We start from the raw sequence: 112658 nt of genomic DNA on the forward strand, positions 1-112658 counted from the left end.
CCGATCAAGCTCGGCGCGCCCGCCGATCAAGCTCGGCGCGCCCGGCCGACCCCCTCCACCACCTTGCAGGTGGTCCCCCTCCCCCTACGGGTGAGGAGATGGAGCGGCGCAGGGTCGGGGGCGCCAGGTCGAGGTCGTGGCGGATGCGGACGATGCAGCTTTCGACGGCTGCGTGGACGGCCTCGGGGTCGGCGTCGTCGGCCTCCAGCAGGACATCCAGGTCTTCCAGCGCCTCGTCGGCCTCGGCGCGTTCGTATTCATACCAGTCTCCGCGTTCGGGTGACGGCCGGGCCTCCGGGGTCTGGGCGGGCGTCACCGCCGGTCGGGGAGCTGCGGGCTCGCGGGCCGCGCGGTCTGCCGCCTGGGCCAGCCGGAATTCCAGCGCGATGGTCTGGCGCACGGCGCGCGAGACACGGTGATAGGCCAAGCCCACCTGGACCTGCGCGGCCGGATCCGCGGCGGCTTCCCTGGCCGCGCTCAACCCGCGCACCATGACCATCCCGGCCTCGGCCATCTCCGCCAGCACCCGTTCGTGCCGCTCGCGCATGTCGCTTCCGGTGGACATGCGAGGATCAAAACACAGCAATGCGTCAGAAGCGGTCGCAGCGGTGAGGCGGGGTGGGCTTTTTATGGCTGGGGGCCCGCCGGATGACCCGCCGCCGCCGCCGCCAAGTCCGGCTGAGCCGCCTCGCCCGCGAACAGACGTTCCGAACTTCGCAGGTGGGTGGGTAGGCGACATTGCGCGGCGGCGCTTGGTTCTGTCATGCTTGCGGCCATGTTGGAGGCTCAGACGCGGACGGACACGGACACCATCGGCCTTGCCGGTGATGGCGACGACGTGGACCTGATCCGGGCCATCGAGGGCTCCTTCGATGTCCAATTCGGCAACGATCCGGCCAAGTGGTTCACGGTGGGTGACATCTACGACGCGCTGCTCACGCGCATCCCCATGTCGTCCACCGCCGGGCTGTGTGCGACCTCGATGGCGTTCTACCGCATTCGGGCTGCGCTGAGGTGCACCGCCGGAGTTCGAGGTCGTGTGACGCCGGCGACCAAGCTGGCGGGGCTCACTCCATTGCCGCCGAAGCTGCTGTTCGCGAAGCTCTCTCAGGAAATGGGCGTGAGGACGTTGCCGAACACTTTGTCCTGGTGGGGCGGTGTCGGAGTCGTTGCACTGCTCTCCGGTGTTGTTGGCGCATTCTTCGTGCTCCAGGCCCACGCCATTTGGCCCGTGCTGCTTTTGATACCAGTAGGCATCGCTATGATCTCAACCGACGTTGGCGGGTATCACTCGACAACCGTCGGCGACCTCGCGCGCACGGTCGCTATTCGCAACTTCAGGCAGTTCGCCTCCGATGGCGCTGACAGTCGCCCGGAGACGTTGTGGCGCGCGCTGTGTGTGCTCATCGCTGACGAAATCCAATTCGACGCTGATCAGATCAGCGCAACCACGCGCCTAATCGCGTAGCGCGGACCAATTGCGGCAATGTCCGCGATGGGTCGCAGTCGGGATTTGGCGCCAAGCCGAGAAGCGGACCTTGGCCCGAGCGCTCCGAGAAGCGGACCTTGGCCGACATCGGCGCGGGGTGGAGGCTGCGCCGCGCCGAGCCCGGAGCGGCTGGGCGTTCTGAGTGGAAGCCCCTAGCTTCGCTGACAGCTCCCCCTTCGGGGAGGCAATTCCGGCGATCAGCCGCCGAAGGCGGTCTTCAGGCGGTCCATGTGGGAGAGCACGGGGTTGGACGGCTCGGCCGTGCGGCTTTCCAGGTACATGCGCTTGTCCAGATGGCGGACGCGCTCGTAGAGGCGCTCGGCGCGGTCGGCCAGGCCGGTGAGGCCGCGGGGCAGTTCGCTGCGGGCCGCCTCGGCCTCGGCGCGGGACACGTCCTCGGCGTTCAGGCGGTAGCGGTCCTCGCAGGCGGCGGCGGGCGCCATGTCGCCCTCGCGGACCGCGCGCTGGACCAGCAGCCACGAGGCCACCTGCATCAGGCGGGTGGTGAGCCGCATGCTCTCGGCCGCATAGGCCAGGGCCGCGTTGCGCGAGAGCAGCTTGGACTCCTGGCGGCCTTCGCCGTCCAGGTAGCTGGCGGTCTCTTCCACCAGCTCCATGCCTTCCTGGAACGTCCGCTCGAACAGCTCGGAACGGGCGAAGTCCTGGATGACGTCGTCGCGCCAGTCGGGGCTCTGGGTATCCTGCATCGGGCGCACTCTAACTCGTTTAGGGTTTCCACGCGCTGAACGAAACGTCGCGGCGCGACGTCTTCGTGCAACCGCCGTGCCAGCCGGATCAGTTCGCGCGCGGTGAGAAAAGGGCGTCCGCCGCGGCCCGGCCCGATCGCTTCTTGTCGATCTGGGCCCTCACCCGCCGGGCCTCCGCCTCCAGGACTTCCAGGCGTTCCTCGAGCTCCGAGACGCCATAGAGATCAAGGTCTTCGCGGACGGCCTCCAGCAGGCGCTGGCCGCGGCCGATCCGGACGTCGACAGGTTCATCCATCCTCGAACCCTCCTTTGCGTCCCCCGACGGGACCGCTATCTGAACGCCCAAGGCCGATTTGCGCAAGTTTCAGGACATTTCATGACCAGCCCGCTCGAAGCCGAGACCATGACCGTGATCGCCATCGAGGGCGGCAAGGGGCCGGCCTCCGCGCTGAAGCCCGTGCGGGCGCCGATCCCGGAGCCGGGCCCCGGCGAGATCCTGATCAAGGTGCGCGCGGCGGGCGTCAACCGGCCCGATATCGTCCAGCGTCTGGGCGCCTATCCGCCGCCGCCGGGCGCGCCGCAGACCCTGGGGCTGGAGGTCTCGGGCGAGGTGGCCAAGGCCGCCGGTCGTTGGAAGGTGGGCGACCGGGTCTGCGCTCTGCTGGGCGGCGGCGGCTATGCCGAGTACGCGGCGGTCGACGCCCGCCACGCCCTTCCGATCCCGGCGGGCCTCGGGTTCGAAGAGGCGGCCGGCCTGCCCGAGACGGTCTTCACCGTCTTCGCCAACGTCTTCGAGCACGGCGGGCTGAAGGCCGGCGAGACGCTGATGATCCACGGAGCCACCTCCGGCATCGGCGTGACCGCCATCCAGATGGCCAAGGCCGCCGGCGCCAAGGTGATCGCCACCGGGCGCGGCGCCGACAAGGCGAAGACCGCCCTCGCCCTCGGGGCGGACGTGGCCGTGGATGTGACCGCCGAGGACTTCGCCGAGGTCGCCAAGCGTGAGGGCGGCGTCGACGTCGTGCTGGACATGGTGGCCGGCGACTACGTCCCGAAGAACCTGGACGCGCTGAAGACCGGCGGCCGGATCGTCTTCATCGCGGCGCTCGGCGGCGCGCAGCTCAACCTTCCGGTCTTCGCCATCATGATGAAGCGCGCGGTGATCACGGGCTCGACGCTGCGGCCGCGCAGCGCGGACGAAAAGGCCCGGCTGGCCGCCGAGATCGAGCGGGTGGTCTGGCCCTGGATCGCGGCGGGCAAGGTGAAGCCGCAGATCGACGCCACCTTCCCGCTGGAAGAGGCTGCCGCCGCCCACGCCCACCTGGAGGCCGGCGCGCATGTGGGCAAGGTCATCCTGCTCCCGAGCTGAGCCGCCGGGCGCTTTGTGTCCATACCGAAAAATCTAAACCGTTGACCTGCCGTCCGGCCGCTCCCACCGTTTGGGGGCGGACGTTGAGAGGCGCACCAGAATGGCCTCCGTCGCCCGAATGGGAGGACGAATTCCATGGCCGTTGCGCCTTCGGCGGGCGAGGCCCCGCCGCTGCGATTCCATACCAAGGTGCTTTATGCGGTGGGCGGCACCGCGACCTACCTCAAGCTTCGCGCGCTCTCGACCTTCCTGGTCATCTTCTACAATCAGGTCGTGGGACTGCCCCCGCAGCTGGTGGGCTCGATTCTGGCTGTGGCGCTCGTCTTCGACGCGGTGCTCGACCCGATCATCGGGCAGATCTCGGACAACGTGCGGTCGCGCTGGGGCCGGCGGCACCCGTTCATGCTGGCCGCCGCCCTTCCCTATGCGCTGGCGTTCTACCTGCTCTGGAACCCGCCCGCGGACTGGGGACATGGCGCGCTGGCCGCCTACCTGGCCGTCTGCCTGTTCGCCGTCCGCTTCTTCGACACTTTCTTCGAGCTGCCGCACCAGGCGCTCGCGCCCGAACTGGTCAAGGGCTACGACGCGCGAACCAACCTCCTGGCGATGCGCCATTTCTTCATGGTGCTTGGAGGCCTCGGCATGACGGTCCTGGCCTATCAGGTGTTCCTCAAGGAGCAGCCTGACGGCAGTGGCGGCGTGCTCGCGCGCGAGGGCTACGTCGCCTACTCCATCACCGGCGCGCTGATCATCTTCGGCACAATCGTTCTTTCCACGCTCGGCACGGCCAGCCGCATCCCGCACCTGACCCAGGCGCCCGTCCGCAAAGTCACGCTCAAGGCCATGGTGCTGGAGATGGCGCAGACGCTGAACAACCGGGCGTTCATTTCCGCGGCCCTGGCGATGATGTTCATCGCGGTGGCCGTTGGGGCGCGGAACGGGCTGGAGATCTATTTCGGCCTCTATTTCTGGGAGCTACGGCAGTTGTGAAAGTGCAAAAGGCGATGACCCTCCGGGGGCCGATTGCACGCCAGGAGGACAACAGCCGATGAGCCCGGCTCAACAGCCAGCGAGCCTGGATCGCAAAACGCAACAGGCAATGCGTCTAGTTTCGGATGTGCGGGAGGACTGGCTTTCCACAGCCCCGACGCCGCGAGCTCTGAGCGCGACGCGCGGGACGCTACGTGTGCCGTTCGACGGTGCGCCGGTTGGGTTCGAGTCGAGCTTCGAGCGTGACTTTCTCGTCTCGTGCAGAATCGAACCCCGCATTCGCAAGGTGCGGGCGCAGCAATTGCAGATCCGCTATCTCGATCACGCGCGCATGACAGAGCGCCGGTACACCCCCGACTTCGTGGTTGATCTGCAAGCCTCGGCCGACGTGCCATTCACGCGGGTTGTCGTTGAAGTGAAACGGCTGGAAGATCTGTGGCGCTCGAGACGGGACATGCGAGCGGCTTATGCGGCCGCGAGGGTCTGGGCATGGAAGCAGCCGGCGACGATCTTCAAAGTGGTCACCGACCTCCAAATGAACTCCGGCTGGCTCACGAACGCGCAGCTACTGTCACCCTACTTGGACCGCCCCCACGACGCCGATCTGATCGAACTGATCAGGACGAAAATGCGGTCGCTAGAGTCGGCGCGGATTCGAGAGCTTGTCGCATCCGTCACCGGGAGAGGGTTCAGCTCGCACAGGACCTTGGCAGCGATATATCGCATGATGGCCCTCGGGGAGCTTCAGTGTGATCGCGGACTGCCAATCTCATCGATGACGTGGGTGACCTTTGCCTCCGGCAGGAGGTGACTATCTCAGGCGGCCCCAAGATACCTGGCGTGCGGTCGAGCCGTTCGGCGCGGGGGTAGCCGTCGGTGGCTAGGGAACTCCCGGCCGCAGCTACCTATTGGACTTCGGCACATAGCCGGGAGACAAGCCGATGAGTTGCGCGACCTTCTCGTGAGCGAAGAAGTCGCCTTTGCGGATGGCCTCACGACCGATTTCGGCGTCCTCGGCGGCGGTGAGATGTGTTCCGCTCCGGCCTTGGCCGTACGGCGCATGGGACCTCGTGCTCGTGGATACTCTAGTGCCGGTCGGCCGATCGGGCCCTAGTCGCCATCGGGCTGTTCCAATGGTCGGCGGGTTATGCCGTTGCCGTCGAGCAGCGAGACGTCGACTTCCAGCGCGCCCTCCGGGATGAGGACCAGGCCCTGCGTCGCTTCGATCGCCTCGCGCGTCGCAAGTTGTGCGGAAACGACGTAGTTGCCGTGTGTCTGGCTCCACTTCTTAAACGGATAAACCTTCACGCGCTTCGTCATCTGCCCTCGCGGAATTCATGCTAGCCCGGCCGAGCCGCAGCGTCATTGGCTGACCTTTTCGAGGCTCACCGCCCGGTCGATGGCGACGTCGGGATTCTTGTAGCAGTAATTCCAACGCTCTTGCGATGCGGAGCTTGTCGGCCAGCTTGGTCAGATACCAGACGCCGAGCGCGCCTTCGCTGTCAGGTCCGTCGGAGGGCGCGACCTCGGACACCAGATCATCCCCTGCCCCATTCTTCGAAACGGCGTACATCTGCCGCCCTTCGAAATCCCGAGACGGGTCCGCGACCGATGTCCCGTAATTGGCTTGGCTGTCGTAGATGGCGCCGTCGAGAAAACAGGCATCGCCGCCTGGCTGCTTTTCGGCGTTCAGTGTCGTCATCGTATCGAAGCGAGCGCCCTGGCGGGTCCGCGCCGCGTCGCGAACTGGGGCGCGCCTCGATCGGAGGCCATGTGCAAGCTGCAGCCGAGCTTGCCCGTCGGGCGCGGAGTCGCTCCGCTAACCGCATAGCCGGAGGTGATGCAGACTGCGGCCTCATGTTCACACAGGATCCACCGGCGTCGGCATAGGATGCGCACGCTCGATGATGCTTGCTGCCACAAAGCAGCGGTCCTCTCGGAATCGGCGGGCAAGCAGCTGAACGCCGCTCGGAATTCCACTCACCAGGCCGGTTGGAACTGAGAGGCCTGGAACTCCAAGGAGAGGTGTTACCAGTTGGGGCGACTGCTCGCGGAGGACCTCTCGCATCCCCTCCGGGCCGACCTGGTCATGCTCCCACTCGAAAGGCGCGACCCATGAATTTGGCAGTAGGACCAGAGGGTAGTGTTGGAAGAAGAGGTCCCATTCGGCGCATATCGCGTTCCGTCTCGCTATGGCGGTGGCGAATCCGTGACGATCCAGTACGGGGGTGATCTTGTCTACGGAGTCCATCATGCGATTGAGACGCCTGTCCCCACCCACGTCTCGGCTCGCACCAGCCGGCTGGCGATCCTCATTTATGGCAAGCTCGTACCAAAGATTCGCCGCCTCTTCGAAATGCGGGAGATCGACCTCATCGACCATATAGCCGGCGTCTCGCAGAGCCTTGGCGGCACGATCCAGACTAGCTCCAACTGAGGCGTCGGGCCGATAGGTCTTGCCCCCGGCATATAGGGCTACGCGTGTCGGCCTGCCCGCGCCGGGGAACTCAAGGGGCGCTGGCGTCCACCAAGGGTCACCGGGGTCGTCCGCCGCGAGCGCCGCGAACCCGAGCTTGATGTCGGCGACGGTCCGTCCAAGAACACCCTCCACGAGGAATAGCGACTGGGCCAGGGATTTGCCTGTCGAGGTCCGCGCCGGCACACGCCCCATGGAGGGCCGGATAGAGGTGACGCCGCAGGCGTACGCAGGATACCGCACGGAACCCGCGATGTCGTTGCCATGCGCCAGCGCCCCCATCCCCGACGCAACTGCGCTCGAGGCGCCTCCGCTGGAACCGCCGGGCGTGATGGCGCGGCTCCATGGATTGAACGTGCGACCGTACAGGTCGTTCTCTGTGAACCAGCGCGACGAGAACGTCGGAACGTTTGTCCGTCCAATGATTACGGCACCCGCGCGCCGGAGGTTCCGAACCGGGGAACTGTCTTCTAGTGCGATGTTGTCCTTGAGCGCGATTGCGCCATCGGTCGTCGCATGGCCCTTGTAGTCCACGTTGATCTTGGTTGTGACCGGCACCCCGTGCAGCAGGCCAAGCGGTTCGCCGTTGCGAACTGCACGGTCCGCATTGTCAGCGGCGGCGAGCGCCTCCTCGTCCAGATGCTCGACGATTGCGTTCAATCGACCATTGACCGACGCCACCCGCTGCAACGCACTCGCGGTCGCCTCGCGGCTCGTGATTTTCCGGGCCCGTATTGCCTCGGCAAGATCTGTCGCACTCCATTTCCACAGAGGCATAGCCGATCCCTTTATCGACGCATCGGCTGAGCCCGGGATTGAGCCGGCCGCCGCAGCAGCACCAAGTAAAATTTGTCGCCGGTTCATGACTTAGAAGTCCCGACGCACTTCGATTCCGACCTGACGCGGCATGCCCCAGCTTGCATACCGTGCGCCGAAGTTGGATGAGGCGTTCATCGCGGCGTAGTATTCCTGCCCGGTCAGGTTTGTACCGAAGACTCGGACGCTATAGTTCTCGTCGGGCGATCGCCAAGTCACAGAGGCATTCACTATGGTGTACGGGCCCTGCGAGTCCTCGCGAGCATTGAACTCGCGGAAGTAGACTCGGGTACGATAACTCACGTCGACGCGAAGGGTGAGAGGCCCATCGAACAGGACCGGGTCCGTTTCGTAAGACGCGCCGAGGTTCGTCGAAAAGCGTGGCGCGTTGTTCAGGTAGTTGCCATCAACTGACTGGACACCGGCAGGCAGGTTCACGGAATCAGTATTGACGAATTCATTGAACCGGGCATCGAGAAATGAGGCGTTGCCGTTCAGCGTCAGCCCACGGAGAGGCCGCCAGAGGGCCTCGACCTCGATACCCTTGACCTCGGCCTTAGCGGCGTTCGCGATGAAGGACGCCAACCCGATGGTCTGCGACAGCTGCAGGTCTGTGTAATCGTAGTAGAACGCCGTGACGTTTAGCATGGCGGAGCCGCCAGCAAGTCGGTTCTTCCACCCAAACTCGTAGGATGTCAGCTTCTCAGGATTATACGCCTGGTCGCAGCCGCCACCGCTAAACCCACCGGCCTTAAATCCTTTAGAATAGGTCGCATAAAGGTTGCTATCGTCCGACACGTCGTATTGCACGCCCAGTCGCGGAGTCGTCGAGTCGAACTTCGTGGAGGCGGTGACTGAGCATAGGCTCTCCAGCGCGGTTGGCCCCCACGAGTAACTATTCCTCTGGACTAAGGTGATGTCGTCTCGGGAGAACCGGATGCCTCCGAGTATCCGCAAGCGGTCCGAGACACGCGCCGTGATGTCGGTAAAAACGGCCAAGGTCTTCGCAGTTGAGGGGCGCGCCTCAAACGTCAGCTGGCTCCCCGGGACCGGCAAGCCGTTAATGCCTAACGGGAAAACATAGCCATAGAAGGAGCTATTAGTGTCGCGCATGTAGAAGGCGCCGACCACGCCTTCGACATGCCCAATGGTCGCAGACGCGTTGAGTTCCTGGGAGAACGTTCGCGCCCGCGACCGTCCTTCCGCTGGGAAGGCGTCGATATCTAGCGAGTCCTCATCGTTCAGGACGTGATCCTTTAGCACCGAATAGGCGGTAATCGATTTCAACTGGGCGGCGCCAAGATCCCACGTCAACGTGGCCGTCGCCTGGCCGAAATCCCTGTCCGTGTTGACCGGCCCGTTCGCGGCCGTCTCGCGCGGGCCGGTCGGTACGAGCACGCCCGCGAGGAAAGGGTTCTCCGCGACAGATGCGGCGGAGGGAGCGCTGGTGAGTGTATAGTACCCGGTCGGGCCCGATGCGGTGTGCCCAGTAAGGCTGAGATCGGCCTTGAACGTGTCGGTGATTTGCGCGGCAAGACGCAGACGCCCCGACGTCGCTCGACCCCTTTCGAGATCCGGGTTCCCAGGGACGACATTCTTGACGAAACCCTCGCCACGATTCCAGTGATCCACGACTAGGCGAGCCTGAAAACGATCTGAAAGCGGTAGATTGATCAACCCTTGAAGCCGGCTCTCGTCAAAGGATGCATAGCTGCCGAGCAGGTATCCTTCGCGCTCACTTGTCGGAGCTTGTGTGATGAAATTGACCACGCCGCCGTTCGCGTTTCGGCCGTAAAGCGTACCCTGAGGGCCGCGAAGCACCTCCACGCGGGCGAGGTCGATCTGGGTCAAATCGCCCATCGACGGACGCGGCTGGTAGACCCCGTCAACGTGGATGGCGACACCCGGGGAGCCGACGTTGAGCCCCACGCCGCGGATCGCGATCGCTGTATCGCCCAGCATCTTGCCTGACTGCATACTGGGCACCAGGAACTGCAGGTCGTTAGCCTTCGTGATCCCTCGCTCGTCGAGGCTCTCCCCTGTAAGCGCGGAGATCGCGGCCGGCACGTCTTGGAGGCTTTCAGCGCGCTTCTGAGCTGTGACGACAACCTCTTCGATCGCCGTGTCGTCCGGCAGACCGCCTCCGAGGCTTGCACTCTGCGCGTGCGCCGCTTGCGACGCCGCGGCCATGGCCACGGCTGCAGCCGTGCCAAGCGCCAGGTTGCGAGAATGCCTCTTCATAGTTTGCCCCCTCTTTGCCGCTGCGCTGCTGCCGCACACACGGCTTCGCTTACGCTGCAGCTAATTGCCGCGCGAAAGTTAGACGGATGTCCAAATTCTCGCAACCCCATCGTCGGCTGCGACACTTCGCCCTTCCCCTCACTTTCCGGCCGGCTTTAAATCCGGCCTTTGACAGGGTCACCGAAGATCGTGTTGCGCTCGCTCACGGGCCGACGTGGTGATGCGGTCTCCGCCTGCGGTCAGCCGCCCTGCCGCCGGAAAGTCACTGGAGACGAGTCTTCTCGTCTATCCGCAGATTCTCTGCTTCTACTCTATCAGAATACTGTCTCATGGACCGTGGATATGGAAATTCGAGGGTGCCACATGGTCGAGCGTAGAATTACTAAGACGCGATACACGAGCGGCCGCGCCACGATCTCCAATATCATCCGTGCAGCTGAGCGGGTACTTGCCGAGCAAGATCACGCCGCTCTCAGCTTGCGCAGGGTTGCTCAAGAGTGTGGCCTGCCGATCGGCAACGTCTCGTACTATTTTCCTGCCAAGCAGCAATTGATCAAGGCGATGCTCGATTCCATCGTTGCCGATTTGGCGGCCCCGATGGACGAGCTCGAACGATGGGCAGCCGACTATCCGAACGATGGGCTCGTTAAATATCTGAGCGGTTGGATGAAGTTCAACGAAGAGAGCCGCGTCGCGCGCATCTACGTAGAAATTTGGTCAATGGCGAACAACGACTCGGAAGTCAGGGCCCACCTTGACCAATACTATGCTCATGGTGAAGCGCGCGTGCGCCGGATGCTAGCCCGCCTCAATCCCGAGCTCAGCGACGAGGCGATGGATACCTTGTCAATATTTGCAATTTCGATCATGGAGGGCCTCATGCTCTTCGGCAACAATGGCCACAGACATGCTAGACATATGCCGATTTTAGCGGCGTACGCCATGGATGCAGTTCTCCATCATGCTCGGTCGCCTGATAGTGCGTCGCTTCGATCGCTCGTAGACCAATACCAGCAGGCGACAGCCGTCCCCATCGTTTAAAGGGGGGCGTAGAGCAGCACGTCCACTTGGTGAGGCGGAGATCTACTCCACAGAAGGGCAGCTTTAACTGCCGGGCGTGGGCCCGGTCTGCGCGCTGAGCTTCGCCGCCGCCATCGACGGTCCGGCACGCTTCCGGCGTCCCGCGACGTGGCCGCTTACTTCGGGCTGACATCCAGACGCTGGCAGTCCGGCTCCTCCATCGACGTCCAGGGGCGGATATGGGGAATGCCTAGCGCACAGGTGGTGGCCCAGCAAGCATCGCCCCGGTGACAGCGAGTCCGGGGTCCAACAACACTTTAATTCTATTGCTGTAACTGGCGGTGTGATCGGAGAACGGCGCTCGGCTGACCGGCCTGGGCGCGAACCCGGTTGTCCAGTTCATAGGGTCAGCCCTTGCAGCGCAGAAGCGACTACGAATCCAAGATAGCCCATCCCGGGCCAGGCGCTCCGCTCGACATCCGCTTCCTCGATGAGGAAAGGACAAGGGAGGCAGAACGGCGATGCAAGATCATCGAGGATCTGGAAGCTGGGGGCCGCTTCGACGGCGCTACTGTGCGCGCGGCGGCTGACGAGTTCGGCGCCTCGAAGTCGCAGTTCAACCGCTATCGCCGCAAATACCGCGAACTCAAGACTCTCACATGCCTACTCCCTCAAGGCAGCAACGGCGGCCGTGGCGCCGTTCGCCTTCACCCGGAGGTGGAGGCGCTAATCGTCGAGGTTCGGGAGGAGTTCGATCGGGACAAGCCCAATGCGCCAGACAACCACGCCTTCGCGGAAATCCGCAGGCGCGCTCGCGCGCGAAACCTACCCGAGCCAGCGCACAACACGCTCCGAAGCCGCTTCATTGGTGTGCCGATCCGCCAACGCAAGGAGCGCAAGTACGGTAAGAAAATTGCCCGGGAGCACCACAACGCCCTGGTGGGTGCTACGCCAAAGACCGACTTTCCGCTGCAACGCATTCAGATCGACCACACTCTCGTCGATGTGGTTTGCACGGGCGTCCACGACCGCAGCCACATCGGCCGACCCTGGATCACCGTCGCCCTCGATGAACACACGCGGGCCGTACTGGCCTTCGTGCTTTCCTGGGAATACCCGAACGCGGCAACGGTCGCCCTTCTGATCACGCGGATCATGACGCCCAAGGAGGAATGGCTGAAGCGCCTGGGCTCATCCGCGAGCTGGCCTATGCACGGCAAGCCCGAAGCGATCTATGTCGACAACGCGAACGAGTTCAGCTCCGAAGCCGTCATCTTCGGCTGTCGGGAGTGGCAAATCCCCAAGCCTGAGACCCGCCCGCCCGGCATGCCGCATTTCGGAGGGATGATCGAACGCTTCATCGGGACCGCCATGGGTGAGATGAAGCTGCTCAAAGGTTCGACCGCCCACGCGCGTGGGTTCGGCAAGGAGCGAACGCGCAATCCTAACGAGACCGCCGAGATGAGCTTGCCCGAGCTCGAGCTCTGGATGATTGAGGCAATTTGCGAGCAATATCATCGCAAGAAACATAGCGGTAACGACGGCCAGCGCCCCGACTATGCGTGGGCAAGGGGCATCTACGGCACCGAAAGGCGCCCTGGCCGCGGCGAGCCAGAGAAAATCGCAGACAAGCTGAAGCTCTTCCTCGATTTTGCGCCGATCGAATATCGGACCGTCCAGCGGTATGGCGTCCTTTGGGACGTGCCGTACTGGGGCGACGTCCTACAGCCGTACCTCGACGCCGGGGACAAGCGCCGCTTTGTGATCCGTCGCAACCCCTATGACCTCACGCGCGCCTGGTTCCGGAGACCGGAGGACGGCCTCTACTACGAGCTTCGCACCAACGAGATCACGACCGAAAACGTGGCGCTTTGGGAGTGGCAGCAGGAGCGGCGCAAACGCCGAGCGGCTGGCGACTCCACTGACGTCGCCTCGATCGACGCGTCGGTTCAGCGCCAGCGCGACCTCGAAAAAGATGCCCGCAACAAGACTGCCGCCCACCGGCGCCGATTGAATGCGGAGCGGCGGGCAAAGGGTGCCGAGGTGACGCGCGAGATTCTCGGCGACGTAACTTCGAGGCCCCACGCACCCGCGCCACCAGCCAAGCCCTACAACCGCGACATCTTCTTCATGGTGGATGATGAAACCCTCATTTGACGGCCGCAAGCTGACGGCGGGGGCTCGAGCGGCCCTGGAGGCGGACGACACCGCTCGGCTTCGTCAAATCCGGCGCAAGCCCTTCATCCTCCACGCTACCGCCGCCACCATCCATACACTGTGCGACGAGGCCCTGGAGGACTACCCAACGGAGGGGGACACCCATCTGCTGGTGGTGGGCGATAGCGGAATGGGTAAGAGCAAGATCCTGAAGCGGTTCGCAGCAATTCACGGCTGTCCGGAGGACGGTAAGCTGACCGCTGCTAATGTCCCCGTACTCTACATCAGTTGTTCGATCACGGCCTCGGCCAAGGGCTTCCTGGGCCGCATCTTCGAGCGGACGAACGCACCGTACAGCGCCAGCGCGAGCGCCGAGGTGCTCTATCCTCTGGCTTTGCGATTGCTCCGGAGGATCGGCGTCAAGCTGCTGATTGTGGACGAGGTGCATCACGTCCTTGCAGGCCCCAAGGATCGCCAGCTCGAAATGCTGAGCGTGCTCAAGCTGCTCGGCAATGACCTGGGCATTACAATCGTCGCCTCGGGAATCGACACTGCGCTTCGCGCCGTCCAGCTCGATCCTCAGATGGCCCGCCGTTTCGACCCGATTGCGTTGAACCACTGGCAATTCGCTGATGCGACGGCCGGCTTCCTGAACAGCATCGAAGCCACCTTGCCCCTGCAGCACGCTTCCGATCTGTCCGAAGAGCCGCTCATGCGTTGGATTCTCGCGGAGAGCGAGGGCCTGACCGGTGACATCGTCCGGATCGCGCGCCGCGCCGCGGTCACCGCCATCAAGACCAAGGAGGAACGCATCACGCTGAAGACCCTCAAGTCCCTTGGGTGGATCCGTCCCTCCCGTCGCCTCGCCGAATCCCAGGCTGCGCTGAAGGCGGGCCGCCAGGTGTTGGGTTGAGCCAATTCCAGCTCTGGCCGATCAGACCGCGTCCTCAGCCGGACGAACTGCTCTCTTCGTGGCTGCGCCGGATCGCGCTCGCGCACACGCCCAAGGTTCATAGCTTCTGCCACGCCGTATGGCCTGGCCTGCAGATTTGGAACCGCGACATCGACGCGTCGGCGCCGGCCGTCCTCGCAACGGTGATGGCGGAACGTACAGGTATTGCGGCGGCGGACGTCGAAGTCACGACGCTGCGGCCGTTCACGGGCGTCCTATTCGAGGATCTTCGGGGGCGAACAGCACACACCGACTGGATCCTGCCGGTCGGCATCTATCACCGCACGCGCCGGCGTCCCGGTCTGCAGTGGTGTCCCATGTGCCTCAGCGCCGACGAGGAGCCCTACTATCGCCGCCGCTGGCGCCTTGCGCTGGCCAGCACCTGTCCGCGCCATGGTGTGGTCCTGGCTGATCGCTGCCATGACTGCCGGCGACCGGCATCGCCGCATCGTGGCCAGGATCCGCTCTGTGACGTCTGCCAAGCAGATCGCCGCGAATGCCCGGTCGAGCCTGCGGATTCACAGGCGCTACAGTTCGAGCACCGCCTCGCTGAACTCTTGTCGGCCGATGCCCGGGCCTGGACCCAACTTGAGGCGCTGCACCCCTTGTCGTTCTTCGGGGTAGTACGACAGGTCATGACCGTTGTTGGGGCGGGTGAGCGGTCCCAGGGCCTTCGAGATGAGATCGCCCGGCACTGGGGGGGCGACCCGGCGCCGCCCTCCGAGAAACAGCTGGAGTTCATGGTGACGGCCGACCGTCACCGCATCTCGGCTCTCTCCGCCCGCCTCATGCGTGGCTGGCCCTGGCTTTTCGTGGCTCACTGCGCCGATGCCGGTGTGTGGAAATCCTGGGCGTTCGGTGAGCGGCGCTACGGCCGCTCGCCATTCGCATACGCAGACCCCGTGATCCGGTTTCTCACCGCAGCCTAAGCCGGCAGTGCGAGTGACCAACGCGGAGGTGCGGCTCGTGCGGGTGCGCCGCACCTCCGAAGGCTCAGAGGAGAATTCGCTCGCTACCGAAGTTGGCTTCCGGCTTGGGAACTTGCCCTCCGTCCATCATCATGTGGGGCGCGTTCAGGTCCATCTGCAGGACGGCCGCAGCGGGCTTCAGGCTTGCTAGTCGTATTGCTTGTGCCAGCACCAGAGCGCCAGTAGCCGCACCGACGAACGGCACCGACACAGAGGCGTCGGCAAGGGGCACCACGCCGCACGCACCCGATGTTTGAGCAAGCGCCTCATAGGGCTCGGTGGCGAGATTTTTGGCCCGACGATCATCCGCGACGGGCTTGGTCCAAAGGCCGTCCAGGTTCGCGCCGGCGGGGATGACTCGGACCTGGAGACCCTCGAAGTCGACAGGACCGTGTCCAATGCCGGCGTCGATCATGTAGGGGAAGCCGGCGCCGGCGACGGCGCGGCGGGCAGGCAGACTGTCCAATCCCGCGATCAGCATCTGGGGGTCACTGTCCTGCACCTGCACGTCGCCGAAGTTCCTGCGCTCGACGATATCAACATCCCATCCCAGCGCTTCCAGCCAGCGCTCTCCGATGCGCGCCTTCTTCCACCCGATGTCCTTGCTCGTGACCAGCAAGCTCGTGGGCTCGTTCTCCGGCCCGATCCGCTGGTTGTCCTGCAAGATCACCCTACGAGGCCCCTTGAACGGCAGGAATCCCAGATTCCAGATGAAGGCTTGGCCTAGATGCCCAAGGCCGAGAATCCAGAAGGAATTCGGCACGTCGAAGGCTGCGGGACCTTGTAGGGGGGCGTCGACACTCCAGGGCGCCCAAAGGGAGATCGTCAACGGCTCAAGGCGGTATCCTTGCTTACCGCGGATGTTTGCGAACACATCGCGCACCGCGAGCGCGCCTGCGAAGACACCGGCGAGCGCAAGTCGACCGTCCCCAGTAGTATGGTCGCCTTCCGGACGCAGACCCGACAGCCAACCATCCCACCAGCAACTCACGCCCCAGGCCTCAAGCTCCGGGCCGCGCCCGACGTAGATCGCGTGCGTGGTGTCGTCCGGCGGTGCAGTGACCGTTGTGGCGCCTAGATAGGCTGCGGCCCCAAGCAGCGTACGGCCCATGAGCTGCGGCACGAGGAGATCGGCGTCCTCTCCGAGGACCAGGTTCACGCGGCCGAAGCACTTGAAGGCAGTCGCCAGCACGGTCAGCGTCGCCGCTTGGCCGGCCGCTGTACGGCTCTGGTCCCCCGCGACGACAACGCAGATGCTGACTGCGTCAAGCCGAGCCTCCGCCTCGGGGAACGAGGACACCAAGCTGGCGTCGGTGAGCGCCTTGGTGATGCGCGAGCGGCGAATGTGGTCGGTCATGACGTCTTCTCCAGTTTCACGAACTTCGACCCAGCCGCGGAGTGATCGGTCCAGGCGCCGTCGCCGTGGTACTCGTAGATGCCGATGTTCCCTGGAGCCGGAGCGCCCCGCGCGAAGTTCGGCAGGATCATTGCGATGTGACCCGCACGCGGCATGACGGGGTTGGCCCGGTCCGAGGGACTTTGGCCGTAACCTGCCGGATGAACATGCACGTCAGCGACAACGCCGTAGCCGCGAGAACGGCAGTGCTCCCACAGGCGCGGCAGCGCGACTTGGCGGATCGTCACCTCACCAGTGGCCAGTGCCAGCGGATCGATGTCGTCGTAAAAGACGAACTCCTGGATGCGTTTTGCCCCGTTGGGAAGCTCGACCCCGAGCAGGTAGGCGCCGCTTTCGCGCCGCCCACCCAGGGTGCGCCGAGCGAGCTCCCCCACGCCTACCCGCCAGACGGCGGTATCACACAGCAGCCGTGGCCGACTGCCGATCAGCCAACCAAGCAGCGTGTTCAGAAACGAGCGCATAGAGGTGCTCCATGATGAAGGTTATGTGCCGGTCGCGCCGCCAAGCCTGATCCGGCCGGCTAACGGCCCAGTTGTTGTGATTAGCGGCGCCACGCTGCCAGCCGCGGTAGATTCCGCCGTAACCCGTCCCGGACTCATTCCAGTCCTTCAGAGCGTCCACGACACCTGGCGTACTCTCGGTCGGTGCCGGTGGCCTGACCCCGCGGGCGTGATCCCACAGCTGCACGTAAGGTCCCTGTGCGGGAAAATCGTCGCACAGGAGCTGAAACTCCATGCTGGTTTTGAACGCGCCGTCCGCATCAGACCCGGTGACCCGCACCTCAATGTGGGGAAATTGGTTTCGGAGGACCGCCCAGCGGCCCTCCTCCACCCCGGCCTGAAACAGGACGGACTCCAGCTGGGCGGCGAGCGTTTGCTCGGCCGCCGAGGGCTCAGAACACTCCATTGGTGAAGTCCCGCAGCGTCAGATCGAGCACCAGCGTGTCTTGCCCTTGCGGGGAGTACTTGCCGATGACGTCGTCCTTGGGCAGGGGGTTCTCCGCACCCGGCAGGATCAGGTTGGCGCGGGCCGCGGCCTGGGGCTCCAGTTTGAACCCCTGTTTGCCGACCGCCCACTGCAGCACCTTGAAGACCGTCTTCGCCGGCCCGAACACCTTCTCCTTCGTCAAGTGTTCGTAGCGCACCTGGACGGTGATCTTCTTGTTGCGATGCGCCACCAGGCGAACCGCCTTGCGGCCGGCGAGCGCGGCCATCGCTTCGTCCGCGTCGCGTTCAAACAGCTCGTAGTCGTCATCCAGGCCCAGGGCGGCACGGACGCCTTCGCGGTTCGCCTGGTCTTCTGTGACCGCCAAGTTCACGACCTGGCCACGGTCTTCGACCTGCACTTCGATCTGCAGGGTGGCCGCCGACTTCGCGCCGGCGCTGGGGTTTTCGGTGTCTTTCAGCGTTCCCATCAGGGTCTCCAGGGCGCGCGAACCGACACGGACCGTCGGCGGGCGGCATTGACGAAAGGTCGAATTGGACTACAACAGCCAAATCGGTCCGATTTCGTACAGTGCATAATCGGACCTAAACCTCAGATCAAGTTTTTTCTGAGACACCAGGAGGAGCCGTTTGCCACATGCCACAGACACACTCGAGCAGCCCTCGTCACAGCCCAGCAGCAGCGAGAGGCTGCGGGCGTTTTTCAGGATCGCTGAACTCTGGGGCCTCACCACAGATCAACAAATAATTCTGCTGGGCAGTCCCTCCCGTTCCACATTTTTCAAGTGGAAGAAAGACGGCGGGGAGATGTCACCAGATACAGAAGAGCGAATTTCGCATCTCGTATCGATCTACAAGTCGCTTCAGATCATCGTTCCCGAGCCCGTCAACTCGGATACATGGCTGAAGCGACCGAACCGATTCTTTGATGGACGTACGGCGTTGGACAAGATGCTCGATGGTAAACTCACCGACATCTATGCAGTCCGTTCGTATGTAGACGCGCAACGCGGAGGGTAGATTGCGTTATCCCACGCGCTCAGTGGATCAGAAGTGGCGGCGTTTAATTCCGTCCCGCTTTCCGCCAATCGACATCTACGAGCGCCTGGGCTCACCCGAGCTCGCGCGCGCGGCGATTGATTCGGAGAATCGAACCAATCCCCGCCTGTTGGCGCGGGAGTGGCTCGTCGAGGGTTCCCCCCGCGTCGATGCCCGCTCCCCGCGCTTACAGAACTGGAATCACGCGCCGTTCGCCTACAAGAACCCCGAAGGCAGCACATTCCTCGATAAGGCCTTCGGAGTCATGGAGGTCGCGGACAGCGTGGAAGCGGCGTTGGCGATCGCCATCCGACGTCGCGAAATTTTCCTGAGCCGCACGGACGAGCCGCCGACGAATCTCGACATGCGAATGCTGGTGACGCGGATCAACGGCGAGTTCGCCGACCTGACGGGTCTGCCGCGCGACGCTTCGCAAAGAGATCGACGCCGTATCGGACTGGAGGTTTACAACGCCGACGGCTGCGGGGTGCTATTCAAGTGCGCAGAGCGTCCAGACGCGACCTGCCTGGCTGTCTTCGACAATCGTGTTGTAGGGACGACCGAGCAGGCCGCGCACTACAGATTTGTGTGGGATGGAAGGCAGATCCGCAGCGTCTATGACTTCTCACCGCCGGGCAATGTGATCGAAAGATCGGCTCTCATCACTGGCGCGATCGAACAGGAAGCAGCGTAGTGGCGCTTACCAACGCAGCGCGGGAAAATGCACACGCGCTGTAGACACAGCTGAAAATGATTCCTAAGTTCGGGTGGCGCTCGTCGCAGTTCACGTCCCCGCCGTGCTACCGAACGGGATAACTACGGCAGTGAGAGACAACAGTCTCCCAACGGCCGAACCGATAGCGGATATAAGAGCAAACGCTCACCGCTCTCGGGTAAGAACAAGCAATACGCATATCGCCTTTTCCTCCTTCTCCGGGTTTGAGCCCGGAGACTCCGTGCGCCCCATGCGCCACGTAGTTGGCCAGGGAGTGCGGAGTGGAAAAAAAGCGACGAGCGCCACCATCAGAGGTGGCCTAGCGGCGGCTTGAAGTCAAGACGACTGCACACAGAACAACCAGCTGGACCACGGAAGCGAAGCCTGCGGCACGTGACCGCAGATCAATCTCGAGTCCTATTCAGCCTCTGTTGCGCTTGTCTCGCGACGTTCACGCACCCTTTGGCGACGTCTACGCTGCCGTTCGCGTTTCACTTCATCGTGCGTCGGGATCTCGGAAAGACGAAGGTCGCTGTGCTCGATCAACGCCGGCAGGACACGTTTTCCCAGGGAGTCCAGGTAAACCTTGATCCCCTCACGCCGAGCGAACTTGAACGCCGGCACGAAGTCTGTGTCGGCCGTCACAACAACGAGCGACCTCACGGTGTCGTTGAGAGACAGTCGCGCGATGTCGAGGCCGATCCGGATATCAACGCCCTTCTGGCGCAGGTTGGGTTTGAGGTCGTTGGCCGTCAGCGCCCTTGGAGCCCGGGTCAACTTGTCCATCGCTGACTCGCGGACTTGCCACCCCCCGATCCTGACGTCACCCATGCGGAGCGCCAGGTTGGGGGCGCTCGCCAGTTCGTTTTGCAGCCGCATTGCCGCCTGCGTGCGATCGCTCGCTTGCAAGTCCAGCTCAGATGCATCGATGGGATTGATCAGCACACCTTGGGCGGCTGGCGCGTCGTAGTAATAGATGCGCAGGAGGTCGCAGTCCTTCACGGCCTCATGGGCGACTATCCGGTCGCATTCATCCAGGATGTCTTTCGCCGTCGGAAAGCGACGATGCCGGGCCCAGAGGACCTTCTGGATGAACCCGCCGTCGACGCAAATCGCGAATCGAGGCTTGAACACCCACTACAGCTAACATTTTTCGGGATTCGGCAAAACGGCCGTCCGCCCGTGGCGTCCCTTTCGGTCCGCACTTATTAAGGGTGACGGGCGAACGACCTGTTTTGCAAGGACAGCCTATAGGCCGTGCCTTGCCGAAGTGTCAACGATGAACCGGAAAGCCTTGTTCCATTCCGTTGAGCTAACCCTCAACCAGATGGATGCGCTCATGATCCGATGCAATAGGCAGCATCATCACACGTATGCCGCCACTCAAGACATCAACTCTGAAGACAGAGTTTTCTTCCAGCAGGGTTGAGCGCCCCTTTCCGGGATGTTGATCGCCGAAAGCGCCGCTGCTCAGCGCAAACATGCCCATCAGCGGGAATCGTTCTATCTTTATTCCTGCCTTTCTCGCGCATTTCGAACCAAAGGAGCCTAACTTGGCCGATCTGGTCTCGCGTTCTGAGTTTCGCCTGTCTTCGCTGTCGCGGTGGCCACCGGAGTGAGCACCACCCTCGTGGACGAAGAAGAAGGACATCTGCTGATCCGCCTGCTGGATCTCCCTGGCGTTCGGGAGATCGAGGCGCTGCTAGCGCGCGCCGTGGCCGCCCGAGGCAAGAACTGGCAGTGGTGTGACGAATACGATGAGGCCAAAGCGCTGGCGGAGCGGGTCTCGCGCCAAGCCTTCGGCATCGCCGAGGCGGACACACGACATGTCGATGACCCCAAGCGTTCCCGCGAGGACAACGACAACGAAGGAGGGTGGTGGGAAAGCCACTTCCGCGGCTATGTCGAGAACAATCAGCCAGACCCAGGAGCTGATTGGGCAGCCCTCGATTGGGATGTCAGCGACGAGGCGGGGCGGCCGCTCCGCGCTCTCGGCTTCTTCCACCGCCAGATCGTTGCGGTGGAGTACGGCCTGTGCGGACACCTCCCGGGTGAAGTCGTAGACCTGAGCCCGGCCGAAGCAAAAGCGATCGAAGCTCGGCTGCAAGCCGACTTTCAACTATTCAAAGCAAAATGAATTCTCAGGGTCTGCCGCACCGGGCTGCTGCGCGCTCAAGGCGCCGTGAGAGCAGAAAAGCGACTGTGAAAACGAACGCCGCCGCCGGCGTCGTCATGGCGAAGTTCATCAAACCTTGAAGCATGCCGCGCCCATCTGGTTAGGCCTCGACTTAACCCTTTTACGCCCGCGCCAGCCACCCACGCGCTCGCATATCGTTCCAAAACCCAAATCGGGACGTCGCGGTACATAGAAAATGGGATGGGATATAGTGACGGAAAATGGCCAACGGACGATGCCCGTAGCTGTTGTCACTAAATCGACCGTTTGTGGAACACGTATGTCCCAGCCCGCGAGGTCAACCGTCCACCCAAGCAAGCCCAAAGCCCTGGCGTCAACGCGGTCGGTAGGACTGCGCGGCGTCTTAGTTGGCTATGCGCGGGTGTCGAAATCAGACGGCCGTCAGACCTTGGACCTCCAACGGGATGCCCTGCTGGCAGCAGGCATCACGGCTAAGAACATCTACGAGGACCACGCCTCTGGTCGAAACGACGACAGGCCAGGCTTGGCGGCGTGCATCAAGGCTTTGCGCGGCGGGGACACTCTCGTGGTGTGGAAATTGGATCGGCTGGGCCGCAATCTTCGACACCTCGTCAATACCGTGCAGGACCTTCAGGCTGAAGGCATCGGCTTGCGCGTGCTTACAGGCCAAGGTGCAGCCATCGATACGACGACCCCGGCCGGAAAGCTGGTGTTCGGAATATTCGCTGCACTCGCGGAGTTCGAGCGCGAGCTGATCTCTGAACGAACCCGAGCCGGTCTTGCCGCTGCGCGAGCGCGGGGCCGCGCCGGCGGACGCAAGCCCAAAATGACTGCGGCCAAGGTGCGCCTTGCGCAGGCAGCAATGGGGAAACCTGAGACTCGGGTCAGCGCGCTCTGTAGGGAAATAGGCGTATCGCGGCAGACCCTCTACCGACATGTTGGGCCACAAGGCGAATTGCGAGCGGCTGGACTTCAAGTGCTGGGTCGGAAGGCACCATAAACTCCCGTTCCGGGAGCGGGTGGGAAGCGAACACCAGGCTTTCAGCCACCGAACTCAGCTTAGCGGCAGTCGTTGAACCTTCGCCGGGCTCCGCTGTCCGTCATCCATGCCCCGAGCAAATCCGCAGGGAACTTCGCCCAAGCAGGAGAGGGTTCAGGATGTGCGGCAAAGACGGCGCTGGTAGTGCGTGTCAGCGGGGAGAAAGCCCCATACGGATTGAGCGCCGCCGCTTCAATCGAGGCAGCGGGGCGGCGGAGGAGGTCTGCCGGCGAGCATGTACCAGGGCCGCCCCGCTCACGGGCTCTCCGCCTAGTCCGGGACTGGGAGATGCAGCGACCGCATACGGAGCAGCGAACAAGGACGGCTGAAACCCTCGCATGCCGGCTGAAAAGCGCGCATGCGCGAGCGGCGGGCGATTAGCGCCACGGGTAATCGGCTAGTCTGACGCCACGCGAAGCGAAACGATCAACGATTCTTCGGCGCAGGCTCACCACGTCGGCCGGACGAACCTGCGCCAAACGCGCCACTTCAGCGGACGTGAAGCGCTCGGGCTGCGCCGCTTCGCCCCGCCAGCGTTCGACGATGTAGTTCAGGACCGACGCCTTTTGCTCTGGGCTCAAGCCAGAGCCGGCCACGCCAGGCACGCTTACCATGTAAAGGCGACCTTCGGCGTCGCCGGCCAAATGTCCGATTGACGTTTCGAAAGGCGGGATGCCGGCCGAAACGGCACCCCGCCCATCACTCACATGGCAACCGGAGCAACGCAGCAGGTACATTGCTTGTGGCGAAGTCATGCCGTGGAGCGGCTCGGCGCGCGCGCCCCATGCAAACGCAATGGCCGCCGCCGCGGCGGCAACAACCGCGCCCAGGCCGAGACCGGTGACGCCTCTGGCGGGCGGCATCAGCCCGCCGTTCCCACAACGATCGCGACCGTGCAGTGGTAGCCCTTGTTCGCGTTCGCCATGCACCAGTTGACGTCGTTGTTCAGCCCCATGGTGTACGGCGGGCGCTCGCCCTTGCTGCCCAGGCAGAACTTTGCGCCGGTGAAGGGCGTGTTTCCGCAGCAGTCGTAGTAGGAGACCAGGTAGTCGCGCTTGTCAGCGGGGTTATGACACGTGCCGACCCATGAGACCTGGGACGCTTCCGAGCCCATTGGGCAGGTCGATTTGCTTCCCCCAGCGGTTGTGCACAGGAAGCCATCGAGCGCGCAGTACCGCCAATAGGTGCAGGTCTCGTCATCCTCGGGCGCCGGGGCGCCGAACGCGCGGTCGAATGGCAACGTCGTAACGGCGCCGCCGAGCAATAGCCCTCCCAACTGGGCTAACGCGCTGCGCCGACCATGCGTGCGCGCGCTCCGGCGAGCGCTGGTGACCAATAGACCCTCCAGCGCCTCGCCAAGAACACGAGGTGCGCGCGACAGCGCGTGCTTCCAACCGCGGGGCGTGCTGCTCATGTTCCTTGCTCCTGGCTCGGTTGTTGCATCATCAGACGAATGCCAGCGCACGCTGTTTCGCGAGCTGCTGAACGGAGGCGGCGCCCGCCTCTAGCGCGTGAAATAGGCTCTCAAGCTGTTCGCGATTGTTGATCAGCCCCTTCGCGCGAACCACGCCATCGCCATCGAGCACGACCCCAAAAGGCAGGCGCTGCACGCGGTATGCCATTCCAAGTTCCGTCGAAAGCACATAGGCGAAATCCCCCAGACGGCGTCTTGAGATGAATGCCTGGTGGGTCGCTTCCTCACCGTCGCTGGCGAGGACGACATCGAGCCAGTGGCCCTCATCCTTTCGGACGCTATCCAGGACCGGCAGAAGCTGTTTGCAGACGGGACATGAGGTGGACAAGAAGAAGAGCAGCTGAGCACGCCCGCGGCCGGGCCCGACCACCACCCCCCCGCCGTTGAGGCTCGGCAGACGCATTGTTGGGCTCGCCTCGCCGACTTTGGGTCCGCCGCTGTCCATCAAAGCTCCGACCGGGGCGACACGTTCGTAGAGCACGCCGATCTGACGCAGCATGGCCCAAACCACGGCCGCCAGGACGAGGAAGCACAGCCAAAGGGCGCCCAACAGGACGAGTATCGTGCTCTGCGCCATTAGATGCGCCCCCCGCTCACCAGAGCCACGCCGCCGCGGGCCACCATCCGCCGTCGATTGGCGAGCGCCTGGCCTGCAGCCGCGACGCAAACGAACGCGAGGCAGCCGGCCGCCGCGCCGGCGAGGATCACCAACCAGGATGGCTGGCTCGACGCCAGCGCTGCGGAGCTGAGCAGGCATGTGCAGAGCGCCAGGTTCCGCAGCACCAGGGCGAGACTGATCGGTGTGGGCGGGCCCCCGCAACCGCAGCTGATCTCCGAGCGGCCCCGCACAAGGTTGACGCCCATCGCCACGGCGTAGAGGGCGAGAAGTGCCGCCGCAGCCATGAACGCCTGGTCTTGAAATGTCGGGATGAGGAGCGCGGAGCCGACGGCGAATTCGGCGAGCGGAAGGAGTAGCGCGACGGCTGGGATGGCCAATTCCGGCGCGAGCCGGTAGTCCCAGAGGATGCCTTCGAAGCGTGCCGTGTCCAAAAGTTTGTGGGCGGCTGCGTGGAACAGCAAAAGCGCGGTGAACACCGCGAGCGTCCAAATCAGGAGATCTGTCGCAGTCGCCATCTCACGGGACCGTCACATAGGCGGCGTCTTCGGCGACGATGCTGTGGGTCGGCTTGGCGGCAAACTTCGCGGTCGGATCGACCTCGAAGCGAACGATCCGACCTTGGAAACGCGACACAGCGAACAGTGTCGGCGTCTTGTCGGCTGTGACCGCGAGATGGGTGAACGACGCGGCGGGCGACCGGTACAGCACTTGCCTGGACTTCATATCGACGGCCCAGATCTCCTCGGAGCCATGCTTGTGGCTACCGTCCGTCGCTCCGCTGTGCATTAAGACGAAGAGCACATCGTTCGCCGCATTGTAGGCGGTGATCTCGTAACCGCCCGGCGCCCAGTCCCGGGGTCCGCCAGACGTCATCTTGAAGCTTTCGATGAGTCGCGGCGCATCGCCCGCGTCAGACACCCGGTAGACGACACCCGAGTAGGACACGAAGATCAGGTTGCCGGCGCTATCGCGCTGGACATGGGTGAACAGCGGGTCCTTCTGGGCGTCGAAGATCTGCTCGCTGTACGCCTGCCCGGATGGTCTCCCGTTGGGGCCGAGCTTGACCGTCATCAGGGTGCCGTCGCCGCAGAGGGTCGAGAACCGATCGCCGGAGGCGGAAGGAATGATAGACCAGCACCCGGGGGTCGGCGCCTCGGCGACAGACTTGCCCGCATTCAGATCGATCACCGTCACCGAGGTCGCGGGCGTCGCGTTCTGGACCAGCGCGAAGCGGTTGCTGGCGGTCAGTTCGACGATGCCCCTCGCAGTCTGGGTGAGGGCATACTTTTCCGAGACGAGGATTTCGGCGCCCGGCTTTAGCGTTGCGAGATCGTAGCGACGGAACACCACCTCAGCTGGACCGGACATGATCCGCTTTGGATAGGTCGAAACCACATAGGCCGCGCCGCCTCCGCGGGCGACCACCACCTGGCCGTTCAAGCCGACCGTGATGTTGGCTTTGTAGCTCAAGTCGTCGGCGGAATAGATGTTGACGGACCCAGCCCCGTTCCAGCTGCCGTGGTTGATCAGCACATTGGGTCCAGGCTTCAGGGCAGATTCGACCGTAAGCTGCTCCGGGGGCAGCGGCTCCTGTGCGACGACCGGGCCGCTCGCGAAAGCGATGGCCGCGGGCAGGACGCCACCGCCAAGGGTGGTGACGAGCCACTTGACGGCAGCGCCCGCAGCGCCCGGTCCGCGCCGGCTTGAACGTAGGCTCCCCACAGAGAGGAGCGGCGTGGCCGCGGCCGATGGCTCCGACAGGGTCTCGGCGAGCGCTCTGGACATGCTGGTTGCCTTTTCTCTTCGGACCGATCGGCCGCGCTGAATCAGTAGCGGTGCGTCAGCGTCACCCCGACGGTCCGCGGGCGGATGGTCGAGGCGCTCCACACGTAGAGCGTCCTGCCGGCACCCGTGAGCGGGTGGGTGTCGAACAGGTTAGTCGCGAACACGGAGAGGTCTGTGCCACCGCGGGTGACGCCCAGCCGCGCATTGACGATGGTGCTGGCCTCGATACGCGGGATCAGCGGATCGTAGTTGAACACGTCGGGGTCACGCGTTCCGCTCACGCCTGGCCGGCTGGAATAGGTCACGTCGGCGCGTACATAGCCGTCCAGCGTCGCCGTTAGAGGGCGCTCGTACTGACCGCTCAGCACCACCCGCCACGGCGCGCCCGCGCCTGAGATCGCAGAACCTTTGGCCAGGACTACGGCGCCGTCCTGCGAGACGAGCCCTTCATCAAGCGTGGCGTCTGTGTAGCCGACCGAGGCGCTGAGGACGAGGCCACGGGCCGGCGAAGCGTCCAGCTGAAGGTCGAAGCCCTTGACGGTGGCCGAGCCGAGGTTGTCCGTGAAGGAGAGCAGGCAAGTGGGAAGCAACAGGCTGGTCTGGATGTTCTTCCACTTGATCGCATAGGCGCTGCCCGCGACCGCCAACTTGCCGCCGAAGAACTTGTTCTTCGATCCGACCTCATAGCTCCACACGGAGTCGGAGCGGTACGTGGCGGGCGTGTCCGGGCGACCCGACGCGTCTGTGTAGCCGTAGCCGATCAGGTCTGCGTCACAGGCCGCGGGGAGCGGAAGCTGCGCTCCGCCCGGTCGGAAGCCTTTCGACACCGAGGCATAAAGTAGGTTCTGGTCGTCGATACGGTAGTTGACGCTGACCTTCGGTGTGAACGCGGTTTCCGAGGTCTTGAGGGAGCCGTTGGCGTATACCGGCTCCAGAACGCCCGAACCGAACGGGCAGGTCGGCCCCGTTGGACAGGGAATACCAAACGGGGCGTTGAGGTTGTTCTCCGGGCCGACCGTATCGAGCGTATAGCGAAGTTTGTTCTTTGAATAACGGGCGCCGGCTGTGACCGATAGCTGTTCCGTCAGTCGGAAGTCGATCTGTCCGAACAAGGCGGCCTGACGCTCATTGGTGCGGGCGTAGGCGAAGTAACTGCCGGACTCGCCGATCATCGGCGCGCCCCAGACGTTGTGGAAATTGAGATAACCAGGCCCGAACGGATCTGCGCCGGTCAGGTCGGGAATGCCGAAGTAGCTCTTGGCGTGGTAGAAGGCGTTCTCCTCGAGGAGCTGTTCGGACACCTGCCGCGTCTTCGAGTAGAAGAAGCCGGCAACCCACTTCAGCCGGCTGTCCTCGTCAGCGTTCGACTGGATCCGGATTTCCTGGGTGTACGCCTGTTGCTCGTCGTCGTAGGCGGTGATGCCCTTCTCGCCTGCGAGAGGCACGTCCAGCACGTAGTACTGGAGCGCGTACGGGATGGTGAAGTCCATGTACTGACGCTTGTCTTGCTCGACGAACGATGTCGTCGAGTAGACCGTGACGGGGCCGGCGTCCCATTCCACATTCAGGGCCGAGACGAAGAGCTCACGACGGCCTTTGCTGGTGTCCGGGAGCGTCAGAGCGGTCAGCCCGTTGGCCGCCGAAGGCGCGCCGGGCGAGAAGTCCGGAACGACGAACCGTCCGGCGCTCGGGTCTGAACCCGACAGCCAATAGGAGTCGGCACCGACGCCGACATTCTGCACCTGGTAAAAGACCGACGGAGTGATGGTGAGATTTTCGGCCGGGGCCGCCGCCACGGCGAGTCGCACGACTTTGGTGGTCACGTCATTGAAGTTCTTGTCCCCCTCGCCAGTCGGCTCGAACCGCAGGCCCTCGCCGTATGAGGCGCCGGTGGGATCCACGACGGTCAGGGTGGCCGGCACTCTGTCGATCCAGCCGCCCTCCTTGCGGTAGAGCGCGCTCAGTCTGAAGCCCAGACGATCCTGAAGCAGAGGCCCCCCGACAGCGACGCCAGCTTCGTAGCTCTCAGCGGCGCTGTGGGTGGACGACCCCTCGACGCGCACATGGGCAGCGAAGTCCGTAAGGCTCGGGTTCGGCTGGATGAAGCGGACTGTGCCGCCTTCGGAGCCTGCGCCGAACAAGGTGCCCTGTGGCCCCCGCAGAACTTCGACGCGCTCAAGGTCGAAGATGACCGGGAGAGAAGCGCCCGCACCGAAGCCGACCTGCCGAACTTGGATCGGAACATCGTCGACATAGATCCCGGTGGTTGAGGCTCCCGCGTTGGACGACACGCCGCGGACGGCCACGTCGCTGCTGCCCGTCACCGTGGGATTGAAGCTCAGACCAGGCGTGAAGCGGACGACGTCCCCGAACTGCTTCACGCCGCGGTCGTCCATCTGCTCCTGAGTCATTGCGGCCACGCTGATCGGCACGCGCGACAGCGACTGAGCAGAACGCGTCGCAGTGACGACGATCTCCTGAAGCTCGGTGCTGCCGGGGGCGGCCACGTCCTGGGCGCGCGCGACACCGGCGGCGCCGCAGGCCCCCAGCGCGAGGAGGCTGGCTCGCGCGACGAGGTGTCTGCGACGTTGCATGTGCGACATGGAATTCCCCTGTTCCGATCTGGAGATCTTTTGTCTCTCAGGGCGCAATTCTGGGCGGACCGTCGGGGAGGGGTAGGTGCGTAAAGTGCGCGGTAGCGTGTGCGCAGGTCACCAAGCTGCGCTCGGGACGGCCGGCTTCCGGCCTCAAGCTGATCCTGGCTCGTGCAAGTTCGAGTTGCTTAAGCCGGTCGCCGCAGGGCGGCCGATGCGAGCACTTGGAAGCGAAGAGGCGGACGGCCGCTGAGCCAGCGGCCACCGTCAGCGACGCTTACTTCTTCAGGGTCGCCAGAAAGGCGATCAGATGCGCGCGGTCCTCTTGTCTCGGCGTCGAGATCATCATGGCTGAGCCCGGCGCGACGCGTTGCGGCGCAGCGAGGAAACGGTCGAGCTCAGCGACATCGAAGGTTAGGTTCGTCTTCTTGAGCGCTGGCGTATACCGCGCAAACGATCCCGCGCCAGCCTTGCGACCGACGACGCCGCGCAAATCAGGGCCTATGCCGGCATTGCCCTTGACGGTGTGGCACGACACGCAGCGTTGCTGAAAGAGCTTGGCGCCTTCCGCCGCCTTTCCAGTGGTTGCGGCGGCCGCGCTCCCAGCCATGACTAGGGCGACACCCGCCACCACGGCCTCTCCAAGGTAACGCCTCATCGACTCGACTCCTGCTGCACCGCGCGCATCGCGGACCGCTGGATAGCGATCGCACAGGCTTTGCGTTACCTCAGCACCCCGGGCCGCGGCAGGCGCTTAGAAGGCGCCTTTCGGTGCTGCGCGGCCACCACGAGTCCTCAGGCGCACATCTCGCCGTTGGCGGGCGATCGGGCCCGCGCGCCTCTGACGAACCTGCGCGCCGTTAGCCGCCGCTGCGGTGCTGGAAAGCCACCGTGCGGGGCGCCTTTCACACTCCAGCCGACCGCCACGCGACAGCTACGGTGCCGGCATCTCAAACGACGTGATGATGCGCCATGACAAACGCCCAGCTCCTCGCCCGACGTGAACACGCCCTCCCGCGCGGTATCAGCACGGCCACTCCCATCTTCGCCGCGCGCGCCGAGAACGCGGAACTGTGGGACGTAGACGGGCGACGCTACATCGACTTCGTCGGCGGCATCGCCGTTCTCGGCGTCGGCCACCGCCACCCGCGGGTCGTTTCAGCGGTGCGTGATCAGCTGGAGTGCTATACCCACACGGCCTTCCAGGTCTGTGGGTACGAACCCTATGTGGAGCTCGCCGAGCGCCTGAACGCGCTTGCGCCATTCACCGGCGAGGCGAAGACGATCCTGTTCACCACCGGAGCCGAAGCGGTGGAGAACGCAGTGAAGATCGCGCGCGCCGCGACGAAGCGTCCAGCGGTGATCTCATTCGTCGGTGGGTTCCACGGCCGCTCCATGCTGGGCCTCGCGCTCACCGGCAAGGTGGCGCCTTACAAGCGCGAGTTCGGCCCGCTCCCCGGGCCGGTCTACCACCTCCCCTTCCCGGCGCCTTACGCTGGCGTGACCGAGGAGCAGTCGCTTCAGGCACTGGACTTCCTGTTCGCCGCCGACGTTCCCCCATCTCAGGTGGCGGCGATCGTGCTGGAGCCCGTGCAAGGCGAAGGCGGCTTCCACGTCGCTCCGCCGAGCCTGCTCGCCGCGCTACGCAAGATCTGTGATCACCACGGGATTCTGCTCGTGGCCGACGAGGTGCAGACCGGCTTCGCCCGGACCGGCAAGATGTTCGCGATCGAGCATTCAGGCATCGAGCCCGATCTCGTCACGATCGCGAAGTCGCTGGCCGGCGGCCTCCCGCTCGCCGGCGTCATCGGGCGCTCGTCCGTTATGGACGCCGCCGAGCCCGGCGGCCTGGGCGGCACCTTCGGCGGCTCTCCGCTCGGCTGCGCGGCGGCGCTGGCCGTTCTCGACATCATCGCCGAGGAACAACTGCTCACCCGCGCCGATGCGATCGGCGCGCGTCTCCGTGCCTGGACCGAGAAGGTGTCGGCGCGCAATGATATGCCTGCGATCGCCAACGTCCGAGGCCTCGGGGCGATGATCGGTTTCGACGTCCTCAAAGCGCACGGCGCGAAGGAACCCGACCCGGGAGCCGCCAAGCGGATCGTCGCGGCAGCCGTTCAGCACGGCCTGCTCGTGCTCTCGGCCGGCATGCAGGGCGAGACCATCCGCTTCCTCCCGCCTCTGACGATCACCGACGAGGTCCTGGAAGAGGGTCTGACGCGCCTCGAGCAAGCCATGGTCGACATCTCCGCGGATCGTCCCGCCGATGCTTGATGGCCTCGATCTAGCGCGTCCGGAGCTCCTCTCGGGCCAGAGCCTCATCGATGGCGCGTGGACCGATTGCGAGCGCGTCATCCCTGTGATCAACCCGGCCACGGGCCGGAAGATCGGAGATGTCGGGGACTGCGGCGCGCACGATGCCGAGCGGGCGGTGGCCGCAGCCAGCCGCGCCCTGCCGGGCTGGCGCGCCATCGCGCCGAGGACGCGGCAGGCCGCCCTGCTGCGCTGGCGCGAGTTGATCCTCGCGAACGCCGAAGACCTGGCCCGCATCCTGACCGCCGAGCAGGGCAAGCCGCTGGTCGAGGCTCGCGGCGAGATCCACTACGCGGCGAGTTTTCTCGAGTGGTTCGCAGAGGAAGCCAAGCGGGCCTACGGCGACATCATCCCGGGACATCAGCCTGACAAGCGTCTGCTGGTCCTGAGGGAGCCCGTGGGCGTCGTTGGCGCGATCACCCCGTGGAACTTCCCGGCAGCAATGATCACCCGGAAGGTGGGGCCTGCCCTCGCCGTTGGCTGCACTATGGTCCTAAAGCCTTCGGAGCTGACACCTTATACCGCACTGGCTCTGGCGCGCTTGGCGGTCGAATCAGCGCTGATCCCGCCAGGCGTCTTCAACGTGGTTGTCGGAGAGGCCGAGCCGATCGGTGCCGTGCTCACGCAGGACCCCCGGGTGCGGAAATTCTCTTTCACCGGCTCCACAGCGGTCGGCAAGATGCTCGGAGCGCGTTGCATGAGCACCGTCAAGCGGGTGTCGCTTGAGCTCGGCGGCAACGCGCCGTTCATCGTGTTCGACGATGCCGACCTCGGCCAGGCCGTCGAAGGCGCCATCGCTTCCAAGTTTCGCAACACTGGACAAACCTGCGTCTGCGCCAATCGCCTGCTGGTGCAGTCCGGCGTCTATTCAGCGTTCGCCGAGCACCTGGCCGAGCGCGTTTCAGAGCTGGCGGTCGGCGACGGGCTGAAGGGGCAGATGGATCAGGGCCCGCTCATCAACGAAGCCGCCCTGCGGAAGGTTGAACGCCACGTAGAGGACGCCAGGGCCGGCGGAGCCTCGGCTTTGACCGGAGGCCATGCGCTCCCCGGCGAAGGCTGCTTCTACGCGCCGACAGTCCTGGTCGACGTGGCACCGGATGCTCTCCTGTGCCGTGAAGAGACGTTCGGGCCCGTGGCGGGTCTGGTCCGGTTCGAGACCGAGGCCGAGGCCATCGGCCTCGCCAATGAGGGCACCGCCGGGCTCGCCAGCTATCTCTACACGCGGGACCTCGACCGCGCCTTCCGCGTCACCGAGGCCCTTCGCTACGGGATGGTCGGCGTCAATACCGGGCTCATCTCGACAGAGGTTGCTCCGTTCGGCGGCGTCCGTGAGTCCGGCCTCGGCCGCGAAGGGGCGCGGCAAGGGCTGGACGATTATCTCGACTACAAGCTCATGTGCCTAGGCTTGGCGCCCGATCCTGGGGGCCGCTCCGGCTAGCCTGAGAATTGCTTCTGGTCGCGGCCGGTTCGCCAGCCGCGGTCAGGGTATGCCCTCACTGAGGCTCGAGAAAAAAGCCGCGGGCCCGGCTGGGCCCGCGGCAGGATGCTGCCCACGCCAGGGAGGTGAGCGGGCGGCTTGGGCTCCTTGTCAGGAGATGCCGCGCAGCGCGGCGGCGCCCCTCGACGATCTGCGCGTCATGTCTCTCGCAAGTCGGCGCCAGTCTGCGCCCGGATACCCTTCCGACGGAGTCGATCGACCAACCCGTAGGCCGCGAGCACCACTGCAAGGCTGAGCAGGCTGGCGTGCAGCTGACTGGCGAGGTCTGGCGTGAAGGCCATCGCGGCCAGGACGCCCATCATCGCGACGACGGCGGCATAGGCTGTCCATGGGAAGAACCAAAGCTTCAGGGTCAGAGGTCGCCCTTCCGCCTGAGCGCGCCGCCGCAGGACCATCTGTGAGCCAGCGATCAGCAGATAGACGAACAGAATGATGGCACCCGAGGCGTTCACGAGGAACGCGAAGACCCCCCCCGGCGAGACGGCTGAAACGCCCACGCCGACGAAGCCGAACAGGGTGCAGAAGATGATGGCGCGCGCGGGTACGCCCCAGCTGCTGAGCCCGACGAGCCACTGCGGCGCGTCGTTGCGGCCCGCGAGGGTGAAGAGCACCCGGGAGGCCACGTATATGCCGGAATTCAGGCACGACAGCACCGCGACGAGGACAACCATTTGCATGAGGATGGCGGCGCCGGGAATGCCGATGACCGTCAGCGCGGCGGTGAAGGGCGACTGACCGGGCTGGACCTGGACCCAGGGCATTACCGCCACGATCAGGCCCACTGCGCCCACATAGAACACGACGATGCGCGCCACGAGCGTGGTGGTAAGCTTGGCGACAAGCTCGGCCGAATCCTCCGCCTCGGCCGCTGCGACGGTGACGATCTCGGCACCCACCAGCGCGAAGATCACGCTCGTCGTGCCGGCGGCGACCGCCCACCAGCCGCGCGGCGCGAAGCCGCCATGGTCGACCAGATTGCCCCAGGTGGCGTCAGTCCCTGGGGGCAGGCCGAAGGCATAGGCCGCGGCCACAACGATGAAGGCGATGATCGCCGCCACCTTGATCGAGGAGAACCAGAACTCGAACTCCCCATAGGAGCGCGTGGACAGGAGGTTGGCGCCTGTCAGCACCACCATGAGCGCCAATCCGATCTGCCATGCGGGCAGCGGAATCCAACTGGCGACAATGTTGGCCCCGGCGATGGCCTCGATGGCCACGACCACCACCCAGAAGTACCAGTAGAGCCAGCCTGCGATGAAGCCCGCCCAGTTTCCCAGCGCCAGACGTGGGAACTCCGTAAAGGACCCGACGTGCGGATGGGCGACGGCCATCTCACCCAGCATCCGCATCACAACAAGGACGAGCAGGCCCGCGAGTGCGTAGCTGACCACCGCAGCGGGCCCGACCGCGGCGATGGCCGCGCTGCTGCCGACGAACAGACCAGCCCCGATGATCCCTCCGATCGAGATCATCGTCACGTGTCGGGGCTTCAACGTGCGCGCGAGTTGCGGCGCAGGCACCTGGCCGACAGGTTCCGTCACCACGAAATTTCCCCAAATCTGATCTGCATCGGAATCCCGATAGGCCCGCCTCGAAGTCCCCTCATGGACGGCCGCGCTCGTAGACGAGCTTTCCGCCGAGGATGGTCATGTCCACCTTGATGCCTAAGATGGCCTCGGGATCGACGGTGAGCGGATCCGCGCTCAGCACGATCATGTCTGCAAGCTTCCCCGCCTCGAGGGTGCCCTTCGACCGCTCCTCCCAGGACAGGTAAGCGGCCTTCTCAGTGTATCCGCGAATGGCTTCCTCGATGGAAACCCGCTCCTCCGGCCCCACGACCTCGCCGGACGGGTTCTTGCGGGTGACCGCCGAATAGAGGCCCACCATCGGCCCGATCGGCAGGTTGTCCGAACCGAAGGCGACGTGCAGCCCAAACTTCTTCCAAGGCGTCGCCACGGCGTTGTTGTGACGATAGCGGGTGGCGTCGAGCGTCTCCCGGTACCGTCCGTCCAGGTTGTAGGCGAAGTTCGGCTGTTGCGAGATCAGGATCCGGTACTTCGCCATTTTCACCATCGTGGCCTCGGGCGGCATGACGGTGAAATGGTCGAGGAACCATCTGTGGTCGCTATCCTTGATCTGGGGATAGCGGTCGAGAGCGCGCGCATAGGCGTCGACGGTCTGCACGATGGCAGCGTCGCCGATGGCATGCAGGGCAAGCTGCCACCCGTTGGCCGCAGAGGCGTCCACTAGGGTCTGCAGCTCGGCGTCGGTGTAACGGCCCTTGCCCCGGAATCCTGGGAGGTTCTTGTAGTCGGCCAGTGTCCAAGCGGTGGGCCCGGTGAAGCCGCCGTCGACCGGGTTCTCGCCGATGCCGCCGAGACGCACCCATTCGTCGCCTTCGCCGCTCTTCTTCCCGTACGCCTTGAGGCGTTCCGGGCCGGGGAAGTCGATGTAGGTGGTCACGCGAGGGATGGCGTGGCCTGTTTCAGAGTGCAGCAGCGCCAGCCGGCGCGGCGTCAGGCCGCTCGTCGTCTTGCCGGAGCCGCCGGCCCCGACGGGCTCGTCGTCAATGGTCGTCGAAGCCGAATGGAAGCTCGTGATGCCCAGCTCGAGAAGCCGTCTCATCGCCGCGACGTAGCCGGGCTTGAGCTCTTCCCAAGGGGCGGGCGGCACGTGCCGAAGGAAGAGGTCGATCCGCTCGCGCACGACGCCGTTCGGTTCGCCGCCAGCGTCATGCTCGATGAGCCCGGTGGGTGGATCAGGCGTCTTGCGGTCGATGCCCGCCATCTTCAGCGCAAGGCTGTTTCCAACGGCCGAATGTCCGCCCGCCCGGGTCAGGGCGACCGGATTATTCGGCGCCGCGGCATCGAGATCTGCACGATTGAGGTTGCGGCGTTCCGCGAACAGCGCCTCGTCCCAGCCATAGCCGGTGATCCATTCGCCTGGCCCAAGCTCAGCGGCCTTAGCCCGGACAATCTCCTGGACCTCCTTGATCGAGCGCGCAGGCTCGATGACCACTTGCCGCCGCGCGAGACTATAGATGTGCAGGTGCGTATCGATGAAGCCGGGCATCAGCGTGCGCCCGCCGAGATCGATCTTCGACTTCGCGTCGTATTTCGCCGCGAGTTCGTCTCCTCCCAGCTCCACGATGCGGCCATCCCGCACGGCGACGGCTTTGCGGATCGAGAACTCCCGATCTACGGTGAGGACCTTCCCGTTGTAGAGAAGAATGTCGGCGGGCTCTGCACTCTGTGCGCCGCCCGCGCTCGCCGCCAGCAACGCCGCGATCGAGATCAGCAGACCTCCACGTCCGGTCAGCCTCATGCGCCCCTCCCGCGATTGTGAGCGCACGCCGTTGCGCGCCCGTCACCGTTCCAGGACCCGAAGCTTTGCCCTCGCTCCGGAGATGAGGAAGTTGCGATTTTGGACGGGGATGGTGCGCCGCCTGCACCTAGCCGAAGAGGCCTCGATGAGCTCTGGCCGTTAACGCTCGCGTGCGTGTCGGGTCGCGCATCTCATTCTCGACCGGTATGCTCTCCGCCATGTGTCCGGCATTGAACGCCGTCCGCCGACCGCTCCTCCCTCGCCCACAGTCTCGGCACAACAGGGCCGGCCCGGCTTTCGATCGCAGCCGCCGCCTGGAGGCAGAGGTCTTCCCGGAACCGCGTGGCGATGAGCTGAACGCCGATCGGGGCGCCATCCACCAATCCGACGGGAACGACCGCAGCCGGCAGGCCGAGTAGGTTCACGGGGCCGACGAAGCGCAAGCCTTTCCAGAACAGGTTTCGGGCGCTGCCGTCGACATCCGCGTTTGGCCCAGGGGTCCGCTGCACGGAGACCGGCGTCAACAGCACCGGGTGCCGTTCGAGGAATTCCATCCAGGTTCGGATAAAGCCTGTGCGACGGGCGATCCCGCGCATGTAACCCTCGAGGTCCGTCACCGTCGATGACGCAAGCGAGGCTTCGATCAGGCGCTTGAAAGCGTCGCTCCCGACTTTCCGCATCAGCGGCGCCTGCATCACGGCGAACTCCGCGAACAGGAGGTCCCGCCAGAGCCCCCACACGGCCGAAAGCTCAGGAACCTCGACCTCTTCGAGTTCGTAGCCAGCCGCCGCCAGGTGCTCGCCGGCCTGGCGATAGAGCGCAACCACTGCGGGGTCGCAATCCATGTCGTCCGGGATCCTGGCGATGGCCGCGCGCCGAGGGACGGAATCCCCGTCCAGTGGCGCAGGCGCGTACCACGGATCTCGACGGTCCTGCGCCGACATCACTTCGAGCGCGACGCGCGCATCCTCAACCGTACGCGTCAGGGGCCCCTGGGCCGACATCAGCTGGGACACGAGGGCCCGCTCTTCCATGGCGGTCGGGTTGTAGGCAGCGATCCGTCCCTGGGTCGGCTTGATCGTCACGACGCCGTTGCAATGAGCCGGCCAGCGAAGCGACCCGCCGATATCGTTGCCATGGGCGATCGCCCCGATGCCCGCTGCGACGGCCGCGGCCGCGCCGCCCGAGGAGCCCCCGCAGGTGATGCCGGCGTCCCAGGGGTTGAAGGTCATGCCGTGCAGCGGATTGTCGGTGAAGGCGCGAAGCGAGAACTCGGGTGTATTGGTCAGTCCAAGTAGAATGGCGCCCGCGCGTCTGAGGTTCGCGACGACCGGCGCGTCCTCCTGCGCAATATTGTCTTTGAAGGCGACGACGCCGTTCGAATTCGCCTGGCCGGCCACGTCCACATTGATCTTGATGGTGATCGGCACGCCGTGCAGCGGCCCCAGTTCGGCTCCGCTCGCCTGGTGCGCGTCCGCAGCCTTGGCCGCACTAAGAGCGTCGGCCGCAAGCGGCACGACCACAGCGTTCAGGGGCGGGTTGGCGATAGACATCCGGGCCAAGTGCGCCTGCACGACCTCGACCGCACTGACTTGACCCTCCCGGACCGCGCGCGCGGTTTCCACCGCCGTCCACTGCCAGATTGATGTCTTCGTCATGTCCCCTCCGTTCTGCGCCGGCCTCTGTAAGGCCGTTCCGCTGGTCGCGACGCGCCAGGCGCTGCGGCGCGGCTCGCGTCACCCTACCGGCTGGTAATGCATCCAAGGGTGCTCCCGCCGGTGTGAAATGAGCACCGCACGGGGGCTTCGCCGCCCGTCCGCCTCATGGTCGCCACCGCCAAACCTGTGCCGTGGCTTCCACTATGACGCCGCGCGGACACCTGGCGACTGCGCCTGACTATGGCATTCGATCGCGCATTGCAGCCAGCGCCTGAAGCTCGCGACGAGGGGGGCGTTGCCGCGGTCCGCGCGACACGTGAGGACGTAAGCTCCGAGGATCGTCTCGCGGCTGCTCTGGGGGCCCACCACCACGAGCCGTCCAGCCTGAAGGTCGTCCCTCAGCAGGAACGGGTTGGCCAACACCACCCCTCGACCGCTGCGCGCCGCTTCAAGGGCGATGTGCGCATGCCATAGCCTTGGGCCGGGAAGCCCGGACGGGACGTCGACTCCCTGGCGCCCGAGCCACGCGATCCACTGATCGGCGCTCTCCTCGTGGAGCAAAGGCGCCTTCAGGAAGTCCTCAGGGGCGGCGATCGATTCCAGAGTGTCGGCCAGGGACGGGCTGGCGAGGGCCAGGACCGGAGGGCGCGCGATCTCGAAGGTCTTTAGGAACGGGTCCGGCGCGGGCGCGGGATCGGGGACGAACCGGATGTCCACGTCGGTGCCGCGCGCGGTGAAGTTGGGCTGCTGGTCTGTGGGCTGCAGCTCAAGTTCTATATCGGGATGCTGATCCTGAAAGGTGATCAGCCGACCCGCCAGCCACTCGGATGCGAACCCCGGCACGCAGGAAATGCTGAGCAGGTTGTCGTTGCCCCGGCGGATGAGCTCGGCCGTCGATTCCGCGATCTCATTGATCGCTCTCGAGATTCGGGCGTGATAAACGCGTCCGTCGTCGGTGAGTTGGCTGCCGCCTCGAAGTCGGTCGAGCAGCGGGACCCCCAGCCAAGATTCGAGACTCCTGACATGCCGGCTCACCACTGTATGGTCTATGCTCAGCGCCTGGGCAGCCCCGCGTATCCCGCGCAGTCGTCCCACCGCTTCGAACGCCCGCAGCGCTGCAAAGGGAGGCACGGCCCGGCGATCATCGAGCGGTGTCTCGCGACGTGCGCCGACCAGCGTCAGCGCGCCAGGGCGTTTGTCGGCGTCACGCATCGCAGGGCCCTTCATCTGGAAAGAATAGCAAGCCCTGCCACAGACGACCCGCCGCGGCGGCGGATCGGGGCCTTGGCGGGACGGATTGGGCTCATGGCGCGCTACATACCTTTCGCGGCGGCGTGCGCCGCCCGCACGAACGCGTCCCTCGCTCGGTAGAGATTCGCACCGCCAGCCGTCGGCCAGGCCGCGTTCGTCACAATGATCAGACCATCTTCGGGGAAGGTCGTGATCGACTGGCCGAAGATGCCCACGGCTTCGTATCCGCCGTCGTCGCGCATCCACCAGAAGTAGCCATAGCCGGGCGGGGGCGCCCCATTCTTGATCTGCGGCGTCGTCGCCTGTTTGACCCAGCCTTCCGGCAGGATCCGCTGTCCCCTTGCGACCCCGTCCTCGAGCACAAAGAGGCCGAACCTTGCGTAATCTCGCAGGGTCATCGACATGCAGCAGCCGCCACGCTCATGACCGCTGGTGTCTGTCAGCCAGATTCCGTCCCGTTCCATCCCGAAGGGGCCCCAGATCTTCTCTGAAGCATATTCGGCAAGCGACTTGCCCACTGCTGTAGACACCAACACGCCAACAAGGTCGGTTTCACCGGTGTTGTAGGTGAACTTAGCGCCGGGAGTGTTCGCGCGCGGCAGGCGGCTCATGTAGCTCACGATCGGGTTCTGACCGGGCTCACGAAAGGCCGTTCCGGCCCTCGCCACATCCGAGTTGGGATCGGTGTAATCTTCGTTCCACCGGACGCCGGAACTCATCGTCAGGAGTTGCCGGATCGTGACCCCTTCGTATGCCGATCCCTTGAGCGCCGGGATGTAGTTCGTGACCACATCGTCGAGGCTCTTGATCTTACCGTCCTGGATCGCCGCCCCCACGAGGGTCGAGGTGACCGACTTTGCAACCGAGAAGGATGTCCAGCGGTCTTCCGGCTTACGTCCGAGCCCATAGCGCTCCAGCAGGATTTTGCCGTCCTTCAACACGAGGACGCCGGACAGCCGGTTTTCGGCCATGTAATCCTCGACGCCCTGCTCGCGGCCATCGAAGGTCCAACGGGGGGAAATCTGTCGAACTGCGAGCGGCAGCGGACGCACATAGGTTCCCTTCCGGATCGTCTCGACCGGATAGGCGGTCTCCATCGACCCGTAGAGGATCCTCTGCTGCTCGGGGGACAAGGTCAGAAGATTCGGTCTCGATTCCGCCGACAGCGACGCGCTCGAGGCGCAGGCCCCCAGCAGCAAGGTCAGGGCCAGGGCCGCGGGCCTTAGCTTACCCATAAGATCGTACCCCCAAGCCAATTTAGTACGATCGACCTAAACACGGCGCCGTTCGTGATACAAGACCAAGGTCCGGACGGCTTGTTCTGGACCAGCGCCCTCACGAAGGATCGACGGCAATGTTTCGAGGCTCGCGAGAGATTCTGTGCTCCGCCGCCCGAGGAGCCTACTTATCGCAGCTCAGCGGGTACGCTGGGGGGGGGGCGGACGAGGCCTCGCAGCCGCATAGCGCCGGAGGAGCGATGAACGAACCCGCATCCTTGAAGATCAAGATTCGAGCCGGTGCCTACCCGAGGACCGCGGATACGGTCGAGCAGATCCTGAGGTCTACGCTCAAGATACTCATGACCGATGGCTATTCGGCTTTGAGCATTCGCCGGGTGGCTGGCGACTGCGGCGTCGCGATCGGCAACCTGACCTACCATTTCCCGAACAAGGCCGCTCTGCTCAAAGAACTGTTGGAAGCGGTTCTGGAAGCCTATGCGGATCGGGCGAGGCAAGGGGCTTAGGAGTTCAAGCTGGACGACCGCACCGCTTTGAAGGCCGGCCTGTTCAACGTCCTGCGCGACGTGCAGAGCTTCCAGACGACGCATCTGTTTCCCGAGCTCTGGTCGCTCGCTAACCACGACGAAGAGATTTCGTCGCTGCTGCACAACTTTTACCGCCGCCTGCATCTTCCGGTCATCGCGCGCATCCGACGCTTGAACCCGACGCTGGATGAGGCTGACGCCGAGACTGTCGCAGTCTTCATCTCGAGCTTCGTGGAGGGGTCCACGATCTTCGCGGGGCACGGGAAGCCCCATGCTGGACGAATGGCTGACCTGGCGTCCATCGCGCTCGAGACACTGGTCGGGATGGTCGAGACCATGACACCGGAACGTCTTCATGCGCTGCGCGAGCCTTGGGCGAACGCACCTCCCGAAATCTCCGGGCCGGCTGAGTTCCTCCTGCGCGAGCCTGTGGGGTAGAAGCATCGGGAAAGAGGCGCGGAGCTGAAGCTCTCGCTGAAACCGCCGGAGGGCCCGGGCTCCCAACCCATTTGAAGCCACGCGCTGCGTCCCGGCCTCGGACATCAGGGGCTCAGCAGGATGTGAGCGCGTCCACCTCGTCGTTTCGTCAAGCGAGACGGGCCGAGCGAATTTGCGAGAGCGTGCCGTGCATGAGGTTCCGGTTGGCGTCGCAGCCTGGCGGGTTTTCAACTAGGTGAGCGCGACCCAGGCTCCGATGATGGCTAGAACTGCTATCGCGCCGCCTAGCGGGTACATGGCGAGGCGCCACCAAGGCGTCTCACTGAAATCGTCCGGGTGCTCGGCCATATGGGCCCTTTAGCATCCTGGCGACGTGGCGTCGCTGGCGCGGTGGGGGGGCTAGGGCGTCGACGCTCTGCAGCGATGTTACGCTGCTCCAGATGGCGCGGCCGGCGACGCGCAACGGAAAGTCGCCGAAGAAGCGGTCAAGAGTACAGCCCAAAGCGCATCGGACGCGGGCGCTAAGCAACGGTAACGGTGGAGAAGCGTCCCTGTGGAGACCCGCGCGTCACTCAGCGAACCGCTCGAGCAGCTTAACGTCGTCGATCTGGTGCCGCTCACATCTCACGCATCTTCTTATAGGCGTCAGCGACGACGTCGCTGAGCATCAGCCTATCGCCTGTATGGTCTCGGGCAGCGCAACCGGCGGATCGAAGAGTGTTCTCGCCAGCGCCTCCAAATCTTCCGCCAGCAGGGCTGCGAGCCGGCGGCGCGCGGTGTGGGGTACGATGCGAGCCCTCACGTCGCTGTAAGAGACGGGCCAGACCCCCCGCCATGTAGCCTCTCGCGTCGAGGGGCGCGACGACAGCTTGGAGATAGCGTGCTCTGCAATCGCCGATAGCTCGCGCACGGACATAAGGCCGCCGTCGTGACGAGCGACCAACCCAAGGCTGATCCGTTCAGTCTTGCGGCGGCGGGACACCTCGAACGCGTAGACCCTTCTGCCAGAAACCTGGATGTGGCCGACGGCAAACTGGCGGTCACGCCAAGCGCTGCCCCAGCTTGGATGAGCCTGCAACAACATGACTTTGCCCGCGGCGCCTCGAAGGGGATCTTGGCCCACGAGTCCTCCACTTTGGTGGCGCCCTAACTTGCCGATCGCACTCGCGAACACAGAGAGCGGATAGCTGAGCGCCTGACGGTCGTAAGGTGCAAATTGACCGACCTCTCCGGCCTGTCGCTCCAGTAATCTGTCCGAAGGTGGCGGACCGGGCTCCGCCGGTGCTGCGCGGTAGGAGGGGCCTGGTCGAAGGATCACGCCCCCAACGCTGGCGTCGCTCCCGGGGCTCAGGGCTGACAGACTGTCGACCGTGCGTTCATTCCAGCTTGTCTGACGCGAGCCGCCGCGGCGATATCGTCGAGCAATCTCGTACTTGATCTCGATCCGCCCTAGTCGGGGGAAGGCCCTCCGCAGTGACTCAGGAAACGGTGAGAGCCCGCCGACAGAAAGCCCGGGGCGGCGGTGACTCTCCAACGCGGCATCCCGTGAGATGATCGTGCGATAGCGGCTGGAAGTCTCAGGCTCGCCCGCATCCGGATCGTCAACGTCCAACTCATCTGTCCCGTGCGGAAGCTTGACAATTAAGCGTTTGAACGGCGCGGGTCGAAAGTCGCTCAAGATTGCAGCGGCCACGAACGCGCGTTCCTGTCGCTCGCCGTAGTGATCAAGATCAACCGGCACCGTGTGGCCGAGCAAGGCGTAGGAGTGCTGTCCGGCCGCGAGCACGGCTGGCGGTAGAGGGCCCTCTCCACTTGCATCAAAAGAGCCAAGCATATCTGCGGCGGCGGCCTGCCACATCGTCATCAGGTCGGGTGAGTTGAGCAACATGGCGAGGTGCAAGGCGGACGATCTATCCGTGAGACCGGCGACAGGTGCGATCTGCATCACCTCCGGTTCGACCATGCCCGAGGCATCGAGATCGACGAGCCCCGTTCCCGGAGGGCTATGGGCCGCCGACATGAAGCCGTCGGCCAACCAACTGACCGGACCGAAATAGAAGCGAAGCAATTCGCCTGCCCTGATGTAGATGCGCCTTCCGGCATGTTCACATACCGTCGCGATCGGATAATCCTGTATCGGCCGAGGCGTGACCGCGCTTCCGAGGGGACGATGTCCGATAGCGGCGTACGCGCTCAGCCCGTTGTCGGAAAGCTGGCATAGCTGATTGGCCTGAAGCCGCGTTGCTTGCCGCTCGACCAACGCTTTTGCCGTCCCGGAGATCACTCGATTCTGGAAGATCGTTCCCGGCCGCAGGATCGACAGCTGCTCTATGGGAGCCCACACAGAAACGCGGCTCCCGCCGCCTTCGCCTTCCAGAACGCCTAGGCTGCACTCGATCTCGTAGCCGTCGGTGCGCGCCGTGCTCGCTCGTATCCGGCTGTGGCTGATCAACACATAGCGATCATCCCCCGGCAGCCACGGGAGACTCAGTGCATGCTCAGCGAGCGGTACAATCGGCTGGGAGGGCGATGGGGACACAACTCCACGTTGCCAAGTAATCGTTTCGATAGAGCTACCGGACTACTTCTTTCCAGTTGCGAGGGCGTTTTCTGGCGCAGACCGCCTGGAGTCTCAAAGAGACGCGGTTCGTCGTACTGCTTAGGTCCCCTTCAGGCTCATCGACTGTTTCCGCGGCGCATCGCCTGTTGCGTTTTCACAGCAGTCGCAGCTCGCCGCCCTGGCGACCATGAGCGTGATCGGTGGGTTCCTGGGCGTGCTCCTCGCCCCCATCGTCGGCCGGACCCTGGGCAAGAAGAACGGGGTGATCGCGGTCTTCGCCACCGCCATCGTCGTCCACATCACGCCGGTCTCGCTGCGCCTGCTGGACCTGGCCCCGGAGAACGGGACCACCGCCCTGCTCTGGCTGCTCTACGGCGAGGAGATCATCAACGCCACCTTCGCCGCGGCCACCGGCATCCTGCTTGCCTCCATCGTCGCCGACGTGGTGGAGGATGCGGAGGTCAAGACGGGCCGACGGTCCGAAGGGCTGCTGCTCTCGGCCAACAACCTGTTCCGGAAGGTGATCTCCGGCATGGGCATCTTCATCGCCACGGGCGTGCTGGCCTTCATCCAGTTCCCTGAAAAGGCGGAGCGGGGGCAGGTGCCGCCCGAGGTGCTCCAGAACCTGGGCCTCGCGTACATCCCCACGATCGTAGGCCTGTACGGCATCGCCATCGGCCTGCTGCTCACCTACGGCATCAGCCGCGCACGCCACGAGGAGAACCTGAGCATCCTGGCGACCCGGGCCGCCGAACAGGCCGCGGCCGAGGCAGGGCCGGGCATCGGGTCGGGAGAAATTCCCACCGAGCCGGGGAGGCGCTGAGACAGGCCCTAGCGCTCGAAGATGCCCTTCAGCAGCGGGCGCACGAACACCGACGCCGCCGTCTTGGGCCGCACGTCGGGCACCAGGTAGCCGAGGTCGGCGCAGGCGTTCAGCGTGGCGTTCAGCATCTGGGAGGCGATGAAGGCGTCCACCGGCCGCAGCGACCCCTCGGCGATCCCGTCCGAGATCATCGAGGCGAAGCGGTCGGAGACCCGGTTCGAGTGCTCGACCATCACGCCGCGAATCTGCTCGGGCAGGGCCGTCAGGGCGTTGGTGCGCAGCAGGGGGCCGTGGTCCGAGAGCTGGAACTCGGCGAGCGCGGCGGCGCAGGCGGAGAGCTTGTCCCACTGGTCCCCGGGCAGATCCATGGCCAGCCGCTGGGCCCGGGTCATCACCTCGAAGCTGCGCTCGAAGCAGGCGACCACCAGGTCGTCCTTGGCCTCGTTGTGGTGATAGAAACTGCCCTTGGTGACGTTGAGCTCGGCCGAGATCTTGTCCACCGAGGCGCCGCGGTAGCCGCGCCGGTTGATCAGCCGGGTGGCCGCCAGCAGGAAGGTCTCGCGCGCCAGTTCGGGCCCATCGCGCGCCGCCAGCTTCTCCATGGCGATCGGCTTGGGATCCCAGGCGGCGCCGTCCGCCGCCACGCCGTGCAGGAAGATGTCGACCATGCGGTCGCGGATGCGCGGATAGTCCTCGGGGTCGAACTTCGCCAGCCAGGCCCCGCCCCAGAACACCTGCTCCAGCAGCATGCGTGTCCGCGCCGTGCGCCGGCCGCGCGACATCCAGCAGAGGTCGGGATGGTCGAAGATCTGCCGCGCCTTGCGGAACAGCCGGCCATAGGCGCTCGCCACCTCCTCCCGCCGCGGCGAGGTCAGGGCGCGCAGTTCCGAGATGATCGGCAGCGGCGGCGCTGTCCCCGCCAGGGTGGCGGCGAGGGTGTCGAGGTAGAGCGTGAAGAACCGGTGCAGCCGCTCGGCCGGGGTCGCCGCCTTCACCGCCTGGTCCGCCAGGTCGTGCAGCGTCTCGATCCCGCGGGTGATGCAGGCAGCCGCCAGGTCGTCCTTGCGCTTGAAATAGTAGGTGACGCTGGTGGTCGACAGGTCGACCGCTGCGGCGGTGTCGCCCAGCGTCAGCCCTTTGATGCCCTTGCGGTTCAGGATCCGAGTGGCGGCGTCCAGGATCGCCTCACGCTTACGCTCGAACCGGTCTGTGGATTTCACCGTGGCGTTTCGTGGAGCCATGGACACCCTATTCCCCGAATGGACGTTCTTTTGACCCCGAAAGCGCGGCTTCGCCAAGGGTGTAACGCGCACCGGTTGACCCGGCGGCATGCCGCAAACGTCAGCTGTCCGAGAAGCCGAAGGGGGCGCTCGTCCGGCGGATGTCGTCCGGCAGGATCGAACGGCCGATGGGCGGCGCCGAGCGGGCCGTGCATTCGGTGCGATGGCAGAGGCGGCAGGTGACGCCGATCGGCGTGGCGGCCTGCGCATCGGCGGACTGGCCCTGGGTGTAGATCAGCCGGCCGGCGTGCTCGGCCGCGCAGCCCAGGGCGATGGCCCGCTCCACCTTGGGCTTGCCATAGCCACCGCCGCCGGCGGTCACGGTGCGGGCGATGGAGAAGAAGCGCTGGCCGTCCGGCAGCTCCAGCCATTGGGTGACCAGCTGGCGGGGCGTGCGGAACGCCTGGTGGACGGTCCAGAGCGGGCAGCCGCCGCCGTGCCGGGCGAAGGGGAAGCCGGCGCCATCCAGGCGCTTGGAGATGTTGCCGGCCTCGTCCACGCGGATGAAGAAGAACGGCACCCGCTCCTGCCCCGGCTTCTGCAGGGTGGTGAGCCGGTGGGCGACCTGCTCGAAGCTGGCGCCGAATTGCCGGCCCAGGGCCTCCACGTCGTAGCGGCGCGCTTCGACGGCCCTGGCGAACGCTGTGTAGGGCATCAGGATCGCCGCCGCCGCATAGCTGGCCAGAGCGCGGCGGGTCAGGCGCTCGCCGCTGTCGGTGGCGAAGCTGGCCTGGGCGACCACCGCATCCACGTCGGCGCCCAGCTCCAGATAGGCGAGCTGGAGGGCGAGCTGGAAGGTCTGGCTGGCGTTGTCCAGTTCGTCGCTCAGCAGGATTTCGCGCCGATGGTGGTCCAGCCGCCGGGTGGAGCCGACCATGACCTCCGGCGGCAGGCGCCGGACCCGCAGGTTGTGGCGGGCCTTGAAGTACGGCGTGAAGCCGTCGTGCGCCGCCACCGCCTGGGCCAGCCGCTCGGCCGCGTCGTCCAGGGTGGGGAAGCTGTTGCGGCGCGCCTCCAGGAACCGGCGGGACTCGGCGACGGGATCGGACGCCTCCGAGGCGCCGACGCCCGGCGCATCGGCCGCCACCCCCCGGTCCGCCAGGGCCAGCTGCTCCTCGCGATAGGCCGTGTAGAGCCGCAGCAGGGCCTCGGTGATGCCCGGAAAGTTCGTAGTGACGTCGGCGGTCTCCAGCGACGGCAGGTCGATGTCGGCGAACATCGGGTCCTTCAGCACCGCCTGCAGCCGCGCCGCGTCGTCGTTGGCGCCCTGGCGGGTCAGGGCCGCCATGTCGAGCTTGTAGGTCTGGGCCAGCCGCAGCAGCACCTCGGCGCTAAGGGGCCGGTGATTGCGCTCCAAGAGGGCGATGTACGACGCGGAGACGTCGAGGTCCGCGGCCATGTCGGCCTGGGTCAGCCCCAGGTCGCGGCGGAGGCGGCGAAGGCTCGGACCCACATAAAGGCGGCGTTCGGCAGGCATGGCAGGCTCTTGGTTTGTCACACCTTACAACATTACATGGAAATCTTGTAAAGTTTGACACCTAGACCGCGCGCAGACTCCACAGCGCGCCGCACGCCGGGCTACCCCACGCTCAACCGAACACGACTGACCAGGGGTTTCCCGCAATGGCGTATCAAGACCACATCATCGAGATGAGCCAGCTCATCAAGAGCAAGGGCGGCACGTGGGACGGCATCAGCGCCGAATCCGTGGCCCGCATGCGCCTGCAGAACCGGTTCAAGACCGGCCTGGAGATCGCCAAGTACACCGCCGGCATCATGCGCGCCGACATGGCCGCCTACGACGCCGATCCGGCGAACTACACCCAGAGCCTCGGCTGCTGGCACGGCTTCATCGCCCAGCAGAAGCTGATCTCGATCAAGAAGCACTTCGGCACCACCAAGCAGCGCTACATCTACCTGTCGGGCTGGATGGTCGCCGCCCTGCGCTCGGACTTCGGCCCGCTGCCGGACCAGTCGATGCACGAGAAGACCTCGGTGCCGGCGCTGATCGAAGAGATCTACACCTTCCTGAAGCAGGCCGACGCCCGTGAGCTGGGCATGCTGTTCCGCGACCTCGACGCCGCCCGCGCGGCCGGCGACAAGGCCAAGGAACAGAAGCTGATCGACGCGATCGACAACTACGAGACCCACGTCGTTCCGATCATCGCCGACATCGACGCCGGCTTCGGCAACGCGGAAGCGACCTACCTGCTGGCCAAGAAGATGATCGAGGCGGGCGCCTGCGCCCTGCAGATCGAGAACCAGGTCTCCGACGAGAAGCAGTGCGGCCACCAGGACGGCAAGGTCACCGTGCCGCACGAGGACTTCCTCGCGAAGGTCCGCGCCTGCCGCTACGCCTTCCTCGAGATGGGCGTCGACAACGGCATCATCGTCACCCGCACCGACAGCCTCGGCGCGGGCCTCACCAAGCAGATCGCGGTCAGCCACGCCCCGGGCGACATCGGCGACCAGTACAACAGCTTCCTGGATTGCGAAGAGATCGCGCCCGCCGACATGAAGAACGGCGACGTGGTCCTGAACCGCAACGGCAAGCTGCTGCGTCCCAAGCGCCTGCCGTCCAACCTGTTCCAGTTCCGCGAAGGCACGGGCGCCGACCGCTGCGTCCTGGACTGCATCACCTCGCTGCAGAACGGCGCCGACCTGCTGTGGATCGAGACGGAAAAGCCGCACATCGAGCAGATCGCCTCGATGGTCGACCGGATCCGCGAAGTCGTCCCGAACGCCAAGCTGGCCTACAACAACAGCCCGTCGTTCAACTGGACCCTGAACTTCCGCCAGCAGGTGTACGACGCCTGGCAGGCGGCCGGTAAGGACGTCTCGTCCTACGACCGCGCCGGCCTGATGAGCGTGGACTACGACACTACCGAGCTGGCGGCCGAGGCCGACGAACGCATCCGCACCTTCCAGGCGGACAGCGCCAAGCGGGCCGGCATCTTCCACCACCTGATCACCCTGCCGACCTACCACACGGCCGCCCTGTCCACGGACAACCTGGCCAAGGAGTACTTCGGCAAGCAGGGCATGCTCGGCTACGTCGCCGGCGTGCAGCGCCAGGAGATCCGTCAGGGCATCGCCTGCGTGCGGCACCAGAACATGTCCGGCTCGGACATCGGCGACGACCACAAGGAATACTTCGCCGGCGAAGCGGCCCTGAAGGCCGGCGGCGTGCACAACACGATGAACCAGTTCGCCTAAACCGCGCTCAGGTTCACGCGTCGAAAGGGCGGCCTGGGATGTCTCGGGCCGCCCTCTTTTTTTCTGCTATGGCCTGTGCGGCGCTGCGCCCGCAGCGCCGGAAGCCCTGTCGAGATTGAAGATGGACATCAGCAACACCCTCGCCGTCGACGACCTCCTGCACGCCTTCGTGGAGGCCGAGCTGCTGCCGGGGACGGGCGTGGACCCGCAGGCCTTCTGGAGCGCCTTGGAGGCGATCCTCGCCGACTTCACGCCGCGCAACCTCGAGCTTCTCCGCCGGCGCGACGAGTTGCAGGCGCTGATCGACACCTACTGGCGCGAACGCCGCGGCAAGCCGGTGGACGTGGCCGAGGAGACCGCCTTCCTCCGCCAGATCGGCTACCTGCTGCCCGAGCCCGCCGCGTTCGAGATCGGCACGCAGGGCGTCGACCCGGAAATCGCGAGCATCGCCGGCCCGCAGCTGGTGGTGCCGGTGTCCAACGGCCGCTATGCACTGAACGCCGCCAACGCCCGCTGGGGCAGCCTGTACGACGCCCTCTACGGCACCGACGCCCTGGAGCCGCCGACGGGGACCAAGGGCTACGATCCGGCCCGCGGCGCCAAGGTCATCGCTTATGCCCGCGCCCTGCTGGACCGCGTGGCCCCGCTGTCCAACGGCAGCCACGCCGACGCCGAGGGCTATGCCATCGTGGGCGAGAACCTGGTCGTGCGGCTGAAGGGCGGCCAGGAATCGTTCCTCGCCGACCCGGCACAGTTCGCCGGCCACCGCGGCCACGCCCTGACGCCGGACGCGGTGCTGCTCCGGCACAACGGCCTGCACCTTGAGATCCAGGTCGACCGGTCCAGCAACATCGGCAAGGACGACCCCGCCGGCGTCGCGGACGTGCTGGTCGAGGCGGCGCTGACCGCCATCCAGGACTGCGAGGACTCGGTCGCCGCGGTCGATGCCGAGGACAAGGTGGGCGTCTATCGCAACTGGCTGGGCCTGATGAAGGGCGACCTTTCCGCCAGCTTCCAGAAGGGCGGCAAGACCGAGACCCGCCGCCTGGACCCCGACCGCGTCTACATGGCCCCGGACGGCGGCCAGGTCACCCTGCGCGGCCGTTCGCTGATGCTGGTCCGCAACGTCGGCCACCACATGACCACCGACATGGCCCGCTTCGGCGGCGAGCCGGTGTTCGAAACGGCCGTCGACGCCCTGATCACCGTCACCGCGGCCCTGCACGATCTCAAGGGCGCCCGCGCCAACAGCCCGGCCGGCTCGGTCTATGTTGTGAAGCCCAAGATGCACGGGCCCGACGAGGTCGCGCTCGCCGTTCGCCTGTTCGACCGGGTCGAGGACGCGCTGGGCCTGCCCCGCAACACGGTCAAGATCGGCATCATGGACGAGGAGCGCCGCACCAGCGCCAACCTCAAGGCCTGCATCGCCGCGGCCAAGGATCGGGTGGTGTTCATCAACACCGGCTTCCTCGACCGCACGGGCGATGAGATCCACACCGCCATGGAGCTGGGCCCGGTCGCCCGTAAGGACGCCATCAAGGCCGAGCCCTGGCTGCCCGCCTACGAGAAGCGCAACGTGGAGATCGGCCTGGCGACCGGCTTCCAGGGCAGAGCCCAGATCGGCAAGGGCATGTGGGCCGCGCCCGACATGATGAAGGACATGCTGGCGGCCAAGGTCGGCCATCCGAAGGCCGGCGCGAACACCGCCTGGGTGCCCTCGCCCACGGCGGCCGTGCTGCACGCCCTGCACTACCACGAGGTGGATGTGCCCACCCTGCAGGGATCGATGGCCGCGGCCGGCGAGACCACGGGCCTGACCGAGTTGCTGACCCCGCCCATGGCGAAATCCAACTGGAGCCCCGCCGACGTGCAGCAGGAACTGGACAACAACGCCCAGGGCATCCTCGGCTATGTGGTCCGCTGGATCGACCAGGGCGTCGGCTGTTCGAAGGTGCCCGACATCCACGACGTGGGCCTGATGGAAGACCGCGCCACCCTGCGCATCTCCAGCCAGCACATCGCCAACTGGCTGCACCATGGCGTCTGCACCGAGGCCCAGGTGCGCGAGACCATGGCGCGGATGGCGAAGGTGGTGGACGGCCAGAACGCGGGCGACCCGCTCTACACGCCGATGAGCGGCAATCCCGACAGCATCGCCTATCAGGCGGCGCTGGACCTGGTGTTCAAGGGTCGCGAGCAACCCAACGGCTACACCGAGCACATCCTCACCCGCCGCCGCCGCGAGCGGAAGGCCCAGGCGGCCGGGGCTCTCGCCCCGGCCTGATCGGCTACTTCCGGACCCAGCCGCCGCCGGCGGGCTTGTAGAACTCGCCCGACTTGATGCGCGCCTGCACCACCGTGGTGTAGGCCGAGGCGCCGGCCGCTTCGACCGACACGCCGTTCTTGGCGGCGGCCTGGCGGTAGAGGGCGGCGCGGCCCTGGTTGATCTCGTCGACGGCGGCCTTCAGCGCCGGGTCGGACGAGGGCTTCACGAAGCCCAGGAAGCCATCCGCCTGCTCGCCCACGACGCCCTGCGCCTTGGCGGCGTCGACGGCCGCCTTGGCGTCCATGGCGTAGGCGGCGGCCGGGGTGATGGCCAGGGCGGCCAGCACGGCCGCGGTGATGTTGAAACGATCGCTCATGATGTCTCCTCTCCCTTAGAAGAGGTTGGGGTTTTTCTGGATGAGGGCTTTGACGTCCTCGTCCAGCTGCAGGCGGACGTTGGCGTCCAGCTTGGCGTAGATGTTGATCGGGGCGACCTCCACCCGAACGGTCGGGGTGCAGGCCGTCAGGCTCGTCAGCGCAAGCGCGGCCAGGGCCAGTCTCATGGGGCGGTCTCCGTCATCATGTCTCCGTATGTGAAGCGTCACGGCTGAACCGGACCTGAACTGCGCGCCTTCTGGTACTCGGCGTAGTCCGCCAACAGATCGTCCAGGTTGAGGGTCGTGTCGAGCGTAAGGTTCACCCCCGTGCCGGAGGGCAGCGGCAGGGTGCGGCCCAGGAAGCGCTTCTGGATCAGATCCATGAGGGTCAGCTTGATCCTTTGCCGGGTCGGCGGGTCGTGGCGGCCCACGATGTGGAAGATCACGCCCAGGCGCCCGTCGGGCTGGCTGGCGATCGAAGCCTCCAGCTTATCGAAGGCCAGGTTCTCCATGGCCTGGTAGGCGAAGTCGGTGAAGGTGGCGTTGGGATCGACCACGGCGGCGGGCGCATCGATGGCGGTGTCCGCCGAAACGCCGGTCAGGGCGGTGCGGTCGATGGAGATCCGGCCGGGCTGGATCGCCCTGATCTCGCCGCCCGAGATGCGGACGCGGCCCTCGGTCATCTCGAACGGGATCTTGCCGCTGACCTTGGCGTCGAACTCGACCTTGTCGCCGAAAGGTGTCGCCTCGACCAGGTCGTGCAGCTGCACCCCCTCCAGCAGCAGAACGCCGCGGGTCGGCGCGCCGGGAACCAGCGGGATCTCCAGGGTCTCGACCCGCACCTTGCCGCCGCCGACGTCCGCCTCGCCGCCATCGACCTTCAGCAGGTTGTCCACCACGCCGAAGCTGGCCCGCAGGTTCTCCAGCAGGATCGGCGCCTCGACCCGTTCGACGTCCAGCGACTGGCCGGGCGCGGCCACCAGCGGGGCCAGGCTTGTGAAGGTGAGCTCGCCCTTCAGGCCCTTCACCGGGCCGGCAGGACTCTGGAAATCGAGCCGGGGGATGGTGACGACGCCGCTGCTGGTGGAGCCATCCGGGGTCCAGTCGAAACGGCCCTTGAACTTCGCCTGCCCGACGGCCGGCGAGCCGACCGCCGAGGCCAGCGGCGAGATCTGGTCCGGCTGCAGCCCGCCCTCGGCGAATTCCAGCATCGGCGTCTCGATCACCACCACGCCCAGCCCCAGCCGGCCGTCCTGCGTGACCAGCGCGTTCCCCAGCGGGGCGCCGCCCGGCAGCCTGAAGTCGAGGTCGGCGCGCCAGATGAACTCCGACAGGCTGGCCTCGCCGGTCATCAGGAAGGGGTTGAACCGCCGATCGGGCGCGGTGTCCTCCTGCCGCGCCGTGTCGATGCGGGCCTGGGCGGTGACCTTGCCGTTCCGGCTCTGGGCGGCGATGCGCCCGGCGCCGCCGACCACCCGGCCTTGGACGAAGGGCGCCGTGGCCGTGACCGCCTCGGCCCGCCCGGCGATCCGCCAGTCGGCGCCGGTCATGCGGAACAGCGGCCCGCCCGCCGGACAGAGACGGCCGGACAGCCGCTCGATGTCGTTGGCGCCGAAGTCGAGGCGCTCGGCCCGCACCGTCACGCAACGCTCGGCGACGAACGTCAGGCCGCCGTCCGCCACCTGCAGCCGGCCGGCCGCATCCAGGTCGGCGCCCTGTACGAACCCGACCGAGGCGCGGGCGCGGACCCGGCCGGTGGCGCTCATCCCGCCCTCGACCAGCGCGAGCTTCGCCACATCGGCCTCGACGGCGGGCAGCCCGCCGCCCCTTACCGTCAGACGGAAGGCGCCGCCCGACGGACCGAACGCGGGCGCATCGCCCCGGCCGGCCAGTTCGACCACCCCGCCGCCCGCCACGGCGACCCTGACCGGCTTCGGCAGGCCAAAGCTCGCCGCGCCACCCTTGACCCGCACCGAGATGCCGGGGGCGGCGATCCGGAAACTGCGGGCGGCCCGCTTCAGGGCGACCATGTCGGGTGTGTCCTGCGCCGTCGTGGCGCCCAGGCCGCTCCAGCCGCCTTCACCGACGATGGCGCCATCCAGCGCCGCTTCGACGCCCGCGGCCGCCGCCGAGATGCGCCCCCGCGCCATTGCGGCGAGCGAGGACAGCCGCAGATCACGGGCCCGTAGGCCCTCCAGCCCGCCGGTGAGCTTCACGCTCCCCGCGACGCGGTCGCCGCCTTTGCGGGTCCAGCGCAGATCGTCGGAGACGGCCGCCAGGCGGATGAACTTCGCGTCCGTTTCGCCGAACCGCCCCGCGGAGGCGGTCACGCTGGCGGTGGCCTTGCCCGAGACCGCCAGGTCGGGAATCCAACCAGCGGCCTGGCCGGTCAGCCCAGCCTTGAGCTCCGCACCGTCCAGCATCTGGCCCGCCACGGTGATCCGGCGGCTGGTGAGGTTCAGCGCGGCCACCACGGCGCCGTCGCCGCGCTGCTTCTTGAGGTCCGGGTAGGGAAGCTGGGCCGTCAGGGTCAGGCGGCCGTCTGCGGCCTGGGTGGTCCCGAACCTCGCGGCGCTCACGGGCGCGGCGACGGCGACGTCCAGGCGGCCCTGGCGCGTCACCGACCGCACCGTCGCGGCGCCCAGGCTGACGTCGAAGTCAGGGCTCCGCAGCCGCGTCGGGGCCGTGGTGGCGGCCAGGGACTGCAGCTTGCCGTCCTCCACCACCGCGTCCGCCGACATGCGCAGGGGCCCGTAGTCGGTGGCGAGCATCAGGGTCCCGCCCTCGATGCGGATGCGCGGCTGCGTCGCGTCCGGGCGGGGCGGGCGGCGCAGGAACTCCTGCACCAGCGGGTCCAGGGCGCCCACGTGCAGGCCGTCCTGCCGGAGCTGGGCGCGGAGCACCGGCTTCTTCAGCGTGACCGAGATCACCTCCAGGCCCGTGATGCGGGCCCGGTAGCGCACCTCGGCCCGTTCCGCCGCGAAGTCCGGGGCTCTGGGGTCGCCGATCCGCAGCCGGGCGGTGAAGACGCCGGGACCGAAGGCCTCCACCTGGGCGTCCGCCGCGATCCCTTTGGACTTCAGCCAGCCGGTCAACGCCTCACGCGCCAGCATCTTGCGGTTCAGCCAGATCAGGCCCCCGGCGATGAGCAGCACCAGGCCCGCCACCGCAAGGATGCGGAGCACGGGTGCGCGCGGGCGGCGGGGTTTGGCGTCGTCGGTCACGGTCGGCGGTTTCTGGCGTTCATCCCCTCATAGCGGGAATCGCGCCGGAACCGTGACCGTTCCGAAGATACGGCTCCAGGACGCAGTCCTGCGGAGCGCGGAACGCGCGAAGCAGGATGGTGGAGGGGAGGAGATCGGGCTCGGAGCGGTTAGACCCGTTCGCTCCACCGGCCGCGCAAACGACCGGTCCCCCCTCCGCCGATCTTACGCTTAACGCGCCGGCTTGGACGCACTCAGACGGCGAGCTGAGCCCAGGCGATGCCGCCGTCGACCGCGATGGTCTGGCCCACCACGTAGTCGCCGGCGCGGCTCGCCAGGTAGATGGCGACGCCCTGCATGTCCTCGTCCGTGCCGATCCGGCGGGACGGGATCCGCTTGGCCACCTCGTCCCCCTGGTCGCGCGCGACCCGGTTCATTTCCGAGGCGAACGCGCCGGGCGCGATCGCGCTGACCACGATGTTGTCCCGGATCAGCCGCGCGGCCATGCGGCGGGTCAGGAAGATCAGGCCGGCCTTGGAGGCGTGGTAGGAGTAGGTCTCCTGCGGGTTCAGGCGGATGCCGTCGATCGAGGCGATGTTGATCACCTTGGACGGGCGGTCCGGGCTGCCGGCCTTGGTCAGGGCGCCGTGCAGCGCCTGGGTCAGGAAAAAGGGCGATTTGAGATTCAGGTCCATGACCTTGTCCCAGCCGCTCTCCGGAAACTCGTCGAAGTCCGCACCCCAGGCCGCGCCCGCGTTGTTCAGCAGGATGTCGAGCTTGTCTTCTTTCGCCATGTAGGCGGCGGTCAGGGCCTTCACCCCGTCCACCGTCGAGACGTCCTGCGGCAGCGCGATGCACTGCGGGCCCAGTTCCTCCGCGGTCTCCAGGCAGGCGGGAGCCTTGCGCGACGAGATATAGACCCGGGCCGCACCCGCCTCGAGGAAGCCCTTGGCGATCATCTTGCCGATGCCGCGCGAGCCACCGGTGACCAGCGCCACCTTGCCGTCCAGCGAAAACAGATTCGAGGCCATCCAGCCGTCCCCTTCCATGTCGTTGCGGCAGGCCTGCAACGTGCGCAGTTCCCGTCCCGGGAATTGACTTGGCCTCGCCGGCCGAGGCCTATAACACGCGTTTGAATTTCACGGCCGCCAGATTTTTGAACGAGCGGTCCGCCAGCCATTTCGAGGAAGCACATGACCGAGATCAATTCGGTGACCACCCTCACCCGCGAAGGCGACGTGGCCGTCGTCACGCTGAATTCGCCCCCGGTGAACGCCCTGTCGGCCAACGTCCGCGACGGCCTCTTCGAAGGCTTCAAGCAGGCGATCGCGAGCGACGCCAAGGCCATCGTCCTGATCTGCGACGGACGCACCTTCATCGCGGGGGCCGACATCAGCGAGTTCGGCGCCCCGGGCAAACCCTCCGCGTCCCTGCCCGACGTTCAGAACATGATGGAAAACTCGCCCAAGCCGGTGATCGCCGCGATCCACGGCACGGCCCTGGGCGGCGGCCTGGAAGTGGCGCTGTGCGCGCACTATCGCGTGGCGGTTCCGTCGGCGCGCCTCGGGCTCCCCGAAGTGGCGCTGGGCCTGCTGCCGGGCGCCGGCGGCACCCAGCGGCTGCCGCGGGTGGTGGGCGTCGAGAACGCCCTGGAGATGATGACCTCGGGCCGCCACGTGCCGGCGCCGGAAGCCGCCAAGCTGGGCCTGGTCGACGAGCTGGTCGAGGAAGGCAAGCTGAAGGAGGGGGCCCTGGCCTTCGCCAACAAGGCCGTGGCCGAGAACAAGCCGCTGGTGAAGATCAGCGAGAACAACACCAAGCTCGAAGAGGCCAAGGGCAAGCCCGAGATCTTCGCCGAGTTCCGCAAGAAGAACGCCCGCAAGTTCCGCGGCTTCGACGCGCCGGAGGCCAACATCCAGTGCATCGAGGCGGCGGTGAATTCGGCCAGCTTCGACGAGGGCCTGGCCGTCGAGCGCAAGCTGTTCATGGGCCTGATGACCGGCAGCCAGTCGGCGGCCCAGCGCTACTACTTCTTCGCCGAACGCCAGGCGAACAAGATCCCCGACGTGCCGGACGACACCCCGCTGCGCGAGATCAAGAAGGTCGGCGTCCTGGGCGCCGGCACCATGGGCGGCGGCATCTCGATGAACTTCGCCAACGTGGGCATCCCCGTGGTGATCGTCGAGCTGAAGCAGGACGCCCTGGACCGCGGCCTCGCGACGATCCGCAAGAACTACGAGCGCTCGCGCGGCGCCGACCCGGCGGTCACCGAGAAGCGCATGAGCCTGCTGACCGGCTCGCTGGACATGAACGACTTCGCCGATTGCGACCTCGTCATCGAGGCCGTGTTCGAGCGCATGGACATCAAGAAGGACGTGTTCACGAAGCTGGACGCGATCTGCAAGCCGGGCGCGATCCTGGCCTCGAACACCAGCTACCTGAACATCGATGAGATCGCTTCGGTCACGAAGCGGCCGCAGGACGTGATCGGCCTGCACTTCTTCTCGCCGGCCAACGTCATGAAGCTGCTGGAGGTGATCCGCGGCGAGAAGACCGCCAAGGACGTGATCGCCACGTCCATGAAGCTGGCCAAGAAGATCGGCAAGATCGCGGCCCTGGCCGGCGTCTGCCCGGGCTTCATCGGCAACCGCATGCTGAGCCAGCGCCAGCGCGAGGCGCAGAAGCTGATCATGGAAGGCGCCATGCCCTGGGACGTGGACCGGGTGCTGTACGACTTCGGCTTCCCCATGGGCCCGTTCGCCATGAGCGACCTGGCCGGCCTCGACATCGGCTGGGTGAAGGAGAATTCGAAGGGCGAGACCCTGCGCGACGTGCTCTGCGAAGCCGACCGCCGGGGCCAGAAGACGGGCGCCGGCTACTACGACTACGACGAGAACCGCAACGCCAAGCCCAGCGCGTTCACCGAGAAGGCGATCAACGACTTCATCGCCAAGACCGGCAAGAACCCGCGCAAGATCTCGGACGAGGAGATCCTGGAGCGCTGCATCTTCCCGATGATCAACGAGGGCGTGAAGATCCTCGAAGAGGGTAAGGCCATCCGCGCCAGCGACATCGACGTGGTCTGGGTCAACGGCTACGGCTGGCCCGTCTATCGCGGCGGCCCCATGTTCTACGGCGACCTCATCGGCGGTCCCGCCAAGGTCCTGGAAAAGATGAAGGAATTCCAGGGCTCCATGGGCGACGACTTCAAGCCGGCCGCCCTGCTGGAAAAGTTGGCCGCCGAAGGCAAGAAGTTCGCCGACCTCAACAAGTAAGCCTGATCCGGAGGCGGGGCGTCCCGGGACGCCCCGCCTTTTCTCTGCCCATCCTCTGACCTTACGGAAAGACCCTACGGAATGCGTGAAGCTGTCATCGTCGCCGCCAAGCGGACTCCCATCGGCAAGGCCTATCGCGGCGCCTTCAACAACACCTACGGCGCCACGCTGGGCGCCGAGGCCATCCGCGCCGCGGTGGCCCAGGCCGGGATCGACCCCGGCGAGGTGGACGACGTGGCCATGGGCTGCGCGCTGCAACAGGGCACGACCGGCAACAACATCGCCCGCCAAGCCGCACTGCGCGCCGGCCTGCCCAACACCGTCTCGGGCATGACCATCGACCGCCAGTGCAGCTCGGGCCTGATGGGCGTGGCCACGGCGGCCAAGTACATCATCAACGACGGCGCCCCGATCGCCATCGGCGCCGGCATCGAGTCGATCAGCCTGGTGCAGAACGACAAGGTGAACCGCTTCATGGCCACCGATCCGTGGCTGAAGGAGCATGTGCCGGAGCTGGCGACCTCGATGATCGAGACCGCCGAGATCGTGGCCGAGCGCTATGGCGTCAGCCGCGAGGCCCAGGACGAATACGCCCTCCAGTCGCAGCAGCGCACCGCTCAGGCCCAGGCGGAAGGCCGCTTCGCCCAGGAGATCGTCCCGGTCACCACGATCATGAAGGTGCTGGTCAACAAGGAAACGGGCGAGACGGCCGACAAGGAGATCACCATCTCGGCCGACGAGGGCAACCGCCCCCAGACCACACTGGCCGACCTCCAGAAGCTGTCGCCCGTCTTCAAGGGCGGCCGCTACGTCCAGGAAGGCAAGTTCGTCACCGCCGGCAACGCCAGCCAGCTCTCCGACGGCGCCGCCGCCGTGGTGCTGATGGAGCGCAAGGAAGCCGAGAAGCGCGGCCTGGAGGCCCTGGGCGCCTATCGCGGCATGGCCGTGGCCGGCTGCGGTCCCGAGGAAATGGGCATCGGTCCGGTGTTCGCGATCCCGAAGCTGCTCGAGCGCAACGGCCTGACCATCGACGACATCGACATCTGGGAGCTGAACGAGGCCTTCGCGTCGCAGGTGCTCTACTGCCGTGACAAGCTCGGCATCGACCCGGCCAAGTACAACGTCTCGGGCGGCTCGATCTCTATCGGCCACCCCTACGGCATGACCGGCGCCCGCTGCACCGCGCACCTGATGTACGAAGGCAAGCGCCGCAAGGCCAAGTACGGCGTCGTCACCATGTGCGTCGGCGGCGGCATGGGCGCCGCAGGACTCTTCGAGATCTTCTAAAATTCCTCCCCTTCAGGGGGAGGGGGACCACGAAGTGGTGGAGGGGGCTTCCTCAACGATCTAAGCGGAAGCCCCTTCCGTCAGCTCCCCCAAACGGGGGGGGCAACTAGGCGAAATCCTTCGCCAGCTCGGCCCGGCTGGCCGGGGACAGCCCCGCCAGGTGGCTGTAGCGCTCATGGCTGCAGCCGATCATGATCTCGGCGCCCGGCTTGCGAAACACCGCCACATGCTCCGGCTTCAGCGGAAAGCGCAGGAAGTGGACCGACGAGGCCTTGCCGTCCTCGCGGGTGCGTTCGACGTCGCCCTCGGGCACCCCCAGCACACGCTCGCCATCGACCTGGATGAAGAAGCAGTCCTCGACACCGCCCAGGCGAGCCAGGACGGCCTCGCGCCGGATCGGGTCGTCGATCTCGAACATGATGGTGGCGACCAGTTCCGAGCCGTTGGGGATCAGCGGGTTGTAGGCGGCCAGCTCGTCCGGGATCTGGTCGGCGCCGCCCTTCTCGATCAGCAGCATCTCCTGCACCTGGAAGAGCATGGTCTCGTAGCTCTCGAAGTAGAAGGTGCAGTAGGGCCCCAGCTCGATCCGCCGCAACCGCTTCAGCGGCAGCAGTTCGGCGCGCCGGGCCTTGCGGACCTTGGCGAACTCGGCGTCCGGCAGAAGGTCGGACGGATCGATGCGGCGTTCGGCGAGCGGCATCAGAACACTCCGTAGGCGCGGGCGAAGACTTCGATCGGATGGGCCTCGGCCGGACGCGGCGGGGCGGTCTGCGCCGTGTCGTCCCCGATCAGCTGGGCCAGGTGCTTGCAGGCCAGGGGGCAGTCCGAGCAGAGGGTCTCGTTGCCCTTGGCCGCCACCTGGCGGGCGGCGGGGCGGCCCACCTTCACCGCGGGCGGCCGGGTTTCCTTCATCACCCCGAAGGTGCCGCCGTGGCCCGAGCAGCGCTCGACCAGGTCGACCTTGGTGTCGGGGATCAGCTTCAGCATCTCCATGGACTTGGCGCCCATGTTCTGCGCCCGGGCATGGCAGGCGTGGTGGAAGGTGACGCCGCCCTCGACCGGTTTCAGCCCCTCGACCAGCCCGTAGGTCCGGGACAGCTCGACGACGTATTCGGCCACGTCCTTGGTCTTGGCCGCGAGACGGCCGATGGCGTGATCCTCGGGCAGCATCAGGGGCCATTCGAACTTCATCATCAGGCCGCAGGAGGCGGTCAGGGCCACCACGTCGTAGCCCTGTTCGATGTAGGGCGCGAAGGCGGCGGCCACGCGGCGCGCCTTGCCGGCCACGTCCTTGATGTCGCCGGCCTCGAGCTGCGGCATGCCGCAGCATTCGGGATAGACCAGCTTCACCTCGACGCCCTGCAGCGCCAGCACCTTGGCGGCGGCCACCGCCGTGTCCGGCCTGTTGTAGTCGACGAAGCAGGTCGCATAGAGCGCGACCTTGCGCTGGCCGAAGGCCGGGCCCTGGGGATTGGGCGCCAGCGGCGTCTTCAGCCGGTCGGTCGCCGTCTTCGAGTGGTATTTGGGAAGCTCGGCCTCGGCGTCGATCTGGGCGATGGCCTCGAGCAGCTTGCGCAGCGGCGTGTTCGTCCGCGCGGTGGCCCAGTTGGCGAGGCCGGCCACGGGCTTGGCGAGCTTACCGTTGCGGTCGGTCATGCCGAGCTGTTCGCGCACGAACTCCTTCTCGCCCGCCCGCCGCTTGGCGGCCCGGTAGCGCAGGATCAGGTGCGGGATGTCGATGTCGAAGGGATGCGGCGGGACATAGGGGCACTTGGTCAGGAAGCACATGTCGCAGAGGGTGCAGGCCTCGGCGATGTGCGCATGGTCCTTCGGGCCGATGCCGTCGATCTCGCCCGTCGGGCCCTCGTCGATGGCGTCGAACATGCGCGGGAAGCTGTCGCAAAGATTGAAGCAGCGCCGGCACGTGTGACAGATGTCGAACTGCCGCTGCAGCTCGGCCTCCACCTTCGCCAGGTCGTAATAGTCCTCGTCCTGCCACAGGATGGGACGCCGGAACGGCGCATCGAGGCTGCCCTCGCGCGGCGGAGCCCCGGCGGCGGGGGGCGCGGTGCGATCTTCGCTCATGTCAGTCCTGCGGTCGGCCGAACGAAAGCCCTCCTCCCCCATTGGGGGAGGAGAAGCGCCATGTGCTCGCCTAGTCGAGGGTGTCGAGGGCGCGCTGGAAGCGGCCGGCGTGGGACTTCTCGGCCTTGGCCAGGGTCTCGAACCAGTCGGCGATCTCGTCGTAGCCTTCCTCGCGGGCCGTGCGCGCCATGCCCGGGTACATGTCGGTGTACTCGTGCGTCTCGCCGGCGATGGCGGCCTTGAGGTTGTCGGAGGTGCCGCCGATCGGCAGGCCGGTGGCCGGATCTCCGACCGATTCCATGAATTCGAGGTGCCCGTGCGCGTGGCCGGTCTCGCCCTCGGCCGTGGAGCGGAACACCGCGGCCACGTCGTTGTAGCCTTCCACGTCGGCCTTCTGGGCGAAGTAGAGGTAGCGGCGGTTCGCCTGGCTCTCGCCGGCGAAGGCGGCTTTCAGGTTCTCGATAGTCTTGCTGCTCGCAAGCGACATGCTGTTCTCCCTAGGCGGCGGCGAACCCCCCGGCTCTACCGCCATGCGGCAGCGACTATGGACCCGCGCCCCCATCGATCAACATGATATGCTCTATGCTGAGCATCGACGGGTTCTATGGAGCTTGACCGGTTCCTCGCGGGTTCCCCCTCCAACGCAAGGAGACGGTCATGGCTGACAACAAGATCCAGGGCGAAGGCGACTACATCTCGGGCAAGAAGTACCAGGACATGCAGCACGAGTTCGCCGAGAAGGGCCCCGTGGAGCAGAAGGCCCGCGAAGCCGAACAGGCCCTGGACGGCCCGGAAGGCGAGGCGCTGGAAGAGGCCCGCAAGGACACCGCCGAAGGCAAGATTCGCTAAGCCCGCAGATTGCGGAACGTGATGGAGTAGCGGTGCGCCCCGGCCTCGGGGAGCGAATGTTCCCAGTCCGTGCGCGCCGGCCCATCCAACAGATAGATCGAGCGCGGTTCGAGCGGGACATTGATCCGCTCGAACCGTTCGCCTGTGCGCCGTCGGAACCGCATGATGGTGGGCGCCAGCAGAGAGACCCCCACGATCTTCTCGAACACCGGCCGGTCCCGATGCCAGCCGATGGGCGCGCCCTCGCGATACTCGTTGATCAGCACGTGGGCGAAGTCGCCGGGCGCCACGCCGGCGAAGGCCGCAGCGCGGTCGCGAAGGGGCAATAGCCAGTCCGGCAGGGGCTGGGCGTCCACCAGGCCCGGCCCATTGAAGTCGTACTTCAGCCCGAACGAGATCACCCGCCGGCGGCCTTCGTAGCCGCGGAACTGAAACGGCTCGAACGGCAGGGTCTCCAGCCGGGCCGCAAGGTCGGCCTCCTCGACCGGCGAGATCAGGCCGGCCCGATAGCGGAAGCCTGGCGGCGCGGCGGGCGGAAGGTCGAAGAGGGACGTCACGGCGTCGAGATGGACGCAAACGAAGGCGGCGGGAAGGTCGCCCTTCCCGCCGCCGGCCGTTCAGGTCCGCATTCCGCCACTAGTAGCGGGGATAGTCGTTGTAGCCGTAGCGGCGATCCTCATCGCGGCGCGCCTCGCGCACGTTGACCGACAGGGCGTCGAAGCGGCGGTTGAGGTCGGCGCGCTCCCAGTTCGACAGGCCGTTGCGGCTATAGCGCGCCTCCAGGCGCACCAGGCGGTTGAACCGGTCGCGCAGGCGGTAGGCCTCGCGCGGGGTCAGCTGGCCGGAGCGGATGCCCTGGTCGATGCGGAAGTCGATCCGCTCCATGCGCCGCTCGATCGGCATCCAGTCGCGGCCGTAGCCGTAGGGTTGGGCGCTCGCGGCGCCGGCGGTCAGGGCGGTGGCGGCGGCGAGGCCCAGAATGATGGTCTTCATAACGATCTCTCCTCGTAACGTGGGTTGTCGTCCCTCGTCATGGGGGGTCAAAACGGCAGACCTCCCGATTGGTTCAGCGGCTGTGGCGCCTCAGTAACGGTTCCAGCCGTAGACGCGGTCGCCGTCCGTCCGGGCCATGCGGATCTCGGCGCTCAGGTCGTCGAAGCGGCGATTGAGGTCCGCACGTTCCTCGGCCGACAGGCCGTCGACGCGGTAGCTGGCCTCCACCCGGGCGATGTCGTTGAAGTCCTCGCGCAGCGCTTCCGCCTCGGCCATGGTCAGTTGGCCGCTGCGCACGCCCTGTTCGATCCGGGCGTCGAGGTCGAGCTTGCGGTCTTCCATGGCCACATAGCTCTCCGCGCCGCCGGTACGGACCGCGAGGCGCATCTGGTCGTCGATCAGGCCGAAACGGCGGTCGAGGTCCAGCTTCTCCCGGGCGCTGAGGCCGCCGTAGCGGTAGCGGACCTCCAGGGCCACCAGCGAGGCCATGTCGTCACGCATCAGCCGGGCTTCGGCTCCGGTGATCTCGCCCGTGGCGAGGCCGGCGTCGATCCGGTCGTCGAGAACGGCCTGGCGCTCGATCATCGGCATCCAGCCTTGCGCGGACGCCGTCGTCGCGCCCAGCGTCAGGGCGGCGGCGGCGGCCATAAGCAGTTTGGTCTTGTTCATCGTCGGACTCCTCGAGCTTGGTCACCTGCTCGTTGGTCCCCCCGATGGGGAGGCGAAACTCCGCGGGTCCGAATTGGTTCAGCGGCGCCGCAGGGCCGTTCACGCATCCGTGAAGACCCGATCCTGGACGACGGAGGCAGGATCATCGGCCGTGAGAGCCGTCATCCTGGCCCTTCTGATCCTGGCGGCGATCCCCACGCCGTTAGTCGCGCAAGGGCGTGCGGACGTCATGTACGTGCCCACGCCGCACGCGACCGTGGACGCCATGCTGGCCCTCGGCGAGGTCGGCCCGGGCGACATCCTCTACGACCTGGGATCCGGCGACGGGCGCATCCCCATCGCGGCGGCCAGGCGGTTCGGGATCCGGGCGGTCGGGATCGAGATCGATCCCGAGTGGCATGGGCAGGCCCGGGCGAATGCGCGGGCCGCGGGCGTCGCCCGGCTGGTGAGCTTCCGGCGACAGGACCTGTTCCGCGCCGACATCCGCGAGGCCAGCGTCGTCACCCTCTACCTGCTGCCGGAGCTGAACCTGCGCCTGCGCCCGCGGCTGCTGGCCGAGCTGCGCCCCGGAACCCGCATCGTGAGCCATGCCTTCGACATGGGAGACTGGGCGCCGGAGAAGGTCGTCGAGGTGGGCGGCGGAGACCGCATCTACCTTTGGCGCGTCCCCGCACCTCCCTCGGAGCAGGCCGCGCCGTTCACACCTTCGGATGGGCCGGGCGTCGGACCGGTGAACAAATAATCTCTTTGGACAATTGTATATCCATCGAGATCAGTTATATTGAGAACAGTTCGCAACAAGGAGGCTCCAATGCGCCTCGCCGCCAAAACCTTCAGCTGGTCGCTGGTTCACATGACCGTCGCGATCGCCGTGGCCTATGCTCTGACCCAGAACTGGCGCGCCGCGCTGGCCGTCGGGTTGATCGAACCGGTATTCCAGACCATCGCGTTCGCCCTGCACGAGCGCGCCTGGGCCGCGCGCGAGCCGATCCCGGTCCGCGTCCACGCCCATCATTGATCGAGAGGGACAACCCATGGCCGACAAATCCCAGAAGAAGGTCGCCGCCGGCCTCGCCAAGCTGCTGGCCGACACCTACGCCGTCTACCTGAAGACGCACGGCTATCACTGGAACGTCCGCGGCCCGAACTTCGGCTCGCTGCACAACCTGTTCATGACCCAGTACACCGAGATGTGGGCGTCGATCGACCTGATCGCCGAGCGCATCCGGGCGTTGGGCGAATATGCGCCCCAGGGCTACGCCGCCTTCGCCGACCTGTCCGACATCAAGGACGGCGATCCCAAGCGCGACGCCGAGGCCATGCTGAAGGAGCTGGTGGCCGACCACGCGACCCTGGTGGCGACCGCCAAGGCCGCCCGCGAAGGCGCCGACGACGTCACCGCCTCGCTCATCGACGCCCGCGTTGAAGCCCACGAGAAGCACGCCTGGATGCTGCGCGTCTCGATCGGCTAAAGGCCGAACGGCCAAGTGTCGTCCTCGCCCGGAGCCGCCGCAGCGCGGGCGAGCGGCGTCACCGGGGAGGTCTCGTCGAACCAGACCCAGGCATCGAACTGCTCGGCCAGGCGGCATTCGGCGTAGTGGCTCCACCGCTCGGTCTCCGGCCGGTAGATCACGCCGATGAACCGCTCCAGGCGGGGGTCGGACAGCACGCGGCGGACGCCGTTGGGACCCGGTCGCAGGTCGAGCAGGGACCGGTCGAGGCCGGCGTTGTGCGACTGTCGCTCCTGGCTCTCCGCCAGCGAGGGGCGGATGGTCTTCACCTCCATCGGCGCGTCCCAGTCCGAGGCGCAGGCGACCTTTCCCGCATGGGTGCCGAAGCCGATCAGGCGCGCCTCGTCGGCCCACTGTTCGCGGCAGAGCTGGCCCAGATTTATCTCGTCGCGGACCATGCCCATCTCGGTGGCCCGCGCGTCGCCGGCGTGGGCGTTGTGCGCCCAGACCACGGCGCGGGCATGCCCGCCCCTGGCGTCCATCAGCGCCTTGAGCGTCTCGAACATGTGCCGGTCGCGCAGGTTCCAGGCCTCGGCGCCGCCGTAGTACATGGCGCGGTAGTAGGCTTCGGCGTCGCGGACGAGCCGGGCGCTCTGGACCGCGTCCAGGAGACCGTCCTCCCCGTCTCCATGCGGCCGCTCCCGAAGCTGGCGGGCCAGCATGTCGGCCAGCATGGAGGTCACCGCGCCCTCGCAGCTGGCATAGCGGCCGGAGACCGCCATCCGCCCATAGGTCTGGGGCTCCTGGACCCAGGGATTGAGGCAGCCGTAGCGCTCGCGCGCGACGGTCGCCGCCTCGGGGTCGGTCCGATCCAGGTAGTCGACCACCGCCCGCATCGAACCGGCGAGGTTGTAGAGATCGAGGCCATAGATCCCCGCCTGGTCCCCACGGGAGCAGGTGCGATTGTGTTGGGCGAGCCAGCCCAGGAAGGCGTCGAACTCGCGGTTCTTCCACATCCACGTCGGGAAGCGGGCGAAGGCCTCACCGGCGGCCGGCGCGCGACCGCGGACCCGGGCGTCCAGCACGCGCGCGTCCGGCCAGTCCGCCTCCAGGGCCACGATATTGAAACCGCGCTTCTCCACCAGCCAGCGCGTGATGGCCGCGCGCGCCCGATAGAATTCCGAGGTGCCGTGGGTGGCCTCGCCCAGCAGCACGACGCGCGCATCGCCGAACCGGTCGAACATCCGGCCGAAGGCAGGATCGTCGAAGGCGGGCAGCGGCTCGGCAGCGGCGGCGATCTGGCCGGAAGGGCCGCGCGGATAGGCCCGCGGCGGCTCGACGTGCGAATGAATGTCGGGCATGGCGACTCCCCGGATACGCAACCCGGGGACCATCGCGCGGGTTCCCGGCGGAAGCCGGTCGGGAGGATGGCGAAATGGCGACCGTCGAACTGCGCAGGGTCGAGACCCTCTACCAGGGCCATGTCACGCTGCTGCTGGCGACTCTGGCGGGACCGGACGGCGAACCCTTCGCCCGCGAGATCGAGCATCACGGCCGCGCCGCCTGCGTGCTGCCCTACGACCCCGACCGCAGGATGGCGCTGCTGATCAACCGGCCCCGGGCGCCGGTGATCTGGGCCGGCGGGCCGCCCGAATTGCTCGAGGCCCCGGCGGGCCAGGTCGAGAACGAAGATCCCGAGGACACCGCCATCCGCCAGGCCATGGAGGCGTGCGGCATCCTGCTGCGCCGCCTGGACGCGGTCGGCTCCCCCTTCGCCAGTCCCGGCGTGTCGAGCGAGCGGGTGGACCTGTTCCTGGCCGCCTACTCCGCCGCCGACCGCGGCCCGGCCATCGAGGGCGAACCCGATCAGCTCGACGTACAGGAGGTCCCGCTGTCGTTGCTGTGGAGCTGGGTCGAACAGCGCCGGATCGAGGACCTGAAATCCCTGGCGCTGATCCTGGCCCTGCGCGTCCGACACCCGCACCTCTTCGACTGACGCCGCCGCGTTTGGCAGCAGCCCGCTCGCGGGAGTGCTAACATTCTGGATTCATAGAACTTTCATCCAGAATCAGTTCTCCTGTCACACAGCGCGGCCGAGACGTCGCAGGGCCGCGCGCCGCAAGAGCGTGAGGTCACGAATGAAACCGTCGCCTGAGTTCCGCAAGCAGATGGAAGGCTACAGCCTGACCACGGCGGAGATCCTCTACCGGATGCCGGATCACCCCAGCCTGCTGCAGAGCTACGTCTGGCAGGACTACGACATCTTCCCGGAGTTTCCGACGCTTCGGAAGTTCCTGGACTTCTGGACGCAAAAGCTCGACGGCCCCCTGTTCAAGGTGACCGTCGGGCACTGCAAGCTGATCAAGCCGGCCGAATTGAAGGCCATCGGCGCCGAGTTCCGGCTGCAGTAGGCCGGCCCGGCGGGCCTACCGGTATTCGTAGTGGCAGCGCTTCTTCTTGGCGTTGCTCTTGGCGATCTGGTGGCCCGCGACGGCGCCGACCCCGGCCCCGATCAGGGTGCCTTCCGTCTTCGCGCCATTGCCGGCGACCACGTTGCCCAGCACGCCGCCGGTGACGGCCCCGATGACCGTGCCCTTGTTGGCCTTCTTCTTCACGTCCTTGCAGACGAGCACCCGCTTGGCCTCGGCGGGCGCGGGTGCGACGAGCGCGGTCCCCGCAGTGGCGAACACGATCGCGGCGATCAGCCGATTGCGCATGGGTTCTCTCCTTGTGGGTTCGACACGCAGGCTCCCCTAACCCTCCAAGGTGGCGCTGGGTTTCAGGCGCGCGTGTGGCATGGTGCCGGCGTCTAGGGCGGATTCGATGGGGGACCTCGTGCAGGGAAAGACGCTGGGCGGCGCCGGCGCGGGGCTGGTGGTCTTCGTCTGTTTCCTGATCGCCGCTGTCGAGGGCTATGACATCCAGGCGTTCGGCGTGGCGGCCCCGCGCATGATCCCGGAACTGGGTCTCAACCCTGCGCAACAGGGATGGGCGGGAAGCGCGGCCATGATCGGCCTCGTCATCGGCGCCTTCGGCGGCGGCTGGCTGGCGGACCGCTACGGGCGCAAGCCGGTGCTGCTGGGCTCGGTGGCGGCCTTCGGACTGTTCTCGCTGCTGACCGCGGCCGCCCACAGCTACGAGGCGCTGCTCTGGGCGCGTCTCGCCACCGGCCTGGGCTTCGGCGGCGCCATGCCGAACCTGATCGCCGTCGCGGTGGAGATCAGCCGGCCCGAGCGGCGCGCCGCCACGGTCTCGGCGATGTTCTGCGGCATGCCCGCGGGCGGCGCGACCTCGGCGCTGATCGCGCGCCTGGCCGGCGACGGCCTGGAGTGGCGGACGATCTTCATCGCCGGCGGGATCGTGCCTCTCCTCCTGCTGCCCGTCATCGTCCTGCTGCTGCCCGAGACCCGGCCGCCGCACGATCCGGCGGCGGACCGCAACCTCGGCCGGGCCCTCTTCGCCGAGAAGCGCGCCGCGCCCACCGTCCTGCTTTGGGCGGCGTTCATGATGACCTTGGTGGTGCTCTACCTGGCGCTCAACTGGCTGCCGACCCTGGTGGTGGACAAGGGCCATCCGCCGTCCGAGGGCTTCGCCGCGGCCATGGCCTTCAACGTCGCCGGGGCCCTGGGCTCCATCGGCGTCGGCGCGATCTGCGACAAGGTCGGATGGCGGTGGCCGCTGGCGATCGTCTACCTCGCCCTGGCCGCCGCCATGGCGGGACTGGCGGCGTCGGACGCGCCCCTGGCGATCCTGGCGATCTCCGGCGCCGCCGGCTTCCTCGTCATGGGCGCGCAGTTCTCGCTCTATGCCGTCGCGCCCATGCTCTACCCCGCCCACCTGCGGGCGGCCGGAGCCGGAGCCGCCATCGCCGTCGGCCGGCTGGGGTCGATCGGCGGGCCGCTCATCGCCGGGGAACTGCGCAACGCCGGAGCCACGCCGGGCGAGGTGTTTCTGTCCATGGCGCCGGTCGCCGTGGCGGCCGCGGTGATCATCGTCGCCATGGGCCGGGTGGCGAAACCGGAACAAGCGTGAGAATGCGAATGACTCGCATGGATAGCTGATCTATAGGGCCTCCTTCATCGGTGAGGGGCCTCATGCGGACTGCGACTTCGATCTCCATCCTCCTTGGCGCGGCCATGGCCGCCTCGCCAGCGACCGCCGAGGATGCGGCCCCCGGCCGGGAGGTCAGCGAAGTGGTCGTCACCGCGGCCCGCACCATCCTGCCGGCCAACGCCCTGCCGCTGACCGTGGACGTGATCGACCGCAACGCCCTGGACCAGCAGGTGGCCATCGGCGGCTCGGTGGTGGACGCGGTGGCCGCCCTCACCCCGTCGTTCTCGCCCACCCGCCAGAAGCTCTCGGGCGCGGGCGAGACCCTCCGCGGCCGCTCGCCGCTGTACGCCATCAACGGCATCCCCCAGTCGACGCCGCTGCGCGACGGCTCCCGCGACGGCTTCACCATTGACCCTTTCTTCGTCGACCGGGTCGAGGTGATCTTCGGCTCCAACGCCCTGCAAGGGATCGGCGGCACTGGCGGCATCGTCAACCAAGTCACCGTTGGCGCCCCGACGGTCGACGGCTTCAGTGGCCGCACCCTCCTGCAGACCACCGCCGACAACGGCTTCCACGGCGACGGCGCGGGCTACAAGGCCGCCGGCCTGGGCGCCTGGAAGGCTGGCGCCTTCGACGCCACCCTGGGCGCCGCCTACGAGACCCGCGGCGCCTACTACGACGGCCATGGGCGGCGGGTCGGGTTCGACGTCGCCCAGGGCGAGACCCAGGACAGCCAGAGCTGGTCGCTGTTCGGCCGCTTCGGCTACGCCGTCAGCGAGACCGCCCGGGTCGACCTGATCCTGTCGCGGTTCCAGCTCGAGGGCGACGGCGACTATGTGAACTCCCCCGGCAACCGGACCACCGGCGTGCCGTCCATGGCCATCCGGGGCGAGCAGCGCGGCACACCGGCCCGCGGCCGCACGGAGAGTGCGGCGATCTCGTACACCGACACCGCGCTCTGGGGCGGCAACCTGGTCACCCAGGCGTTCTGGAACCGCACCCGGGACCTGTTCGGCGGCGACAGCTCCGCGACCTTCCAGGACCCGAGCATCGCGCCGGTCGGCACGCTGCTGGACCAGTCCGAGAACCGCTCGCGCAAGCTGGGCGCCAAGTTCAGCTACGAACGCGCCGTTCCGGGCTTCGAGAACCTGACCGCCACCGTCGGCCTCGACCTCTTGAAGGACCGCACCGAACAGGCCCTGGTCCGCACCGGCCGCGTCTGGGTGCCCCCCACCGACTACCGCAGCGTCGCGCCGTTCGTTCAGGCCAACCTGGCGCTGTTCGACAAGAAGCTGCGCATCGCCGGCGGCCTGCGCAACGAGAATGTCCAGATCAAGGTGGACGACTTCACCACCCTGGCCTCCTACGGCTCGCGGTTCGTCTCCGGCGGCTCGCCCGAGTTCCACGACACCCTGTTCAACGGTGGCGTCATCGTCGAGCCCGTGCCCGGTATCCGCGGCTATGTGAGCTACGCCCAGGGCTACACCGTCCCCGACGTCGGGCGCATCACGCGCGCGATCAACGTGAACGGCGTGGACATCGACGACTACCTCGACATCAGCCCGGTGGTCTCCAACAACCGCGAGGTCGGGCTGGAGCTGAAGCGCGGCTGGTTCGACGCCAGCGCCACCTACTTCTGGTCCACCAGCACCAAGGGCCAGTTGCTGGTCCTGGTCGGAACCGTGTTCGAGGTGCAGCGCCAGCGGGTCGAGATCGAGGGGCTGGAGCTCAACGCCACCGTCCGCACGCCCGTGGACGGCCTGACCTTCCAGGCGGGCTATGCCGATCTCAAGGGCCGCGCCGACTCCAACGGCGACGGGCGCGTCGACATCGACCTGGACGGCGCCAACATCTCGCCCGACCGGATCGTGGCGGCCATGAACTTCAACCGTGGCCCCTGGTCCACCCGGCTGCAGCTCGGCAAGTACCTGTCGCGCAGCTTCGACGGCGCCGACCCGCGCAACAGCTTCGAGGGCTACACCCTGGTCGACGGCTCGGTCCGCTACCAGTTCGAGCAGTGGGGCGGCCTGTCGCTCTCGGTGCAGAACCTGCTGGACGAGTACTACATCGACTACAACACCGACACGCAGCAGCCGACCAACAACGCCCGGTTCTTCTCGGGCCGCGGGCGGACGTTCACCCTCGGCTGGGACTACCGCTTCTGATGGGGCTGATCGACCTCCTGCACCGGTGGACGGGCGGCCTGATCGGGCTGCTGCTGGCGGTGCTGGGGCTGTCGGGGGCGCTGCTGGCGCACAAGCCTCTGCTGGTGATGCTGCCCCAGGTGAGCGAGGCCCAGGCGCAGGACACCGCCTCGCTGGCGGCCGCGGCCGAGCGGATCATGGCGGCGCCGGACCGGCCGCGCAGTCTCGTCTTCGCCACCCGCGACTTCGGCCTCAACCAGCTCAGCTATCCCGAGGCCGGCTCCGGCGCCTACGCCACCCAGGCGGGCGATGTCGTGGCCCGCTGGGACAGCAAGTGGGAACGGCCCGAGATCTGGCTGTTCGACCTCCACCACCATCTCTTCAACGGCGACACGGGCGAGATCGTGGCCGGCGTCGCCGGGCTCTGCGGCCTGGGCTTCGTGATCACCGGGGCGATCCTGTGGTGGCGGATGCGGCGGGCCTTCGAACTGCGCCTGTGGCCGCGCAAGTTCGAGCGCTTCCAGATCCTGCGCCACCACCGCGACATCGGGATCATCATGGCGCCGCTGCTGGCCCTGTCGCTGATGACCGGGACCATCATGGTCTTCCGCCCGGTGGCCGACGCCATCCTTGGGCCCGGCGCCGCCGCCGCGGTGACCGAGGCGCTCAAGGCCCCGCCGCCGCGCAAGGCCAAGCTCGCCGACGACCCCGATTGGACGGGGATGATCGAGACCGCGCGCCGGCTGTATCCCACCGCCGAGGTGCGCATCCTGTCGCTGCCGCGCGGCGAGACGGGCCTCATCAGCCTGCGCCTGCGCCAGCAACAGGAATGGCTGCCCAACGGCCGCACCACCCTCTACTTCGCCGCGGACACGGGCGAGCTGGTGCTGGCCCGCGATGCGCTGGCCCTGGCGCCCCAGGTCCAGGCCTACAACGCCCTCTACCCGCTGCACGCGGGCAAGGTGGGCGGCCTGCCCTACCGCCTCGTGGTCACGCTCTCGGGCCTGACCCTGACGCTGCTGGGCAGCCTGACCGTCTGGACCTTCTGGTTCCGCCGCAAGCCGAAGCGCCGCCGCCGCGACCCGGTCCCGGCGACCTAGCCCCGCGCCGGGATCTCGAGCCCGCGCTGCACGGCCGGCCGCGCCAGACCGCGCTCCAGCCAGGCCGGCACGTTCCTCAGCGTGTCGAACGCCACCAGCGGCCTCGCCTCATAGAAGCCGATCAGGTTGCGCACCCAGCCCAGCAGCGCGACGTCGGCGATGGTGTAGTCCGCGCCCATGATCCAGTCGCGGCCCTCCAGGCGGCCGTCCAGCACCTCCAGCAGCCGCCGGCTCTCGGCCACGTAGCGCTGCAGCGGCCGCTTGTCCTCGTACTCCCGCCCCGCGAACTTATGGAAGAAGCCGACCTGGCCGAACATCGGCCCCGGACCGCCCATCTGCCAGTAGACCCACTGCAGCGTCTCGTACCGCGCGGCCGGGTCGGCGGGGATCAGCTTGCCGGTCTTCTCGGCCAGGTACTGCAGGATCGCGCCCGACTCGAACAGCGCCAGGGGTTTCCCGCCCGGACCGTCGGGATCCAGGATCGCGGGGATCTTGCCGTTGGGGTTCAGGGACAGGAACTCGGGCGTCTTCTGATCGTCCGTCCCGAAATCGACCAGGTGCGCCTCATAGGGCAGCCCGATCTCCTCCAGCATGATCGACACCTTCACCCCGTTGGGCGTCGTCAGCGAATAGAGCTGCAACCGCTCGGGATGCCGCGCCGGCCAGCGCCGGGTGATCGGGAAGGCGGAAAGGTCGGGCATTGGGCGAGCGAGCTCCGGACGCGAAGCTCACCAGATGGCGATCAAAGCCGGCGTGGCAATGGCGGGGGAAGGCTGCTGGCGGAGAGGGTGGGATTCGAACCCACGATGCCCGTGAAGGCACGCCGCATTTCGAGTGCGGTACATTCAACCACTCTGCCACCTCTCCAGAGCCAGCGACGGGGGCCTTCGAAAAGGCTCCCGTTGAGCGAGCGCGCGTTCTACTCATCCCGCCGCAGTCACGCAACTGCGATCTGACGCCGCGTCCTCACCGTGGGTAGAGCACCATCTGGGTGCAGCGGAACACGGCGATGGTCTTGCCCGTGGTCTGGTTCACGGCCTCGGCGTCCCACACCTGGGTCATGCGGCCGCCGTGCAGCAGGCGCGCCTCGCAGGCGACGGTCTCGCCCTCCTTGGCGGTGCCCAGGTAGTTGGTCTTGATCTCGATGGTGGTGAAGCCACTGGCGCCCTCCGGCAGCGACGCGACGCAGCCGTAGCCGCAGGCGCTGTCCACCAGCGCGACCACCGAGGCGGCGTGCATGAAGCCGTTGGGCGCCATGTGCTTGCGCTGGACGACGAAGCGGCCGCGGGCCCGGCCGTTGGCCACCTCGTCCCATTCGATGCCCAGTTCGCCGGGCAGGGTGCCCTTCTGGCGCTCGGCGAACAGCGCGGCCTGGTTGCCTTCCAGCATGAAGCCTCTCCTCTCAAGGTCAGGCTTCAAGTGGGAAGCTGACGCGGCGACAGCCAAGTCCGAAGACTGAACCGCGCCGCGCCGGTCGTCAGGCGCCGAAGATCCAGCCCGCCGTGAGGCTGCTCATCTGCACGCCCACCAGGGTCATCTGGCCGCCGCCGGTCATGCTGATGACGGTGTCCGCGCCCACTTGGCTGACGGTGTACTGCGTGCCCGGATCCACCTGCACCCGATCGCCCTCGGCGAGGCTGAAGTCGGTCACGCGGTCGACGCCCGCATCCCCGAACGTATGGAAGATGTCGGCCCCGGCGCCGCCCGTGACCGTGTCCGAGCCCTTGTCGCCGGAGACGTAGTCCGCACCGCCGCCGCCGTTGATCAGGTCGTTGTCCTGACCGCCGCGGACGACATCGTTTCCGTCGCCGCCTTCGCAGGTGTCGGCGCCGAGATTGCCGTAGACCAGGTTCTGGCCCGCGCCGCCGGCCAGGCTGTCGTTGTCGCGGCCGCCGACCACCCAGTCGTCGCCCCCGCCGCTGACGCAGGTGTCGTTGCCCATGTTGCCGTTGATGTCGTCGAAGCCCGTCCCGCCGACGATGCTGTCGTTGCCCTCGTCGCCGCGCAGGTAGTTCGTCCCCTCGCCGCCGCGGATGATGTCGTCGCCCGCATAGCCGCGCATGACGTCCGCCGCGGCCGAGCCGGTGATGGTGTCCGCCCCGCCCAGGATCGTGCTGCGCGCCGCCTCGTTGTCGTTGGTCTCGACCCAGCCCACGAAGGTGCTCACCGGCACGGAGAAGCCGGAGACTTCGAACACCACCTGGCCCTTGAAGCTCTCCTTCCAGCCCGTGACCGTGCCGCCCGAAAGCTCGCCGCCCGCGTAGGTGAACTGGCCCTGGAACTCCTCCAGCCAGTCGCCGTCCTGGAGCGTGAAGGCCGTCCCTCCGGTAACGGTGGGCACGCCTTCCAGGAGGTCATCGATCTTGAGGGTGTCGACGCTGATGCCGGCGGCGCCGGCGATGAGGAGAGCCATGGGGTGTCATCTCGCGAAGCAAATGGGTTCGCGTAAGGCTAGGTGGCGCTCCGGCCCACAACCTCCCCAACCTGGGGGAGGCGATCGGCTATTTTTTTCCTATAGTTAACCGGTGTTTACGCTTCGGACGGCGGCACACCCGGCCGGAGCTGAAGCAGGGAGCCCAACTGCGACTGGCGCGTGCGGCCCGTCTTGGCGAAGACCGATTTCACGTGCGTGCGCACGGTGCTTTCGGCGATCCCCATGTCGGCGGCGCAATCGGCGACCGTGGAGCCCTCGATGAGCCGCAGCGTCACGCGCGCCTCCTTGGCGCTGAGGCCCCAGCCGTCCCGAAGCTGCCGCTCGCGCTGGTCATCAGCCTGGGACAACGCCGTCTGCATCGACAGGACGAGAGCCTGCACCGCAGGGTTTCCGGCCTGCATCGCCGCCTTCAGCCGCGGCAATATGCTGGGATAGAGCCGGCTGTAAGCCTCGGCTTGCTGCAACAGGCGGTGGTCTAAGGGCTTTTCGTCGCTCATGCTTCGCCCAGTCGAGTGCGAGTCGGTGCGTCGGATGAGTTTAGCGGGAAGCGTGGTCGGGGCCAGGGCGAGCCTCCCCGAGGTCGTCCAGATGGACCTGCCGGCGCCGCCGTGGGCCGCGCTCGTGCGGCGGTTGGCCAACCGCACGATGCAGCGGATCGTCACCTCGACCATGCGGTCCGCCCTCCGCGCCGAAGCCGCCGGGCCCGAGGCGCTGGCCCGCTACGTCGCCGGGCAGCGCCGCATCCACATGCGTTTCGACGCCCCGGTCCTGGCCCGGGTCGACGCCGAGGCGGTGCGCCAGGCCGGTCCCGGCGCGGGTCTCTCGGCCCCGCCGTCCCCTTCCGAGTGGTTCGCGCCGCGCGCAGCGGAGCCCCGGGGGTTCGTCTTCTACGTCCACGGCGGCTCGTTCATCGCCGAGCGCTCGCCCCGCATCACCCACCTGGTGGCGCGGTTCGCGGCGGCGGCCCAGGCGCGCGTCTTCGCCCCCAGCTACCGCCTCGCCCCCGAGCATCCCTGCCCCGCGGCGGTGGACGACATCGTGGCGGCCTGGCGGTGGTTCCAGGAGACCTGGCCCGAGGAGCCCGTGGTGGCCCTGGCCGAGTCCGCGGGCGCGGCGATCCTCCTCGCCGCCCTGCAGCGGGCCCGGGCGCTGGGCCTGCCTCTGCCCTCCGGCGTCGTCCTTTTGTCCCCCTGGGCCGACCTGTCGCTACAGAGCTGGTCGGTGACCGCCGCCTCCTTGCTCGGCACCACGCCCTACACCATGGAGAGCCTGGCCCTCGTGGCGCGGTTCTACCTCGACGGCATGTCGGCGACCGATCCCGTCGCCTCGCCCCTGTTCGGCGCATTCGACGGCTTCCCGCCGACCCTGATCCACGCCAGCCGGGGCGACATCCTCTACGACGACGCCGTGCGGCTGGCCGAGGCGATCCGCGCCGTGGGCGGCGACCTGACCGTGCGCCTGTGGGCCGACGAGACGCACGTCTGGGAGCGCATGGGCACGCCCAAGGCCCGCCAGTCCATCGAGCTCGCCGCCGACTTCATCCGTCGCCGGCTGGATGCCGGAACGCCGGTCCGGGGCTGACCCTACGTATGATTGCTGCGGCGCCGCGGGACGGCTAAGCCCGTACCCGTTCTTCAGCGCCCGTTTCCTCGGCGTCTTTCGGGAGATTGCATGAGCATCAAAGGCAAGGCCTACCTGATGGGGGCCTACGAGCACCCGACGCGCGACGCGCCCGACAAGACCACGGCCCAGCTCCACGCCGAGAGCGCGCGCGGCGCCCTGGAGGACGCGGGCCTCGGGTTCGACGACGTGGACGGCTATTTCTGCGCGGGCGATGCGCCCGGGTTCGGCGCCATGTCCATGATCGACTACATGGGCCTGAAGAACGTCCGCCACATGGACACCACCGAGACCGGCGGCTCGTCCTACATCCTGCACGTGGCCCATGCCGCCCAGGCGATCGCCGCCGGCAAGTGCCAGGTGGCCCTGATCACCCTCGCCGGCCGGCCCCGCAACGGCGGCAACCGTCCGGGCGCCAGCATGGCCGGCGGCCCCCGCGGGCCGGGTCTCAGCGACGGCGCGCCAGAGGCCGGCTTCGAGAGCATCTACGGCGGCTCGACCCACAACACCTACGGCATGTGCGCCATGCGCCACATGTACGAGTACGGCACCACCTCCGAGCAGCTCGCCTGGATCAAGGTGGCCGCCAGCCACCACGCCCAGTGGAACGAGCACGCCTTCCTCAAGAACGTGGTCACGGTCGAGGAGGTGGTGTCCAGCCGCATGATCTCCGACCCGCTGCACCTCCTGGACTGCTGCGTGGTCACCGACGGCGGCGGCGCCCTGATCGTCACCTCGCCCGAGATCGCCAAGAGCCTGAACCGCCCCAAGGTGCGCGTCCTGGGCGCCGGCGAGGCCCCCAAGGTGCAGCAGGGCGGCAAGCTGGACCTCACCTATTCCGGCGCCGTCTGGTCGGGCCCCCGCGCCTTCGAGGAGGCGGGCGTCACGCCGGCCGACATCAAGTACGCCTCCATCTACGACAGCTTCACCATCACCGTGCTGATGCAGCTGGAAGACCTGGGTTTCTGCAAGAAGGGCGAGGGCGGCAAGTTCGTCGCCGACGGCAATCTCATCTCGGGCGTCGGCAAGCTTCCGTTCAACACCGACGGCGGCGGCCTCTGCAACAACCACCCCACCAACCGCGGCGGCATCACCAAGGTGATCGAGGCCGTGCGCCAGCTCCGCGGCGAGGCGCACCCCAAGGTCCAGGTGCCGAACTGCGACCTGGCCATCGCCCACGGCACGGGCGGCTCGCTGGGCGTGCGCCACGGATCGGCGACGGTGATCATGGAACGGGAGGCCTAACCGATGTCCGAACTGATGACCCGGCCGGTCCCGGCCCCCGCCGTCACCCTCGAGAGCAAGCCGTTCTTCGACGCGGCCGAACAGGGGAAGTTCCTGATCAAGCGCTGCACGGCCTGCAAGGAAGCCCACTGGTATCCGCGCACGATCTGCCCCTTCTGCCACTCGGACCAGACGGTCTGGGAGGAGAGCCCGGGCGAAGGCGTGGTCTACAGCTTCTCGATCATGCGCAAGTCGCCGAGCGGCCCCTACGCCCTGGCCTACGTCACCCTCGCCGAGGGCCCCAATGTCCTAACCAACGTCGTCGACGTGGCGCCCGAGGACCTGAAGATCGGCATGGCCGTGAAGGTGAAGCTCCAGCCCACCGAGGGCGGCCCGCCGGTTCCGGTGTTCGTGCCGGCGTAAAGCCTGCCCGAACAGTTGCTCCCCCTCTGGGGGAGCTGTCGGCGAATGCCGACTGAGGGGGTCCGCTCAAACGCTCGGGATGACCCCCTCCGTCGCCTTCGGCGACACCTCCCCCGATGGGGGAGGAACTACGCGCCCTCCGCCGCCAACCTCGCGATCAGCGGCCCGGCCTCCCGCGGATGCCTCAGCCTGTACTTCGCCAGATGCGCCAGCGCCGGGTCGGCCATCTCCGCGTCGATGCGTTTCCGGCGCCCCTCATAGGTGTCCCACGCCCAGCGGATGGGATGCTCCTTGTCGAGCCAGCGCACGAAGGTCTCGGTGTTGCCCGTCCCCGGCCACAGCTCCCGCCCCGTCCACGCCCGATCGAACGAACGCCGGAACACCCGCGCCATCACCACCCACTTCGGATAGTCCAGCCAAACCGCGTGCGTCGCCCGCGCCAGGATGATCGGCCGCACCTTGGAATAGTTGCCGCAACTCACCCAGGCCTCACCGGCCGCCGCTGCGCTCACCCGCCGCTGGAACTCCTCCGGCTCGTTGCGGTGCAGGTCGTACCACCCCGCCTGCCAGTTGATCGCATCCAGGTCGATATGTCGCGCGCCGATGGCCGTCGCCAGCGTCGCGGCAAAGGTCGTCTTCCCCGATCCGGAGGTGCCGCTGACTGTGACGCGCATGCCTTCAATCCTGATCGTCCCAGGGCCCGCTTTGCGGAACGCGCCCATCAGGTCAACCGTCAGGCGTCGGGGCAAAGGTGGTCCGGCAGGGGCTACCAGCCATCTCAGTCCCAAGACCTCCGTCTGCACCTCAAGCTTCCTTGGACTGCTCTGGCGGGGTCCGGAATGCGCGAGATGCGCGGCCGGCGCAGCGGTAGTTCGGAGCCATGCCCGACTTCCGAAAAGACAGCGCCGCCCCGCGGCCGACACACCTGAACGCCGGCAACATCCTGTTCCTGGCCTCAGCCGCCGCCGTGGCGACCTCGACCAGCTACACGGTTCAGCCGGAGATTCGCGTCATTGCGGCAGACTTGAGTGCGTCGCTCTCCACCACCAGCGCCGCTGCGGGCCTGCCAATCCTTGGCTACATGTTGGGGTTGGCCCTGCTGGTCCCGCTTGTTGATCGCGTCCGGGCCTACGTCTTGGTGCCCGCACAGCTTGTGGCCCTCGCCGGGGCGCTGCTCCTGACGTCGGTCGCGAATACCGTGATCGTCTTCGGAACGGGCCTCTTCCTGTCCGGAGTCTGCGCCAGCACCGGGGCGCAAATGAGCACGCTTGCGGCGAAGCACTCGCCACCCGACCGCCAGGGCCGCGCCCTGGGCTGTGTCACGGCAGGCATATCCGCGGGAATCCTCTTTGGCCGAATGATCGGCGGCGGCCTTACCGACCTTGTGGGGTGGCGCGCCATGCTTCTCCTGGTCGCGGTGGCCTGCGTGCTCTGCGCCGTGGTCGGCCGGGCGGTACTTCCCCGGCACATCGAACGCCAGTCGGGGTCGTGGCTGTCCGGGCTTCTGTCTGCGCCTCGGCTGTTGCGCACCCATCCGGACCTCTTGGTCACGTCAGCGGCCGGGGCGCTCTGGTTTTTCGCCTTCAGTCTCGTCTGGGTTGGCGTCTCTCTGGCGCTCTCCCTACCCCCTCATGGGTTGTCCCCGACGATGGTCGGGCTCTACTCGCTCGCGGGGGCCGCCGGGATGGCCGTGACGCCGTTGGCTGGCCGTTTGGCGGACCGCTTCGGCGCCCGCCCGATCGTATTGGGCGGTCTTGCGCTGGCGCTTGCCTGCACCTTGGCAATGACGCCAGCGCTGGGTCTCGCGCCCCTGTTGCTCATCGCTCTGGCGCTGTTCGACGCCGGACTCTTCGGTGCGCAGGTTGCCAATCAAAGCCGCGTGCTGAACATCGACCCCCTGCGGCCCGCGCAATTGAACAGCACCTACATGGTCATCTACTTCGTGGGGGGGAGCCTCGGCGCCGCAGCCGGCGGACCCATCGTGTCGTCACTCGGATGGCCGACGGCAGCGGGCGTCGCCGCCGCGGCGATCCTCATCGCGCTCGTGCTCTATATCCCGCGGCGACGCTTGCCCCTTGCGAGATCCGCGGAGGCGGGCGCGCCTGCGGTCGGTGAATGAGCCGCCTGAGGAGGGCTCGAGTCCTTGCCAAGTGGGCAAAGGCTCGGTCCGAATTGCGCCGCAGGCGTGTTTCGGGGTCACGTCAGAAGAGGACGCACCCCCGCCCACCAAACCTTGCTTTCCGCGCCACCTCATGTTCCTTTTTCGTTCATGCCCGCCCCGCCCGACATGGCCGAACGGCATGCGCGCGTCCTGGCTCGGTTGACCGAGCTGGGGCTGGCGCTGGCTGAGCAGACGTTCGAGGACGCGCAAGGCGCCGAGACGCCGGCCGAGCGGATGGAGGCGGTGAAGGCGTTCCACACCGTCTCGCGCTCGGTGCGCCAGTGCGTGGCGCTGGAGGCGCGGCTGGTCCGCCAGCAGGCGCAGGACGCGCGCGAGGCCGAGCGGGCGCTGGCGGCCGCGCCGCCGCGCAAGCCGGGCGGCGCCGAACTCTCCCGGCGTATCTCGGCGGTGCGCGACGCCGTCACCCGCGTCATCTGGCACGAGGTCGAGGACGACGAGTCCGCCGCCTGGCTGGAGGAGATGCTGGACGAGGGCATCGCCTCCGATTGCGTGCGTGACGACTTCTGCGCCGAGCCGCTGGACGATCACATCGCCCGCCTCTGCCAGGAAATGGGCCTTTCGGAAGACGCCGCACTCAATTGGCGCGACCTGCCCGACCCGCCCGCGCCGCCCCCTGTCCCCGACGAGGACAACCACGACGATCCGCCGGACGACACGGCCTCGCCACCGGCCGACGCCCCGCCGGAGCCCCCACCGCAGAACTCGGGCTGACGACGCCGGGCCCCGGCGCGTCAGCGCCCGAAAGACCTCACCGCAGAAAACGCAGAATGACGCGGAAGCGGGCCGTGCCTGCTGCGCCTTCGGCGTCATTCTGCGTTTTCTGCGGTTTCAACGAGAGCGCCTGCGGCGCGCGGGGCTCCGGCCGTTCAGGCCTCCTCGCCCGCGCTCACCTCGGCCAGCACCTCATCCGTGTGCTCGCCCAGCTTGGGTGGGTGGCGGCGGATGTTGGAGGGGGTCTTGGAGAACTTCACCGGCGGCTTCATCAGGCGATAGGCGCCCAGGTCCGGATGCTCGTACCCCTCGAAGAAATCGACCGCCTTCAGGTGCGGGTCGTCCGGCAACTCGTCCAGGGTGTTGGTCTTCACCACCGGGATCGACAGGGGCTTCAGGATATCCAGCCACTCCTGGGTCGTCTTGGTGGCCGCCGCCTTCTCGATGAGGCCGTAGAGTTCCTGGATGTGCTTGGCCCGGGTCCCGTAGTCGGCGAACCGCGGATCGGACTGGATCAGGTCGCCATAGCCGGCCGCCTGGAAGAACATGTCCCACTGCTTGTCGGTGTAGGGCAGCAGGCCGATGTAGCCGTCCTTGGTCCTGTACGGCTTGCGGTTCGGGTTGATCACCCGCTGATACCCCCACTGGCCGGTCGGCGGCTGGAAGGTGTGGTCGTAGAGGTGCTCCACCAGCAGGAAGCTGGTCACGCACTCGAACATCGGGACCTCGACGAACTGGCCCTCGCCCGTCCGCTCCCGGTGCAGCAGGGCGGCCGTGACCGCCTGGGAGAGGAACAGGCCCGAGACCTTGTCCGCGACCAGGGTCGGCAGGATGCGCGGCGTCGGCTGCCCGTCCGTGCGGCCCAGGATGTCGGCGCAGCCCGAGGCGGACTGGATCAGGTCGTCATAGGCCGGCTCACCGGCATAGGGCCCGTCCGAGCCGTAGCCGGCCGCGTGGACGAAAACGATGTCCGGCTTTATCGCGGCCACCTCCTCGTAGGAGAGGCCCAGCCGCTTCATGCCCTCGTAGCGGACCGAGGAGGCCAGCACGTCGCACGACTTGATCAGCCGGCGCATGGCGCGCTTGCCGGCCTCGGACTTCATGTCCACCAGCACCGAGCGCTTGTTGCGGTTGATGGTCAGGAAGATCGGCCCCATGCCCCGGGGCGCGCCCTCGGGCAGGTGGCCCGCCCAGCGCATGATGTCGCCGCCGTCGCCGCGGCCCGAGCCGGGGTCCTCCACCTTGATCACGTCCGCGCCCTGGTCGGCCAGGATCTGGGTGCCGTAGGCGCCGTTGACCACGCTGGTCAGGTCCAGGATGCGGATGCCGGCCAGCGGCCCGGTCGGCTTGGAGCCCATGGTCTTGGCGGTCATGCGTTCCCTCTACGTGTGTTCCAGCCGGTCGATCATGGCCTGGAGCTCGGCCACGATCGCCTGTTGTTTCTCTTCCAGCCGTGCGACCCGGCCGGCCACGCCCACCGCGGCCACCCGCCCGAACGGGCCCTTGGGCAGGGCCGCGCCGATGATGCCGAGGCCCGGCGAGATGCTGTTCTTCGAGAAGGCGTAGCCCCGGGCGCGGACCTCGTTGACCCGAGCCATCAGCTCCTCGCGCGACTGCATGGCGCCGTCGCCGGACACGTTGATCCGCCGGCGCAGCCGCTCGATCTCGGCGTCCTTCTTGGCGGACAGCAGGACCAGGCCCATCCCCGAGCGCGCCAGCGGGCGCAGCGTGCCCGGCGGGGCGCGGAACTGCAGCGGTTCGGCCGAATGTATGACGTGGACATACTGGGCATGCAGGTCGCTCTGCACCGCCAGCACCACCGTCTCGTCCACCTTGCGGTGGAGGTCCTCCAGCGCGGACAGCAACGGGCCTTCGCCGAACAGGGCCGCCGGCACCCAGCTTCCCAGCACCGCGATCCGCATGGTCGGGAAATAGGTCCGCCGCTCGCGGTCGTAGTCCAGGTAGCCGAGGGCCACGAGCGACTTCATCAGGGCCGAACCGCTGGAGGTGGGGTAGCCCAGCTCCTCCAGGATTTCCTTCAAGGCCAGGGGACGGCGCTGGCGCGCGAAGACTTCCAGGATCTCCAGCGCCCGCTGCGCAGACTTCACCGCTCCTTCGGCCACAGAAGCCCCTTGGTCCAGATACGAGGCAATTCGATCCACATATATGGAAATTCGATCCACATATGGGCGATTGTCTATAGAGCTAGTATCCCTTCGCCGAGGCCTGTTCAATGGCCCGAAAACAGGACCGAAGGGGAGGCGCCATGCATTTCGAGCTCTCGGAAGAGCACCGGATGCTCAAGGACCTGGTGCAGAAGTTCGTTCGCGACGAGCTCATGCCCCTGGAGGCCGCCGTCATGGCCCGCGAGGCCGAGGGCAAGGGCCTCTACCTGCCCCCCGAGGACCAGCAGCGGCTGGACGCCAAGGCCCATGAGCTGGGCCTGTTCGGCCTGGACGCGCCGGAGGACGTGGGCGGGTCCGACCTGCCGATGCTGGCGATGGTCGGCGTGGAGGAGGAGATCGGGCGCTGCGTTACGCCCTACACCCTGCCGCCGGACAGCCCGAACCTGCGGATGCTGATGGCCACGGTGAACGACCGGCAGCGCGAGGCCTACCTGGCCCCCTACGTGGCCGGTAAGACCGTGTCCGCCATCGGTATTTCCGAGCCTGGGGCGGGATCCGACCCCGCCGCCATGACCACCTCGGCGGTCCGCGACGGCGACGACTGGGTGATTAACGGCCGGAAGATCTGGATCACGCGGGCTCAGGACGCCGACTTCACGATCCTGATGGCCGTCACCGACAAGGCGAAGGGCGCCCGCGGCGGGATGAGCGCCTTCCTGGTCGACAAGGGCACGCCCGGCTTCAACGTCCTGCGGCGCATCCCGATGGTGGGGGGGCAGTACACCTACGAGATCGCCCTGGAGGACTGCCGGGTCGAGGGCTGGAAACTGCTGGGTCAGGAGGGGGCCGGGTTCGCACCCATGCAGGTGCGCCTGGGCACCCGGCGGATCCAGATGGCGGCCTGGTCCATCGGCATGGCCCAGCGGGCGCTGGACATGGTCATCGAGTACGCCCCCCAGCGGAAGACCTTCGGCATGCCGCTCTCGGAGCGCCAGGCGATCCAGTTCTGGGTGGCCGAGGCGGCGACCAAGATCCATGCGGCGCGGCTGATGACCTACGACTGCGCCTGGAAGCTGGACAGCGGGCGTGACGTCCGCTCCGAGATCAGCATGATCAAGTGGTACGCCACCGAAATGGCCTATGAGACGGTCGACCGGGCCATGCAGGCCTTCGGCGCCATGGGTATGACCAAGGAACTACCGCTTCAGCTCATGCAGGCGAAGCTGCGCACCATGCGAATCTATGACGGCCCTACCGAGGTGCATAAGTGGGTGGTGGCCAGGAACCTGTTGGGGACGAGACGATGAAGACGACTTTCGGCGACCACGTGAAGGTCGCGCTGGACGGGCATGTGGCGGTGGTCACGCTGGACCGGCCGCCGCACAATTTCGTCTCGGTGGAGTTCATGGCCGACCTGGCCGACGCCATGGAGGCGGCCGATGCGTCGAACGACGTCCGCGCCATCGTGCTGCAGAGCGAGGGCAGGACCTTCTCGGGCGGCGCCGACTTCGCCTCGCCCACCGACAAGGTCGCCAGCAGCATGGAGGGGGTGAACGCCCTCTACGACCAAGCCGTGCGGCTGTTCTCGGTCCAGAAGCCGATCGTGGCGGCGGTCCAGGGCTCGGCCGTGGGCGCGGGCCTGGGCCTGGCGCTGGTGGCCGATTTCCGGATCGCGGCCCCCGAGGCGCGGTTCGCCGCCAACTTCGTGAAGCTGTCGTTCCACCCCGGCTTCGGCCTGACGCACACCCTGCCCCGGCTGGTCGGCCAGCAGCGCGCGGCGCTGATGTTCCTCACCGGGCGGCGGATCAAGGCGGAGGAGGGCCTCGCCTGGGGTCTGGTCGACGAGGTGGTCCCGATGGCCGAGCTGCGCGACGCGGCTCTGCGGCTCGCCCGCGAAATCGCCGAGAACGCGCCGCTGGCGGTGCTGGCGACCCGCAAGACCCTCCGGGCTGGCCTGGCCGCCGCGGTGAAGGCGCAGACCGGCGTCGAGCACGAGGAGCAGGCGCTGCTCCGGGCGACCGAGGACTTCGCCGAGGGCGTCCGGTCGGTCGCCGAGCGGCGTCCCGGGAACTTCGTGGGGCGGTGACGATGCGCGCCGCCCTGGCCGCCCTGGCGCTCGGCCTCGCGGCGGCTCCGCCCGCGGGGGCCCAGGCGCTGGTCGATCCGGGCGGTCGCCCCACGGTGCAGCTGCGCACGCGGCCCGAGGCGGCGGGCGACGTCTATCGCTACCGCAGCGAGACGCGGTTCGTGCAGAAGGACGACCAGGGCGGGCAGACCCAGAGCAACACCCTGACCTTCGACCTGGAGGTGCTCGGCGAGGCGTCCGACGGCCAGCGCCTGCGCTACACCCTGCGCGAGGGACGGCTGGAGGACAGCGGCGGCGCCTCGATGAGCGCGGCGATGGACGCGGCGGTGGGCGGCAGCCTCGACTTCCGTATCCAGCATGGCCGCATCGTCGCGGTGGAGAACTGGCCCGAATACAGGACCCGGCTGCTGGCCCGGGTGGACGCCGCCCTGCCCGCCGCCGACCCGGTGCGGGCGCTGATCCACGAGCGCATGGCGAACCCACCCCTCGCGGCGGCGCAGGAGATGGTGCTGGGCGACGTGATCATCCTCGCCATGATGGAGCCGCAAGGCGCCCTGCCGCTCGGCCTGACCGCCCTGGCCGACCCGACCGCGTCGAAGGCCACGCTGGACGTCCGCGTCGCCCGGCCGGGCTGCGTCGTCGGCCTGGAGCGCCAGACCAACCGCGAGGCGGCGGGCGTCGTGCGCGCCACGGTCAGCAAGGCCGAGCTGGCGATCGGCGACGGCCGGGTCCTCACCTTGGAGGAGCGGCGGGTGACCCGCGCGCCGGGCGGCTCCCAGGAGGAGACCGTGGCGATCCGGCGCCTGGGCGCGCCCCCCGCCTGCTGACCGAAGCCTCAGCCCTGGGCGAATCGCTCGCCCGCCGCCCGCTCGCACTCCGCGGCCAGTTCCTTGAACAGCAGCGACAGGATCACGAGCGCCCGGCCCTCGACGTCAGGCGCCTCCGCGCCGGGATGCCAGTCGACAGCGATGTCGAAGGCCAGCTCCGGGATCAGGGCGTTGCGACCCAGCACGCTGACAACGGCGGCGCCGGGATCGCCGGGCTTGGCCCGGGCGGCCACGATCCAGCGGAGCTGTTCCGGCGTCGCGCTCACAGCCGCTCCATCTGCTCGAGTTCGCGCGCCGCGCCGACGATGGCGGGATAGGGGTGGAGCACGAGGTAGGTCGGGATCGCGGCCACATAATCAGACAGGCGACCCTTGTCCTCGAACCGGGTGCGGAACGCCCCCGACGCCAGCCGCTCGGCGATGCGCGGGGCGATGCCGCCCGAGATGAACACACCGCCCCGGGCGCCGAAGGTCAGGGCCAGGTCGCCGGCTACCTCGCCGAGGATGCCGCCGAAGCGGTCCAGCGCCTCCCCGGCCAGCGGGTCCCCCACCAGGCCTTCCCTGGTCACCGCCATCTCGTCCGGCAGCACCGCGGCCTGACCGCGCAGGTCGGCGAGGGCCACGTAGAGATCGTAGAGACCCTGGCCCGACAGCAGCCGCTCGATGGAGACGCGCTCGTACTTGGCCATCAGGCGCTTCAGCACCTCGACCTCGACCTCGTCCGACGGCGCGAAGCCCGCGTGCCCGCCCTCGGTGGCGATCGCCACGTCGCCGCGCTGGCTGCGCACCAGGGCCGCGACGCCGAAGCCGGTGCCCGCGCCCAGGGCGACGATCGGGCAGTCGTGAGGGCCCTTCGGCAGCGCCGGTCCCAGCGGACGCAGGTCCTGGCCCTCCAGAAGCGGGCAGGCCAGGGCCTGGGCCGCGAAGTCGTTGATCAGTTCGACCGCTTCGAACCCGAAGTGCGCCAGGAGGTCGCCCTCCGAGACCCGCCAGTCGAGATTGGTGAACTCGATCTCGCCGTCCAGCACCGGGCCCGCCACCGCGATCACCGCCCGCGGCGGCAGCTTTCGGCCCACGGTGGTCTCGATGTACTCGCCGACGATGGCGTCGAGGCTGGGATAGTCCTTGCACGGAAAGCTGCGGGGATTGCGGATGTGGCCCTGCCCGTCCACCAGGGCGAAGCGGGCGTTGGTGCCGCCGACGTCGCCCACCAGCCCGACCCAATGACCCTTCATCAGGCGGCCTCGAAGAGCGCGCAGGCGCCGGTGTCCGCCGGACCCGCCGCACGGCGCATCCAGCCGAACAGCTCGCGTCCGTAGCCGTGGCCGGCGGGGGGACAGACCGCCCGCTCGCGGCGCATCAGCTCGGCCGGGTCGACCTTGATTTCCAGCGTCCCGGCCTCGGCGTCGAGGCGGATGACGTCGCCATCGCGGACATAGGCCAGGGGGCCGCCCACCGCCGCCTCGGGCGTGACGTGGATGGCCGCCGGGACCTTGCCGCTGGCGCCCGACATGCGGCCGTCGGTGACCAGCGCGACCTGGAACCCACGATCGAGCTGTACGCCGAGCGGCGGGGTGAGGGAGTGCAACTCGGGCATGCCATTCGCCTGGGGCCCCTGGAAGCGGACCACGGCGACGAAGTCCCGGTTCAGCTCGCCGCGCTTGTGGGCGGCCAGGAGATCGTCCTGATCTTCGAAGACCAGGGCGGGCGCCTCGACGATGCGGTGCTGCGGTTTCACGGCGGAGGTCTTGATCACGCCCCGGCCGAGGCCGCCGGTGAGGACGCGCAGGCCGCCTTCGGCCTCGAACGGGTCGTCGGCAGGGCGCAGGATGTCGCGGTTCAGGCTGGCCGCCGGACCTTCGCGCCAGACCAGCTTGCCGTCGTCCAGGAACGGCTCCTGCTGGTAGCGGCGCAGCCCCGCGCCGGCGACCGTACGAACGTCGTCGTGGACCAGGCCGTGGTCCAGCAGGGTGCGGGTGACGAAGGCCATACCACCGGCCGCGTGGAAGGCGTTCACGTCCTCGGACCCGTTGGGATAGACCCGGGCCAGTAGCGGCGTGACCCGCGACAGGTCGTGGAAGTCCTCCCAGGCGATCTGGATGCCGGCGGCGCGGCCCATGGCCAGGATGTGCAGGGTGTGGTTGGTCGAGCCGCCGGTGGCGAGCAGGCCGGCGATCGCATTCACCAGGCTCTTGGCGTCGATCACGGCGGAGAAGGGCGTGTAGTCGTTGCCGCCGTCGCGGATTTCCACCGCCCGCTTCGGGGCCGCCGCGGTCAGGGCGTCGCGCAGGGGCGTGTTCGGGCTGATGAACGCCGCGCCGGGCAGGTGCAGGCCGGTCATCTCCATCATCATCTGGTTGGAATTCGCTGTGCCGTAGAACGTGCAGGTGCCCGGGCCGTGGTAACTCTTCATCTCGCTGTCGAGCAGCTCCTCGCGGGTCGCCTTGCCCTCGGCGTAGAGGCCGCGGACCCGGGCCTTCTCGGAGTTGGAGATCCCCGAGGTCATCGGCCCGCCGGGCACGAAGATGGTGGGCAGGTGTCCGAAGGCGGCGGCGCCGATGAACAGGCCCGGCACGATCTTGTCGCAGATGCCCAGCATCAGCGTCGCGTCGAAGGCGTCGTGCGTCAGGGCCACGGCCGTCGACATGGCGATCACGTCGCGGCTGAACAGCGACAGCTCCATGCCCGGCCGGCCCTGGGTGACGCCGTCGCACATGGCGGGGACGCCGCCGGCGAACTGGGCGGTCGCCTTCACCTCGTGGGCGGCCTTGCGGATGATGGCGGGGAACCGCTCGTACGGCTGGTGGGCCGAGAGCATGTCGTTGTAGGCCGAGACGATGGCCACGTTCGGCGCGGCGGGATCGCGCATGCGCAGCTTGTCGCCGTCGGGCGAGGCGGCGAAGGCATGGGCCCAGTTGGCGCAGGACAGCTTGCCGCGGCCGGGACCGGCGTGGCGGGCGGCCTCCATCCGCTCCAGATAGTCGGCGCGGCTGGCGCGGCTGCGCTCCACGATCCGTCGGGTGACCTCGGCGGTGACAGGATGCATGGGTTTCAACCTCGGTCCGGGGTCCAGAAGATGCGGATGGGCGCCTTGGCTTGCGAGATCAGGCGTCCGACGGGCAGGTCTTCACCCGCCAGAGCGCGCCCGATCACCCCGCGCTTAGCCTCACCCGCGATCAAGAGGAAGATGGCGCGTGCGTTCGCCAGGGCCGACAGGGTGAGCGTGACCCGGGCGACTGGGGGCTTGCCCAGCCCCTCCGGCACGCGGCGCAGCAGTTCCGGTGTGGTCAGGCCATCTTCCAACCCCGGGTCGCCCGGGATCAGAGACGCGATGTGCCCGTCCTCGCCCATGCCCAGCATGAGGGCGTCGAAGGGCTGCAGCGCAGCCAGGGCGGCCGGCTCGGGCTCCGGCCACAGCGGCAGCAGGTGCGCCTTGGCCGCTGCCCCCCTCAACAGACGCTCGCGCACGAGGCGGGCGTTCGAAGCGGGGTCGTCGGGCGCCACGCAGCGCTCGTCCGACAGGGTCACAATCACGCGCGTCCAGTCCAGCGAGGCCGCGGCGAGGCGATCGTAGACCGGGCCAGGAGAGCGGCCGCCCGTCGCCACCAGGCCCGCACGGCCATGGGTGCGCAGGGCCGCGGCCAACTGGGCATGCACGGCGTGGGCGGCGGCGTCCGCCAGAACGGCTCCGTTGGAATAGGTCTCGATCATGCCTGCTTCCATAACGCGCCGCGCGCGTCCGCGGCGCCCATCGATCGCAGCATTTCGTCCGCGCAATGGAACCTGACCGGGTCGACCTGCGTCCTACCACCGGATGTCAGGCGCCGTCTGCGGATGCGGGTGGCGCGAAGGAAAACGTGCCGTGCGCATCGCCCAGGTCGCTCCCCTCTACGAAGCCGTGCCGCCCAAGTTGTACGGCGGGACCGAACGCGTCGTCGCGCACCTGACCGACGCCCTGGTGGGCCTCGGCCACGACGTCACGCTTTTCAGCAGCGCCGACGCCCAGACCCTCGCGACGCTGGCGCCGGTGCGGGACCAGGCCATCCGGCTGGACCCTGCGCCCCTCAAGTCCGACCTCGCGGCCCACCTGACCCAACTCTACGAGGTGCGGCGCCGGGCCGCCGAGTTCGACGTGATCCACTTCCACACCGACATGATCCAGTTTCCGATGTTCGAGGACATGGCCGAGCGGACCATCACCACCCTGCACGGCCGTCTAGACCTGAAGGACCTGCCCGAAGTCTATCGCCGCTGGCCGCAGTTTCCCCTGGTGTCGATCAGCGACGACCAGCGGCGGCCCCTGCCCTTCGGGAACTGGGCCGCGACCGTGCATCACGGCATGTCGACCGAGCTCTACCGCTTCAGCCCGCGCGGCCAGGGCTATCTCGCCTTCCTGGGCCGCATCTCGCCCGAGAAGCGCCCCGACCGGGCCATCGCGATCGCCACCGCCGCCGGACGCTCCTTGCGGATCGCGGCCAAGGTCGACAACGCCGACCGGAGCTATTTCGACGCGACGATCGAGCCCCTGCTGCACAATCCGCTGGTCCGTTTCGTCGGCGAGATCGGCGACACGGAGAAGTCGGCATTTCTCGGCGGAGCCGACGCCCTGCTGTTCCCGATCGACTGGCCGGAACCCTTCGGCCTGGTGATGATCGAAGCCATGGCGTGCGGAACGCCGGTCATCGCGTGGGAAAACGGGTCCGTCCCCGAAGTCGTGGAGGATGGTGTGACGGGCTTCATCGTCCGATCCGAGGCCGAGGCCCGCGACGCGGTCTTCCGGCTTCCGGAACTTGACCGGCGCGCAATTCGGGCGCGCTTTGAGGAACGGTTCTCGGCGGTGGCCATGGCTCGCCGCTATCTGGAGATCTACCAGCGCCTCCCCCAGAGCGCGCCTCTCACGGAGGCGGCCTGAACGCCGGATAGCGGCAGGAGCAGACGATGAACGACATGGCGCCGGCCCCTGAAGCGCCGGTCGAATGGGGCGAGATCGAGGAACCGCGCGTTCCGCAGCGCCTCTATGCGCTCAAGGACCGCGACACCTTCATCGTCGCAGACAGCCACGGCGACATCGCCGGGGCGGCCGATGGCCTGTTCCACCACGACACCCGCATCCTGTCGCGATGGGAGGTCACGCTTGGCGACCGCTCGCCCACCCTGCTGTCGGGGGCCGTGAGCCAGGACAACGTCTATTTCACCTCGCACGGCCTGAACCGCGCGATCCCTGCCCCCGCAGGCCCCGCCGGTCCCCCGGGGGTGGTGCACATCGAGCGTAAGCGGTTCCTGTGGCACGAGCGGCTTTACGAACGGATCCGGCTGACTAACTACAGTCCCAACCCAATGAGCCTGCCGCTGGTCCTGCGCTTCGCCGCGGACTTCCGCGACATGTTCGAGGTGCGCGGGGCGCGGCGGCGGGCGCGGGGGCGGCTGTTCCCGCCCGAGATCGGCGAGCGCTGCGTACGCTTCCGCTACGAGGGCCTGGACCGGGTGGCGCGCGCCAGCGTGGTGTCGCTGTCCGACACTCCAGATTCCCTCACGGCGGGCGAGGCGCACTTCGACATCTCGCTCGAGACCGACGAATGCCGGGACATCTATGTGGAGGTGGGAGCCGGCGAGGCCGACCCGCCGTCGCGCAACCGCTTCCGCGCCGCGGCCGCCCGGGCGCGCTTCGCCATGCGCGAGCGCCGACGCCAGGGCGCGCGGATCTCCACCAATGGCCGGCTGTTCAACGCCTGGATCGACAAGTCGCGAGCCGACCTGGCCCTCCTGGCGACGCCGATGAAGACGGGGCCCTACCCCTACGCGGGCATCCCCTGGTTCTCCACCTGCTTCGGGCGCGACGGCATCGTCACCGCCTGGCAGATCCTGTGGTTCGAGCCACGCCTGGCCAAGGGCGTCCTGTCGTATCTGGCCGAGTGGCAGGCGACGGAGACCTCGGCGTTCCGCGATTCCGAGCCCGGCAAGATCATGCACGAGACCCGGCGCGGCGAGATGTCGGCCCTCGGCGAGGTGCCGTTCGGCCGCTACTACGGCGGTGTCGACACCACGCCCCTGTTCGTGGCCCTTGCCGGCGCTTACGCGGAACGTACGGGGGACTACGCCCAGCTCGATCGCTGGTGGCCCGCGCTGGAGCGCGCGGCCGGCTGGATCACCATGATGGCGGACAAGCATCCCCTGGGGCTGATCTCCTATGCCCGGGCGATGGATGGCGGCCTGACCAACCAGGGCTGGAAGGATTCCGGCGATTCCATCTTCCACGCCGACGGGCGTTTCCCGCAGGGGCCGGTCGCCCTCGTCGAGGTGCAGGGCTATGCCTACGCCGCCTACCGGACCATGGCGGCCCTGACGGCCCGGCGCGGCGATTCCGACGCCGCCGAGCGCTGGGGCGGGCGGGCCGCGGCGCTGCGCAAGGTGGTCGAAGACCGCTTCTGGATGCCGGAGCACGGCTTCTACGGCATCGCCCTGGACGGCCACAACGAGCTCTGCCGGGTGGTGTCGTCCAACCCCGGACACCTGCTGTTCACGGGACTGCCGCGCGCGGATCGGGCGGAGAAGGTCGCGCGGCAGCTGTTCTCCAGCGACCTCTTCTCCGGCTGGGGCTTGAGAACCCTAGCCATCGAGCAGCAGCGCTTCAACCCGATGTCCTATCACAACGGCTCGGTCTGGCCGCACGACACGGCCCTGGCCGCCCTGGGCCTCTCCTACTACGGCGAGCGGGCGGGCGTGGTGAAGCTGACCGGCGCGATGTTCGAAGCGGCCACCCAGCTGGACATGCGCCTGCCGGAGCTGTTCTGCGGCTTTCCGCGCGCGGCGGGCGAGCCTCCCGTGGCCTATCCGGTGGCCTGCCTTCCCCAGGCGTGGGCGGCGGGGTCGGTCTTCATGCTGTTGCAGGCGTGCCTGGGCCTGTCGATCAGCGGAGAAGGCGCCGAGGTGGAAATCCGCGATCCGCACCTGCCCGTCGGCATCGATCGCCTGGCCGTCACCGACCTGCAGGTGGCGGACGGCGGCATCGACCTGACGTTCGAGCGCCAGGATGGGCGCATCGCCGTGCACTCGAACAGCCGCGGACCGCGGCTGCGCGTGCGGTATAGCTGAGGCGGGAGCAAAAGCGGCCCCAGCTGCGTTTCAGTGTCGACCAGCAGACGGAGGGGCCTGCTTGCGGACCGTGCGTATCGTCAGGAGGAATGGGTCTTGAGCCAGAACCTGGACCTGTTCCCGATCGGCAACTGCACGGCCAGCGCCCTGATCGACAGGGCCGGACGCTATGTCTGGGCCTGCGCGCCGCGGGTGGACGGCGACCCGTTCTTTTCGGCCCTGCTGGGGGGGAAGGACCCGGGCGCCCCCGACGCCTGCGGCCTGTGGTCGATCGAGGTGGAGGGCGCTGTCGAGACGGTGCAGGGCTACCTGCGCAACACGGCCATCCTGCGCACCGAGATTCGCAACGCCGACGGCGCGGCGGTGGAGATCATCGACTTTTCACCCCGCTACCGGCACCTCGGCCGCCAGTACCGGCCGCTGGCCTTCGTGCGCATCGTCCGCCCCCTGCGCGGGACGCCCCGCGTCCGGATCCGCCTTCGGCCGATGATGAACTATGGGGAGCGGCCGTGCTACACGACGGCCGGGTCCAACCACATCCGCTACGTGGGCGCGGAGGTGACGCTCAGGCTCACCACCGACGCCCCGGTCAGCCACATCATCGCCGAACGGGCCTTCCGCCTGGAGGAGCCGATCGGCCTCTTCCTCGGCCCCGACGAGGGGCTGGACGCCGAGGTCTCGACCACCGCCGCGCGGATGCTGCGCGAGACGACCGACTACTGGCGCGGCTGGGTGCGGACACTCACGGTGCCGCTGGAGTGGCAGGAGGCGGTGATCCGCGCAGCCATCACCCTGAAGCTGTGCGCCTACGAGGAGACCGGCGCCATCGTCGCCGCCCTCACCACCTCGCTACCGGAGCACAACGCCGCGCCGGGAGCGGGGCGCAATTGGGACTACCGATACTGCTGGCTGCGCGACGCCTACTACGTCGTCCAGGCGCTGAACCGGCTGGGCGCCGCCGACATGCTGGAGAACTACCTGGTCTACCTGCGCAACCTGGTGGACCAGGCGAGCCGCGGCGACATGAACCCCAGCGGGGCGCCGGCGGCGCAGCCTGAGCTACCGGGCATGGCCTATGCGGGAACCCCGAACGGCAAGGCCGGCCATGTGCAGCCGGTTTATGGCGTCGGCCTGGAGCCGGTGCTCACCGAATGGATCGCCCCGCACCTGCCCGGCTATCGTGGGATCGGCCCGGTGCGGGTGGGGAACCAGGCGCACGAGCATCTGCAGCACGACGTCTACGGTCAGATCGTGCTCTCCACCGTCCAGGCCTTCTTCGACGAACGGCTGCTGCGGCCGGCCAACGTCGACGACTTCCGCGCTCTGGAGCCCATCGGCGAGCGCGCCTTCGAACTGCACGACAAGCCCGACGCCAGCCTCTGGGAATTCCGCGGCCGCGAGGCGGTGCACACCTATTCGTCGGTGATGTGCTGGGCGGCCTGCGACCGGCTGGGCAACGCGGCGGCGAAGCTGGGCCTGGCGGACCGCGCCGACTACTGGAACGGCCGCGCCGCGCAGGTCCGCGAAACCATCGAGCGGCGCGCCTGGAACGAGGCCGAGGGGCGCTTCGCCGCCACCTTCGAAGGCGATGGGCTGGACGCCAGTCTGCTCCAGATGGTGGACGTGCGGTTCCTGCCCGCGGACGACCCGCGCATGCAGGCGACGATGGCGGCGGTCGAACACGGGCTGCGGCGGGGACCTTACATGCTGCGCTATGCCATCCCCGACGACTTCGGACTGCCGGAGACCGCGTTCAACTTCTGCACCTTCTGGCTGATCGAGGCGCTGCACCTGTCAGGCCGCACCGACGAGGCCCGGACGCTGTTCGAGGAGATGCTCGGCCGCCGCACGGCCGCCGGCCTCCTGTCCGAGGACATCACCCTCGACGGGCGGGAGCTTTGGGGCAACTACCCGCAGACCTACTCCCTGGTCGGCCTGATCAACTGCGCCAACCTGCTGTCGAAGAGCTGGCAGTCGATCCGCTAACGGGCTCAGTCCGACCAGTCGCGGCCGAAGCGTTCGATGAGGGCGAAGGCGCCGGAGGGGCCCCAGCTGCCGGCGGCGTAAGGCTTTGGCGACTGGCCGGCTTCGGCCCAGGCGTCGGCGACGCCGTCGACCCAGCGCCAGGCTTCCTCCACCTCGTCGCGGCGGACGAACAGGGTGGCGTCGCCCTGGATTACGTCCAGCAGCAAGCGCTCGTAGGCGATCCGCCGCCGCCCGCCTGCGCCCTCGTAGGTGCGCAGCAGCGACAGCGACAGGGGCAGGGACTGCAGCCGCATGCCACCCTTGCTGAGGCCCGGCGCCTTGTTCATCAGGCTGAGCTTGATGTCCTCGTCGGGTTGCAGATCGATCACCAGGCGGTTCGGCGCCAGGTCCTGGGTGGAGGCGCTGCCGAAGATGGAGTGCGGCACCGGCTTGAACTGGATGGCGATCTGGGTTCGCTTCTCGGGCATCCGCTTGCCGGTGCGCAGGAAGAACGGCACCCCCGCCCAGCGCCAGTTGTCGATGTCGGCGCGCAGGGCCACGAAGGTTTCGGTGCCCGTCTTCTGGCCCCGCTCGGCCTCATAGCCGTCGGCGGACTTCCCGCCGACGACGCCGGGCGTGTACTGGCCGCGCACCGATTTTTCCTGGACGTCCTGACGGGTGAACCGGCGCAAGGATCGCAGGACCTTCACCTTCTCGTTCCGGACGGAGTCTGGCTCCATGTCGGCCGGGGGCTCCATGGCCACCAGGCAGAGAAGCTGCAGCATGTGGTTCTGCAGCATGTCCCTCAGGGCGCCGTACTCGTCATAGTAGGGCCAGCGCGTCCCGACGCCCTCGGTCTCGGCCACGGTGATCTGCACGTGGTCGATGGTCAGGTTGTTCCAGAGCGGCTCGAACAGGGTGTTGGCGAAGCGCAGGGCCAGCAGGTTCTGGACCGTCTCCTTGCCCAGGTAGTGGTCGATGCGGAAGATCTGGTTCTCGTCGAACACCACCCCCAGCGAGGTGTTGATGTGACGCGAAGTCTCGAGATCGCGGCCGATCGGCTTTTCCAGGACGATGCGCGTATCGTCGGTGGCGATCCCTGCGGCGGCCAGGGCGACGCAGACCTTCTCGTAAAGGCTGGGCGAGATGGCCAGGTAGAAGAACGGCCGCTTGGCGCCTTCCAGCGCCGGCTTCAGCTTGGCCGCGCCCTCGGCCGTGGTGGCGTCGGCGCCGACGTAGTCCAGCCGCTCCGAGAACCGCTTCCAGACCGTCTCGTCCAGGCCTTCCGGGCGCTCCGACAGGTTGGCGTGGGTCTGCTCCAGGAACGCCTCGCGGCTGAGTTCGGCGCGGGCGGTGGCCACGATCCGGAAGCCGTTCGGAAGGAAGCCGTCGGCGTCGAGGAAATAGAGCGACGCCAGCAGCATCCTTCGCGCGAGGTCGCCGGTTGCTCCGAACAGCACGATCGCGTCAGCCTGCGGCGTTGCGGGCATGGGGCCTCCTTGTCGAGCGCCGGAGACCACCGCGCGTCACGGTCCGGGTCAAGGGCCCGCGGCCCCGCCCGTTCACATTTGTGCGCTGCAGGATCGAAACGGCGTCAGCGGCGTTTGCATCTGTGGGTGGAGCGATATGTCGATTGATACCCTTACCGTGAACTTGCCTGCGCCGACGCCTCTCCGACTGGAGGAGGCGGCGCTGTTCCTCGACCTTGACGGCACGCTGGCGCCTATCGCTGCGCGGCCGGAGGACGTGCGCCCCGATCCGCGCCGCACGCGCCTTCTGGAACGCCTGCAGGAGGGTTTGGGGGGGCGGCTGGCCGTGGTGAGCGGTCGCACCCTCGAAGATATCGACCGGATCCTGGAGGGGCGCATCGTCTGTGCCTCGGGAGTCCATGGCCTGGTGCGGCGCGACTGCGACGGCCGGCTCCACACGCCGGCGCCCCATCCCGCCATGGATCAGGCGATCGCCGCCCTGCGGAGGTTCGCCGCCCGCGACGCAGGCCTGCTCGTGGAGGACAAGGGGGCCAGCGTGGCCCTGCATTTCCGCCTCGCCCGCCACCATTCCCTCGCCGCTCGCGAGCTCGCACGTCGCATTGCGGCCGACACCGGCCTCACCCTACAGGAGGGCGACATGGTCGAGGAACTTCGCACCCCTGGGCCGTCCAAGGGCGATTCGATCCGCGACTTCATGGACACGCCCATCTTCCGCGGCGCCCATCCCGTCTTCGCTGGCGACGATGCAACGGACGAGCATGGCTTCGCGGAGGTCGCACGCCTGGGTGGCTTCGGCGTTCTGGTCGGTCCTCCGCGGCGCACGCACGCACGGTTCGGCCTGCGCAACGTCGAGGACGTGCTTGCCTGGCTGGAGGCGGCGCGATGACCCTGGCAGGCCACGGCTTCGCAGCGCTTACGCGGTCCTCTGAAGCCCCCGGACGGAGCGGCCGGGTATGAGCCGGCTAATCGTGGTGTCCAACCGGGTGAACCTCCCGTCCGGCGATGGCGAAGAGAGCGTGGGCGGCTTGGCTATGGCGCTCGCCGCCGCGCTGAAGGAGTATTCCGGCATCTGGTTCGGCTGGTCGGGAAAGACCACCGACACCTTCACCGGCGGGCTGAATATCGAGACGGTCGGCGGCGTGACGGCCGCGACCGTGGACCTCGAAGAGGTTGACCTCGACGAGTACTATAACGGCTACGCCAACAAGACCCTCTGGCCGCTGTTCCACTATCGAAACGACCTAGCAGCCTTCGATCGGGCCTTCGACAAGGGCTACACCCGCGTCAACGAACGGTTCGCCAGGACCCTCGCGCCGCTGATCGAGCCCGACGACATCATCTGGGTCCACGACTACCACCTGATCCCCCTGGCCAAGGAGCTGCGGGCCCTGGGGATCAAGAACCGGATCGGCTTCTTCCTGCACATCCCCTGGCCGGCCCACCAGGTGATGATCAACCTGCCGCGCCACCGCCAGCTGGTGGAAGCGATGTTCGACTACGATCTCGTGGGCTTCCAGACGGCCGAGTACCAGCAGGCGTTCGAGGAATATGTGCTCTCCGAGGCCGACGGCTCGATCCTGCGCCCAGGTTGCGTGAAGGGGTTCGGCCGCGTCCTGGAGGTCGGCGCGTTCCCGATCGGCATCGACGCCGAAGACTTCGCCCGGATGAAGAAGAGCGCGCGCGCCCGCCGGATGCGCGACCTGATGACCGCCTGCACCGTCTTCCGCCACCTGATCGTGGGCGTCGACCGGCTGGACTATTCGAAGGGGCTGGAAGAACGCTTCCTGGGCTTCGAGCAGTTCCTGCAGCGCAATCCGGACCTGCGCCGCGAGGTGCTGATGCTGCAGATCGCCCCGGTGAGCCGCGAGGCGGTCGAGGCCTATCAGGAGATCCGGGGCCGCCTCGACGGGCTGTCGGGCCGCATCAACGGCGAATTCGCCGATGTGGACTGGGCGCCGCTGCGGTGGGTGAACCGCAACTACCGTCGCGATGAGCTAGCCGGCATCTACGGCGCCGCCCGGGTGGGTCTGGTCACGCCGCTGCGCGATGGGATGAACTTGGTGGCCAAGGAGTATGTGGCAGCACAGAACCCGGAAGACCCTGGGGTCCTGATCCTGTCGCGGTTTGCCGGCGCTGCGCGACAGATGCCCGATGCGCTTCTGGTCAACCCCAACAGCCCGGAGGAAGTCGCCGACGCCCTGAAGCGCGCGCTGGCCATGGAGCGGCCAGAGCGGATCCGGCGGTGGACGAGCCTGTTCGAGTCCGTGGAGCGGGAGGACGTCGCCGCCTGGCGGGACGCCTTCGTCGAGGCGCTGATCGGCAACCCGGCCAAGGCGCGGCCCGCGCTGGTGATCTGAATGCCGGACAAGCTCGCCCGCTATCGCGCGATGCGGGACTTCTCGCAGACCGCCGAACCCGACAGCGCCGAGAAGACGAAGGCGTCGAAGCGCCTCCGCTTCGTCATCCAAAAGCACGCCGCGACCCGCCTGCACTACGACTTCCGCCTGGAGCTGGACGGGGTGTTTCTCTCCTGGGCGGTCACCCGGGGCCCGTCGCTGGATCCGGCCGACCGGCGCCTGGCGGTGCAGACCGAGGACCATCCGCTCGACTACGGGGATTTCGAGGGGACCATCCCCAAGGGCCAGTACGGCGGCGGCACGGTCATGTTGTGGGACCGCGGTTATTGGGAGCCCGAGGGCGATCCCAAGGCGATGCTCAAGAGCGGTGACCTGAAGTTCACGCTGGACGGCGAGCGGCTGAAGGGCTCCTGGGTCCTGGTGCGCATGAAGCGGCGCGCCGGCGAGAAGCGCGACAACTGGCTGCTGATCAAGCACCACGACGGCTGGTCGGTGGAGGCGGACGGCGGCGCTCTGGTCGATGAGGAAACCACCTCCATCGCCTCGGGGCGCGCCATGGAGGACATCGCCGCCGGCAAGGGCAAGGCGCCCAGCCGGTTCATGACGGGCAAGGGGCGGACGACGGCCAACGACGTCTGGCAATCCAACCGCGCCGAGGCCCAGGACAAGCCCTCCGCCCCGCTCAAGGCGGCGCCGGCGCCGAAGCTGAGGGCCGCCGCGCTGCCGGGCTTCGTGCCGCCGCAACTGGCAAAGTCCGTGGACCGCCCGCCGCCGGGTTCCGGCTGGGGGCACGAGATCAAGTTCGATGGCTATCGCCTGCAGTTGCGTGTGGAGAAGGGCAAGGCGACGCTGAAGACCCGCAAGGGCCTCGACTGGACCGAGAAGTTCCGCGCCATCGCCCGGGACGCCGCCGCCCTGCCCGACGGCCTCTACGATGGCGAGGCCTGCGCCCTTGACGCCCAGGGCTCACCCGACTTTCCCGCCCTGCAGGCTGCGCTGTCCGACGGAAAGACGGACGACCTGGTCTTCTTCGCCTTCGACGCCCTGTTCCTCGCCGGCGAAGACCTCCGCGAGCTTCCACTGAACGAGCGCAAGGCGCAGCTGGGAGCCGTGATCAAGGCCGCCGGCAAGGCGTTGGAGCGGCGGATCCGCTACGTCGACCACTTCGAGACAGCAGGCGACGCCGTCCTGCAGTCCGCCTGCCGGATGTCGCTGGAAGGCATCGTCTCCAAGCGCCTCGACGCGCCCTACCGCTCGGACCGCGGCGAGGTGTGGCTGAAGTCCAAATGCCGGGCAGGCCATGAGGTGGTGATCGGCGGCTGGACGGGCGAGCGGGGCCAGCTTCGCTCGCTGCTGGTGGGCGTAAATCGCGGCGACAAGCTCGTCTACGTCGGCCGGGTGGGCACGGGCTTCGGCCGTGACAAGGTGGGCCGCGTGCTGCCCCGGCTCGAGAAGGTTGAGGCGGACAAGAGCCCGTTCTCCGGGCCCGGCGCGCCGCGCAAGGAGGCCAACGTCCACTGGGCCCGTCCGGAGCTGGTGGCGGAAATCGAGTTCGCAGGCTTCACCGGGTCGGGCATGGTGCGCCAGGGCGCGTTCAAGGGCTTGCGGGAAGACAAGCCGGCGCGCGAGGTGGAGGCGGAGACGCCGGAGCCCGTGGACAAGGCCGAACTTGCCAGGCTGAAGCCCGCCGCCAAGGGCGCCGCCGCGGCCCGGGGGAGCAAGGCGGGGCCGCCCGTCGTGATGGGCGTCACCCTGTCCAGCCCGGACAAGGCCCTGTGGCCAGACGACGGCCAAGGCCAGCCCATCACCAAACTGGAGCTGGCCCAGTACCTGGAGGCGGTCGGCCCCTGGATGATGCAGCACATCAAGGGCCGTCCCTGCTCCATCATCCGCACGCCCGACGGAATCGGCGGCGAGCGGTTCTTCCAACGCCACCTGGGCAAGGGCGCATCGGCGCTGCTGACCGAGGTGAAGGTCTTCGGCGATCACCAGCCCTATCTGCAGGTGGACCGGATCGAGGCGCTGGCCGCCTTGGCTCAAATCTCCGCGGTCGAGTTCCATCCCTGGAACTGCCAGCCCAACCAGCCCGAAGTCCCCGGCCGGCTGGTCTTCGACCTCGATCCCGACGAGGGCATCCCCTTCGAGCGGGTGATCGAGGCGGCCCGGGAGGTGAAGGCGCGGCTGGACGCCCTCGGCCTCGAGTCCTTCTGCAAGACCACGGGCGGCAAGGGCCTGCACGTGGTCACGCCGCTGAAGGACGGGAAGGGCAAGACCGACTGGAAGACGGCCAAGGCGTTCGCCCAGGACGTCTGCCTCGCGATCGCCGCCGACGCCCCCGACCGCTATGTGGTCAATATGGCCAAGGCCAAGCGCGTGGGCCGGATCTTCCTCGACTATCTGCGCAACGACCGCATGTCGACGGCGGTGGCGCCGCTCTCACCCCGGGCGCGGCCGCTGGCTCCGGTGAGCTTTCCCCTGAACTGGACCCAGGTGAAGTCGGGGCTGGACCCCAAGGCCTGGACCATCCGCACGGCCCCCGCCGCCTTGAAGAAGACCAAGGCCTGGTCCGACTATTGCGACGCCGAGCGGCCGCTCGTCGACGCGATCCGGAAGCTGAAGAAAGGCTGAGCCGCTACCGGCTGGCGACGCGCGAACGCTTCTTCCCCAGGGGATCCGAGACGCAGGCCCTGCGGACGCGCGCGTTGAGAGCTTCCCGCTCGTCGTCCTTCATCTTGCTCATGGCCAAGGCCGCGGCGCTGCCGGCGAAGGGGACCACAAGGTTGCCGGCGATGGCGATCACGGTCCGCCCCTCCTTGTTGTCGTCGAAGGCGGCGACCGCCCGGCGCGCCTGGCGGCAGTCGCGGGTGGCGTACTCGGGGTCGCGCTTGTTGAGCGACTTCACGGTCTGGCGGGGCGAGGTGGCGCAGCCGGCGGCGATCAGGCCCACGGCCGCGAGGGTCAGGAAGCGTCGCAAGGTTCGTCTCTCCGCAGCATCCCGGGAGAGCGAACCCGGCCGGGCGGCCAAGGTTCCCGCCGCCCTCAGCCGTCGTAGCCGTCGACGATGTAGACGCGGCTGGTGGAGGTGGCCTCGCGGATCGGCAGGATGGCCAGGTACTCGGGCGAATTGCGCCAGGCGCGCGCCGCCTCCCGATTCTCGAACCGGAGCACCACAAGCTTGTCCGGGGGCGGCGCCCCATCCACCCGCTTGGGGGCGCCGCCGCGGATCACATACTGGCCGCCGTATTTCGCCAGGATCGCCGGCACCTGGTCGGCATAGGTCTGGAACCGCACAGGTTCGGTGACGACGATCTCGTTGACGACATAGGCGGCCATGCGCCCGAAGCTAGCGGCGCCGGCGACCGAGCCGCAAGCGGCTCACGCCGAGCCCTCCGCCTGAGCCCAGGGCGGCGGGTCCAAGACGCGATCGACGAGCAGGGAGTCGGCGTATTCCTTCACCGACTTCAGCTTGCCGTTCTCCAGCCGGCACACCAAGCAGTACTCGTTGTTGTAGAGCTTGCCGCCCTTGGTGGTGACGCAGCCCCGGTGTTCGACGACCACCGTGTCCCCCTCGGCGATCAGATTGACCAGCTGGGCCGTATACTGGTCCGCGAACTGGGCGAAGAGCGGGCCGAACAGCTCGCGCCTAACCGCCGCCTTTCCGGCAATGGTCCGCGACCACGGCGTCTGGCCGGTGATTGTGAAGGTGAAGTCGTCGTCCAGCAGGTCGAGATAGGGGCGGCTGTCCCCCCGGCCCAGGGCCTCGAAGGCGGTCTGCATCAGTCTCTTGTTCTCGGCGGCGCTCATGGCGGTCTCCTTGACTATCCGCCGCCACAATGGTTCGGCCGCGCTACATGCTTCCAATCGATAGTTGGAAGGCGATATATTCCTACTGTGAATTTATCGGCTCTCGACCTGAACCTGCTGGTCGCACTGGACGCGCTCCTGCGGGAGGTCAGCGTGAGCCGCGCCGCCGATCGGATCGGCCTGTCGCAACCGGCGACCAGTCATGCCTTGCGGCGCCTGCGGGAGGTGATGGGCGATCCTCTGCTGGTCCGCGCTGGGGCGCGGATGGAACTGACGCCGAGGGCCGAGGCCCTGCGCGAGCCACTGGCGGCGGCGCTGGCGCAGGTCCAGAGCCTGTTCGCCGAAGAGGGGTTCGACCCGGCCACGAGCCGGCGCCAGTTCACCGCGATGATCCCCGATGTCTGCACCAGCATCCTGCTGCCGGGCCTGGTGCATCGGCTGGAGGCCGAGGCGCCCCATGTGCGCCTCAAGCTGGCGCCCTTCCGCGCGCCCGGGATGATGACGCCCGACTTCGCCCGGGCGCTGGACTTCATCGTGGGTTACCAGGCCCACGACTTTCCCGGCTTCCACCGCCAGCGGCTCTATGTAGATTCCGACGTCCTGGCGGTCCGCAACGGCCGCGCCGGGGCCCGGCGTCTATCCACGATCGAGGGGTTCCTGGCGGCGCGCCACGTCGCGGTGGTCTCCCGCGGCGAAACGATCGACCCGATCGACGCCTGGCTTACCGGCCTCGGGCTCAAGCGCGACGTGGTGCTGACGACCCCCACCTATCTCCAGGCGCTGGAGGCGGCCGCCCGGACAGATCTTGTGGCGTTCGTCCCTTCGCGCCTGATTGCCGCCGCGGGCCGTGACATGGGCCTTCGCCGGGTGGAGCCGCCACTCGACACCGGCCACGACGAGCAGGATCTGCTCCATCCGGCGCGGCTGAACGCCGACCCGGCCTCGATCTGGATCCGCAGCCTGGTGCTGGAGATCGGTCGCGGCCAGGCCTAGGCCCGACACATTCGCGCAACAGCCCGGCGCTAATCAGACCGGAAATTCGAAAAATCGGGGGAAGCCATGATCGTCCGTCTGCTCACCGCCAGCGCCCTGGCGCTCGGCCTCGCCGCTGCGCCCCTCGCGGCCCAGGCCCAGGCGCCCGCCGACGCCTTCGCCTCGGACGTGAACCAGGTGGTCCGGATCAAGCAAGGCGCGCTGAAGGGGACGGTGAAGGACGGGGTCGCCTACACCCTGGGCATTCCCTACGCCGCGCCGCCGGTCGGCGATCTGCGCTGGAAACCGCCGGCGGCCGCCCCCGCCTGGGCCGGCGAGCGCGACGCCAGCCGCGCCGGCCCGCGCTGCCAGGACGTCGAGGACTGCCTGACCCTCAATGTGGTGCGACCGGCGAACGCCAAACCCGGCCAGAAGCTGCCGGTCATGGTCTGGATCCATGGCGGCGCCTTCGTCATCGGGACCAGCATGGGCGCCTTCGGTGGCGATACCGAGGGAACGAACTTCGCCAAGGACGGGATCGTCCACGTCAGCCTGAACTACCGGCTGGGCCGCGCCGGCTGGTTCGCACATCCGGCCCTGACGGCCGAAGGTCCCACCGGCAACTACGGCCTGATGGACCAGGTCGCGGCCCTGAAGTGGGTCCAGGCCAACATCGCCCGGTTCGGCGGCGACCCGAAGAACGTCACCATCTACGGCGAGAGCGCCGGGGGCATCTCGGTGCTATACCTGATGCTGGCGCCGGACGCGAAAGGGCTGTTCGCCAAGGCGATCGGCCAGTCCAGCTTCGCGCGGCACCAGCCCACGCCGCTGAAGACCGCCGAGGCGGCGGGGCTGAAGGCCGCCCAGGCGGCGGGTGTCCAGGGCGAAGACGCTGCGGCGGCGGCGGCCCTGCGCAAGCTGCCGCTCAGCGCCATGCCCTATACGGGCGGGTTCATCGGCCGGGCGGGTCCGATCCTGGACGGCCGGTACATCACCACGGGCATCGCCCAGGGCTTCGCGGCGGGCCGGCAGGCAAAGATCCCGCTGATGCTGGGCGGCAATTCGAACGAGGCCAGCCTGGTCCGGCCCCAGCCGGCTCAGCTCGACGCCATCCCGGAGCTCCAGAAGGCCGCGATCCTCAAGACCTTCGATCCGGCGAACTCGGGCGACAAGGCCCGCATCGTCAACGACGTGGTGACCGTCCAGATGATCACCGAGCCGGACCGCCATGCCGCCCGACTGCACACGAAGGCGGGCCACCCCGCCTTCCTCTACTACTTCAGCCACGTGCCCGCCGACGCCGGGGCGCGCAAACCCTATGGCGCGGGCCACACCGACGAGATCCGCTACGTCTTCGGCGCGCCCACCGCGCCGGCCAAGTTCACAGCGGACGATAAGGCCCTGTCCGATGCGATCCACGGCTACTGGGTGAACTTCGCCCGGACCGGCGAGCCTGGGACAGCCGGCGGCGTCCCCTGGCCGCGGTTCGGCGCGAACGAGGCGCAGGTCGAGTTCGGGCAGGGCGCCGTCAGCGTGCGCGAGCGGTTCCTGAAGGATTGGCGCGACGTGGTGGAAGCCGGCCAGCCGAAGTAGCGGGCGTTTTAGGCCCGCTTCTTGGCGGGCGCCTTGCGGGCGGCGGGCTTCTTTGCAGGCGTCGCGGCCTTGCGGGCGGGCGTCTTGCGCCGTTCGCCACCGCCCAGGCTGCGCTTGAGGGCTTCCATCAGGTCGATGACCTCGGCCTCCTTGGGCTCCTCGACCTTCTTTATGCCGTGGCCCTTCTGCTTTTCCTTGATCAGGGCCCGGAGCGCGTCCTCGTAGCGATCGTTGAACTTCGAGGGATCGAAGGGACCGGACTGCTGGTCGATGATCTTCGCGGCGATCTCTACCATGGCGGCCGGCGCCTTGTGGGCCGGGATGCGGTCGAAGACATCGCTGGCGTCCCTCACCTCGCGGTTCGACCTGAGGGAATAGGCGAGTATGCCCTTGCCGCGCGGCTCCAGCGCCATGAGCCGCTCGCGCTGGTGCATGACCAGCCGGCCCAGGGCGACCTTGCCCGCCTTTTCCATGGCCTGCCGGATAACGGTGAACGCCTCGACGGCCATGTCCCCGTCGGGGGTCAGGAAATAGGGATCGTTCCAGTAGAGGCGGTCGATGTCGTCCTCGTCCACGAACCGCTCGATGTCGAGGGTGCGGGTGGTCTCCAGCCGGACGTTCTTGATCTCCTCGTCCGTGACCACGACGTAGTGGCCCTTCTCGACCTCGTAGCCCTTGACGATGTCGGAGCGGTCGACCGGCCCCGTTTCGGGGTCGGTGGGGATCATGCGGATCCGGTTGTTGGTCTGCTTGTGCAGCATGTTGAAGCTGACGTCGCTGGTCCGCTGGGTGGCGGTGTAGAGCGCGACGGGGCAGCTCACGAGGCTGAGGCGCAGGTAGCCCTGCCAGGTCGGACGAGTGGCCATGGGAATCTCCGGATCGCCGGAGTCAACGCGCCTACGGCCGAGTCAGTTCGCAGCTATTTCGGCAGGGCCAGAGTGGGCAGGGCCGCCGCCTGCTGGAGGTCGAGCTGGGGCTTGCGGAAGTGGCTGCGGACGCCGCTCGGGGCGCCGAACTCCATCAGCCGGTCAGCCTTGGGATCGTAGGCCGGCCAGGCCTCGGCGCCGCACGTGGGCGCGGAGGACTTGGCGAAGCTCACCCAGCAGGCGTGCATGAGGCTGGCCATGGCCTTGTCGTCCTCGCTCACCAGGCTCATCGGCGTGCGGCGGCCCCAGTATTCGAAGACGTACTGGATCTCCGCGGCGTGCGCGGCGGTCTTCACCGCCGGCCGGAACCGCGAGCCGACATAGGAGAAGTGATAGAGCCAGGCCGGCTTGCCGCCGGAGGCCTGCTCGGCGACCCACCGGGCGGGCCCGCCCATGAACCGGTCGGTGAAGACGGCGCGGGCCAGCGTCTCGTCGCCCTGGGCCGCTTCGTCCTTGTAGACCACGCGGGCGGCGGCGGGGATCATCGCCAACTGGGCGGCCGTGGGCGGACCCGGACCCATCAGGGAATCTTCGCCGGAGTTGGACCCGATGATGAGGGGCACGTCGTCGAAGGTCCTGCGCGCCAGGGCCTGGGATGGCGTCTCAGTCATCAATTTGCCGTCGACGAAGGGGCCGTAGGTCCCGCCGATGGCGACCAGCGTCTCGACGGGGACCGCGCGCAGCGCCTCCGCCGTGGTGGCGTCGAGGGCGGCCGCGCCTGCCTGTTCCTTGGCGGCCAGGGCGACGGGCGGGAACCAGCCGCCCCCGGACTGTACGATCGCCTTCCGGTACAGCCCCCGGGCCTTGGGTGTAGCCAGCAGCGCCAGGGTGCTCATGCCGCCGGCCGACTCGCCGAAGACGGTGACGTTGTTGGGGTCGCCGCCGAAGGCTGGGGCGTTGCGCTTCACCCACTGGAGGGCCGCGATCTGGTCCATCAGGCCGAAGTTGCCCGTCGGGGCGGCGCCGTCGTCCTTGGTCAGCGCCGGATGGGCGAAGTAGCCCAGCGCGCCCAGGCGGTAGTTGATCGAGACCAGCACGATCCCGTCACGGGCGAAGTTCGAGCCGTCATAGACCCAGCCTGCGCCCGTCCGGTGGCTGCCGCCGTGGATCCAGACCATGACCGGCGCGGCCTTGGCGCCCTTCGGCGCGAAGACGTTGAGCTGCAGGCAGTCCTCGCTCACCGGCCCGTTGGCGCCGCCGGTGTTCGGAGAGCCGTTGGCGTTCATCGGCTGGGGGCAGGAAGGGCCGTTCTTCGTGGCGTCACGCTCGCCCGTCCATTTGGCGGCAGGCTGCGGCGGCGCCCAGCGCAGCTTGCCGACGGGCGGGGCGGCGAAGGGGATGTTGCGGAAGACGTGGGCCTTGTCGGTCGCCTCGCCGACGAGGACGCCGCCGTCGACCTTGGCCTTCACGAGCGTCTGCGCCTGGGCCGCGCCGGCCGCAAACCATGCCGCCGCCAAGATTGCCGCCCAACGCATCCTCATGCCTCCCGCTTCCGCGGGGGACTTTGCCCGGGTTTTGGAGCACGGGGCAACCGCCGCCCGGCCTGAATTCGGCGGCAACCCCGGCTTGACTCCTTCGTTCTGCAGTTCCAGAACAAAGATGGAACAAAAGGAGTCCCAAAGCGATGTCCGATTTTCGCGCCACGCGGATCGCCGCCCTGGCCGCGAAGATCGCCGCCATCGAGAGCGGCGGACGCGCCAAGGCCGGTGTGCTGCCCTTCGGCGACGCCAGGCTGGACGGCTGCCTGCCGGGCGGCGGACTGGCGCTGGGGCGCTGGCACGAGATTGTCGGCGCGGGGCTGGAGGCCGAGACCTCAGCCGCGCCGGCCGCCTTCGCGGCCCTGGCCGCCACACCTCTGGCCCGGACGGGCGAGGCGGTGTGGGTGCTGCGCCGTGACGACCTCTGGGCGCCGGGCCTGGCCGGCTTGGGCTTCCCGCCCGAGCGGCTGATCCAGGTCTGCGTCCGCGACGAGGCCGAGGCCCTGGCGGTGATGGAGGACGCCCTGGCCACCGTGGGCGTTTCCGCCGTCTTCGCAGAGGTGGAGGCGGTGGACCTGACTGCGGGCCGGCGGCTGCAGCTGGCCTGCGAGAAGCGGGGCGCCACGGGCTTCGTGATCAAGCGCCGGCCGTTCGGAGGAAAGGCCAGGACCGAGGCGGCCGGCTCGGTGGCCGGAACCCGATGGCGCGTGGCGTCCGCCCCCTCCGAACCCCCGGCCGGAGAATTCGGCCTGGGTGCGCCGCGGTTGCGCGTGGCGCTCGAACGCTGCCGGGGCGGACGAACCGGCGAATGGATCCTCGAGGCCTCCGCGGCCTATTCCTGGGAGGCAGGCGATGTCGCGCATCCTCTGCGCCTGGTCGCCGACCTGGGCGATCGCGAACTGGCGCCGGCGCAACCCCGCGAACGCCGAGCGGCCTAGCGCCCCCGAAAGCTCCTCCCCTGTCGTGAAGACGACGGGGGAGGTGGCTCGGCGCGGCACGCGGCGAGACGGAGGGGGCGCAAGGCCCCAGGCTCCGAGCTGCCGGCCTGACGCCCCCCTCGCCCTCATCGAGACCGTCCGTCAGGTCCGCCGGCTCGCCGCCGTCAGCGACGAGGCCGCCAAGCTTGGGTTGCACGTCGGTCAGAAGGCCACCGACGCCATGGCCCTGGTCCCCGGCCTCATCACCGCCGAGGCCGAGCCGGAGGCGGACGCCCAGGCCCTGACCGCGCTTGTGGACTGGTGCGTGCGCTTCTCGCCCGCGGTGGCCGCCGACCGGCCGGACGGGTTGTTCCTGGACATCTCCGGCGTGGCCCACCTGTGGGGCGGGGAAGGCGAACTGCTGGCCGATTTCCGGGCGCGCCTGGCCGCCAACGGCCTGCCCTTCCGCCTGGCCATCGCCGACACGCCCGGCGCGGCCTGGGCCCTGGCGCATCACGGCCGCGACGGAACCATCGCGCCGCCGAACGGCCAGGGCGAGCTTCTGGCGCACCTACCGCCAGCCGCCCTGCGCCTCGATCCCGAGGCGGCCGCCCAGATCGAGCGGCTGGGCCTGCGCCGGCTGGGCCAGCTCATGGAGATCCCCCGCGCGCCGCTGGGCCGCCGCTTCGGGGCGGCGACCCTGGACCGGCTGGACCAGGCCTTGGGCCGCACGGCCGAGGCGCTGGCTTTCCGCCGCCCGGCCACGCCCTGGGTCGATCGGCTGGCCTTCTTCGAGCCGATCAGCGCGCCCGAGGACATGGCCCGGGTGACTGAGGACGTCACCGCCAAGCTCTGCGCCCGGCTGGAGGCGGAGAGCCAGGGCGGCCGGCGCTTCGAGGTCGCCTTCCACCGGGTGGACGGCAAGGCGCCGGCGATCGCCGTCGGCCTCTCCCTGCCCGGCCGCGATGCCCGCCGCATCGCCCGCCTCCTGCAGCCCAAGCTGGAGACGGTCGACCCCGGCTTCGGCGTCGAGAGCGTGACCATCGCCGCCTATGCCGTCGAACCCGTGGGCGGGCGGCAGGTGCGGATCGAGGCGGGCCTGGAGGCGGCGGTGGAGGACGGCCTGGCTCCGCTGGTGGACCGGCTCGCCAACCGCCTGGGCCCTTGCGCCGTGTGGCGCGCCGCGCCGTTCGAAAGCCACGTCCCCGAGCTGTCCGCGACCCGAACCCCGGCCCTGGGGGCGCCGCCGCCGCAGGCCCAGCCCTGGAACCGCGAGGCGCCGCGCCCGGTCCGCCTGTTCCGCCGCCCCGAGCCCCTGGAGCAGGTGGTGGCGCTGTTGCCCGACGACCCGCCGATCCAGTTCCGCTGGCGCGGCCGCCTGCACCGGGTCCAGCGCGCCGAGGGGCCCGAGCGCATCGGCGAGGAATGGTGGAAGGGCGACATCGCCGACGCCTCGATCACCCACGTCCGCGACTACTACCGCGTGGAGGACGCCGAGGGCGGCCGTTTCTGGCTGTTCCGCGCCGGTCTCTACGGCGGCGGGGACGCCCCCAAATGGTGGCTGCACGGCCTGTTCGGATAGGAGCTTTCGATGAAACCCAAGATCAGCCTGATCACCCTCGGCGCCCGCGACCTCGACCGGATGATCGCCTTTTACCGGGATGGCCTAGGACTGCCCCTGCACAACTACAGCCCCGGCGACGACATGGTGATGTTCCGGATGGAGGGAACCTGGCTGGGCCTCTTCCCGCGGCAGGCCCTGGCGGAGGACGCCACCGTCCCGGTCGAAGGCTCCGGCTTCGCCGGCGTGGTGCTGGCGCACAACGCCCCCTCCAAGGCGGCGGTCGACCAGGTCTTCGCCGAGGCGCTGGCCGCAGGCGCCACCGCCGTCAAACAGCCCGTCGACGTCTTCTGGGGCGGCTACTCCGGCTACTTCGCCGATCCCGAGGGCAACCTCTGGGAGGTGGCCTGGAACCCCATCACCGACCTCACATGACCCGCTACGCCGAGCTCCAGGCCACCAGCAACTTCTCGTTCCTTCGGGGCGCGTCGCATCCGTGGGAGCTGGTCACCGGGGCCGACGCCCTGGGCCTGGAGGCCGTGGGAATCTGCGACCGCAACAGCCTGGCGGGGGTGGTCCGCGCCTGGCGGCAGATGCGCGATCTGCAGAAGGGCGGCTCGAGGGTCCGGGCCCTCACCGGCTGCCGCCTCGACTTCGCCGACGGCACGCCGAGCCTGCTGGTCTATCCCTCGGACCGGGAGGCGTACGGCCGCCTCACCGCCCTGCTCACCGCCGGCCAGCGCCGGGCCGAGAAGGGCGGCTGCGAACTGCACTGGGAAGACCTGTTGCTCCACGCCGAGGGCCAGCTTGTCCTGGTGGTCCCGCCCGAGCGCCTGGACCAGGCCTTCGAGGGCGACCTGCGGCGGATCCGCGGGGAGCTGCCGGACGTGTGGCTGGCGGCCGCCCGGCGCTATGGCGCGCGCGACCTGCAACGCTTGGCGCGCCTGGACGCCCTGGCCCAGGCGTCGGCCATCCCGATGGCAGCCACCAACGACGTGCTCTACCACGGGCCGGAGCGGCGCCCCCTGCAGGACGTGCTGACCTGCATCCGCGAGACCTGCACCATCCACGAGGCGGGGCTGCGCCTGGCCGCCAACGCCGAGCGCCACCTGAAGCCCGCCAGCGAGATGGCGCGCCTCTTCGCCAGATTCCCGGGCGCGGTGGAGCGCAGCGCCGAGATCGCCGAGCGCATCGGCTTCGACCTGGGCCAGCTCCAGTATGAATACCCGGATGAACCCGTGCCGGCGGGCAAGACCGCCATCCAGCACCTGCGCGACCTGTCGTGGGCCGGGGCCGAGTGGCGCTATCCAAAAGGCGTGCCGGACAAGGTCAGGAAGCTGGTCGCCCACGAGCTCGATCTGATCGAGAAGCTGGACTACCCCAACTACTTCCTCACCGTGCACGACATCGTCCAGTGGGCCCGCAGCCAGGACATCCTGTGCCAGGGGCGCGGTTCGGCGGCCAATTCCTGCGTCTGCTACTGCCTGGGCGTGACGGCGGTAGACCCCACCCAGCCGGACCAGGATCTGCTGTTCTCGCGCTTCATCTCCGAGAACCGCGACGAGCCGCCGGATATCGACGTCGACTTCGAGCACGCGCGGCGCGAGGAGGTGATGCAGTACGTCTACCGCCGCTATGGCCGCCACCGCGCCGCCATCGTCGCCACGGTGATCCATTATCGCCCGCGCATGGCGATCCGCCAGGTCGGCAAGGCCCTGGGCCTCACCGAGGACATCACCGCGGCCCTGGCCAACACCGTCTGGGGCAGCTACGGCGACGACGTCCCGGACGAGCACATCCGGCAGACCGGACTGGATCCCGCCGCGCCGGAAATCCGCCGGGCGACCACCCTGGCCCAGCAACTCCTCGGCTTTCCGCGCCACCTGTCCCAGCACGTGGGCGGCTACGTCCTGACCAAGCGGCGGCTGGACGAGACCGTGCCCATCGGCAACGCCGCCATGGAGGACCGCACCTTCATCGAGTGGGACAAGGACGACATCGACGCCCTGAAGCTGATGAAGGTCGA

At 67.7% G+C, this 112658-nt stretch carries 107 protein-coding genes, 1 tRNA gene and 1 pseudogene (1 of these 109 running past the window's edge); 51 read left to right on the plus strand and 58 right to left on the minus strand.

Going from position 1 to position 112658, the window contains the following annotated elements; all coding sequences use genetic code 11:
* Positions 1–4: 4 nt before the first annotated feature.
* Positions 5–565, minus strand: coding sequence for a hypothetical protein (locus tag A2790_RS20480; protein ID WP_293395758.1), 561 nt, complete (start codon positions 563–565; stop codon positions 5–7).
* 198 nt (positions 566–763) lie between these two features.
* Here A2790_RS20480 and A2790_RS20485 point away from each other — a divergent pair, with 198 nt between their 5' ends.
* Positions 764–1468 carry a hypothetical protein gene (locus A2790_RS20485; protein ID WP_293395761.1) on the plus strand — a complete coding sequence of 235 codons (705 nt, stop codon included), beginning with the start codon at positions 764–766 and terminating at the stop codon, positions 1466–1468.
* Positions 1469–1686: 218 nt separating this feature from the next.
* Here A2790_RS20485 and A2790_RS20490 read toward each other — a convergent pair whose 3' ends face one another.
* Entirely contained in the window at positions 1687–2196 is a 510-nt protein-coding gene (locus tag A2790_RS20490) for a DUF1465 family protein (RefSeq protein ID WP_293395764.1), read from the minus strand.
* A gap of 88 nt (positions 2197–2284) precedes the next feature.
* Positions 2285–2491: a DUF1192 family protein gene (locus A2790_RS20495; protein WP_293395767.1), complete on the minus strand. Its 207-nt coding sequence runs from the start codon at positions 2489–2491 to the stop codon at positions 2285–2287.
* An 81-nt stretch (positions 2492–2572) separates the two neighbouring features.
* Between A2790_RS20495 and A2790_RS20500 the strand changes: the two genes are divergently transcribed.
* From A2790_RS20500 to A2790_RS20510, 3 genes are all read left to right on the plus strand, one after another.
* Positions 2573–3565: an NAD(P)H-quinone oxidoreductase gene (locus tag A2790_RS20500; protein WP_293395770.1), complete on the plus strand. Its 993-nt coding sequence runs from the start codon at positions 2573–2575 to the stop codon at positions 3563–3565.
* Positions 3566–3700: 135 nt separating this feature from the next.
* A complete protein-coding gene (locus A2790_RS20505) occupies positions 3701–4555 on the plus strand; it encodes an MFS transporter (RefSeq protein ID WP_293395773.1) in 855 nt (284 codons plus the stop codon).
* Positions 4556–4613: 58 nt separating this feature from the next.
* A complete protein-coding gene (locus A2790_RS20510) occupies positions 4614–5366 on the plus strand; it encodes a TnsA endonuclease N-terminal domain-containing protein (protein WP_293355794.1) in 753 nt (250 codons plus the stop codon).
* Positions 5367–5665: 299 nt separating this feature from the next.
* Here the strand turns inward: A2790_RS20510 and A2790_RS20515 are convergent, their stop codons facing one another.
* The 4 genes from A2790_RS20515 to A2790_RS20530 form a co-directional block, all read right to left on the minus strand.
* A complete protein-coding gene (locus A2790_RS20515; protein ID WP_293355797.1) occupies positions 5666–5875 on the minus strand; it encodes a hypothetical protein in 210 nt (69 codons plus the stop codon).
* Positions 5844–6257 carry a hypothetical protein gene (locus A2790_RS20520; RefSeq protein WP_293355800.1) on the minus strand — a complete coding sequence of 138 codons (414 nt, stop codon included), beginning with the start codon at positions 6255–6257 and terminating at the stop codon, positions 5844–5846. The genes A2790_RS20515 and A2790_RS20520 overlap by 32 nt, the downstream gene beginning before the upstream one ends.
* Positions 6258–6416: 159 nt before the next feature.
* The gene (locus A2790_RS20525) at positions 6417–7808 is read right to left on the minus strand and encodes an amidase (RefSeq protein ID WP_293395778.1); all 1392 of its coding nucleotides are present in this window, start codon (positions 7806–7808) and stop codon (positions 6417–6419) included.
* Between the two features lie 90 nt (positions 7809–7898).
* Positions 7899–10088: a TonB-dependent receptor gene (locus tag A2790_RS20530; RefSeq protein ID WP_293395781.1), complete on the minus strand. Its 2190-nt coding sequence runs from the start codon at positions 10086–10088 to the stop codon at positions 7899–7901.
* A 363-nt stretch (positions 10089–10451) separates the two neighbouring features.
* Here A2790_RS20530 and A2790_RS20535 point away from each other — a divergent pair, with 363 nt between their 5' ends.
* From A2790_RS20535 to A2790_RS20555, 5 genes and pseudogenes are all read left to right on the plus strand, one after another.
* Positions 10452–11129, plus strand: a complete 678-nt coding sequence (locus A2790_RS20535) for a TetR family transcriptional regulator (RefSeq protein WP_293395784.1) — start codon at positions 10452–10454, stop codon at positions 11127–11129.
* A gap of 36 nt (positions 11130–11165) precedes the next feature.
* Positions 11166–11348 (plus strand): annotated as a pseudogene (locus tag A2790_RS20540) (transposase); the annotation flags it as partial.
* A 174-nt stretch (positions 11349–11522) separates the two neighbouring features.
* A complete protein-coding gene (locus A2790_RS20545) occupies positions 11523–13265 on the plus strand; it encodes a Mu transposase C-terminal domain-containing protein (RefSeq protein WP_293355288.1) in 1743 nt (580 codons plus the stop codon).
* On the plus strand, positions 13246–14178 hold the full coding sequence (locus tag A2790_RS20550) for a TniB family NTP-binding protein (RefSeq protein WP_293395788.1): 933 nt from the start codon (positions 13246–13248) through the stop codon (positions 14176–14178). Before A2790_RS20545 ends, A2790_RS20550 begins: the two co-directional genes overlap by 20 nt.
* Positions 14175–15146: a TniQ family protein gene (locus tag A2790_RS20555; RefSeq protein ID WP_293355294.1), complete on the plus strand. Its 972-nt coding sequence runs from the start codon at positions 14175–14177 to the stop codon at positions 15144–15146. The genes A2790_RS20550 and A2790_RS20555 overlap by 4 nt, the downstream gene beginning before the upstream one ends.
* A 64-nt stretch (positions 15147–15210) precedes the next feature.
* On the opposite strand, the gene A2790_RS20560 is transcribed toward A2790_RS20555, so the two are convergent.
* From A2790_RS20560 to A2790_RS20575, 4 genes are read right to left on the minus strand one after another with little or no spacing between them, the layout of a single operon-like run.
* Entirely contained in the window at positions 15211–16542 is a 1332-nt protein-coding gene (locus tag A2790_RS20560; RefSeq protein WP_293355297.1) for a hypothetical protein, read from the minus strand.
* Positions 16539–17063 (minus strand): hypothetical protein, encoded by a 525-nt coding sequence (locus tag A2790_RS20565; RefSeq protein ID WP_293355300.1) that lies wholly within the window; start codon positions 17061–17063, stop codon positions 16539–16541. The genes A2790_RS20560 and A2790_RS20565 overlap by 4 nt, the downstream gene beginning before the upstream one ends.
* The gene (locus A2790_RS20570; protein ID WP_293355303.1) at positions 16999–17508 is read right to left on the minus strand and encodes a hypothetical protein; all 510 of its coding nucleotides are present in this window, start codon (positions 17506–17508) and stop codon (positions 16999–17001) included. Before A2790_RS20570 ends, A2790_RS20565 begins: the two co-directional genes overlap by 65 nt.
* Positions 17495–18016 carry a hypothetical protein gene (locus tag A2790_RS20575; RefSeq protein WP_293355306.1) on the minus strand — a complete coding sequence of 174 codons (522 nt, stop codon included), beginning with the start codon at positions 18014–18016 and terminating at the stop codon, positions 17495–17497. Before A2790_RS20575 ends, A2790_RS20570 begins: the two co-directional genes overlap by 14 nt.
* Before the next feature lie 160 nt (positions 18017–18176).
* Between A2790_RS20575 and A2790_RS20580 the strand changes: the two genes are divergently transcribed.
* Entirely contained in the window at positions 18177–18566 is a 390-nt protein-coding gene (locus A2790_RS20580) for an MbcA/ParS/Xre antitoxin family protein (protein WP_293355309.1), read from the plus strand.
* A gap of 1 nt (position 18567) precedes the next feature.
* Positions 18568–19278: an RES family NAD+ phosphorylase gene (locus tag A2790_RS20585; protein WP_293355312.1), complete on the plus strand. Its 711-nt coding sequence runs from the start codon at positions 18568–18570 to the stop codon at positions 19276–19278.
* A 438-nt stretch (positions 19279–19716) separates the two neighbouring features.
* On the opposite strand, the gene A2790_RS20590 is transcribed toward A2790_RS20585, so the two are convergent.
* Together A2790_RS20590 and A2790_RS20595 are read right to left on the minus strand one after the other, a co-directional pair.
* Positions 19717–20433 (minus strand): NYN domain-containing protein, encoded by a 717-nt coding sequence (locus A2790_RS20590; protein WP_293355315.1) that lies wholly within the window; start codon positions 20431–20433, stop codon positions 19717–19719.
* Positions 20434–20611: 178 nt separating this feature from the next.
* Positions 20612–20950 (minus strand): hypothetical protein, encoded by a 339-nt coding sequence (locus A2790_RS20595; RefSeq protein WP_293355318.1) that lies wholly within the window; start codon positions 20948–20950, stop codon positions 20612–20614.
* Here A2790_RS20595 and A2790_RS20600 point away from each other — a divergent pair.
* Both A2790_RS20600 and A2790_RS20605 read left to right on the plus strand, forming a co-directional pair.
* Complete coding sequence (locus tag A2790_RS20600; RefSeq protein WP_293355321.1) at positions 20930–21436, plus strand: hypothetical protein; 507 nt, start codon at positions 20930–20932, stop codon at positions 21434–21436. The two genes, A2790_RS20595 and A2790_RS20600, sit on opposite strands and share 21 nt — an antisense overlap.
* A gap of 391 nt (positions 21437–21827) precedes the next feature.
* On the plus strand, positions 21828–22457 hold the full coding sequence (locus A2790_RS20605) for a recombinase family protein (protein ID WP_293355491.1): 630 nt from the start codon (positions 21828–21830) through the stop codon (positions 22455–22457).
* Positions 22458–22873: 416 nt separating this feature from the next.
* On the opposite strand, the gene A2790_RS20610 is transcribed toward A2790_RS20605, so the two are convergent.
* The 7 genes from A2790_RS20610 to A2790_RS20640 form a co-directional block, all read right to left on the minus strand.
* On the minus strand, positions 22874–23359 hold the full coding sequence (locus A2790_RS20610) for a hypothetical protein (RefSeq protein ID WP_293355324.1): 486 nt from the start codon (positions 23357–23359) through the stop codon (positions 22874–22876).
* Positions 23359–23910, minus strand: a complete 552-nt coding sequence (locus tag A2790_RS20615; RefSeq protein WP_293355327.1) for a methylamine dehydrogenase light chain — start codon at positions 23908–23910, stop codon at positions 23359–23361. The genes A2790_RS20610 and A2790_RS20615 overlap by 1 nt, the downstream gene beginning before the upstream one ends.
* A 31-nt stretch (positions 23911–23941) precedes the next feature.
* Positions 23942–24547, minus strand: coding sequence for a methylamine dehydrogenase accessory protein MauD (gene mauD, locus A2790_RS20620; RefSeq protein ID WP_293355330.1), 606 nt, complete (start codon positions 24545–24547; stop codon positions 23942–23944).
* The gene (locus A2790_RS20625) at positions 24547–25104 is read right to left on the minus strand and encodes a MauE/DoxX family redox-associated membrane protein (protein WP_293355333.1); all 558 of its coding nucleotides are present in this window, start codon (positions 25102–25104) and stop codon (positions 24547–24549) included. The genes mauD and A2790_RS20625 overlap by 1 nt, the downstream gene beginning before the upstream one ends.
* A 1-nt stretch (position 25105) precedes the next feature.
* Entirely contained in the window at positions 25106–26374 is a 1269-nt protein-coding gene (locus A2790_RS20630) for an amine dehydrogenase large subunit (RefSeq protein ID WP_293355336.1), read from the minus strand.
* A 41-nt stretch (positions 26375–26415) separates the two neighbouring features.
* Positions 26416–28977, minus strand: a complete 2562-nt coding sequence (locus A2790_RS20635; RefSeq protein ID WP_293355339.1) for a TonB-dependent receptor — start codon at positions 28975–28977, stop codon at positions 26416–26418.
* 268 nt (positions 28978–29245) lie between these two features.
* The gene (locus A2790_RS20640; protein WP_293355342.1) at positions 29246–29626 is read right to left on the minus strand and encodes a c-type cytochrome; all 381 of its coding nucleotides are present in this window, start codon (positions 29624–29626) and stop codon (positions 29246–29248) included.
* Between the two features lie 314 nt (positions 29627–29940).
* Here A2790_RS20640 and gabT point away from each other — a divergent pair, with 314 nt between their 5' ends.
* Positions 29941–31242, plus strand: a complete 1302-nt coding sequence (gene gabT / locus A2790_RS20645; RefSeq protein ID WP_293355344.1) for a 4-aminobutyrate--2-oxoglutarate transaminase — start codon at positions 29941–29943, stop codon at positions 31240–31242.
* The gene (locus tag A2790_RS20650; protein WP_293355347.1) at positions 31235–32719 is read left to right on the plus strand and encodes an NAD-dependent succinate-semialdehyde dehydrogenase; all 1485 of its coding nucleotides are present in this window, start codon (positions 31235–31237) and stop codon (positions 32717–32719) included. The genes gabT and A2790_RS20650 overlap by 8 nt, the downstream gene beginning before the upstream one ends.
* A 197-nt stretch (positions 32720–32916) precedes the next feature.
* On the opposite strand, the gene A2790_RS20655 is transcribed toward A2790_RS20650, so the two are convergent.
* The 5 genes from A2790_RS20655 to A2790_RS20675 all read right to left on the minus strand — a co-directional run bounded on the left by A2790_RS20655 (position 32917) and on the right by A2790_RS20675 (position 40109).
* Positions 32917–34320, minus strand: coding sequence for an amino acid permease (locus A2790_RS20655; RefSeq protein WP_293355350.1), 1404 nt, complete (start codon positions 34318–34320; stop codon positions 32917–32919).
* Positions 34321–34381: 61 nt separating this feature from the next.
* Complete coding sequence (locus A2790_RS20660; protein ID WP_293355353.1) at positions 34382–36103, minus strand: amidohydrolase; 1722 nt, start codon at positions 36101–36103, stop codon at positions 34382–34384.
* Positions 36104–36294: 191 nt separating this feature from the next.
* Positions 36295–37761, minus strand: coding sequence for an amidase (locus A2790_RS20665; RefSeq protein ID WP_293355356.1), 1467 nt, complete (start codon positions 37759–37761; stop codon positions 36295–36297).
* 201 nt (positions 37762–37962) lie between these two features.
* Positions 37963–38973, minus strand: coding sequence for a LysR substrate-binding domain-containing protein (locus tag A2790_RS20670; RefSeq protein WP_293355359.1), 1011 nt, complete (start codon positions 38971–38973; stop codon positions 37963–37965).
* A 101-nt stretch (positions 38974–39074) separates the two neighbouring features.
* On the minus strand, positions 39075–40109 hold the full coding sequence (locus tag A2790_RS20675) for a serine hydrolase (protein ID WP_293395801.1): 1035 nt from the start codon (positions 40107–40109) through the stop codon (positions 39075–39077).
* Between the two features lie 380 nt (positions 40110–40489).
* Here A2790_RS20675 and A2790_RS20680 point away from each other — a divergent pair, with 380 nt between their 5' ends.
* Entirely contained in the window at positions 40490–40756 is a 267-nt protein-coding gene (locus A2790_RS20680; RefSeq protein ID WP_293355365.1) for a TetR/AcrR family transcriptional regulator, read from the plus strand.
* A 27-nt stretch (positions 40757–40783) separates the two neighbouring features.
* On the plus strand, positions 40784–41215 hold the full coding sequence (locus A2790_RS20685; RefSeq protein WP_293355369.1) for a TetR family transcriptional regulator C-terminal domain-containing protein: 432 nt from the start codon (positions 40784–40786) through the stop codon (positions 41213–41215).
* A 667-nt stretch (positions 41216–41882) separates the two neighbouring features.
* Here the strand turns inward: A2790_RS20685 and A2790_RS20690 are convergent.
* A complete protein-coding gene (locus A2790_RS20690; RefSeq protein WP_293355372.1) occupies positions 41883–43667 on the minus strand; it encodes a hypothetical protein in 1785 nt (594 codons plus the stop codon).
* A 226-nt stretch (positions 43668–43893) separates the two neighbouring features.
* Between A2790_RS20690 and A2790_RS20695 the strand changes: the two genes are divergently transcribed.
* Positions 43894–44598 (plus strand): MFS transporter, encoded by a 705-nt coding sequence (locus tag A2790_RS20695; RefSeq protein ID WP_293396151.1) that lies wholly within the window; start codon positions 43894–43896, stop codon positions 44596–44598.
* A gap of 8 nt (positions 44599–44606) precedes the next feature.
* Here A2790_RS20695 and A2790_RS20700 read toward each other — a convergent pair whose 3' ends face one another.
* Both A2790_RS20700 and A2790_RS20705 read right to left on the minus strand, forming a co-directional pair.
* The gene (locus tag A2790_RS20700) at positions 44607–45839 is read right to left on the minus strand and encodes a TetR/AcrR family transcriptional regulator (protein WP_293395804.1); all 1233 of its coding nucleotides are present in this window, start codon (positions 45837–45839) and stop codon (positions 44607–44609) included.
* Between the two features lie 100 nt (positions 45840–45939).
* Positions 45940–47355, minus strand: a complete 1416-nt coding sequence (locus A2790_RS20705; protein ID WP_293395807.1) for a helix-turn-helix transcriptional regulator — start codon at positions 47353–47355, stop codon at positions 45940–45942.
* Positions 47356–47501: 146 nt separating this feature from the next.
* Between A2790_RS20705 and A2790_RS20710 the strand changes: the two genes are divergently transcribed.
* Complete coding sequence (locus A2790_RS20710; RefSeq protein WP_293395810.1) at positions 47502–49094, plus strand: isocitrate lyase; 1593 nt, start codon at positions 47502–47504, stop codon at positions 49092–49094.
* Positions 49095–49215: 121 nt separating this feature from the next.
* On the plus strand, positions 49216–51378 hold the full coding sequence (locus A2790_RS20715; RefSeq protein ID WP_293395813.1) for a malate synthase G: 2163 nt from the start codon (positions 49216–49218) through the stop codon (positions 51376–51378).
* 4 nt (positions 51379–51382) lie between these two features.
* Here the strand turns inward: A2790_RS20715 and A2790_RS20720 are convergent, their stop codons facing one another.
* The 4 genes from A2790_RS20720 to A2790_RS20735 all read right to left on the minus strand — a co-directional run bounded on the left by A2790_RS20720 (position 51383) and on the right by A2790_RS20735 (position 55970).
* Complete coding sequence (locus A2790_RS20720; RefSeq protein ID WP_293395816.1) at positions 51383–51736, minus strand: YdbL family protein; 354 nt, start codon at positions 51734–51736, stop codon at positions 51383–51385.
* A 15-nt stretch (positions 51737–51751) separates the two neighbouring features.
* Positions 51752–51922 (minus strand): YnbE family lipoprotein, encoded by a 171-nt coding sequence (locus A2790_RS20725; protein WP_293395818.1) that lies wholly within the window; start codon positions 51920–51922, stop codon positions 51752–51754.
* Between the two features lie 38 nt (positions 51923–51960).
* Positions 51961–54960, minus strand: coding sequence for a YdbH domain-containing protein (locus A2790_RS20730; RefSeq protein WP_293395821.1), 3000 nt, complete (start codon positions 54958–54960; stop codon positions 51961–51963).
* Between the two features lie 233 nt (positions 54961–55193).
* Positions 55194–55970 carry an SDR family oxidoreductase gene (locus tag A2790_RS20735; protein ID WP_293395824.1) on the minus strand — a complete coding sequence of 259 codons (777 nt, stop codon included), beginning with the start codon at positions 55968–55970 and terminating at the stop codon, positions 55194–55196.
* 162 nt (positions 55971–56132) lie between these two features.
* On the opposite strand from A2790_RS20735, the gene A2790_RS20740 reads away from it, so the two are divergent.
* Positions 56133–58214, plus strand: coding sequence for a 3-hydroxyacyl-CoA dehydrogenase NAD-binding domain-containing protein (locus tag A2790_RS20740; protein WP_293395827.1), 2082 nt, complete (start codon positions 56133–56135; stop codon positions 58212–58214).
* An 81-nt stretch (positions 58215–58295) separates the two neighbouring features.
* Positions 58296–59501 (plus strand): acetyl-CoA C-acyltransferase, encoded by a 1206-nt coding sequence (locus tag A2790_RS20745; RefSeq protein WP_293395830.1) that lies wholly within the window; start codon positions 58296–58298, stop codon positions 59499–59501.
* Between the two features lie 106 nt (positions 59502–59607).
* Here the strand turns inward: A2790_RS20745 and A2790_RS20750 are convergent, their stop codons facing one another.
* From A2790_RS20750 to A2790_RS20760, 3 genes are all read right to left on the minus strand, one after another.
* Positions 59608–60201: a DUF3501 family protein gene (locus A2790_RS20750; protein WP_293395833.1), complete on the minus strand. Its 594-nt coding sequence runs from the start codon at positions 60199–60201 to the stop codon at positions 59608–59610.
* On the minus strand, positions 60201–61586 hold the full coding sequence (locus A2790_RS20755; RefSeq protein WP_293395836.1) for a heterodisulfide reductase-related iron-sulfur binding cluster: 1386 nt from the start codon (positions 61584–61586) through the stop codon (positions 60201–60203). The genes A2790_RS20750 and A2790_RS20755 overlap by 1 nt, the downstream gene beginning before the upstream one ends.
* A 70-nt stretch (positions 61587–61656) precedes the next feature.
* Positions 61657–62073, minus strand: a complete 417-nt coding sequence (locus A2790_RS20760; protein ID WP_293395839.1) for a rubrerythrin family protein — start codon at positions 62071–62073, stop codon at positions 61657–61659.
* A gap of 170 nt (positions 62074–62243) precedes the next feature.
* On the opposite strand from A2790_RS20760, the gene A2790_RS20765 reads away from it, so the two are divergent.
* Positions 62244–62435 carry a hypothetical protein gene (locus A2790_RS20765; RefSeq protein ID WP_293395842.1) on the plus strand — a complete coding sequence of 64 codons (192 nt, stop codon included), beginning with the start codon at positions 62244–62246 and terminating at the stop codon, positions 62433–62435.
* On the opposite strand, the gene A2790_RS20770 is transcribed toward A2790_RS20765, so the two are convergent.
* The 3 genes from A2790_RS20770 to A2790_RS20780 all read right to left on the minus strand — a co-directional run bounded on the left by A2790_RS20770 (position 62432) and on the right by A2790_RS20780 (position 64097).
* Complete coding sequence (locus A2790_RS20770) at positions 62432–62992, minus strand: alpha-ketoglutarate-dependent dioxygenase AlkB (protein WP_293395844.1); 561 nt, start codon at positions 62990–62992, stop codon at positions 62432–62434. The genes A2790_RS20765 and A2790_RS20770 overlap by 4 nt on opposite strands.
* Before the next feature lie 79 nt (positions 62993–63071).
* Positions 63072–63428, minus strand: a complete 357-nt coding sequence (locus A2790_RS20775; RefSeq protein WP_293395847.1) for a hypothetical protein — start codon at positions 63426–63428, stop codon at positions 63072–63074.
* Between the two features lie 90 nt (positions 63429–63518).
* On the minus strand, positions 63519–64097 hold the full coding sequence (locus A2790_RS20780) for a hypothetical protein (RefSeq protein WP_293395850.1): 579 nt from the start codon (positions 64095–64097) through the stop codon (positions 63519–63521).
* 151 nt (positions 64098–64248) lie between these two features.
* Between A2790_RS20780 and A2790_RS20785 the strand changes: the two genes are divergently transcribed.
* The 3 genes from A2790_RS20785 to A2790_RS20795 all read left to right on the plus strand — a co-directional run bounded on the left by A2790_RS20785 (position 64249) and on the right by A2790_RS20795 (position 65569).
* Positions 64249–64839, plus strand: coding sequence for a methyltransferase domain-containing protein (locus A2790_RS20785; protein ID WP_293395853.1), 591 nt, complete (start codon positions 64249–64251; stop codon positions 64837–64839).
* Positions 64840–64908: 69 nt separating this feature from the next.
* On the plus strand, positions 64909–65115 hold the full coding sequence (locus A2790_RS20790; RefSeq protein ID WP_293395856.1) for a DUF2061 domain-containing protein: 207 nt from the start codon (positions 64909–64911) through the stop codon (positions 65113–65115).
* 16 nt (positions 65116–65131) lie between these two features.
* Positions 65132–65569: a DNA starvation/stationary phase protection protein gene (locus A2790_RS20795; RefSeq protein ID WP_293395859.1), complete on the plus strand. Its 438-nt coding sequence runs from the start codon at positions 65132–65134 to the stop codon at positions 65567–65569.
* Here the strand turns inward: A2790_RS20795 and A2790_RS20800 are convergent.
* Entirely contained in the window at positions 65566–66909 is a 1344-nt protein-coding gene (locus A2790_RS20800) for an erythromycin esterase family protein (protein ID WP_293395862.1), read from the minus strand. The two genes, A2790_RS20795 and A2790_RS20800, sit on opposite strands and share 4 nt — an antisense overlap.
* A 74-nt stretch (positions 66910–66983) precedes the next feature.
* Between A2790_RS20800 and A2790_RS20805 the strand changes: the two genes are divergently transcribed.
* Positions 66984–67544 carry an NUDIX hydrolase gene (locus A2790_RS20805; protein ID WP_293395865.1) on the plus strand — a complete coding sequence of 187 codons (561 nt, stop codon included), beginning with the start codon at positions 66984–66986 and terminating at the stop codon, positions 67542–67544.
* Positions 67545–67686: 142 nt separating this feature from the next.
* Positions 67687–67959, plus strand: coding sequence for an usg protein (locus tag A2790_RS20810; protein WP_293395868.1), 273 nt, complete (start codon positions 67687–67689; stop codon positions 67957–67959).
* Positions 67960–67974: 15 nt separating this feature from the next.
* Here the strand turns inward: A2790_RS20810 and A2790_RS20815 are convergent, their stop codons facing one another.
* A complete protein-coding gene (locus A2790_RS20815; RefSeq protein WP_293395871.1) occupies positions 67975–68265 on the minus strand; it encodes a glycine zipper 2TM domain-containing protein in 291 nt (96 codons plus the stop codon).
* A 106-nt stretch (positions 68266–68371) separates the two neighbouring features.
* Here A2790_RS20815 and A2790_RS20820 point away from each other — a divergent pair, with 106 nt between their 5' ends.
* The 3 genes from A2790_RS20820 (at position 68372) to A2790_RS20830 (ending at position 72845) form a co-directional block, all read left to right on the plus strand.
* A complete protein-coding gene (locus A2790_RS20820; protein WP_293395874.1) occupies positions 68372–69580 on the plus strand; it encodes an MFS transporter in 1209 nt (402 codons plus the stop codon).
* 62 nt (positions 69581–69642) lie between these two features.
* Entirely contained in the window at positions 69643–71766 is a 2124-nt protein-coding gene (locus tag A2790_RS20825; protein ID WP_293395877.1) for a TonB-dependent receptor, read from the plus strand.
* On the plus strand, positions 71766–72845 hold the full coding sequence (locus A2790_RS20830) for a PepSY-associated TM helix domain-containing protein (RefSeq protein WP_293395880.1): 1080 nt from the start codon (positions 71766–71768) through the stop codon (positions 72843–72845). Before A2790_RS20825 ends, A2790_RS20830 begins: the two co-directional genes overlap by 1 nt.
* Here the strand turns inward: A2790_RS20830 and A2790_RS20835 are convergent.
* The 5 genes from A2790_RS20835 to A2790_RS20855 form a co-directional block, all read right to left on the minus strand.
* Positions 72842–73546, minus strand: a complete 705-nt coding sequence (locus A2790_RS20835; RefSeq protein WP_293395883.1) for a glutathione S-transferase N-terminal domain-containing protein — start codon at positions 73544–73546, stop codon at positions 72842–72844. The genes A2790_RS20830 and A2790_RS20835 overlap by 4 nt on opposite strands.
* A gap of 76 nt (positions 73547–73622) precedes the next feature.
* Positions 73623–73712 (minus strand) — tRNA-Ser (locus A2790_RS20840).
* A 99-nt stretch (positions 73713–73811) separates the two neighbouring features.
* Positions 73812–74234, minus strand: coding sequence for a PaaI family thioesterase (locus A2790_RS20845; RefSeq protein ID WP_293395886.1), 423 nt, complete (start codon positions 74232–74234; stop codon positions 73812–73814).
* 88 nt (positions 74235–74322) lie between these two features.
* A complete protein-coding gene (locus A2790_RS20850) occupies positions 74323–75258 on the minus strand; it encodes a calcium-binding protein (RefSeq protein ID WP_293395889.1) in 936 nt (311 codons plus the stop codon).
* 116 nt (positions 75259–75374) lie between these two features.
* Positions 75375–75776, minus strand: coding sequence for a LuxR C-terminal-related transcriptional regulator (locus tag A2790_RS20855; RefSeq protein ID WP_293395892.1), 402 nt, complete (start codon positions 75774–75776; stop codon positions 75375–75377).
* A gap of 34 nt (positions 75777–75810) precedes the next feature.
* Between A2790_RS20855 and A2790_RS20860 the strand changes: the two genes are divergently transcribed.
* The 3 genes from A2790_RS20860 to A2790_RS20870 all read left to right on the plus strand — a co-directional run bounded on the left by A2790_RS20860 (position 75811) and on the right by A2790_RS20870 (position 78546).
* Positions 75811–76860: an alpha/beta hydrolase fold domain-containing protein gene (locus A2790_RS20860; RefSeq protein WP_293395895.1), complete on the plus strand. Its 1050-nt coding sequence runs from the start codon at positions 75811–75813 to the stop codon at positions 76858–76860.
* Positions 76861–76950: 90 nt separating this feature from the next.
* Positions 76951–78144 (plus strand): thiolase domain-containing protein, encoded by a 1194-nt coding sequence (locus A2790_RS20865; RefSeq protein ID WP_293395898.1) that lies wholly within the window; start codon positions 76951–76953, stop codon positions 78142–78144.
* A gap of 3 nt (positions 78145–78147) precedes the next feature.
* Positions 78148–78546 (plus strand): Zn-ribbon domain-containing OB-fold protein, encoded by a 399-nt coding sequence (locus tag A2790_RS20870; protein WP_293395901.1) that lies wholly within the window; start codon positions 78148–78150, stop codon positions 78544–78546.
* Between the two features lie 128 nt (positions 78547–78674).
* Here A2790_RS20870 and A2790_RS20875 read toward each other — a convergent pair whose 3' ends face one another.
* Positions 78675–79220, minus strand: coding sequence for a hypothetical protein (locus A2790_RS20875; RefSeq protein ID WP_293395904.1), 546 nt, complete (start codon positions 79218–79220; stop codon positions 78675–78677).
* A gap of 206 nt (positions 79221–79426) precedes the next feature.
* On the opposite strand from A2790_RS20875, the gene A2790_RS20880 reads away from it, so the two are divergent.
* Together A2790_RS20880 and A2790_RS20885 are read left to right on the plus strand one after the other, a co-directional pair.
* Positions 79427–80665, plus strand: coding sequence for an MFS transporter (locus tag A2790_RS20880; RefSeq protein WP_293395907.1), 1239 nt, complete (start codon positions 79427–79429; stop codon positions 80663–80665).
* Between the two features lie 150 nt (positions 80666–80815).
* Positions 80816–81439 (plus strand): hypothetical protein, encoded by a 624-nt coding sequence (locus tag A2790_RS20885; protein WP_293395909.1) that lies wholly within the window; start codon positions 80816–80818, stop codon positions 81437–81439.
* Between the two features lie 155 nt (positions 81440–81594).
* Here A2790_RS20885 and A2790_RS20890 read toward each other — a convergent pair whose 3' ends face one another.
* Together A2790_RS20890 and A2790_RS20895 are read right to left on the minus strand one after the other, a co-directional pair.
* On the minus strand, positions 81595–82812 hold the full coding sequence (locus A2790_RS20890; protein ID WP_293395912.1) for a CoA transferase: 1218 nt from the start codon (positions 82810–82812) through the stop codon (positions 81595–81597).
* A 9-nt stretch (positions 82813–82821) separates the two neighbouring features.
* A complete protein-coding gene (locus tag A2790_RS20895) occupies positions 82822–83547 on the minus strand; it encodes an IclR family transcriptional regulator (RefSeq protein ID WP_293395915.1) in 726 nt (241 codons plus the stop codon).
* Between the two features lie 158 nt (positions 83548–83705).
* Between A2790_RS20895 and A2790_RS20900 the strand changes: the two genes are divergently transcribed.
* From A2790_RS20900 to A2790_RS20910, 3 genes are read left to right on the plus strand one after another with little or no spacing between them, the layout of a single operon-like run.
* Positions 83706–84872 carry an acyl-CoA dehydrogenase family protein gene (locus A2790_RS20900; RefSeq protein ID WP_293395918.1) on the plus strand — a complete coding sequence of 389 codons (1167 nt, stop codon included), beginning with the start codon at positions 83706–83708 and terminating at the stop codon, positions 84870–84872.
* Positions 84869–85651 (plus strand): enoyl-CoA hydratase/isomerase family protein, encoded by a 783-nt coding sequence (locus tag A2790_RS20905; RefSeq protein WP_293395921.1) that lies wholly within the window; start codon positions 84869–84871, stop codon positions 85649–85651. The genes A2790_RS20900 and A2790_RS20905 overlap by 4 nt, the downstream gene beginning before the upstream one ends.
* A 2-nt stretch (positions 85652–85653) precedes the next feature.
* Positions 85654–86478 carry a hypothetical protein gene (locus A2790_RS20910; RefSeq protein ID WP_293395924.1) on the plus strand — a complete coding sequence of 275 codons (825 nt, stop codon included), beginning with the start codon at positions 85654–85656 and terminating at the stop codon, positions 86476–86478.
* Between the two features lie 8 nt (positions 86479–86486).
* On the opposite strand, the gene A2790_RS20915 is transcribed toward A2790_RS20910, so the two are convergent.
* Genes A2790_RS20915 through pgl form a run of 4 tightly spaced genes read right to left on the minus strand, consistent with a single transcriptional unit; the run spans position 86487 to position 90188 of the window.
* On the minus strand, positions 86487–86744 hold the full coding sequence (locus A2790_RS20915; protein ID WP_293395927.1) for a hypothetical protein: 258 nt from the start codon (positions 86742–86744) through the stop codon (positions 86487–86489).
* Entirely contained in the window at positions 86741–87712 is a 972-nt protein-coding gene (glk, locus tag A2790_RS20920) for a glucokinase (protein WP_293395930.1), read from the minus strand. Before glk ends, A2790_RS20915 begins: the two co-directional genes overlap by 4 nt.
* Positions 87712–89523, minus strand: a complete 1812-nt coding sequence (edd, locus tag A2790_RS20925; RefSeq protein ID WP_293395933.1) for a phosphogluconate dehydratase — start codon at positions 89521–89523, stop codon at positions 87712–87714. The genes glk and edd overlap by 1 nt, the downstream gene beginning before the upstream one ends.
* 5 nt (positions 89524–89528) lie before the next feature.
* On the minus strand, positions 89529–90188 hold the full coding sequence (gene pgl, locus A2790_RS20930) for a 6-phosphogluconolactonase (protein ID WP_293395935.1): 660 nt from the start codon (positions 90186–90188) through the stop codon (positions 89529–89531).
* 151 nt (positions 90189–90339) lie between these two features.
* Between pgl and A2790_RS20935 the strand changes: the two genes are divergently transcribed.
* The 3 genes from A2790_RS20935 to A2790_RS20945 all read left to right on the plus strand — a co-directional run bounded on the left by A2790_RS20935 (position 90340) and on the right by A2790_RS20945 (position 95555).
* Positions 90340–91389 carry a glycosyltransferase family 4 protein gene (locus A2790_RS20935; protein WP_293395938.1) on the plus strand — a complete coding sequence of 350 codons (1050 nt, stop codon included), beginning with the start codon at positions 90340–90342 and terminating at the stop codon, positions 91387–91389.
* 26 nt (positions 91390–91415) lie between these two features.
* Complete coding sequence (locus tag A2790_RS20940) at positions 91416–93569, plus strand: glycogen debranching N-terminal domain-containing protein (protein WP_293395941.1); 2154 nt, start codon at positions 91416–91418, stop codon at positions 93567–93569.
* 96 nt (positions 93570–93665) lie between these two features.
* On the plus strand, positions 93666–95555 hold the full coding sequence (locus A2790_RS20945) for a glycoside hydrolase family 15 protein (protein ID WP_293395944.1): 1890 nt from the start codon (positions 93666–93668) through the stop codon (positions 95553–95555).
* A 5-nt stretch (positions 95556–95560) separates the two neighbouring features.
* Here the strand turns inward: A2790_RS20945 and zwf are convergent, their stop codons facing one another.
* Positions 95561–97024 carry a glucose-6-phosphate dehydrogenase gene (gene zwf / locus A2790_RS20950; RefSeq protein ID WP_293395947.1) on the minus strand — a complete coding sequence of 488 codons (1464 nt, stop codon included), beginning with the start codon at positions 97022–97024 and terminating at the stop codon, positions 95561–95563.
* A 136-nt stretch (positions 97025–97160) separates the two neighbouring features.
* Between zwf and otsB the strand changes: the two genes are divergently transcribed.
* From otsB to ligD, 3 genes are all read left to right on the plus strand, one after another.
* Complete coding sequence (gene otsB, locus A2790_RS20955) at positions 97161–97910, plus strand: trehalose-phosphatase (protein WP_293395950.1); 750 nt, start codon at positions 97161–97163, stop codon at positions 97908–97910.
* Between the two features lie 67 nt (positions 97911–97977).
* Entirely contained in the window at positions 97978–99381 is a 1404-nt protein-coding gene (locus A2790_RS20960; protein ID WP_293395953.1) for a trehalose-6-phosphate synthase, read from the plus strand.
* Positions 99382–102009: a DNA ligase D gene (gene ligD / locus A2790_RS20965; protein WP_293395956.1), complete on the plus strand. Its 2628-nt coding sequence runs from the start codon at positions 99382–99384 to the stop codon at positions 102007–102009.
* A 4-nt stretch (positions 102010–102013) separates the two neighbouring features.
* Here the strand turns inward: ligD and A2790_RS20970 are convergent, their stop codons facing one another.
* From A2790_RS20970 to A2790_RS20980, 3 genes are all read right to left on the minus strand, one after another.
* A complete protein-coding gene (locus A2790_RS20970) occupies positions 102014–102355 on the minus strand; it encodes a hypothetical protein (RefSeq protein WP_293395959.1) in 342 nt (113 codons plus the stop codon).
* A gap of 65 nt (positions 102356–102420) precedes the next feature.
* Complete coding sequence (locus A2790_RS20975; protein ID WP_293395962.1) at positions 102421–102714, minus strand: DUF1330 domain-containing protein; 294 nt, start codon at positions 102712–102714, stop codon at positions 102421–102423.
* 42 nt (positions 102715–102756) lie between these two features.
* On the minus strand, positions 102757–103185 hold the full coding sequence (locus A2790_RS20980) for a nuclear transport factor 2 family protein (protein WP_293395965.1): 429 nt from the start codon (positions 103183–103185) through the stop codon (positions 102757–102759).
* 87 nt (positions 103186–103272) lie between these two features.
* Between A2790_RS20980 and A2790_RS20985 the strand changes: the two genes are divergently transcribed.
* Complete coding sequence (locus A2790_RS20985; protein ID WP_293395968.1) at positions 103273–104178, plus strand: LysR family transcriptional regulator; 906 nt, start codon at positions 103273–103275, stop codon at positions 104176–104178.
* Positions 104179–104244: 66 nt separating this feature from the next.
* Positions 104245–105750, plus strand: a complete 1506-nt coding sequence (locus tag A2790_RS20990) for a carboxylesterase family protein (RefSeq protein WP_293395971.1) — start codon at positions 104245–104247, stop codon at positions 105748–105750.
* Positions 105751–105758: 8 nt separating this feature from the next.
* On the opposite strand, the gene A2790_RS20995 is transcribed toward A2790_RS20990, so the two are convergent.
* Together A2790_RS20995 and A2790_RS21000 are read right to left on the minus strand one after the other, a co-directional pair.
* Entirely contained in the window at positions 105759–106616 is an 858-nt protein-coding gene (locus tag A2790_RS20995) for a Ku protein (protein ID WP_293395974.1), read from the minus strand.
* Between the two features lie 53 nt (positions 106617–106669).
* Complete coding sequence (locus A2790_RS21000) at positions 106670–108151, minus strand: carboxylesterase family protein (RefSeq protein WP_293395977.1); 1482 nt, start codon at positions 108149–108151, stop codon at positions 106670–106672.
* A gap of 149 nt (positions 108152–108300) precedes the next feature.
* On the opposite strand from A2790_RS21000, the gene A2790_RS21005 reads away from it, so the two are divergent.
* The 4 genes in view from A2790_RS21005 to A2790_RS21020 are tightly spaced (at most 9 nt apart) and all read left to right on the plus strand, a layout consistent with a single transcriptional unit that may run on beyond the window.
* Complete coding sequence (locus tag A2790_RS21005) at positions 108301–109092, plus strand: protein imuA (protein ID WP_293395980.1); 792 nt, start codon at positions 108301–108303, stop codon at positions 109090–109092.
* Positions 109007–110653, plus strand: coding sequence for a DNA polymerase Y family protein (locus A2790_RS21010; protein WP_293395983.1), 1647 nt, complete (start codon positions 109007–109009; stop codon positions 110651–110653). Before A2790_RS21005 ends, A2790_RS21010 begins: the two co-directional genes overlap by 86 nt.
* Before the next feature lie 9 nt (positions 110654–110662).
* A complete protein-coding gene (locus tag A2790_RS21015) occupies positions 110663–111067 on the plus strand; it encodes a VOC family protein (protein ID WP_293395986.1) in 405 nt (134 codons plus the stop codon).
* Positions 111064–112658: the start of an error-prone DNA polymerase gene (locus A2790_RS21020; RefSeq protein WP_293395989.1), read on the plus strand. Its footprint extends 1612 nt past the window's final position; 1595 of the gene's 3207 nt are visible here — the first part of the coding sequence; the start codon lies at positions 111064–111066; the stop codon falls past the right edge of the window. Before A2790_RS21015 ends, A2790_RS21020 begins: the two co-directional genes overlap by 4 nt.

The sequence above is a fragment of the Phenylobacterium sp. RIFCSPHIGHO2_01_FULL_69_31 genome (assembly GCF_001824475.1).
Taxonomy (GTDB): Bacteria; Pseudomonadota; Alphaproteobacteria; order Caulobacterales; family Caulobacteraceae; genus Phenylobacterium.

Bases quoted from the DNA above. Each gene is read 5' to 3' on its own strand.
- A2790_RS20865 (WP_293395898.1), top strand. From the start codon at position 76,951: ATGAGCATCAAAGGCAAGGCCTACCTGATGGGGGCCTACGAGCACCCG.
- A2790_RS20875 (WP_293395904.1), bottom strand. From the start codon at position 79,220: ATGCGCGTCACAGTCAGCGGCACCTCCGGATCGGGGAAGACGACCTTT.
- A2790_RS20625 (WP_293355333.1), bottom strand. From the start codon at position 25,104: ATGGCGACTGCGACAGATCTCCTGATTTGGACGCTCGCGGTGTTCACC.
- pgl (WP_293395935.1), bottom strand. From the start codon at position 90,188: ATGATCGAGACCTATTCCAACGGAGCCGTTCTGGCGGACGCCGCCGCC.
- A2790_RS20790 (WP_293395856.1), top strand. From the start codon at position 64,909: ATGCGCCTCGCCGCCAAAACCTTCAGCTGGTCGCTGGTTCACATGACC.
- A2790_RS20805 (WP_293395865.1), top strand. From the start codon at position 66,984: ATGGCGACCGTCGAACTGCGCAGGGTCGAGACCCTCTACCAGGGCCAT.
- A2790_RS20665 (WP_293355356.1), bottom strand. From the start codon at position 37,761: ATGACGAAGACATCAATCTGGCAGTGGACGGCGGTGGAAACCGCGCGC.
- A2790_RS20490 (WP_293395764.1), bottom strand. From the start codon at position 2,196: ATGCAGGATACCCAGAGCCCCGACTGGCGCGACGACGTCATCCAGGAC.
- mauD (WP_293355330.1), bottom strand. From the start codon at position 24,547: ATGGCGCAGAGCACGATACTCGTCCTGTTGGGCGCCCTTTGGCTGTGC.
- A2790_RS20640 (WP_293355342.1), bottom strand. From the start codon at position 29,626: ATGAGGCGTTACCTTGGAGAGGCCGTGGTGGCGGGTGTCGCCCTAGTC.
- A2790_RS20735 (WP_293395824.1), bottom strand. From the start codon at position 55,970: ATGGCCTCGAATCTGTTTTCGCTGGACGGCAAGGTGGCGCTGGTCACC.
- A2790_RS21005 (WP_293395980.1), top strand. From the start codon at position 108,301: ATGTCCGATTTTCGCGCCACGCGGATCGCCGCCCTGGCCGCGAAGATC.
- A2790_RS20715 (WP_293395813.1), top strand. From the start codon at position 49,216: ATGGACATCAGCAACACCCTCGCCGTCGACGACCTCCTGCACGCCTTC.
- A2790_RS20975 (WP_293395962.1), bottom strand. From the start codon at position 102,714: ATGGCCGCCTATGTCGTCAACGAGATCGTCGTCACCGAACCTGTGCGG.
- otsB (WP_293395950.1), top strand. From the start codon at position 97,161: ATGTCGATTGATACCCTTACCGTGAACTTGCCTGCGCCGACGCCTCTC.
- A2790_RS20775 (WP_293395847.1), bottom strand. From the start codon at position 63,428: ATGAAGACCATCATTCTGGGCCTCGCCGCCGCCACCGCCCTGACCGCC.
- A2790_RS20635 (WP_293355339.1), bottom strand. From the start codon at position 28,977: ATGTCGCACATGCAACGTCGCAGACACCTCGTCGCGCGAGCCAGCCTC.
- A2790_RS20795 (WP_293395859.1), top strand. From the start codon at position 65,132: ATGGCCGACAAATCCCAGAAGAAGGTCGCCGCCGGCCTCGCCAAGCTG.
- A2790_RS20765 (WP_293395842.1), top strand. From the start codon at position 62,244: ATGGCTGACAACAAGATCCAGGGCGAAGGCGACTACATCTCGGGCAAG.
- A2790_RS20615 (WP_293355327.1), bottom strand. From the start codon at position 23,910: ATGAGCAGCACGCCCCGCGGTTGGAAGCACGCGCTGTCGCGCGCACCT.
- A2790_RS20960 (WP_293395953.1), top strand. From the start codon at position 97,978: ATGAGCCGGCTAATCGTGGTGTCCAACCGGGTGAACCTCCCGTCCGGC.
- edd (WP_293395933.1), bottom strand. From the start codon at position 89,523: ATGCATCCTGTCACCGCCGAGGTCACCCGACGGATCGTGGAGCGCAGC.
- gabT (WP_293355344.1), top strand. From the start codon at position 29,941: ATGACAAACGCCCAGCTCCTCGCCCGACGTGAACACGCCCTCCCGCGC.
- A2790_RS20520 (WP_293355800.1), bottom strand. From the start codon at position 6,257: ATGACGACACTGAACGCCGAAAAGCAGCCAGGCGGCGATGCCTGTTTT.
- glk (WP_293395930.1), bottom strand. From the start codon at position 87,712: ATGAAGGGTCATTGGGTCGGGCTGGTGGGCGACGTCGGCGGCACCAAC.
- A2790_RS20820 (WP_293395874.1), top strand. From the start codon at position 68,372: ATGGGGGACCTCGTGCAGGGAAAGACGCTGGGCGGCGCCGGCGCGGGG.
- A2790_RS20890 (WP_293395912.1), bottom strand. From the start codon at position 82,812: ATGACCGCCAAGACCATGGGCTCCAAGCCGACCGGGCCGCTGGCCGGC.
- A2790_RS20480 (WP_293395758.1), bottom strand. From the start codon at position 565: ATGTCCACCGGAAGCGACATGCGCGAGCGGCACGAACGGGTGCTGGCG.
- A2790_RS20870 (WP_293395901.1), top strand. From the start codon at position 78,148: ATGTCCGAACTGATGACCCGGCCGGTCCCGGCCCCCGCCGTCACCCTC.
- A2790_RS20855 (WP_293395892.1), bottom strand. From the start codon at position 75,776: ATGAGCGACGAAAAGCCCTTAGACCACCGCCTGTTGCAGCAAGCCGAG.
- A2790_RS20885 (WP_293395909.1), top strand. From the start codon at position 80,816: ATGCCCGCCCCGCCCGACATGGCCGAACGGCATGCGCGCGTCCTGGCT.
- ligD (WP_293395956.1), top strand. From the start codon at position 99,382: ATGCCGGACAAGCTCGCCCGCTATCGCGCGATGCGGGACTTCTCGCAG.
- A2790_RS20905 (WP_293395921.1), top strand. From the start codon at position 84,869: ATGAAGACGACTTTCGGCGACCACGTGAAGGTCGCGCTGGACGGGCAT.
- A2790_RS20535 (WP_293395784.1), top strand. From the start codon at position 10,452: ATGGTCGAGCGTAGAATTACTAAGACGCGATACACGAGCGGCCGCGCC.
- A2790_RS20610 (WP_293355324.1), bottom strand. From the start codon at position 23,359: ATGCCGCCCGCCAGAGGCGTCACCGGTCTCGGCCTGGGCGCGGTTGTT.
- A2790_RS20570 (WP_293355303.1), bottom strand. From the start codon at position 17,508: ATGGAGTGTTCTGAGCCCTCGGCGGCCGAGCAAACGCTCGCCGCCCAG.
- A2790_RS20810 (WP_293395868.1), top strand. From the start codon at position 67,687: ATGAAACCGTCGCCTGAGTTCCGCAAGCAGATGGAAGGCTACAGCCTG.
- A2790_RS20650 (WP_293355347.1), top strand. From the start codon at position 31,235: ATGCTTGATGGCCTCGATCTAGCGCGTCCGGAGCTCCTCTCGGGCCAG.
- A2790_RS20515 (WP_293355797.1), bottom strand. From the start codon at position 5,875: ATGACGAAGCGCGTGAAGGTTTATCCGTTTAAGAAGTGGAGCCAGACA.
- A2790_RS21015 (WP_293395986.1), top strand. From the start codon at position 110,663: ATGAAACCCAAGATCAGCCTGATCACCCTCGGCGCCCGCGACCTCGAC.
- A2790_RS20725 (WP_293395818.1), bottom strand. From the start codon at position 51,922: ATGAGACTGGCCCTGGCCGCGCTTGCGCTGACGAGCCTGACGGCCTGC.
- A2790_RS20500 (WP_293395770.1), top strand. From the start codon at position 2,573: ATGACCAGCCCGCTCGAAGCCGAGACCATGACCGTGATCGCCATCGAG.
- A2790_RS20595 (WP_293355318.1), bottom strand. From the start codon at position 20,950: ATGTCCTTCTTCTTCGTCCACGAGGGTGGTGCTCACTCCGGTGGCCAC.
- A2790_RS20900 (WP_293395918.1), top strand. From the start codon at position 83,706: ATGCATTTCGAGCTCTCGGAAGAGCACCGGATGCTCAAGGACCTGGTG.
- A2790_RS20830 (WP_293395880.1), top strand. From the start codon at position 71,766: ATGGGGCTGATCGACCTCCTGCACCGGTGGACGGGCGGCCTGATCGGG.
- A2790_RS20880 (WP_293395907.1), top strand. From the start codon at position 79,427: ATGCCCGACTTCCGAAAAGACAGCGCCGCCCCGCGGCCGACACACCTG.
- A2790_RS20780 (WP_293395850.1), bottom strand. From the start codon at position 64,097: ATGAACAAGACCAAACTGCTTATGGCCGCCGCCGCCGCCCTGACGCTG.
- A2790_RS21000 (WP_293395977.1), bottom strand. From the start codon at position 108,151: ATGCGTTGGGCGGCAATCTTGGCGGCGGCATGGTTTGCGGCCGGCGCG.
- A2790_RS20745 (WP_293395830.1), top strand. From the start codon at position 58,296: ATGCGTGAAGCTGTCATCGTCGCCGCCAAGCGGACTCCCATCGGCAAG.
- A2790_RS20760 (WP_293395839.1), bottom strand. From the start codon at position 62,073: ATGTCGCTTGCGAGCAGCAAGACTATCGAGAACCTGAAAGCCGCCTTC.
- A2790_RS20530 (WP_293395781.1), bottom strand. From the start codon at position 10,088: ATGAAGAGGCATTCTCGCAACCTGGCGCTTGGCACGGCTGCAGCCGTG.
- A2790_RS20750 (WP_293395833.1), bottom strand. From the start codon at position 60,201: ATGCCGCTCGCCGAACGCCGCATCGATCCGTCCGACCTTCTGCCGGAC.
- A2790_RS20560 (WP_293355297.1), bottom strand. From the start codon at position 16,542: ATGACCGACCACATTCGCCGCTCGCGCATCACCAAGGCGCTCACCGAC.
- A2790_RS21010 (WP_293395983.1), top strand. From the start codon at position 109,007: ATGTCGCGCATCCTCTGCGCCTGGTCGCCGACCTGGGCGATCGCGAAC.
- A2790_RS20910 (WP_293395924.1), top strand. From the start codon at position 85,654: ATGCGCGCCGCCCTGGCCGCCCTGGCGCTCGGCCTCGCGGCGGCTCCG.
- A2790_RS20485 (WP_293395761.1), top strand. From the start codon at position 764: ATGCTTGCGGCCATGTTGGAGGCTCAGACGCGGACGGACACGGACACC.
- A2790_RS20575 (WP_293355306.1), bottom strand. From the start codon at position 18,016: ATGGGAACGCTGAAAGACACCGAAAACCCCAGCGCCGGCGCGAAGTCG.
- A2790_RS20565 (WP_293355300.1), bottom strand. From the start codon at position 17,063: ATGCGCTCGTTTCTGAACACGCTGCTTGGTTGGCTGATCGGCAGTCGG.
- A2790_RS20630 (WP_293355336.1), bottom strand. From the start codon at position 26,374: ATGTCCAGAGCGCTCGCCGAGACCCTGTCGGAGCCATCGGCCGCGGCC.
- A2790_RS20525 (WP_293395778.1), bottom strand. From the start codon at position 7,808: ATGCCTCTGTGGAAATGGAGTGCGACAGATCTTGCCGAGGCAATACGG.
- A2790_RS20710 (WP_293395810.1), top strand. From the start codon at position 47,502: ATGGCGTATCAAGACCACATCATCGAGATGAGCCAGCTCATCAAGAGC.
- A2790_RS20860 (WP_293395895.1), top strand. From the start codon at position 75,811: ATGAGTTTAGCGGGAAGCGTGGTCGGGGCCAGGGCGAGCCTCCCCGAG.
- A2790_RS20670 (WP_293355359.1), bottom strand. From the start codon at position 38,973: ATGCGTGACGCCGACAAACGCCCTGGCGCGCTGACGCTGGTCGGCGCA.
- A2790_RS20675 (WP_293395801.1), bottom strand. From the start codon at position 40,109: ATGGAGACCGCCTATCCGGTCGAGACGATCCGGAAGGGAACCTATGTG.
- A2790_RS20740 (WP_293395827.1), top strand. From the start codon at position 56,133: ATGACCGAGATCAATTCGGTGACCACCCTCACCCGCGAAGGCGACGTG.
- A2790_RS20990 (WP_293395971.1), top strand. From the start codon at position 104,245: ATGATCGTCCGTCTGCTCACCGCCAGCGCCCTGGCGCTCGGCCTCGCC.
- A2790_RS20505 (WP_293395773.1), top strand. From the start codon at position 3,701: ATGGCCGTTGCGCCTTCGGCGGGCGAGGCCCCGCCGCTGCGATTCCAT.
- A2790_RS20700 (WP_293395804.1), bottom strand. From the start codon at position 45,839: ATGGCTCCACGAAACGCCACGGTGAAATCCACAGACCGGTTCGAGCGT.
- A2790_RS20800 (WP_293395862.1), bottom strand. From the start codon at position 66,909: ATGCCCGACATTCATTCGCACGTCGAGCCGCCGCGGGCCTATCCGCGC.
- A2790_RS20980 (WP_293395965.1), bottom strand. From the start codon at position 103,185: ATGAGCGCCGCCGAGAACAAGAGACTGATGCAGACCGCCTTCGAGGCC.
- A2790_RS20845 (WP_293395886.1), bottom strand. From the start codon at position 74,234: ATGCTGGAAGGCAACCAGGCCGCGCTGTTCGCCGAGCGCCAGAAGGGC.
- A2790_RS20850 (WP_293395889.1), bottom strand. From the start codon at position 75,258: ATGGCTCTCCTCATCGCCGGCGCCGCCGGCATCAGCGTCGACACCCTC.
- zwf (WP_293395947.1), bottom strand. From the start codon at position 97,024: ATGCCCGCAACGCCGCAGGCTGACGCGATCGTGCTGTTCGGAGCAACC.
- A2790_RS20720 (WP_293395816.1), bottom strand. From the start codon at position 51,736: ATGAGCGATCGTTTCAACATCACCGCGGCCGTGCTGGCCGCCCTGGCC.
- A2790_RS20680 (WP_293355365.1), top strand. From the start codon at position 40,490: ATGAACGAACCCGCATCCTTGAAGATCAAGATTCGAGCCGGTGCCTAC.
- A2790_RS20550 (WP_293395788.1), top strand. From the start codon at position 13,246: ATGATGAAACCCTCATTTGACGGCCGCAAGCTGACGGCGGGGGCTCGA.
- A2790_RS20940 (WP_293395941.1), top strand. From the start codon at position 91,416: ATGAACGACATGGCGCCGGCCCCTGAAGCGCCGGTCGAATGGGGCGAG.
- A2790_RS20495 (WP_293395767.1), bottom strand. From the start codon at position 2,491: ATGGATGAACCTGTCGACGTCCGGATCGGCCGCGGCCAGCGCCTGCTG.
- A2790_RS20755 (WP_293395836.1), bottom strand. From the start codon at position 61,586: ATGAGCGAAGATCGCACCGCGCCCCCCGCCGCCGGGGCTCCGCCGCGC.
- A2790_RS20660 (WP_293355353.1), bottom strand. From the start codon at position 36,103: ATGAGGCTGACCGGACGTGGAGGTCTGCTGATCTCGATCGCGGCGTTG.
- A2790_RS20705 (WP_293395807.1), bottom strand. From the start codon at position 47,355: ATGCCTGCCGAACGCCGCCTTTATGTGGGTCCGAGCCTTCGCCGCCTC.
- A2790_RS20815 (WP_293395871.1), bottom strand. From the start codon at position 68,265: ATGCGCAATCGGCTGATCGCCGCGATCGTGTTCGCCACTGCGGGGACC.
- A2790_RS20995 (WP_293395974.1), bottom strand. From the start codon at position 106,616: ATGGCCACTCGTCCGACCTGGCAGGGCTACCTGCGCCTCAGCCTCGTG.
- A2790_RS20835 (WP_293395883.1), bottom strand. From the start codon at position 73,546: ATGCCCGACCTTTCCGCCTTCCCGATCACCCGGCGCTGGCCGGCGCGG.
- A2790_RS20825 (WP_293395877.1), top strand. From the start codon at position 69,643: ATGCGGACTGCGACTTCGATCTCCATCCTCCTTGGCGCGGCCATGGCC.
- A2790_RS20510 (WP_293355794.1), top strand. From the start codon at position 4,614: ATGAGCCCGGCTCAACAGCCAGCGAGCCTGGATCGCAAAACGCAACAG.